126 protein-coding genes, 1 tRNA gene, 1 pseudogene and 1 other annotated feature (2 of these 129 only partly in view) are annotated in these 115,343 nt (G+C 46.8%); of the genes and pseudogenes, 13 read left to right on the top strand and 115 right to left on the bottom strand.

The features are described 5' to 3' along the window. From aroB to ACUUHJ_RS13430, 22 genes are all read right to left on the bottom strand, one after another. On the bottom strand, positions 1 to 175 hold the start of the coding sequence (aroB, locus tag ACUUHJ_RS13535) for a 3-dehydroquinate synthase (RefSeq protein ID WP_472299079.1). Its footprint begins 926 nt before the window's first position; the window shows 175 of its 1,101 coding nt (coding positions 1-175); it begins with the start codon at positions 173 to 175; its stop codon lies beyond the left edge, outside the window. Beyond that, complete coding sequence (aroC, locus tag ACUUHJ_RS13530; RefSeq protein ID WP_173603878.1) at positions 175 to 1,338, bottom strand: chorismate synthase; 1,164 nt, start codon at positions 1,336 to 1,338, stop codon at positions 175 to 177. Before aroC ends, aroB begins: the two co-directional genes overlap by 1 nt. Positions 1,339 to 1,568: 230 nt before the next feature. Next, the gene (locus ACUUHJ_RS13525) at positions 1,569 to 1,727 is read right to left on the bottom strand and encodes a hypothetical protein (protein WP_289677688.1); all 159 of its coding nucleotides are present in this window, start codon (positions 1,725 to 1,727) and stop codon (positions 1,569 to 1,571) included. Positions 1,728 to 1,803: 76 nt separating this feature from the next. Beyond that, entirely contained in the window at positions 1,804 to 2,577 is a 774-nt protein-coding gene (locus tag ACUUHJ_RS13520; RefSeq protein ID WP_472299078.1) for a CheR family methyltransferase, read from the bottom strand. A gap of 127 nt (positions 2,578 to 2,704) precedes the next feature. Beyond that, positions 2,705 to 3,148 (bottom strand): nucleoside-diphosphate kinase, encoded by a 444-nt coding sequence (gene ndk, locus ACUUHJ_RS13515; protein WP_007716560.1) that lies wholly within the window; start codon positions 3,146 to 3,148, stop codon positions 2,705 to 2,707. Positions 3,149 to 3,252: 104 nt separating this feature from the next. Further along, positions 3,253 to 4,218: a polyprenyl synthetase family protein gene (locus ACUUHJ_RS13510; protein WP_472299077.1), complete on the bottom strand. Its 966-nt coding sequence runs from the start codon at positions 4,216 to 4,218 to the stop codon at positions 3,253 to 3,255. Between the two features lie 9 nt (positions 4,219 to 4,227). Next, positions 4,228 to 5,091 (bottom strand): menaquinone biosynthesis protein, encoded by an 864-nt coding sequence (locus tag ACUUHJ_RS13505; RefSeq protein WP_289677686.1) that lies wholly within the window; start codon positions 5,089 to 5,091, stop codon positions 4,228 to 4,230. A 4-nt stretch (positions 5,092 to 5,095) separates the two neighbouring features. Beyond that, the gene (locus tag ACUUHJ_RS13500) at positions 5,096 to 5,692 is read right to left on the bottom strand and encodes a UbiX family flavin prenyltransferase (protein WP_012686150.1); all 597 of its coding nucleotides are present in this window, start codon (positions 5,690 to 5,692) and stop codon (positions 5,096 to 5,098) included. Then, entirely contained in the window at positions 5,689 to 6,558 is an 870-nt protein-coding gene (locus tag ACUUHJ_RS13495; RefSeq protein ID WP_472299076.1) for a UbiA-like polyprenyltransferase, read from the bottom strand. Before ACUUHJ_RS13495 ends, ACUUHJ_RS13500 begins: the two co-directional genes overlap by 4 nt. A 47-nt stretch (positions 6,559 to 6,605) precedes the next feature. Continuing rightward, a complete protein-coding gene (locus ACUUHJ_RS13490) occupies positions 6,606 to 7,325 on the bottom strand; it encodes a demethylmenaquinone methyltransferase (RefSeq protein WP_041749390.1) in 720 nt (239 codons plus the stop codon). A gap of 4 nt (positions 7,326 to 7,329) precedes the next feature. Then, a complete protein-coding gene (locus ACUUHJ_RS13485; RefSeq protein ID WP_016740020.1) occupies positions 7,330 to 8,166 on the bottom strand; it encodes a heptaprenyl diphosphate synthase component 1 in 837 nt (278 codons plus the stop codon). Between the two features lie 125 nt (positions 8,167 to 8,291). Further along, the gene (locus ACUUHJ_RS13480; protein WP_472299075.1) at positions 8,292 to 8,807 is read right to left on the bottom strand and encodes a hypothetical protein; all 516 of its coding nucleotides are present in this window, start codon (positions 8,805 to 8,807) and stop codon (positions 8,292 to 8,294) included. A 76-nt stretch (positions 8,808 to 8,883) separates the two neighbouring features. Further along, positions 8,884 to 9,114 (bottom strand): trp RNA-binding attenuation protein MtrB, encoded by a 231-nt coding sequence (gene mtrB, locus ACUUHJ_RS13475; RefSeq protein WP_012686146.1) that lies wholly within the window; start codon positions 9,112 to 9,114, stop codon positions 8,884 to 8,886. Positions 9,115 to 9,151: 37 nt separating this feature from the next. Continuing rightward, a complete protein-coding gene (locus ACUUHJ_RS13470) occupies positions 9,152 to 9,862 on the bottom strand; it encodes a lytic transglycosylase domain-containing protein (protein ID WP_289677683.1) in 711 nt (236 codons plus the stop codon). 112 nt (positions 9,863 to 9,974) lie between these two features. Beyond that, positions 9,975 to 10,051 (bottom strand) — tRNA-Pro (locus tag ACUUHJ_RS13465). A gap of 69 nt (positions 10,052 to 10,120) precedes the next feature. Further along, on the bottom strand, positions 10,121 to 10,684 hold the full coding sequence (folE, locus tag ACUUHJ_RS13460) for a GTP cyclohydrolase I FolE (protein WP_012686144.1): 564 nt from the start codon (positions 10,682 to 10,684) through the stop codon (positions 10,121 to 10,123). Between the two features lie 236 nt (positions 10,685 to 10,920). After that, positions 10,921 to 11,193 (bottom strand): HU family DNA-binding protein, encoded by a 273-nt coding sequence (locus ACUUHJ_RS13455; protein ID WP_005831316.1) that lies wholly within the window; start codon positions 11,191 to 11,193, stop codon positions 10,921 to 10,923. 237 nt (positions 11,194 to 11,430) lie between these two features. Then, on the bottom strand, positions 11,431 to 12,909 hold the full coding sequence (spoIVA, locus tag ACUUHJ_RS13450; protein ID WP_026133991.1) for a stage IV sporulation protein A: 1,479 nt from the start codon (positions 12,907 to 12,909) through the stop codon (positions 11,431 to 11,433). A gap of 181 nt (positions 12,910 to 13,090) precedes the next feature. Then, positions 13,091 to 13,819, bottom strand: coding sequence for a hypothetical protein (locus ACUUHJ_RS13445; RefSeq protein ID WP_372677867.1), 729 nt, complete (start codon positions 13,817 to 13,819; stop codon positions 13,091 to 13,093). 16 nt (positions 13,820 to 13,835) lie between these two features. Next, positions 13,836 to 14,183 (bottom strand): 2Fe-2S iron-sulfur cluster-binding protein, encoded by a 348-nt coding sequence (locus ACUUHJ_RS13440; protein WP_012686141.1) that lies wholly within the window; start codon positions 14,181 to 14,183, stop codon positions 13,836 to 13,838. Positions 14,184 to 14,199: 16 nt separating this feature from the next. Beyond that, on the bottom strand, positions 14,200 to 14,496 hold the full coding sequence (locus ACUUHJ_RS13435; protein WP_172137955.1) for a 2Fe-2S iron-sulfur cluster-binding protein: 297 nt from the start codon (positions 14,494 to 14,496) through the stop codon (positions 14,200 to 14,202). Between the two features lie 12 nt (positions 14,497 to 14,508). Then, complete coding sequence (locus ACUUHJ_RS13430) at positions 14,509 to 14,673, bottom strand: DUF2768 family protein (protein WP_256435327.1); 165 nt, start codon at positions 14,671 to 14,673, stop codon at positions 14,509 to 14,511. Positions 14,674 to 14,831: 158 nt separating this feature from the next. Between ACUUHJ_RS13430 and ACUUHJ_RS13425 the strand changes: the two genes are divergently transcribed. Then, complete coding sequence (locus tag ACUUHJ_RS13425) at positions 14,832 to 15,317, top strand: hypothetical protein (protein WP_289677680.1); 486 nt, start codon at positions 14,832 to 14,834, stop codon at positions 15,315 to 15,317. Between the two features lie 120 nt (positions 15,318 to 15,437). Here ACUUHJ_RS13425 and ACUUHJ_RS13420 read toward each other — a convergent pair whose 3' ends face one another. From ACUUHJ_RS13420 to prsW, 17 genes are all read right to left on the bottom strand, one after another. Further along, the gene (locus tag ACUUHJ_RS13420) at positions 15,438 to 15,704 is read right to left on the bottom strand and encodes a stage VI sporulation protein F (protein ID WP_007716506.1); all 267 of its coding nucleotides are present in this window, start codon (positions 15,702 to 15,704) and stop codon (positions 15,438 to 15,440) included. Positions 15,705 to 15,782: 78 nt separating this feature from the next. Further along, positions 15,783 to 16,835, bottom strand: a complete 1,053-nt coding sequence (locus ACUUHJ_RS13415; RefSeq protein ID WP_289677679.1) for an NAD(P)H-dependent glycerol-3-phosphate dehydrogenase — start codon at positions 16,833 to 16,835, stop codon at positions 15,783 to 15,785. Between the two features lie 13 nt (positions 16,836 to 16,848). Then, positions 16,849 to 17,451: a glycerol-3-phosphate 1-O-acyltransferase PlsY gene (plsY, locus tag ACUUHJ_RS13410; protein ID WP_289677678.1), complete on the bottom strand. Its 603-nt coding sequence runs from the start codon at positions 17,449 to 17,451 to the stop codon at positions 16,849 to 16,851. A 16-nt stretch (positions 17,452 to 17,467) separates the two neighbouring features. Continuing rightward, the gene (gene der, locus ACUUHJ_RS13405) at positions 17,468 to 18,781 is read right to left on the bottom strand and encodes a ribosome biogenesis GTPase Der (RefSeq protein WP_172138898.1); all 1,314 of its coding nucleotides are present in this window, start codon (positions 18,779 to 18,781) and stop codon (positions 17,468 to 17,470) included. 53 nt (positions 18,782 to 18,834) lie between these two features. Beyond that, positions 18,835 to 19,017, bottom strand: a complete 183-nt coding sequence (locus ACUUHJ_RS13400) for a capping complex subunit for YIEGIA (RefSeq protein WP_064199963.1) — start codon at positions 19,015 to 19,017, stop codon at positions 18,835 to 18,837. A 3-nt stretch (positions 19,018 to 19,020) separates the two neighbouring features. After that, entirely contained in the window at positions 19,021 to 19,926 is a 906-nt protein-coding gene (locus ACUUHJ_RS13395; protein WP_012686133.1) for a YIEGIA family protein, read from the bottom strand. A gap of 7 nt (positions 19,927 to 19,933) precedes the next feature. Beyond that, complete coding sequence (locus tag ACUUHJ_RS13390; protein ID WP_472299074.1) at positions 19,934 to 20,569, bottom strand: YphA family membrane protein; 636 nt, start codon at positions 20,567 to 20,569, stop codon at positions 19,934 to 19,936. 83 nt (positions 20,570 to 20,652) lie between these two features. Then, entirely contained in the window at positions 20,653 to 21,705 is a 1,053-nt protein-coding gene (gene fni / locus ACUUHJ_RS13385; RefSeq protein WP_289677675.1) for a type 2 isopentenyl-diphosphate Delta-isomerase, read from the bottom strand. Positions 21,706 to 21,781: 76 nt separating this feature from the next. Continuing rightward, a complete protein-coding gene (gene rpsA / locus ACUUHJ_RS13380) occupies positions 21,782 to 22,954 on the bottom strand; it encodes a 30S ribosomal protein S1 (RefSeq protein WP_289677674.1) in 1,173 nt (390 codons plus the stop codon). A gap of 185 nt (positions 22,955 to 23,139) precedes the next feature. Next, on the bottom strand, positions 23,140 to 23,733 hold the full coding sequence (locus ACUUHJ_RS13375) for a lysophospholipid acyltransferase family protein (RefSeq protein ID WP_289677673.1): 594 nt from the start codon (positions 23,731 to 23,733) through the stop codon (positions 23,140 to 23,142). After that, positions 23,730 to 24,401 (bottom strand): (d)CMP kinase, encoded by a 672-nt coding sequence (gene cmk / locus ACUUHJ_RS13370; protein WP_199927083.1) that lies wholly within the window; start codon positions 24,399 to 24,401, stop codon positions 23,730 to 23,732. Before cmk ends, ACUUHJ_RS13375 begins: the two co-directional genes overlap by 4 nt. A 158-nt stretch (positions 24,402 to 24,559) precedes the next feature. After that, the gene (locus tag ACUUHJ_RS13365; RefSeq protein ID WP_229088044.1) at positions 24,560 to 24,751 is read right to left on the bottom strand and encodes a hypothetical protein; all 192 of its coding nucleotides are present in this window, start codon (positions 24,749 to 24,751) and stop codon (positions 24,560 to 24,562) included. A gap of 16 nt (positions 24,752 to 24,767) precedes the next feature. Beyond that, positions 24,768 to 25,448 carry a flagellar brake protein gene (locus ACUUHJ_RS13360; protein ID WP_289678081.1) on the bottom strand — a complete coding sequence of 227 codons (681 nt, stop codon included), beginning with the start codon at positions 25,446 to 25,448 and terminating at the stop codon, positions 24,768 to 24,770. 116 nt (positions 25,449 to 25,564) lie between these two features. Further along, positions 25,565 to 26,956, bottom strand: coding sequence for a germination protein YpeB (gene ypeB / locus ACUUHJ_RS13355; RefSeq protein ID WP_472299073.1), 1,392 nt, complete (start codon positions 26,954 to 26,956; stop codon positions 25,565 to 25,567). Positions 26,957 to 26,988: 32 nt separating this feature from the next. Beyond that, entirely contained in the window at positions 26,989 to 27,648 is a 660-nt protein-coding gene (locus tag ACUUHJ_RS13350) for a cell wall hydrolase (protein ID WP_472299072.1), read from the bottom strand. 25 nt (positions 27,649 to 27,673) lie between these two features. Continuing rightward, positions 27,674 to 27,832 (bottom strand): hypothetical protein, encoded by a 159-nt coding sequence (locus ACUUHJ_RS13345; RefSeq protein ID WP_289677669.1) that lies wholly within the window; start codon positions 27,830 to 27,832, stop codon positions 27,674 to 27,676. Between the two features lie 20 nt (positions 27,833 to 27,852). Beyond that, positions 27,853 to 28,527: a glutamic-type intramembrane protease PrsW gene (gene prsW / locus ACUUHJ_RS13340; protein ID WP_289677668.1), complete on the bottom strand. Its 675-nt coding sequence runs from the start codon at positions 28,525 to 28,527 to the stop codon at positions 27,853 to 27,855. Between the two features lie 82 nt (positions 28,528 to 28,609). On the opposite strand from prsW, the gene ACUUHJ_RS13335 reads away from it, so the two are divergent. Next, the gene (locus tag ACUUHJ_RS13335; protein ID WP_012686122.1) at positions 28,610 to 29,581 is read left to right on the top strand and encodes an asparaginase; all 972 of its coding nucleotides are present in this window, start codon (positions 28,610 to 28,612) and stop codon (positions 29,579 to 29,581) included. A 599-nt stretch (positions 29,582 to 30,180) separates the two neighbouring features. Here the strand turns inward: ACUUHJ_RS13335 and ACUUHJ_RS13330 are convergent. Beyond that, positions 30,181 to 31,470: a Glu/Leu/Phe/Val family dehydrogenase gene (locus tag ACUUHJ_RS13330; RefSeq protein ID WP_007723992.1), complete on the bottom strand. Its 1,290-nt coding sequence runs from the start codon at positions 31,468 to 31,470 to the stop codon at positions 30,181 to 30,183. Positions 31,471 to 31,780: 310 nt separating this feature from the next. Between ACUUHJ_RS13330 and ACUUHJ_RS13325 the strand changes: the two genes are divergently transcribed. Further along, complete coding sequence (locus ACUUHJ_RS13325) at positions 31,781 to 32,524, top strand: PIG-L deacetylase family protein (protein ID WP_472299071.1); 744 nt, start codon at positions 31,781 to 31,783, stop codon at positions 32,522 to 32,524. Between the two features lie 73 nt (positions 32,525 to 32,597). Here ACUUHJ_RS13325 and ACUUHJ_RS13320 read toward each other — a convergent pair whose 3' ends face one another. From ACUUHJ_RS13320 to ACUUHJ_RS13295, 6 genes are all read right to left on the bottom strand, one after another. Next, positions 32,598 to 33,197 carry a genetic competence negative regulator gene (locus ACUUHJ_RS13320; RefSeq protein WP_007723994.1) on the bottom strand — a complete coding sequence of 200 codons (600 nt, stop codon included), beginning with the start codon at positions 33,195 to 33,197 and terminating at the stop codon, positions 32,598 to 32,600. 375 nt (positions 33,198 to 33,572) lie between these two features. Next, complete coding sequence (locus tag ACUUHJ_RS13315; RefSeq protein WP_472299070.1) at positions 33,573 to 34,487, bottom strand: NAD(P)/FAD-dependent oxidoreductase; 915 nt, start codon at positions 34,485 to 34,487, stop codon at positions 33,573 to 33,575. Positions 34,488 to 34,537: 50 nt separating this feature from the next. Beyond that, entirely contained in the window at positions 34,538 to 35,215 is a 678-nt protein-coding gene (locus ACUUHJ_RS13310) for a LysM peptidoglycan-binding domain-containing protein (protein WP_472299069.1), read from the bottom strand. Beyond that, positions 35,212 to 35,790: a CPBP family intramembrane glutamic endopeptidase gene (locus ACUUHJ_RS13305; protein ID WP_289677664.1), complete on the bottom strand. Its 579-nt coding sequence runs from the start codon at positions 35,788 to 35,790 to the stop codon at positions 35,212 to 35,214. Before ACUUHJ_RS13305 ends, ACUUHJ_RS13310 begins: the two co-directional genes overlap by 4 nt. A gap of 16 nt (positions 35,791 to 35,806) precedes the next feature. After that, the gene (locus ACUUHJ_RS13300; protein WP_472299068.1) at positions 35,807 to 37,318 is read right to left on the bottom strand and encodes a RecQ family ATP-dependent DNA helicase; all 1,512 of its coding nucleotides are present in this window, start codon (positions 37,316 to 37,318) and stop codon (positions 35,807 to 35,809) included. Beyond that, positions 37,315 to 38,430 carry a YpbB family protein gene (locus ACUUHJ_RS13295; protein WP_472299067.1) on the bottom strand — a complete coding sequence of 372 codons (1,116 nt, stop codon included), beginning with the start codon at positions 38,428 to 38,430 and terminating at the stop codon, positions 37,315 to 37,317. The genes ACUUHJ_RS13300 and ACUUHJ_RS13295 overlap by 4 nt, the downstream gene beginning before the upstream one ends. An 80-nt stretch (positions 38,431 to 38,510) precedes the next feature. On the opposite strand from ACUUHJ_RS13295, the gene ACUUHJ_RS13290 reads away from it, so the two are divergent. From ACUUHJ_RS13290 to ACUUHJ_RS13265, 6 genes are all read left to right on the top strand, one after another. Continuing rightward, on the top strand, positions 38,511 to 39,422 hold the full coding sequence (locus tag ACUUHJ_RS13290) for a hypothetical protein (RefSeq protein WP_289677661.1): 912 nt from the start codon (positions 38,511 to 38,513) through the stop codon (positions 39,420 to 39,422). A gap of 103 nt (positions 39,423 to 39,525) precedes the next feature. Further along, a complete protein-coding gene (locus ACUUHJ_RS13285; protein ID WP_007724004.1) occupies positions 39,526 to 39,732 on the top strand; it encodes a ferredoxin in 207 nt (68 codons plus the stop codon). 362 nt (positions 39,733 to 40,094) lie between these two features. Continuing rightward, positions 40,095 to 40,342 (top strand) — a binding site (T-box leader). A 70-nt stretch (positions 40,343 to 40,412) separates the two neighbouring features. Next, positions 40,413 to 41,567: a pyridoxal-phosphate-dependent aminotransferase family protein gene (locus ACUUHJ_RS13280; RefSeq protein WP_472299066.1), complete on the top strand. Its 1,155-nt coding sequence runs from the start codon at positions 40,413 to 40,415 to the stop codon at positions 41,565 to 41,567. After that, entirely contained in the window at positions 41,560 to 43,143 is a 1,584-nt protein-coding gene (gene serA, locus ACUUHJ_RS13275) for a phosphoglycerate dehydrogenase (protein ID WP_472299065.1), read from the top strand. Before ACUUHJ_RS13280 ends, serA begins: the two co-directional genes overlap by 8 nt. Positions 43,144 to 43,257: 114 nt before the next feature. Beyond that, complete coding sequence (locus ACUUHJ_RS13270) at positions 43,258 to 44,541, top strand: ArsB/NhaD family transporter (RefSeq protein WP_472299064.1); 1,284 nt, start codon at positions 43,258 to 43,260, stop codon at positions 44,539 to 44,541. A gap of 13 nt (positions 44,542 to 44,554) precedes the next feature. Further along, positions 44,555 to 44,830 (top strand): hypothetical protein, encoded by a 276-nt coding sequence (locus ACUUHJ_RS13265; RefSeq protein ID WP_289677657.1) that lies wholly within the window; start codon positions 44,555 to 44,557, stop codon positions 44,828 to 44,830. A gap of 115 nt (positions 44,831 to 44,945) precedes the next feature. Here the strand turns inward: ACUUHJ_RS13265 and ACUUHJ_RS13260 are convergent. The 44 genes from ACUUHJ_RS13260 to ACUUHJ_RS13045 all read right to left on the bottom strand — a co-directional run bounded on the left by ACUUHJ_RS13260 (position 44,946) and on the right by ACUUHJ_RS13045 (position 88,658). After that, positions 44,946 to 46,276, bottom strand: a protein-coding gene (locus ACUUHJ_RS13260) for an IS1182 family transposase (RefSeq protein WP_472301122.1) whose coding sequence is annotated in 2 segments (ribosomal slippage) — positions 44,946 to 45,736 and positions 45,736 to 46,276 — 1,332 coding nt in all. Because the reading frame shifts where the segments join, the coding sequence is not laid out codon by codon here. Positions 46,277 to 46,451: 175 nt separating this feature from the next. Further along, positions 46,452 to 47,582 (bottom strand): HAD family hydrolase, encoded by a 1,131-nt coding sequence (locus ACUUHJ_RS13255; protein WP_173626014.1) that lies wholly within the window; start codon positions 47,580 to 47,582, stop codon positions 46,452 to 46,454. A 14-nt stretch (positions 47,583 to 47,596) separates the two neighbouring features. Then, complete coding sequence (locus tag ACUUHJ_RS13250; RefSeq protein ID WP_289677656.1) at positions 47,597 to 49,381, bottom strand: ATP-binding protein; 1,785 nt, start codon at positions 49,379 to 49,381, stop codon at positions 47,597 to 47,599. Between the two features lies 1 nt (position 49,382). Next, entirely contained in the window at positions 49,383 to 50,099 is a 717-nt protein-coding gene (locus ACUUHJ_RS13245) for a response regulator transcription factor (protein ID WP_012686105.1), read from the bottom strand. Positions 50,100 to 50,187: 88 nt separating this feature from the next. Then, positions 50,188 to 51,417 (bottom strand): c-type cytochrome biogenesis protein CcsB, encoded by a 1,230-nt coding sequence (gene ccsB / locus ACUUHJ_RS13240; RefSeq protein WP_012686104.1) that lies wholly within the window; start codon positions 51,415 to 51,417, stop codon positions 50,188 to 50,190. Positions 51,418 to 51,441: 24 nt separating this feature from the next. Then, entirely contained in the window at positions 51,442 to 53,076 is a 1,635-nt protein-coding gene (gene resB / locus ACUUHJ_RS13235) for a cytochrome c biogenesis protein ResB (RefSeq protein ID WP_472301183.1), read from the bottom strand. Between the two features lie 13 nt (positions 53,077 to 53,089). Beyond that, entirely contained in the window at positions 53,090 to 53,614 is a 525-nt protein-coding gene (gene resA, locus ACUUHJ_RS13230; RefSeq protein ID WP_012686102.1) for a thiol-disulfide oxidoreductase ResA, read from the bottom strand. A gap of 107 nt (positions 53,615 to 53,721) precedes the next feature. Next, positions 53,722 to 54,471, bottom strand: coding sequence for a pseudouridine synthase (locus ACUUHJ_RS13225; protein WP_289677655.1), 750 nt, complete (start codon positions 54,469 to 54,471; stop codon positions 53,722 to 53,724). A 114-nt stretch (positions 54,472 to 54,585) separates the two neighbouring features. After that, complete coding sequence (locus tag ACUUHJ_RS13220) at positions 54,586 to 55,119, bottom strand: spore maturation protein (RefSeq protein ID WP_048032596.1); 534 nt, start codon at positions 55,117 to 55,119, stop codon at positions 54,586 to 54,588. 11 nt (positions 55,120 to 55,130) lie between these two features. Continuing rightward, positions 55,131 to 55,721, bottom strand: a complete 591-nt coding sequence (locus tag ACUUHJ_RS13215; RefSeq protein WP_012686100.1) for a nucleoside recognition domain-containing protein — start codon at positions 55,719 to 55,721, stop codon at positions 55,131 to 55,133. Next, the gene (locus tag ACUUHJ_RS13210; protein WP_472299063.1) at positions 55,714 to 56,883 is read right to left on the bottom strand and encodes a D-alanyl-D-alanine carboxypeptidase family protein; all 1,170 of its coding nucleotides are present in this window, start codon (positions 56,881 to 56,883) and stop codon (positions 55,714 to 55,716) included. Before ACUUHJ_RS13210 ends, ACUUHJ_RS13215 begins: the two co-directional genes overlap by 8 nt. 144 nt (positions 56,884 to 57,027) lie before the next feature. Beyond that, a complete protein-coding gene (gene scpB, locus ACUUHJ_RS13205; protein ID WP_016739982.1) occupies positions 57,028 to 57,612 on the bottom strand; it encodes an SMC-Scp complex subunit ScpB in 585 nt (194 codons plus the stop codon). Next, positions 57,602 to 58,366: a segregation/condensation protein A gene (locus ACUUHJ_RS13200; RefSeq protein WP_016739981.1), complete on the bottom strand. Its 765-nt coding sequence runs from the start codon at positions 58,364 to 58,366 to the stop codon at positions 57,602 to 57,604. Before ACUUHJ_RS13200 ends, scpB begins: the two co-directional genes overlap by 11 nt. A gap of 19 nt (positions 58,367 to 58,385) precedes the next feature. Continuing rightward, positions 58,386 to 59,054: a site-2 protease family protein gene (locus tag ACUUHJ_RS13195; protein WP_064199941.1), complete on the bottom strand. Its 669-nt coding sequence runs from the start codon at positions 59,052 to 59,054 to the stop codon at positions 58,386 to 58,388. A gap of 183 nt (positions 59,055 to 59,237) precedes the next feature. Next, a complete protein-coding gene (locus tag ACUUHJ_RS13190; protein ID WP_289677650.1) occupies positions 59,238 to 59,666 on the bottom strand; it encodes a peptidylprolyl isomerase in 429 nt (142 codons plus the stop codon). 67 nt (positions 59,667 to 59,733) lie between these two features. Continuing rightward, the gene (locus tag ACUUHJ_RS13185) at positions 59,734 to 62,007 is read right to left on the bottom strand and encodes a GGDEF domain-containing protein (RefSeq protein ID WP_289677649.1); all 2,274 of its coding nucleotides are present in this window, start codon (positions 62,005 to 62,007) and stop codon (positions 59,734 to 59,736) included. Between the two features lie 124 nt (positions 62,008 to 62,131). Next, on the bottom strand, positions 62,132 to 63,454 hold the full coding sequence (gene lysA, locus ACUUHJ_RS13180; RefSeq protein ID WP_289677647.1) for a diaminopimelate decarboxylase: 1,323 nt from the start codon (positions 63,452 to 63,454) through the stop codon (positions 62,132 to 62,134). A gap of 179 nt (positions 63,455 to 63,633) precedes the next feature. After that, complete coding sequence (locus ACUUHJ_RS13175; RefSeq protein ID WP_289677646.1) at positions 63,634 to 65,103, bottom strand: spore germination protein; 1,470 nt, start codon at positions 65,101 to 65,103, stop codon at positions 63,634 to 63,636. Next, positions 65,087 to 65,671 (bottom strand): stage V sporulation protein SpoVABEA, encoded by a 585-nt coding sequence (gene spoVAEA / locus ACUUHJ_RS13170; protein ID WP_472299062.1) that lies wholly within the window; start codon positions 65,669 to 65,671, stop codon positions 65,087 to 65,089. Before spoVAEA ends, ACUUHJ_RS13175 begins: the two co-directional genes overlap by 17 nt. A gap of 29 nt (positions 65,672 to 65,700) precedes the next feature. Continuing rightward, positions 65,701 to 66,051: a stage V sporulation protein AE gene (spoVAE, locus tag ACUUHJ_RS13165; protein ID WP_289677643.1), complete on the bottom strand. Its 351-nt coding sequence runs from the start codon at positions 66,049 to 66,051 to the stop codon at positions 65,701 to 65,703. Continuing rightward, positions 66,051 to 67,076 carry a stage V sporulation protein AD gene (gene spoVAD / locus ACUUHJ_RS13160; protein ID WP_472299061.1) on the bottom strand — a complete coding sequence of 342 codons (1,026 nt, stop codon included), beginning with the start codon at positions 67,074 to 67,076 and terminating at the stop codon, positions 66,051 to 66,053. Before spoVAD ends, spoVAE begins: the two co-directional genes overlap by 1 nt. A 13-nt stretch (positions 67,077 to 67,089) precedes the next feature. After that, entirely contained in the window at positions 67,090 to 67,575 is a 486-nt protein-coding gene (spoVAC, locus tag ACUUHJ_RS13155; protein WP_016739973.1) for a stage V sporulation protein AC, read from the bottom strand. 80 nt (positions 67,576 to 67,655) lie between these two features. After that, a complete protein-coding gene (locus ACUUHJ_RS13150) occupies positions 67,656 to 68,075 on the bottom strand; it encodes a stage V sporulation protein AB (protein ID WP_289677642.1) in 420 nt (139 codons plus the stop codon). After that, positions 68,072 to 68,686 carry a stage V sporulation protein AA gene (locus tag ACUUHJ_RS13145; protein WP_234127840.1) on the bottom strand — a complete coding sequence of 205 codons (615 nt, stop codon included), beginning with the start codon at positions 68,684 to 68,686 and terminating at the stop codon, positions 68,072 to 68,074. Before ACUUHJ_RS13145 ends, ACUUHJ_RS13150 begins: the two co-directional genes overlap by 4 nt. Positions 68,687 to 68,863: 177 nt before the next feature. Next, the gene (sigF, locus tag ACUUHJ_RS13140; protein WP_005827375.1) at positions 68,864 to 69,619 is read right to left on the bottom strand and encodes an RNA polymerase sporulation sigma factor SigF; all 756 of its coding nucleotides are present in this window, start codon (positions 69,617 to 69,619) and stop codon (positions 68,864 to 68,866) included. A gap of 11 nt (positions 69,620 to 69,630) precedes the next feature. Further along, positions 69,631 to 70,080, bottom strand: coding sequence for an anti-sigma F factor (spoIIAB, locus tag ACUUHJ_RS13135; protein WP_007724107.1), 450 nt, complete (start codon positions 70,078 to 70,080; stop codon positions 69,631 to 69,633). Then, entirely contained in the window at positions 70,080 to 70,430 is a 351-nt protein-coding gene (gene spoIIAA, locus ACUUHJ_RS13130; RefSeq protein WP_007724108.1) for an anti-sigma F factor antagonist, read from the bottom strand. The genes spoIIAB and spoIIAA overlap by 1 nt, the downstream gene beginning before the upstream one ends. 147 nt (positions 70,431 to 70,577) lie before the next feature. Further along, positions 70,578 to 71,762, bottom strand: a complete 1,185-nt coding sequence (locus ACUUHJ_RS13125; RefSeq protein WP_289677638.1) for a D-alanyl-D-alanine carboxypeptidase family protein — start codon at positions 71,760 to 71,762, stop codon at positions 70,578 to 70,580. Positions 71,763 to 71,891: 129 nt separating this feature from the next. Next, on the bottom strand, positions 71,892 to 73,964 hold the full coding sequence (locus ACUUHJ_RS13120; protein WP_289677636.1) for a methyl-accepting chemotaxis protein: 2,073 nt from the start codon (positions 73,962 to 73,964) through the stop codon (positions 71,892 to 71,894). Positions 73,965 to 74,143: 179 nt separating this feature from the next. Further along, complete coding sequence (locus ACUUHJ_RS13115) at positions 74,144 to 75,103, bottom strand: ABC transporter ATP-binding protein (protein WP_289677634.1); 960 nt, start codon at positions 75,101 to 75,103, stop codon at positions 74,144 to 74,146. A 14-nt stretch (positions 75,104 to 75,117) separates the two neighbouring features. Next, positions 75,118 to 76,107, bottom strand: coding sequence for an ABC transporter ATP-binding protein (locus ACUUHJ_RS13110; protein ID WP_012686081.1), 990 nt, complete (start codon positions 76,105 to 76,107; stop codon positions 75,118 to 75,120). Between the two features lie 14 nt (positions 76,108 to 76,121). After that, entirely contained in the window at positions 76,122 to 77,039 is a 918-nt protein-coding gene (locus ACUUHJ_RS13105; RefSeq protein ID WP_016739968.1) for an ABC transporter permease, read from the bottom strand. Positions 77,040 to 77,045: 6 nt separating this feature from the next. Then, a complete protein-coding gene (locus ACUUHJ_RS13100) occupies positions 77,046 to 77,978 on the bottom strand; it encodes an ABC transporter permease (RefSeq protein ID WP_016739967.1) in 933 nt (310 codons plus the stop codon). Positions 77,979 to 78,227: 249 nt separating this feature from the next. Beyond that, positions 78,228 to 79,877 carry a peptide ABC transporter substrate-binding protein gene (locus ACUUHJ_RS13095; RefSeq protein ID WP_289677632.1) on the bottom strand — a complete coding sequence of 550 codons (1,650 nt, stop codon included), beginning with the start codon at positions 79,875 to 79,877 and terminating at the stop codon, positions 78,228 to 78,230. Positions 79,878 to 79,992: 115 nt separating this feature from the next. Continuing rightward, positions 79,993 to 80,463 (bottom strand): Lrp/AsnC family transcriptional regulator, encoded by a 471-nt coding sequence (locus ACUUHJ_RS13090; RefSeq protein ID WP_012686077.1) that lies wholly within the window; start codon positions 80,461 to 80,463, stop codon positions 79,993 to 79,995. 330 nt (positions 80,464 to 80,793) lie between these two features. Next, the gene (locus ACUUHJ_RS13085; RefSeq protein WP_472299060.1) at positions 80,794 to 82,101 is read right to left on the bottom strand and encodes a pyrimidine-nucleoside phosphorylase; all 1,308 of its coding nucleotides are present in this window, start codon (positions 82,099 to 82,101) and stop codon (positions 80,794 to 80,796) included. Between the two features lie 24 nt (positions 82,102 to 82,125). Beyond that, the gene (locus ACUUHJ_RS13080) at positions 82,126 to 82,935 is read right to left on the bottom strand and encodes a purine-nucleoside phosphorylase (RefSeq protein WP_199927109.1); all 810 of its coding nucleotides are present in this window, start codon (positions 82,933 to 82,935) and stop codon (positions 82,126 to 82,128) included. Positions 82,936 to 82,995: 60 nt separating this feature from the next. Beyond that, positions 82,996 to 84,168, bottom strand: a complete 1,173-nt coding sequence (gene deoB, locus ACUUHJ_RS13075; RefSeq protein ID WP_289677630.1) for a phosphopentomutase — start codon at positions 84,166 to 84,168, stop codon at positions 82,996 to 82,998. 118 nt (positions 84,169 to 84,286) lie between these two features. Continuing rightward, positions 84,287 to 85,174 (bottom strand): site-specific tyrosine recombinase XerD, encoded by an 888-nt coding sequence (xerD, locus tag ACUUHJ_RS13070; RefSeq protein WP_289677628.1) that lies wholly within the window; start codon positions 85,172 to 85,174, stop codon positions 84,287 to 84,289. Between the two features lie 100 nt (positions 85,175 to 85,274). Further along, positions 85,275 to 85,514: a YqzK family protein gene (locus tag ACUUHJ_RS13065; RefSeq protein ID WP_012686072.1), complete on the bottom strand. Its 240-nt coding sequence runs from the start codon at positions 85,512 to 85,514 to the stop codon at positions 85,275 to 85,277. A 156-nt stretch (positions 85,515 to 85,670) separates the two neighbouring features. Continuing rightward, complete coding sequence (gene fur / locus ACUUHJ_RS13060; RefSeq protein ID WP_007720739.1) at positions 85,671 to 86,135, bottom strand: ferric iron uptake transcriptional regulator; 465 nt, start codon at positions 86,133 to 86,135, stop codon at positions 85,671 to 85,673. Positions 86,136 to 86,229: 94 nt separating this feature from the next. After that, complete coding sequence (gene spoIIM, locus ACUUHJ_RS13055) at positions 86,230 to 86,856, bottom strand: stage II sporulation protein M (protein ID WP_472299059.1); 627 nt, start codon at positions 86,854 to 86,856, stop codon at positions 86,230 to 86,232. A gap of 67 nt (positions 86,857 to 86,923) precedes the next feature. Next, positions 86,924 to 88,096 carry an endonuclease Q family protein gene (locus tag ACUUHJ_RS13050; RefSeq protein WP_472301182.1) on the bottom strand — a complete coding sequence of 391 codons (1,173 nt, stop codon included), beginning with the start codon at positions 88,094 to 88,096 and terminating at the stop codon, positions 86,924 to 86,926. 4 nt (positions 88,097 to 88,100) lie between these two features. Next, on the bottom strand, positions 88,101 to 88,658 hold the full coding sequence (locus ACUUHJ_RS13045) for an NUDIX domain-containing protein (protein ID WP_289677626.1): 558 nt from the start codon (positions 88,656 to 88,658) through the stop codon (positions 88,101 to 88,103). 104 nt (positions 88,659 to 88,762) lie between these two features. Between ACUUHJ_RS13045 and mciZ the strand changes: the two are divergent. Next, a pseudogene (gene mciZ / locus ACUUHJ_RS13040) lies at positions 88,763 to 88,819 on the top strand (Z-ring formation inhibitor MciZ); the annotation flags it as partial. Here mciZ and ACUUHJ_RS13035 read toward each other — a convergent pair. From ACUUHJ_RS13035 to ACUUHJ_RS12990, 10 genes are all read right to left on the bottom strand, one after another. Then, positions 88,818 to 90,017 (bottom strand): DUF3866 family protein, encoded by a 1,200-nt coding sequence (locus ACUUHJ_RS13035; protein WP_472299058.1) that lies wholly within the window; start codon positions 90,015 to 90,017, stop codon positions 88,818 to 88,820. The pseudogene mciZ and the gene ACUUHJ_RS13035 overlap by 2 nt on opposite strands. Positions 90,018 to 90,161: 144 nt before the next feature. Beyond that, the gene (locus ACUUHJ_RS13030) at positions 90,162 to 91,283 is read right to left on the bottom strand and encodes a M20/M25/M40 family metallo-hydrolase (RefSeq protein WP_016739956.1); all 1,122 of its coding nucleotides are present in this window, start codon (positions 91,281 to 91,283) and stop codon (positions 90,162 to 90,164) included. Positions 91,284 to 91,374: 91 nt separating this feature from the next. Continuing rightward, positions 91,375 to 91,791, bottom strand: coding sequence for a methylmalonyl-CoA epimerase (mce, locus tag ACUUHJ_RS13025; RefSeq protein WP_289677623.1), 417 nt, complete (start codon positions 91,789 to 91,791; stop codon positions 91,375 to 91,377). A gap of 327 nt (positions 91,792 to 92,118) precedes the next feature. After that, the gene (locus ACUUHJ_RS13020; RefSeq protein WP_472299057.1) at positions 92,119 to 94,263 is read right to left on the bottom strand and encodes a copper amine oxidase N-terminal domain-containing protein; all 2,145 of its coding nucleotides are present in this window, start codon (positions 94,261 to 94,263) and stop codon (positions 92,119 to 92,121) included. A 240-nt stretch (positions 94,264 to 94,503) separates the two neighbouring features. Beyond that, complete coding sequence (locus ACUUHJ_RS13015; RefSeq protein ID WP_472299056.1) at positions 94,504 to 95,841, bottom strand: dihydrolipoamide acetyltransferase family protein; 1,338 nt, start codon at positions 95,839 to 95,841, stop codon at positions 94,504 to 94,506. A gap of 20 nt (positions 95,842 to 95,861) precedes the next feature. Then, positions 95,862 to 96,845 carry an alpha-ketoacid dehydrogenase subunit beta gene (locus tag ACUUHJ_RS13010; RefSeq protein WP_007720847.1) on the bottom strand — a complete coding sequence of 328 codons (984 nt, stop codon included), beginning with the start codon at positions 96,843 to 96,845 and terminating at the stop codon, positions 95,862 to 95,864. Between the two features lie 13 nt (positions 96,846 to 96,858). Further along, positions 96,859 to 97,851, bottom strand: a complete 993-nt coding sequence (locus ACUUHJ_RS13005) for a thiamine pyrophosphate-dependent dehydrogenase E1 component subunit alpha (RefSeq protein WP_012686063.1) — start codon at positions 97,849 to 97,851, stop codon at positions 96,859 to 96,861. 18 nt (positions 97,852 to 97,869) lie between these two features. After that, a complete protein-coding gene (gene lpdA, locus ACUUHJ_RS13000) occupies positions 97,870 to 99,291 on the bottom strand; it encodes a dihydrolipoyl dehydrogenase (protein ID WP_197237369.1) in 1,422 nt (473 codons plus the stop codon). A gap of 137 nt (positions 99,292 to 99,428) precedes the next feature. Then, the gene (locus ACUUHJ_RS12995; protein ID WP_012686061.1) at positions 99,429 to 100,520 is read right to left on the bottom strand and encodes a Glu/Leu/Phe/Val dehydrogenase dimerization domain-containing protein; all 1,092 of its coding nucleotides are present in this window, start codon (positions 100,518 to 100,520) and stop codon (positions 99,429 to 99,431) included. Positions 100,521 to 100,754: 234 nt separating this feature from the next. Then, positions 100,755 to 102,824: a sigma 54-interacting transcriptional regulator gene (locus ACUUHJ_RS12990; protein ID WP_289677618.1), complete on the bottom strand. Its 2,070-nt coding sequence runs from the start codon at positions 102,822 to 102,824 to the stop codon at positions 100,755 to 100,757. Positions 102,825 to 103,054: 230 nt separating this feature from the next. Between ACUUHJ_RS12990 and ACUUHJ_RS12985 the strand changes: the two genes are divergently transcribed. Further along, positions 103,055 to 103,315: a DUF2627 domain-containing protein gene (locus ACUUHJ_RS12985; protein WP_172137864.1), complete on the top strand. Its 261-nt coding sequence runs from the start codon at positions 103,055 to 103,057 to the stop codon at positions 103,313 to 103,315. Here the strand turns inward: ACUUHJ_RS12985 and ACUUHJ_RS12980 are convergent. From ACUUHJ_RS12980 to ACUUHJ_RS12945, 8 genes are all read right to left on the bottom strand, one after another. Next, positions 103,312 to 104,235: a UDP-N-acetylmuramyl pentapeptide phosphotransferase gene (locus ACUUHJ_RS12980; RefSeq protein WP_472299055.1), complete on the bottom strand. Its 924-nt coding sequence runs from the start codon at positions 104,233 to 104,235 to the stop codon at positions 103,312 to 103,314. The two genes, ACUUHJ_RS12985 and ACUUHJ_RS12980, sit on opposite strands and share 4 nt — an antisense overlap. Then, entirely contained in the window at positions 104,217 to 104,909 is a 693-nt protein-coding gene (locus ACUUHJ_RS12975; RefSeq protein WP_289677616.1) for a glycosyltransferase family 2 protein, read from the bottom strand. Before ACUUHJ_RS12975 ends, ACUUHJ_RS12980 begins: the two co-directional genes overlap by 19 nt. Further along, positions 104,896 to 105,450: a copper transporter gene (locus ACUUHJ_RS12970; protein ID WP_289677615.1), complete on the bottom strand. Its 555-nt coding sequence runs from the start codon at positions 105,448 to 105,450 to the stop codon at positions 104,896 to 104,898. The genes ACUUHJ_RS12975 and ACUUHJ_RS12970 overlap by 14 nt, the downstream gene beginning before the upstream one ends. Before the next feature lie 24 nt (positions 105,451 to 105,474). Further along, complete coding sequence (steA, locus tag ACUUHJ_RS12965; protein WP_472299054.1) at positions 105,475 to 106,641, bottom strand: putative cytokinetic ring protein SteA; 1,167 nt, start codon at positions 106,639 to 106,641, stop codon at positions 105,475 to 105,477. Between the two features lie 108 nt (positions 106,642 to 106,749). Then, complete coding sequence (locus ACUUHJ_RS12960; protein ID WP_088907150.1) at positions 106,750 to 106,926, bottom strand: DUF2759 family protein; 177 nt, start codon at positions 106,924 to 106,926, stop codon at positions 106,750 to 106,752. Between the two features lie 116 nt (positions 106,927 to 107,042). Beyond that, complete coding sequence (locus ACUUHJ_RS12955; RefSeq protein ID WP_289677612.1) at positions 107,043 to 107,846, bottom strand: class I SAM-dependent methyltransferase; 804 nt, start codon at positions 107,844 to 107,846, stop codon at positions 107,043 to 107,045. Then, complete coding sequence (locus ACUUHJ_RS12950) at positions 107,843 to 108,223, bottom strand: VOC family protein (protein ID WP_012686053.1); 381 nt, start codon at positions 108,221 to 108,223, stop codon at positions 107,843 to 107,845. Before ACUUHJ_RS12950 ends, ACUUHJ_RS12955 begins: the two co-directional genes overlap by 4 nt. After that, entirely contained in the window at positions 108,207 to 109,016 is an 810-nt protein-coding gene (locus tag ACUUHJ_RS12945) for a class I SAM-dependent methyltransferase (protein WP_289677611.1), read from the bottom strand. Before ACUUHJ_RS12945 ends, ACUUHJ_RS12950 begins: the two co-directional genes overlap by 17 nt. A gap of 100 nt (positions 109,017 to 109,116) precedes the next feature. Here ACUUHJ_RS12945 and ACUUHJ_RS12940 point away from each other — a divergent pair, with 100 nt between their 5' ends. Further along, a complete protein-coding gene (locus ACUUHJ_RS12940) occupies positions 109,117 to 109,983 on the top strand; it encodes a LysR family transcriptional regulator (RefSeq protein WP_289677610.1) in 867 nt (288 codons plus the stop codon). 7 nt (positions 109,984 to 109,990) lie between these two features. On the opposite strand, the gene ACUUHJ_RS12935 is transcribed toward ACUUHJ_RS12940, so the two are convergent. Then, complete coding sequence (locus ACUUHJ_RS12935; RefSeq protein WP_436406361.1) at positions 109,991 to 110,848, bottom strand: metallophosphoesterase; 858 nt, start codon at positions 110,846 to 110,848, stop codon at positions 109,991 to 109,993. Beyond that, positions 110,841 to 111,419, bottom strand: coding sequence for a beta-class carbonic anhydrase (locus ACUUHJ_RS12930; RefSeq protein WP_289678078.1), 579 nt, complete (start codon positions 111,417 to 111,419; stop codon positions 110,841 to 110,843). The genes ACUUHJ_RS12935 and ACUUHJ_RS12930 overlap by 8 nt, the downstream gene beginning before the upstream one ends. 404 nt (positions 111,420 to 111,823) lie before the next feature. Between ACUUHJ_RS12930 and ACUUHJ_RS12925 the strand changes: the two genes are divergently transcribed. Further along, a complete protein-coding gene (locus ACUUHJ_RS12925) occupies positions 111,824 to 112,261 on the top strand; it encodes a hypothetical protein (RefSeq protein WP_289677607.1) in 438 nt (145 codons plus the stop codon). Between the two features lie 97 nt (positions 112,262 to 112,358). On the opposite strand, the gene ACUUHJ_RS12920 is transcribed toward ACUUHJ_RS12925, so the two are convergent. The 5 genes from ACUUHJ_RS12920 to spoIVB form a co-directional block, all read right to left on the bottom strand. Further along, positions 112,359 to 113,045 carry a hypothetical protein gene (locus ACUUHJ_RS12920; RefSeq protein WP_289677606.1) on the bottom strand — a complete coding sequence of 229 codons (687 nt, stop codon included), beginning with the start codon at positions 113,043 to 113,045 and terminating at the stop codon, positions 112,359 to 112,361. Positions 113,046 to 113,068: 23 nt separating this feature from the next. Beyond that, positions 113,069 to 113,263 (bottom strand): transcription initiation factor TFIIIB, encoded by a 195-nt coding sequence (locus ACUUHJ_RS12915; RefSeq protein ID WP_289677605.1) that lies wholly within the window; start codon positions 113,261 to 113,263, stop codon positions 113,069 to 113,071. A 30-nt stretch (positions 113,264 to 113,293) separates the two neighbouring features. Next, positions 113,294 to 113,593 (bottom strand): hypothetical protein, encoded by a 300-nt coding sequence (locus ACUUHJ_RS12910; protein ID WP_289677604.1) that lies wholly within the window; start codon positions 113,591 to 113,593, stop codon positions 113,294 to 113,296. A gap of 629 nt (positions 113,594 to 114,222) precedes the next feature. Further along, a complete protein-coding gene (spo0A, locus tag ACUUHJ_RS12905; protein WP_016739922.1) occupies positions 114,223 to 115,011 on the bottom strand; it encodes a sporulation transcription factor Spo0A in 789 nt (262 codons plus the stop codon). A gap of 260 nt (positions 115,012 to 115,271) precedes the next feature. Then, positions 115,272 to 115,343 carry the final stretch of a SpoIVB peptidase gene (gene spoIVB, locus ACUUHJ_RS12900; protein WP_289677603.1) on the bottom strand. The gene runs 1,263 nt beyond the window's last position, so only the last 72 of its 1,335 coding nucleotides appear in the window; its start codon lies beyond the right edge, outside the window; its stop codon occupies positions 115,272 to 115,274.

Here is a 115,343-nt window from a genome sequence, read left to right as displayed (position 1 = left end):
GCAAAGGCTCTAAGTAATGAACGGCTACATTCTCATCTGTGACAATCATCAGCTTGCTAGTAGAAGCAACCCCTGCCTCTACTAGCAACGCTGCTGCCTGGTGCAAAAGACCATCGCCTATCACAATTTCGTAGGAGCGCTCGCCCAGCTCAACAGTCAGCTTCTCCACGCTCATTAGAATTTCTCCGTGTACGCACGGTATTGACGTACGTTTTCTTCCATGTCGTCGAGAGAGTCAGAAGGGAATTTTTCGCACATGGCACTCGCGATCTCCCATGCTACCACTGCCTCCGCAACCACACTTGCCGCTGGAACAGCACAGCTGTCGGAACGCTCAATGCTCGCTGAGAATGGCTCTCTCGAGTCAATATCCACGCTCATCAGTGGCTTGTACAAGGTAGGGATCGGCTTCATGACACCGCGAACAACTACAGGCATTCCTGTCGTCATTCCGCCTTCGAGTCCTCCTGCACGATTCGTTTTACGGCTGTAGCCAGTTTCTTCGTTCCAAAGAATCTCGTCATGAACTTGCGAGCCTTTCAGACCGGCTGCCTCGAATCCGATTCCGATTTCAACACCTTTGAAAGCCTGAATGCTCATTATCGCTTGTGCAAGACGCCCATCCAGCTTGCGGTCCCATTGCACATGGCTACCCAAGCCAATCGGCACGCCTTCAACGATTACTTCTACGGTACCACCGAGGGAATCCCCGTCTTCTTTTGCTTTGTCAATCGCTGCCATCATCAGCGGCTCTGCTTCTTTATCCAAGCAGCGAACTGGCGATTCTTCGGTGCGAGCAATTAGCTCGTCGAGACTTACTTCTTGTCGCTTCGCCACGATCTCATTGATCTGGAGTACCTGTCCGCCAATACGGATGCCAAATTGAGCCAGCAATTGACGAGCGACTGCACCAACAGCTACGCGGACAGTTGTCTCACGAGCGCTGGAACGTTCCAGAATATTGCGCATATCGCGTTGATGATACTTAATCGCCCCGTTTAAATCAGCATGTCCAGGACGTGGACGGGATACACGACGCTTTTCTTCAGAGCCTTCCTCTACAGGCTCAGCACTCATGATGCCTTGCCAATGCGTCCAATCCTTATTTTCAACGACCAGTGTGATAGGAGCTCCGGTTGTATATCCATGACGGACACCAGAAAGAATTTTCACCTGATCCTTTTCAATCTGCATTCTTCTGCCGCGGCCATGGCCTTTCTGACGACGTGCCAACTGCTCATTAATTTCCTCAATGGAAATCGGCAGGTTGCTCGGTACGCCCTCAATGATAGCTGTTAATTGCGGCCCGTGGGATTCCCCTGCTGTCAAGTAACGCATCTCTATCCTTCCTCCATCCTCCTGGCAGCCTGTATCCCCTAAAGGCACTCTTTTCGGGGTGCTGTCCTTTATCACTTTTAAGCGCTATAATATCATACCTAGTACGCCGTGGAAATACAAAAGTGACAAACGTTTACGAAAAACCTTTTGGTCTTACAGGAAAACGCCCCTCCGAATAAGGAGAAGCGCTCTCTTTACGCTATCGCGATCGCACGAAGTGTTTATATTTCCTACACGTTGAAAAAAGGATTGGGGCTCAGCGGTTTGCGAGTGTGATCCACGCGTATCAAATCATCTAGTTGTTTCCTCTCCGCCCCTAATATCTGACCACATTCCTGCAGCGTGATCAGCCCTCGACGGTATGCCTCGATGACCTTGTGTTTGTCCATCTGCTGCCTCCTCTTGCAAAGTAGGTATTCCTAGTCTAGGGAAAAAACAGCAGAGATATACCAAGACCAACCTGAATCAACCCATTTTTCGATAGAAGAACGTATCCTCTGTCTCCAGTTGGTATTGATGCGGCTGAAAAATTTGTTCTGTGCTGCCTACAAAGAGTACCCCACCAGGTTTTAGTGCCCGGCTAAACTTATGATACAGCTCATGCTTTGCTTCCTCGGTAAAGTAAATCATCACGTTCCGGCAAATAATTAAATCAAATTGAGAATCAAATGATTCCGCTAATAAATTATGTTTTTTGAACGTCACTTTTCTCTTCACTTCGTCCGTAATGCGATAGCTGAGTGTATCTTTTTCAAAATACTTTGCTACGAGGTCTTTTGGACAATCTTGCAGGGAACGGTCCGTGTATACCCCTTGCTTCGCTTTTGCCAGTGCTCCCTCGTCAATATCGGAAGCGAGCACGGTCGCATCCAACTTCTGACGTAACAAAATAAGTGAAAGTGTGTACGGCTCCTCCCCTGTCGAGCATGCCGCACTCCAGCATTTCACCCGCGGGGATTTCTTTGCCAAGCGTGGCAAAATTTTATTCTCGAGAACTTCCCACCGACCTGGATTGCGGAAAAATTCCGATACGTTGATGGTCATCCGATCGAGGAACTCGTAGAAGAGCTCCTTGTCTTTAGCGATGGCATCGAAATACTGGGCAAATGTGTTGTACCCCCGCTTTTGTCTCAACGAGGTTAGACGGCGCTTCATCTGTGCTTCCTTGTAGAGGGCAAGATCAATTCCAGTCATTTTTTTCACACTAGCTATAAATTGGAGAAAGTCCTTATCTTCCATGCTGAATCGTACCCCCTTTGCAAACTCCCTATTTTCATTCGCTATATTTCGTCATTATCCTATCAGTTTTGACAAAGATTTTGACAAAAAAAAGAAAACCCCAATAATGGGGCTTTCTCGAACTGTCTTAGATCCAGCGTTGGATAGTTTTCTCGAAGGAGAGAACTTCCTCAGCGGAGAACCACAGGCCAATTTCACGCTCAGCACTCTCAGGAGAGTCAGAACCGTGGATGATGTTCATGCCAACGGAAGTAGCGAAATCGCCACGGATCGTACCGGAAGCAGCGTCAACTGGGTTTGTTTTGCCCATCATAGCGCGAGCAGTTGTGATTACGTTGTTACCTTGCCATACCATTGCGAATACTGGACCGGAAGTGATGAAGTCAACCAGTTCACCGAAGAAAGGACGCTCTTTGTGCTCTGCATAATGCTCTTCAGCCAGTTCGCGGCTTACTGTCATCAGCTTAGCACCTACGAGTTGGTAGCCTTTTTTCTCAAAACGGGATACGATTTCCCCGATCAGGTTGCGTTGTACGCCATCTGGTTTTACCATAAGGAATGTTTTTTCCATTGTATGTATGCCTCCATTAGAGCTATGTATTGGTGCATAGGACACCAACGAAAATTTTATCAAAACTAGCGTGGTCAAGCAACAGGCAGACCGTCAAAATATCATTAAAATTTGCGATCGATGATATAATTGGCGATACCTGTCAGGGATGTCTTAGCTTGGTTGTTAGGCAAATCGGCGAGAATGGCATGCGCACGGGCGATATAGCGTTCGGCGAGGCGCTGCGAAAAGGCAATGCCCTCATCTTCTCGCACCATACGAACTGCTTCATCCGTATTATCCCAAAACGTATCTTTCGCGATCCATTCCTGGAATTGCGCACGTGCTTTTCCATGATGAGCCGAATAAAGCGCAGGCAACGTAATGTTTCCATGCACCAAGTCGCTTCCAGCAGGCTTCCCTAATTGCTTCTCCGTCCCTGTAAAGTCCAAAATGTCGTCGGTAATTTGAAAAGCCATCCCCACGTTGTAGCCATACCAGTACATTTTGTGGATCATATCAGCTGACGCGCCGCTTGCCACAGCTCCTAATTGACAGCTAATCGCAATTAAAAGCGCCGTTTTTCGTTTAATTCTGCGTAAATAGGTACGGAAGTTTTGGTCCCAGTTATTCAAATCCTTTACTTGCTGGATTTCTCCCTTACAAACCTCGACGATTGCATTCGAAAGAATTTGGTGCAATTGCGGGATCGGGAGCTGGGAGGCAATGGCCAATGCCCGTGCAAAAATATAGTCGCCAGCGTACATGGCTACTTTGTTATCCCACTTCATTCGAACCGTATCTTTCCCGCGGCGCTTATCCGCATCATCAATTACATCATCATGCACCAGGGAAGCCATGTGGATCAGTTCGAGAGGAACGGCCACATGCTTTAATTTTTTGACGTCGTAATTGCCCCACTTACCGCCAAGCAAAACAAAAACGGGTCGAATCCGCTTTCCTCCTGCTTTGAGCAAGTGCGTCGAGGATAGATACAGCTCTCGAACCGGCGTATCAATTGCTTTCTCCAGTTCATCTTCTATGTATTGGACATCTTTTTTCATCTTGAAGTAAATATCGACTAGATTCATCCGTTCCACCTATCTCGTCAACGTAGTATTGGTCTGTCGGCCGCCAGCTTGCCACAGATCGACGGTTGCAGGTGCCGATAGAAGTCCCAGCTCCGCTGCGCATCGGTAATAGTACTCCAGTCCAATCCGCTGAACGTCACCGAAATCGTGCTGTAATCCTTGGAAATAGTGGATCCATTGCTCTTTCTCTCCACCGAAATGCGTGTGAACGTAGTCAATCAATGGGGCTGTATTTGCCCTTGTCTTCCTTTTACTCTCTAAAAAAGAAGCATGGACGTCCGCGATCAAGTCATGATGATCGGCAATAACTGCTCGACGAAGAGCCCAAATGGCAAAGGTCATGGAATAGCCCGTAAATTGATGCCACAGCTCTCCTAAGTCGTAAACATGAAGGTCTTTTGCCGTTCGCTCAGCGGAAATGGCGTCATCCCCGATCAAGAGCGCTGCATCAGCATCCTCCAGCATTTCATGCAAAATAGGTTCCTGTGTAACGTAGGAAATCTCATATTCGTAAAACTTATGGAGAATGATCTTTAAGAGATTCACTGTGGTAGCCGATGTGTTGGTCAAGGCTATTTTGGCACCGTTTACTTGTTCAATCGGCTTTTTGCTGAACAAGAAAAGGGAGCCTACTCTCCCTTTGGCACTGACAGACAGATCTGCCAATGCCACGTATTCGGAGGCATGCTCTGCATAGCTAAACGAAGAAATCGGTCCCAAATCAATCTCGCCTTTTGCCATTGCCATGTTTAACTGGGCAGGAACTTGGCGGATGAATTCGATTCGGTCTTCGAATTTAGCCTGATCAAAATAGAAGTAAACCGGCAATACATTGGTATACAAAATTTGTCCAACACGCAAAGACTTTTGCATGCGTTTATTCCCCCCAACGCCGGAATAGCGAATGTGGTACATCAATTGCATCCAAAGTTTTCCCTACCACAAAATTGATCAGATCATCCATGGTTTGCGGTTTCTGATAGTAGCCTGGCATGGCAGGCAGAATCTTGACTCCCAGACGGCTTAATTTGAGCATGTTTTCGAGCTGAATCGCATTGAGCGGCGTCTCTCTCGGAACAATGACCAATCGCCGACCTTCCTTGATCATGACATCAGCAACGCGCTCCAGCAAATTGCCGGATGCGCCATGTGCGATGCCAGAAACAGTCCCCATCGAGCACGGTACTACGATCATACCGTCACAGCGATAGGAACCACTGGCTGCGGGACAATTAAAATCTCGCAGTCCCCAATAATGTAGCTCACCCGAAAAGTCTTGTTGCAGCTTCTCCTGCAAAAGAGCTTCTCTATCATCCGTGTGCCAATCCAGTTCATCACGAAATACTTGCCAACCTGCTTCTGTAATCATCAAATGAACGATATGTCCAGCACGCAAAAGCTCCTGGACGACTCGAACACCATAGATAGCACCACTTGCACCTGTTATCCCGACAGCCCACTTTTGGTTGTTCATACAATCACCAAATCAATCATCGTAAAGGTAAACATCACGACACTCAAGATGCCGTTCATATTAAAGAATGCCATATCCAGCTTGGACAGGTCGGTTGGCTTCACCAGCGTGTGTTCATAGATCAAAATCGCACCAGAAATGAGCACACCTACCAGGAACCAAATCGACAAGTCTGCGACTACATACAACGACATCAGACCAACGAAAGTAAGAACGTGGCATATGCGGGCGATCAGAAGTGCATTGGCAATTCCGAAGCGGCTCGGCATGGAAAAAAGTCCTTCTTTTCGGTCAAAATCAGCGTCCTGGCATGCATAAATGATATCAAATCCTGCTGTCCAGAACATAACGGATGCAAACAATAGAAGGCCGATGCCATCTACTTGACCCGTTGTCGCTACCCAGCCCCCTAGCGGACCAAACCCGATGGCAACACCGAGAACAAAGTGACAAAGCCAAGTAAAGCGTTTCGTATAAGAATAAAGCACCAGAACGAACACAGCGAGCGGCAACAATTTCACAGCCAAATCATTTAACTGGAATGCAGCAATGAACAACACCGCAAAGGACACCACGATAAACAAAATGACTTCCACAATCGAAATGAGGCCAGCAGGAATCGCTCGTGTGACCGTCCTAGGATTTTTCGCATCAATTACTCGGTCGATGACACGATTTAAGGACATCGCAGCACTGCGAGCGCCCACCATCGCTACCGTCACCCAAAAAATTTCCGACCAAGTAGGCCATACATGCTCTACCACAATGCTTCCCAAAACAGCTCCCATAAAAGCAAAAGGTAAGGCAAAAAGGGAGTGCTCGAATTTAATCATTTCTAAGATGATTTTTAATTTACGTAGACCCATTTATGACACTTCCTATCTAGTGAAGAAATACCGGTTTACTCCTCATATTATGGCTTTGTGCCAATATGCAAGGCTGATACGCCGCCCATAAACAATTTGACCTGAACCGGGTCCAAGCCTGCTTTCTGAAACATGCTTGCCAGCTCGCGGCTGTCCGGGAAATTAGTCAGGGATTGTGGCAGCCATGCATACTCTTCGTATTTGTTGACTGTCAGCTTCGCGATCAATGGCAAGATTTTGTAGAAATATAAGTAAAATAGCTTCCGGTACGGAATGAATGGTGGCTTGGACACTTCCAGAGAAACGACTTTGCCGCCTGGCTTCACTACACGTGCCATTTCATTCAACACCTGCTGGACATCCGGCACATTGCGCAGGGCAAATCCGATTGTCACGAAGTCGAATGTATCATCCTCGTAAGGCAGATTCATTGCATCTGCGTTCACTAGCTTTACATTGTTGCCAACACCTGCGTTCGCCACTTTATATGCCCCTACATCCAGCATATTCTGGCTAAAATCAAGGCCAACAACACTGCCTTCTTTTCCAACAGCCTTGGCCAATGCAATCGTCCAGTCTGCTGTACCACATGCAACATCCAAAGCCGTATGCCCTGACTGGATATTCATCTGCTTCATCGTGTAATTACGCCAAGCAATATGACTGCCAAAGCTGATTACATGATTCATCTTGTCGTAATCGTTTGCAATGCTCTCGAAAACGGAGTGAACGTACTCTGCTTTCTCATTCATCTGTGTCTGGTTCACTTGGCTACATCTCCTCAATAACCTTCTTCAAGCGACTAATCCGATGGGAGTACCGTGCCGTAATGGATGCAAGCATGTTCCTCGTCTCTGCAGGATGCAGCGTACGCACCATTTGCTCACATAAACCGATTAATTCGAGGGCTTTCCCCTCAACGCCTGACAAAACTTGCGCGAGTGTAGCCCCGGGTTTTTGCAGCAAAAAACGGGCAAAACCAAAAGGGACTTGTTCTTGCCATTTGAGCTGCTCCCACTCACCGATCACACTCTCTACCTTGGCTGTTTGCTTCATCAGATCACTCCAGAAACGACGGCGATCAGCTGAATCGGCATACTCCTCTACAACAGCCACGTATAAGCCTGTATCAATCGTATTTCGCAGTTCCCAGTACTCTTCATCTGATAAAGTCTTGCTATCTCGCCCAGCGATGTAGAGTCTCATTTTCGCTTCGTTCACTCGCTGAATAGCTGCCGACAACACTTGAATGGCTTGGATTTCACCCGCTGAAGCTAGAAGGTGATAATAACGACTGCTGTAATAATCACCTGCAAGTACGGTCAGCTGTCGGTTTCGCTCCGCGCTCTGTGAGGAGTCGTACTCATTTTTCACGAGCTCATGGGTGTCCAGTCCCAATTGGACTAGCCCAGTTGCTGTACATAAAACCGAAGCCTTTTCCTTCGGCATGCCTTGTTCCAGCAAAAAAAGGTACAACAGTTCTAGACGATTTTCCGCCATGGAAGGAACGTCAACATAATGTTCTACATAGGAATGGGTGATTCTCTTGTAGATTTGTTCGATAATGGACCGAACCTCTTCTACATTCGGGGAAAGTTCTTTGCTCATGCGTCCTCCTCCACAAGCTGCACAACCTAAAGATGTCTGCCTGTTCCGTACTGTTCCTTACTCTTCGGTCTTCCTCTGCCGTCCGGTCAAAAGGCCGTCTCTACTATCATACCATACTTCTTCCATCAGGGACTAATTCGCTCATAAAAATACGGCTCGATTCGAATAGGAAATGTACTGCTTACAAAGGTCTGGATATCCGAAGGATCGGTCAAAGGTTTGTCTTGTCCTGCAAGACTTCCAGTTGTCGATTGTATGGCAATCAATAATCTCGATTCTTTTGGTGGATCCGTCTCCTCCAACAAGCGATAGTACACGGGCCCGACATTGTCTGCATAGGTATACAAGTCGTATGTCAAACGGTAAAAATCTTGATAGACGGAGTTTAACTCTACTTTTTCGTCAGGTTTCACCACAAAATCGACATAGATCGATGGGTTTTCCCATTTTATACGCTTAATATTATAATGTGTCGACATCCTTGTAAACAAATCAAGGGCATTTTGCTCGCTTAAGTGAATGGCACGTGCTGACTGAAATGTCGGTATATCCGCTTGCATCCACTGATTTGTGGGAACGAGCGACAGCATCAGAGCCAAGAAAGTGGAAACAGCAATCGCCATCAACAATTGGCGTGGCATAGACATCCCTCCTCTCCTCCATTGTACAAACAAAAAAAGCAGGCTATGCCTGCTTCTTAGCAAAACGACTTGTTCTTTATTCGGTCGTATCCACGACGCCATGCTGTGAGTAAATCACTGCTTTTCCTCGCACTTTAATTGCAGAGGTGTGCTCCGTAAATTGAAAAATCATGACTTCGCCTTTATCGAGCTTCTCTGTATGATGAAAACGCGTATCAGTGCCTCTTGTTAATCCAATCACATGAACGCCATTTTCCTTCGCTTTGACTACGAAATAATCCTGATTAAATCCCGATGATTGTGCCAATGTGTTTCCTCCTGACCAATACGGTATGCGCGTACGTCTAGTATGATGCCCCTTCTGACTCCAGACGGCTCATGATCTTGTCTACATAGCGCTGTGTCTCTTGCGGCAATTGGTCAAACTTCGCTTCTAGCTCGTCATCACTGCTGATTCCCAGACGACTCATCCGACCTGGGCCAGCATTGTAAGCTGCAAGTGCTACTTTCACATCTCCATCATAACGATCCAAAAGCGATTTTAAATATTTTGTTCCACCTTCAAGGTTTTCATCAGGGTCGTATACATTGCGGACTTGCATGGCTTTTGCCGTATTGTCCATCAGCTGCATCAAGCCCTTTGCCCCTGCGTGAGATTCTACATTCGGATTGAAATTGGATTCGGCCCTAACGACCTCTCTCACCAGATCAACGTTCACTCCGATCGCTTTCGCTGTCTGATCAATCTTGTCCAAAATTTCCGGGGTAGGAACCGATGGCCCTTTGGCAAAAGACAAGGACTGCTCATTTTGAATCTGCGTAGGAATCTTCCAGCTCCTAGATCCATCTAGCTTGGCCAAAATCTCCTGCGAACTGATTACCCGCTGGCCGGTTGTTGCTAACTGGGACTGCAAGATGTCCGAGAAGAGCCCCTCGTCTCCATACGAAAGCGAAGAGGCATCATAGGTTTGCGGTAATGTTTGCAAATATGGTTGAAGTGATACAGGCACCTTCATAGCATTGAACAACCCTTCCCTAGCTTGTCTACCTATCATTATAAAAAAGAAAGATCAGGAAGCCAATAGCAAATTGGTACTACTTGGGAGAGTAGCAATTGTACACAAAAAAAGAAGCCTCTGTTCAAGGCTTCTGATTGTTATATGCAGATGGTCGGAATGCAGGGATTCGAACCCTGGACCTCACCCACCCCAAGGGTGCGCGCTACCGGGCTGCGCCACATCCCGACTGTACATCCGTACTATACAATATTTTACCTATAGAGTCAATATGATTTCCTTATTTTTGCATTCTGATTAGCGCATCAAACTAATGACTTCTGCACGTGCAGCCGCATCTTTCTCAAACATACCGCGAACAGCAGAGGTGATCGTTTTTGAGCCTGGCTTTTTCACGCCACGCATTGTCATGCACATATGCTCTGCCTCTACTACCACAACTACGCCGTGCGGATCGAGCTTGCGCATAATCGAGTCAGCTACTGTCGCTGTAATTCTTTCCTGCAACTGCGGACGTTTCGCGACGGTATCGACCGCACGCGCCAGCTTGCTCAGTCCTACTACGCGGCCTCCACGCGGTACGTAAGCGACATGCGCTTTTCCGAAGAAGGGAACCAAGTGATGCTCACACATAGAGTAAAACGGAATGTCCTTTACTAACACCATTTCCTCATGATCTTCGCTAAAGACAGTCTCGAAATACTGCTCTTCGTCTATATGCATGCCCTCAAATACTTCGGCGTACATTTTCGCAACTCGCTTAGGGGTATCCAGCACTCCTTCACGATCAGGATCATCCCCCACTGCCTCTAGGATCATGCGAACAGCTTGCTGTATTTTATCTAAGTCGACGTTCATCATTGTACCTCCTACGTAACGGCATACGCCTTGTTTCTCATCACTAAGGTCTGCCTGCTCCAAATCAGTGCCAGACTTAGTGCCTGCTCGCGATCAAAGCCAATATTACCATATCGTTTAAAAAAAGACAAAAAGATATCCCAGAATTCTCATAGGCAAACTGTATGTAGATAGAAAAAAACCCACATTTTATCAATGTGGATTTTTTTATGTAAGTGCTTCGTTCTCAAAAGAAACAACTACTTGATGGAGTCTTTGAGTTGTTTACCTGGTTTAAACGCAGGTACTTTGCTGGAAGCGATTTCGATCTCTTCACCAGTTTGTGGGTTACGACCTTTACGAGCCGCACGTTCACGAACTTCGAAGTTACCAAAGCCGATCAGTTGGACTTTATCACCAGTTTTCAATGCATCTGCAATTGCGTCAAGAACTGCATCAACTGCTTTTGTTGCATCTTTCTTGGTGAGTTCTGTGGTTTCAGCCACTTTTGCAATCAGTTCTGTTTTGTTCATTATATTCACCTCCCCTCAAAGAACACCAAGTCCTAGCTATTATTTTTCTTAACCGAAACGAAGCGTTTTATACACGAATGGTTGTTTTTACCGATCTGACAAGCTTATAGTAATACACCGATTTCTTAAATTCAAGCCCCTCCTGTCGAAATTGAACGAAATACAAGAAAAAAAGGCATCTCGTCATGTCAGATGCCTTCCCTCTATTTGTTGTTTATAGGACTTTGGAACTATTTATTAGAGTATGATCGCTATCAGGCCACCCGATCCCTCGTTGATGATTCGACCCAATGTCTCCTGTAATTTGTATCTGGCGTTGTCTGGCATCATGGTAATTTTCGCCTGGATACCCTCTCTTACGATGGAATGGAGAGAGCGTCCAAAAATATCGGAGTTCCAGATGGAAAGCGGGTCTTTGTCAAAGTCTTGCATTAGATAGCGGACAAGCTCTTCACTCTGCTTCTCTGTACCGATTATTGGAGCAAATTCAGACTCGACATCCACCCGAATCATGTGAATAGATGGCGCTGTTGCTTTAAGTCTGACACCAAAACGCGGTCCCTGGCGGATTAGTTCAGGTTCGTCCAAGGTCATTTCATGCAACGACGGGGCTGCTATACCGTAGCCCGTACTTCGGACCATGTGCAATGCTTCCGCTACCTGATCAAACTCGCGCTTGGCATGTGCGAACTCCTGCATGATCTTCAGCAGATGATCTTTGCCATTTATCTCTACTCCGACAATTTCCATCAAGATGCGGTCATACAGTTCATCTGGCGCGTAGAGGTCAATCTCTGCGATTCCTTGCCCCATGTGCATACCAGCAAGAGAGGCTCTCTCTACGAAGTCATAGTCATTGAAGAAGCCGACGACACGGTCCACATCGCGTAACCGGCGGATGTCCTGCACGGTCTCACGTACAGCTTCCTCGTAGTTCTGACGCAGCCAGTGCCCGTTTTCCAGCACCATTACCCAGCTCGGCAGATTGACATTTACTTCATGAACTGGGAATTCGAACAGGACTTCTCTCATGAGGAGCAAGATTTCCTGCTCGGTCATATGATCAACCGACAAGGCAACGACTGGTACATCGTATTTTTCTTGGAGTTGTACCCGAAGGTTTTGTGCTTCATCAGAGCGCGGACGCGTCGAGTTCACAACGATCACGAACGGTTTTCCTACTTCCTTCAGCTCGTTTACAACCCGCTCCTCTGCATCGATGTATCCTACACGCGGTATTTCCGCGATGCTACCATCCGTTGTCACTACAATCCCGATGGTCGAGTGTTCCTGGATAACCTTGCGTGTTCCGACTTCGGCCGCTTCCTCAAATGGTACAGGCTCTTCATACCAAGGTGTATTTACCATTCTTGGGCCATTGTCGTCTTCAAAGCCCTTTGCCCCTTCTACCGTATAGCCAACGCAGTCAACGAGGCGGACATTGATGCTGAGTCCTTCTGTCACATGTACGTTAACGGCCTGATTCGGAACAAATTTGGGTTCTGTTGTCATGATTGTTCGTCCTGAAGCGCTCTGCGGCAACTCATCTGTCGCTCGTATCCGCTCCGCTTCAGAGTTGATATTCGGGATTACAACTTGCTCCATAAACCGCTTGATAAAGGTCGACTTTCCCGTACGAACGGGGCCTACCACTCCGAGGTAGATGTCTCCGCCCGTCCGCTCGGCAATGTCTTTAAAGATGTCGACTCGTTCCACCATCGATGACCTCCTTCTATTTGTCTATTTTTACACTATGACCGATTTTCCGAATTATCCCTGACCGCCAGTATTTTCGTAGGGAATCTCGTACTAGTTTTGTGGACAGTACAAATATATGTATTTTTGCGTTAACTAGAACAAAAAAAAACGACCCTGATGCGAGCCGTTTTTCACGAAGTTAATTTAGTTTGAGAAGCTTCGGATCACCATCGACCATTTCATATGGAAACGATTTCGCGGGTACGAACATGGAATTGCGCGCCAGCACGTACCTCGGGTCTGTTTTTTCCGGCACGGTTACTTTTGTATTCCGGAGCAATTGCGCGATATCCGCAGCGTAATCAATTCCAACTTGTCCTTCAGCGTTCATGATCAGTGGCAATAAGTAAGTCCCCATTGTCGACGGCACCTGCCACGCTTTTAACCCGAGCCGATCATGATCAATGGAATAGTATCCATTCCCCAAGTCAGCGAGTATAGGCAGCTTTTCGAAATGATTCTTGTAACGGTCTACTTCGCTTTGTACATCCCCCACTGTGCTGACAGCGGTCAAGTGAATGAGCTTCACTGTTGGTTTTGTTTCCACATCAATCAGTACATACTTGTATACGCCGCCTTTTTCAAATGCATTCCCAGGTACATCCGGCATGTATTTCGGAATCATCTTGCGGAAATCAATCTCGTATTTTTCAAAAATAGGAGTATCAAGGGATTTCGTTTCGATTGGCAACACTGCTGTGTCTTTCTGGAATTGCTCAACCGCTTTTTGCGTTGCATCTACAAAAAAGGTACTAGGAATTTGATTCTCTGCTCTTCGCTCATCCGGATACAAGCATCCAGATAAAAGGGTAGTCAGAATCGTCAAACTGATCACAAGTTTGAACGATTTTCGCCACGATTGCCACATCTTATGTATACACCTCTTACATTCCATCTTCATTTTCTTTGCGTTGTCGCTCGAGTGCAGCCGCTACCACTGATTTCAGCTTGCTTTCTGGAATCCTGACCGTACAATCCTTTTCTGTTGTTTTTGCCTGACAGGCCAAACGAATCCCATTCGCCAGATCCTTTTCAGGCAGCTTTCGCTTTTCCAGTGCCGTTGGCGGGCACAGCAGGCCATTCTCAACGACCACGCGGCACATCAGACAAGATGCGTGTCCTCCGCATCTCTGCGGGATTACGACGCGAGCTGACGAAGCTACACCGACCAAGGTTTGCCCTGTCCGCGCCTTCACACTCTTCTTGCTCGGGAGAAAGGTTACTTTCCCCATTCCGTCACTTCCTTTACTAGTACGGCCGATGAGCTACCTTGACTGTTCCTGATGAAACAACCTTTGTCTGGCAGCCTAATCTGTAGCCATCTGCGCGTTCAGCCTTTCGCAATCGCAGTTTTTCTTCTGGTGTCACTTCGTTTAAGTACTCTGCCCCTTCCAAAACATGTGTACGGCATTGTGCACATACCCCTCTTTGGCATGCATGGCCCCACACAATGTTATTCTTTTTCGCAAGATCAACAATGGATTGATTCAACTCGATCGAGACTTCATGACTGCCTGCACGAGTAAGTAGTGTGATTGTTGACATCGTTTATCCTCCCTAGACAAAAATCACAATCAAAATCATGACAAGCACGACAAGTAATAGTAAGAATGCGATGGTCTTCACAAGGAACCGCAAGAACCCATTGGTTATTTTCCTGGCAAAGATCATAAGTAAATTGCAGACGAACATGAGCCCAATGGCGATTAAGGAAATGTTCATCTTTGTCATAGGATCAATATACATCGGGACTGCAGCATCCTTTGCATTTTTTGCTTTATTATACCATATTTCCCCCTCATCGTCTGACGCTTGCGAACCTCATACTAGACATTCGCATAGACTATCCTGATGAATTCGCCCATTGGAGGGATGAAACGTTGAGTAATAAAGTAAGTAATCGAAAATGGCGGAATCCATACGCGCCTATACCCAGCAAAAAATTAAGTGACCAAGTCGAAAATGTCTCCCTTTCTATTTCACCGAAAAAAATCCTGCCCGCGGTTGATTTGCGCACCTCTGTTTCGAAAATGCGCCATAATATCAAAGGAATCGGCAGCACGATTCGGCAGGTAGAAGACACGATGGATTCGTTGTACGGGGCGATGGAGATGATTGAGAACCTCGGAAAACGCACACCTGAGCCTGAAGTTGTTGCCGAAAAGCCTGCTACTGCTGGCAAACGCAAAGCTGCCCCAGAGCCACAAAAGGCTGCAGAAACAACAACACCGCAGGAATCAGGCTTAGGGAACCTTTTGGCCAATATAGATATCGGGCAATTACTGGGTCTCCTGCAATCCCCTTTGGTCCAGAACCTGATTACACAGGTAAGCGGCAGCACCAAGGAACGAAAAAAAGAGGGATAAGATCCCTCTTTTTTTCTTGCAATCTGTAGGTCAGCCATGTCCCTGTAGAGCCATGATTGTTCCTAGTCTTACTGTATGACGGTTTTTGTTGCAGGTAACGGGCATAATCGCCCATTTCTCTTATTTGAGCAGCTTGGTCAAGGTCGACATGTCACCCAGATTGATTTCCTGATTGCGAAACATCTCAATGACCTTATCTTCCTTTTCAGGAGTTAATTGCTTGCCACTAAGGGTAGCGAGTGTGCGAATGATTTGACGCAGCTTGGTCTCGTCTTCAAAATCACTGCGCTTGACCTGACCGGCTAGTGAGCGAAGCTTTTCTTCATCGACATTTTCCGTTGCTTTCCCTTGCAAGCGCTCAAAAAGTCGTTTCGACATATTATTCATGTGAAATCTCCTCCTGCACATGGGCTTTCACCCTATGGTATGTGCAGAAGCCTAAATCGGTGATACTTCATTCATGACTTATTCGGCATCGGGATTGAGGTACGCCATTTCAAAGGTTTTTCCGCGCCCCATCAGTTCTTCCACGCCTTGACGAGCTTCTTTCCCTTCAAACAGCATGCCATACAGAACCGTAGTGATTGGCATTTCAACCTGCTCGCGTTGCGATAAGGAAAAGGCTGCATTTGTCGTGCGAACGCCTTCGACGACCATCCCCATCTGTGCCAGTACGTCATCGAGTTTTTTTCCTTGTCCGAGCATATAACCTGCACGCCAGTTTCGGCTGTGTTTACTCGTACATGTGGCAATCAAATCGCCAACACCAGCCAAACCTGAAAACGTAAGCGGCTTAGCACCGAGCTTGATGCCCAGACGGCTAATTTCCGCCAAGCCACGGGTCAACAGGGCTGCCTTCGCGTTGTCTCCATACCCTAAACCATCCGACATCCCTGCACCAAGTGCAATGATATTCTTCAACGCTCCGGCGATCTCAGCGCCAATCAGGTCCGGGTTGGTATACACACGAAAATTCGTATTCATCAGCAAATCCTGAGAACGCAGCATGCTTTCTTCCGATTCAGACGCCATCACAACTGTCGTTGGTTGCCGTTTGACCACTTCCTCGGCATGGCTTGGTCCTGATAACACTGCCAATCTGGACGCAATCTCTTTCGGCACCTCTTCCGAAATGACTTCTGACATTCGCTTCAAGCTTTGCAATTCAAAGCCTTTTGTCGCATGAATCAAAAGGACATCCGGTTCTAGGTGCGGAGCCACTTGCTGGCAGATTTGGCGCATGGCATGAGAAGGAACAACGAGAAGAACAATGCGCTTCCCTACTACAGCCTCTTGAATGTTGGTCGTCGCCACTATGTTAGCTGATAACTTTTCTCCCGGCAGGTATTTTTCATTCACATGCTTACTGTTTATTTCCTCTGCCAGCCTGGTATCCCGTACCCAAAGCGTGACCTGATGACCGTTGTCCGCCAAGACTGTAGCAAGTGCCGTTCCCCAGCTTCCGGCACCAATCACCGTAACATTTTGAATCAATACGTCCCCCTCCACTTTTCTCATGTCCGTTCGTACATTATCCCAGCTTCCGGTTGGACTTGTCTCCTAGTTTCCGCTCGTTCCCTGAAAGAAGATTGCGGATATTATTATAATGACGAATGTAAGCAAAGATTGCGATTGCCAAGCTCGCCCAAATAAAGGAAATGGGTTTGTCCAACAAATAAAGGGTAAATGGAATAACCGTTACGATAACCAATGACCCTAATGAAACAAAGCGAGTGATCGCAATGACTACGACAGCCATCACGGCAGCAATCAAAAATGCCAAGGGAGAAAACCCTAATACGACACCTAGCGTGGTCGCAATGCCCTTCCCTCCGCGAAATCCAAAAAAGATTGGCCAATTGTGACCCGCGATAACAAACAATCCTGCCACTGCGTACGCTGCCGGATCCCCCGTCATCAGGTGAGTCAGTCCCATTGCAGCTATTCCTTTTAATGCATCAAGAAGGAGAACGGCAATGCCGGGGCCTTTTCCTAACACCCTGAGGGTATTGGTTGCACCGGCATTTCCGCTGCCATGAGAACGAATGTCAATTCCTGCGACTTTTTTGGCAATAAGATAGCTAAAGCTAATAGAACCGATTAAATAGCTAAGCACCCAGGATAATAACACCATGGCGTTTTTTCTCTCCCTACGTTTTTTTCCGTGTCCAGATTCTAACTGGTGTGCCTTCAAACACAAATGCTTCACGGATCTTGTTCTCTATGTAACGTTCATAGGAGAAGTGCATGAGTTCCGGATCGTTCACAAACAGAATGAACGTCGGCGGTTTCACCGTTGCTTGTGTCGCATAGTTGATCTTCAAGCGTTTGCCGCGATCAGATGGTGGAGGCGTACGGATCGTCGCATCTGTTACCAAGTCATTGAGAACCGCGGTAGGAATGCGCATCGCATGTGCTTGAGCTACTTCATTGACCTTCGGTAGAATGGTATGGACACGTTGCTTCGATTTTGCAGACACATACAGGATCGGAGCATAATCTAGGTATTTAAACTCTTCGCGAATCAATTCTGTGAAGCGTTGCATCGTTTTGTCGTCTTTTTCAATCGCATCCCATTTGTTCACGATAATAATGACACCACGGCCAGCCTCATGTGCATAACCTGCGATTTTCTTGTCTTGCTCGATAATGCCCTCTTCCCCGTTAATGACAACAAGAACGACATCGGAATCTTCGATGGAACGCATCGCACGCATTACACTGTATTTTTCCGTTGTTTCATACACTTTTCCACGCTTGCGCATACCTGCCGTGTCTACAAGAATGTAGCTTTGGTCATCACGCTCAAATGGCGTGTCGATCGCATCACGGGTCGTTCCGGCAACCTCACTGACAATGACGCGCTCTTCACCGAGAATCGCATTCGTCAAGGAAGACTTCCCGACGTTTGGACGACCAATGATAGATACACGAATAACATCGTCTCTCTTCTCTTCGTCATCCTCAGCTGGGAAATGCTGAACCACGTCTTCCAGCATATCGCCCAAGCCAAGACCATGGCTACCCGAGACAGGAAATGGCTCGCCTAAGCCCAGGGAATAAAAATCGTAAATATCCGCACGCATTTCCGGATTATCCGCTTTGTTCACTGCGAGTACGACGGGTTTTCCCGTCCGATTCAGCATCCGTGACAATTCAACATCCGCATCTGTCACACCTGTACGGCTATCTGCAATCATAATGATGACATCTGCTTCGTCAATCGCAAGCTCTGCCTGGTAACGCATCTGTGTAAGAATCTCGTCGGTCTCACCAAACTCAATTCCACCGGTATCAATCACATGGAAAGTATGAGTTAACCATTCACCTTTCCCGTACAGGCGGTCACGGGTTACTCCCGGCATATCCTCCACGATCGCGACTCGTTCGCCAATCAATCTGTTAAAAATCGTGGATTTCCCCACGTTGGGTCTCCCCACAATGGCTACCACTGGTAATCCCATAATCAACAACACTCTCTCTCATTTACGTTTTGACTAGCTAATCATACCATACACTACTTATGCCGAACAATGATAAGGGTATCGGCGCTTACTTCATGCACCATCCCGTCTAGTATCTTTTCCAGGGTGAAAGCTGTTTGCTGCATAAGCTCCGTAGTAGACTCGATAAAAATCGGCACACCACCTGCTATCCTGTCTTTGTTCGTCGTAATCGCCGCCAAGATTACTCCTGTCATGGCCTACAGCTCCTTTTTCATCATTCTAGTCTTCGTTGGCATTCGGAAGACGCTTTCGAGAATCGGGACTGCACGAATGACGGATGTTGCACGTTCCACATCTTTTTCTTGCGGCAATAAAAATACACCCATTCTCCCCGACTTTATATCACGTTTTACCAAGGGTGTTAGAGATGGCTCTCCCGTGTCGGTATATACGCCGAGTTGCGTTGCAGCATCGTGCAAAATCGCTTGCCGCTGTCCAGGGTGGGCAAGCGTGACCTTGGCATTGGCATCCCGCGGTGTCAGAATAAAACCCACGCCTTGCTCACGTATGATCTCTTGAGCATCTGCCAACCCGACGTTCATGATGTAAATGTCGTTCACATACAAGTCTCTTCCTTCCATTCTCACTTCCCCCGGCTCGATCTCTGCAATCAGCGATAGTGTTTTTCCAGAGCGCAGCTTGCGAGAAATCAACAAGGCGATGACACCTGCAATGACACCTCCCCACCAATGAAAGAGAATGGTAGCCGTCGTTGTCACCAAAGAGGTAAACATGACCATGTAATTGCGTCCTTCAAACACCATTGCGATTCCTTCGATATAGGGGCCACCACGGGGCACTAGCTCCCGTTTATCGATCTCATTAAGAGTAGTGCGTTCCATGTTCCTGACATCACGGAATTGTTGAGCAGCCAACGTCAAAAATGTGACTGCCGTGTAGTTCTCCTTGAGCAGAGCAGGAATCGCTAACGCTCCGAGCGCGGATGCGATCACCCCAAGTGAAACGTGAATAATTTTTCCGTGGGGATAGGTTGGATATTGTCGATAATCTGTTCGCAAAAGATGAATCCGGCACAAAATGCCGAATAGGAAACCCAGAACTAACGGAAACACATAATCATATGCTAGCAATCCCTTCAACACCCTAGCGTCACCTACCCGTATCGGAATGGGAAGACTCTGTTTCTTTTCTACCAAGGATACGACGAATCGCAGACCAGACTATGCTGACAAGAGCCCATAGAGATAGGCTACTCCACAGCAAATCTTGCGCATACTCGGATCCCCACTGACAAGAACCCGACAATTTCCAAAAATAGAGCGAATGTATCGCATCTGCGAGAGGCAAGGAGAGCGTTAGCTGAAACAGCTGTCCCAGATGTGTTCGGCTCATCAAAAGAATTGTACTGACTCCAACAGCAGGTACGATGATGCGCTCGTCCCAAAACAGCAAGATCGGATCGGTAAAAAACAGCCAGCGTAGCCAAAATAGCAAAAGGGCCGTTGCCAGCGCACTCAGCAAGTACAATCTGCGTATTTTAGACATGAGCTTGGTGTAAAGGACAATGCTTGCGATCAGTGGCAATATCGTTCCACTTAGACTAACTTGAATAGGGGCAAAATAGATTTCCCAGCTAACAAACGTACAAATTAAAAATGCGCTGATCACTGCGAGCACTCGTCTGCGTTCCATCTTCATGGTTCGCAGCTGCAAGTCAAAGCTTCCCATCCAGACAAGACATAGCAAAGACCACTGGATAAGGATCGCAACGGTTCCCTCGTTCATGTTCATCTCCTCAAAATGATGGTTGTCTCCCAAAAGTATGCCTCAACCAAGGAAATTTCATGAATCGAATGCTCGTCCACTACCTAACGTTGTGCCAGTCTCTCCAATTGCACGTGACGAAGCCTCACTTTCTCTGCTGTTTTTCCCGTGATCATAACAGGTGTACAAACGGCGTCAGCCAGACCTTTCATTCCTAGTGCCGTCATCGCCACACGAATTTGATGATGCCATCTGTCGACGGTAGACAAGCAATCTTCCATAGATTCGCGTTGAACCAGATGTAGCATTGCCCCTGCCATCCCGACAGCGGACGCACCTAAAGAAGCGGCTTTGACTACATCGAGTCCATGACGAACACCACCTGTTGCAATGTATGACACTCCTGGATGACCGACAGCATTCGCTTCCAGCAAGCTCTCCACCGTCGTAAATCCCCAATCCTCGAACATGGCATTCGGCTGATCATTTCGCATATTTTCGACTTGAGCAAAATTTGTTCCGCCTCTTCCACCCACATCGATTGTTCTGATCCCGATTTCTATCAGCTTCTCGATCGATTCCTTTGCCATACCAAAGCCGACTTCTTTGACGATAACCGGCACATCCAGACTCTCCCTGATCGCCTGAATCCGCTCCAGATAGCCGCGAAAATCCCGATCCCCCTCAGGCATTAACAGCTCTTGCATGACATTCAGATGGATTTGCAATCCGTTCGCTTCCATCATCTCCACCGCTGCTTTTGCCTGCTCTACTGTCGCTTCTGCCCCCACATTTGCAAACAAGATCCCCTGTGGATGTTCCCTTCTGACAATCCGATAGCTATCCGTAACATCTGGATCACGCAAAGCGGCCATTTGTGAACCAACAGCCATCGCCAGATTTCGTTCCCTCGCAATGATCGCCAGTTTTTGATTGATCCGGGTAGTCCCACCAGCTCCACCCGTCATCGCATTAATCATGATCGGTGAGGAGAGTCGCAAGGATGCGATCTCGGTGTCCAGTGAGGTTTCTGCAAGTGCTGCATTCGGCAAGCTGTTCGGAACAAAGCTGACATCATCAAAACTATTTGCCCCATTTTCCCCGGTGATAAGAGCATTTCGAATATGGTCCAATTTTCTAATCGAACGCCGATCCATTGTACCCCTCCTAGACTTTTGCTCTCAGAAAAAAGGGATACGCCAGAGCGTATCCCCATGAATCCTACTTTTTATCTTACTTGAACTTGTCTTTCAGATCACCGAACAACTCGCCCAATGTCACGCCCATTGGTTGGTTGTTTTCTTGCGTGAATTGTTGCTGTTCACGCTTGCTCGCACGTTCTGCCTGCTCCACACGGTCTTCTTCTACTGCACGGATACTGAGGCTAATGCGTTGTTCTTGTGGAACAACATCCAAAACCTTCACCTGTACCTCTTGACCCTCTTTCAACACCTCACTAGGTGTATTCACCCGACGATTTGCAATCTGGGAGATGTGTACGAGGCCTTCGATTCCAGGTGCCAGCTCAATAAATGCACCGAAGGACACCAGACGTTTTACCGTTCCATTCAAAATAGAACCCGCTTTGAAATCTTCTGCAACGTTCGCCCATGGACCTGCTTGCGTTTCCTTGATGCTAAGGCCAATGCGCTCGTTTTCACGGTCAATTTTGAGGACCTTCACTTTTACCTTGTCGCCTTCTTTCACGACATCGGACGGTTTATCTACACGGTTCCAAGCAAGCTCAGATACGTGAACCAATCCATCAACACCACCGATATCCACGAATACGCCGAAATCGGTCATGCGCTGAACCGTTCCTTCCAATACTTGACCCACTTGGATTTTATCCATAATGGATTGCTTTTGCACTTTTACTTCGTCTTCCAAAACCGCTTTGTGGGACAGGATGACTTTATTCTTTTCCTTATCCATTTCTACTACTTTCAAAGCCAATGTTTTGCCTTTGTAGTCGGAGAAATCTTCAACAAAATGACGCTCTACCATGGAAGCCGGAATGAAGCCGCGAACGCCTACATCAACAACAAGGCCGCCCTTCACTACTTCTTTCACAGCCGCTTCAATGATTTCACCCGCTTGCATTTTTTGCTCAAGATCAGACCAAGAGGATTCCATTGCTACTGCTTTCTTGGAAACAACGAGTTCTTCTTTCTCGTCGTTTAGTTTGATGACTTTCACTTCGAAAGTATCACCAACCGCTACTACATCAGATACCTTTTCAACATGCAGTGGAGACAGTTCGCTGATAGGAATCAGACCATCGTACTTGTAACCTAGATCTACAAGCGCTTGTTTGTCCTCAACTTTTGTTACGGTTGCCTTTACGACATCTCCTACAGAAATGGTTGTTGCATCCGTCAAGCTTACGTTCGTTTCTTCCATCATTCAAAAGACCTCCTTAATACCATCCAGTCCCAAACGTCTATGTACAGGTTGTGTACAACCTCGCTACACGAAGCGGGAGCATGTATATTTTTAACTGTCGCCTGATGGCTGGCAGTTAGTACTGATGAAGCCAGTAAGTTCCAGCAGTTTTAGTATTCTTCCCTTTAGCAATTCTATACCGTTTGCTAAGAGAGATGCTGGTTTCGTAATTGCTTGATGTGCTCCATAATCAGGTCGCTCGTTTCCTTCAATGTATCTGCGCTGGACTTAGCCTCACGCAAATGAGCAAGATCGATCGGTTTTCCGTATACGATCTTAATGGAACGAAACGGTCGATACGGTCCGATAATCGCTACCGGAATAACCATGGCTTCTGACTTGAGTGCAAACATCGCCACACCCGGCAACGCTTCTCCTGGTTCCCCTGTTTTGCTTCGGGATCCCTCAGGGAAAATTCCAAAGATTTTCCCATCTTCTAGCAATTTTAGCGTCGCACGTATTGCCGCACGATCGCCTGCACCCCGTTTGACCGGAAATGCGCCGAATTTTGTGATGAGAAAAGATACAACCGGAATTTTAAAAAGCTCTTCTTTGGCCATGAAATGAACCTGACGCTCGATGCCACAACCAAGAAGTGGTGGATCCCAGTTCGAGATATGATTCGCGCATAGGATCACTGGGCCTTCCTTAGGTATATGTTCACGCCCGATCACTTGCCAACGAAAGACAAGCGAAAAAATGATGCGAAAAAAACCTCTGAATAAACGATAGTAACTCAATGGGTTGACTCTCCCGTTCGCTCGCAGATTTGCAAGATGCGATCGACCACCTGATCAATGGTCATTCCTGTTGTGTCTACCAAAACGGCATCTTCCGCCTGACGCAACGGCGCGACTTCTCTCTGCATGTCCCGTCGATCTCGCTCTTCGATTTCTTTTTCCAGCTCAGCCAAGTCTGTCTGGGTACCTTTTGCGAGTAGTTCCTTCCAGCGGCGTTCTGCACGCTCTTGAATGGAGGCCGTCAGAAATATCTTCACGTCAGCGTCTGGCAAAACATGAGTACCGATATCTCTGCCGTCCATGACGACATTGCCTTGTGTCGCCAATCGTCGCTGGAGCACAAGCATTTGTTCACGTACGGAACCGTAGCTCGCTACAATAGAGGCGTACTGGCTCACTTCTGTGGAACGTATCCAGCTCGTGACATCGATTTCATTCCAGTATACATGTTGCTGTCCGTTTTCCCGAATGAGTTGAACCTTGTTTTTTTGCAAAAGTTCGGAAACTGTAGACTCATCGCTGATAGGGAGCTGATGATGGTGGACTGCCCAAGCGAGGGCACGATACATGGCACCCGTGTCAATGTACACGTATTCCAGTTGACCCGCTACTTTTTGGGCGACAGTGCTTTTGCCGGCTCCCGCTGGTCCATCAATGGCAATGTTCATTACTTCTCACCTGCTATGTACGTTAGTTCGGATGGGAATAAAACAAGAAAAGCTTCTGTCGAAGCCCTTTCCCATTCTTTGTGTGATGAAAAAACGAAACAAGACCGTTTTCTATGTTATCTATAATAGTACCATAGTATGGAAGCATGCGCAAACCTTTAGGGCTCTCTGGACACGCCTTCCAAGCGCTCTGTTTCGATTAATACTAATCTTGCGGGTACGTACTGAATGAGGACTTCGCCTATGGTCAGTACAATCGCACATACGACAATTCCAATCATGATGCCTTTTTCTACCCGTTTGGAAAAGCTGCGAAAACGATCGTTGTACTGACTGGTCAATAGGGTCACTTCCTCTGATGAAGCGTCAATCCACAACGCCTTTTTTGCGAAGCTCTAGCTGTCTCTCGTAACACGCTCTAACCACTTTTGCCCGATCTTGCTCGCTGATTTGGGTGAACTTACCCGAAATCCATTGGTGCAATCCTTTTTCTTCCGCCGGTTTTTGTCTGACGATTTCCATCTCAACAAAAGCATGTTGTACCTGTCCATTTTTACTTGGAAGGGAAATCCAGACGTGCAAGTTGTCTTTTTCCTTTAAATGATAGCTTTCCTCACAGCTAAAAGACAGCCCGCCACCACTGATATCTAACGTTCGTGCTAGAAAATGATAACGGCGAATCGGATCATCCAGTTTGACTGCGATGTCTACCGTGGTGTCAATTCTCAAGTAGTTTCGTCGCTGTGTGCGCACAATCTCCTCTTTAGCCGGCAATTGCAGAAGCAGAACAGGAATGTGATTGTTTTGTCTGCCGACAATCGCAGAGCGGAATTCATAGCGTGAGCCATCCTCACCAACATACCAAACCAAGCATTCTGTCCCTGGTTGAAACACCCCAGTCCGTCCAGTGTTTTCGCTGGTCGGCAATTCGATAGAAGCTACATCCTCCTTCAAATCGGCCACACGGCTTTTGAAGGTTTGCAACTCCGTTTCTTCTGAGGAACTCGTGAAGTTTAGTCTTATTATTTGTCCTATTCGTGGAAGCATCATAAAGTAATTGTTCCTCCCCTTCCTATCACCCTTTCCATTATATACCCTTTTGTTTCGAATCAGCAAATAGGGAAAGCCGCTAAAAAACTAGCTTTCCCCCTATTTTTTTAACACTATTGTCCTTCGTTCTGTCCCGCTCCCGCTCCCGCTCCCGATCCCGATCCCGTTTCCATTTTCACAACTTCTTCTTCTTCTCCATTCAAGGCATTGATGTAGACCATGTACGAATTTCCTTCAAAGCTGCCTGTCATTTCCCACGCCAGCACTTCTTTTCCATCGTTTTTCCCTTCGATTAGGGCAAGTCGCTGATCCGTCACTTTTACACTCGGATTGACTTTTTTCCTTGCTTCTTCTTTCGAGAGACGGGGCTTGGAGAGAATTCTCTTTTTGTGATTAAACAGATACTCCGTCGAATTATAGGCAGTAACCTCTCCGTTGTCCAACGCAATCTCAACGACCACTCCGTCTGGATAAATTCTGACGCCATCCTGAACTGGCACAAACGTAAAGAGTGCGCTGCGGTCGTAGCTGTCAATCTCAGAGACCTGCATATTATTAAATCCATGGTTCTGCAAGAACACTCGACCTTTTTCTTCCGCCTGCTTCATATCCAGCTTTTCCTCGCCAATTCCACGCTCGTTCATCATCCAAACGACTTTCCCACCGCGTTTGGTGACATCGAGGTTAATACCTGTCTTGTGCCCGTTTGGCGTGACATGTACGCTATAAGCCGAGTATTCCTGCCCCTTGCCATTATCGTTTACTTCTACTTTCGCATCTCCTGGCTTCAACCCGAGAAACGATAGTGCACTCTTCTCTGCTTCCTCTTTTGTAGCTGGTTTGCCATCGATCCCTTTGATTCGCTGCTGCTTTTTCTTATCGAGGCTCTGTATTCCGACGCCCCAGTCTAAATCAGGGTATTCCTGCACTTTTTTCTCAATGGTTTGGAATCCGTCGATAATGGAATTGTCCTCTTTGTTTTTATTGGAGGCCAAAGCTGTCTCGACATCCATCCATCTCAATTGTTTGTCCATCGCGACGGTTTGTACCTTGCGCAGCTCATCCTGGATTTCCTTTGCTTGGGTGTGAAGGCTCTTCAATGTCTTGTATTCACTCTGACTCAATGGCTGCTTGTCGAGGTCACGCACAGCGACACGATAGGAAAAATCCGCGACCCTCGACAACATTTCTTCTGTTTTGTTAAATGCCATCAAGGTCAATGGCAGTTGTCCGACATCCGCTTGTGCCGCATAGGAAAGGCGCCAAACACTCGTCAAGATAGGGGTCATTTGTCTGCGCGAGTTGACCACCAGCGATTTACCAAGCTCATCGTGCAGCTTGTCCACATGATAAGTGAGATCATGGAAAGCCCGTTGGTATGAGTTTTCCGCTTTGATCAAGACCGAGTTCTTCTCATTATGCTCCTGATATCCCCACACGCCAGCGCCTATTAAGGCAACTAGGGCAACGGGAAATAACACGCGTGCTGTTGCTCCATATACCATCCCTTGCCACTCCTCCTTTGATTATGCATCCATTATCTGCAAAAGATATGTTTCCCGATCTTTTTCACCTGCGGCCTGCTCCAAATCCAACCGGATGTTGCTGTATCCGGATTAAAATAGTACGTGCAGCCTCCCGTCGGATCCCAGCCGTTTAGTGCATTCTTCACTGCTTTCGTCGCACTTTCATTCGGTGTAAGCCATATTTGACCATCAGCAACTGCTGTAAAAGCACGTGGTTCGAAAATCACAGCCGAGGGCGTATCAGGAAACGTAGGGCTCTTGACGCGGTTCAATATAACGGCAGCGACTGCAACTTGCCCTTCAAACGGCTCTCCTCTTGACTCCCCGTAAACAGCATTCGCCATGATTTTTAAATCATTGTCAGAGACTCGTGAAGGATGGAAGCTGGCTTTGGTTTTGACCGTCTTATCCTTTGCTGCAGGTGCAGCTATCTGCTCCTCTTGTACGGCAGCTACATTCTTTTCCTTCCAGACAGCCTTGTACCCACTCAAGCCCGCTGCCACCAACATCACCAACACACCTGCGATCCAGATTGTACGCACGGCTGAATCCTCCTTGGCATGTATTGAAATCTTTGCATAGTGTTGGTGGAGGAAGAGTGGATTATGCATGTAAATCTGGATATAGAAAAAGACCGATGCTATTTGCATCGGCCCACATAGATTCGCCACACTTTTTTAGTTGGGATGGAAAAGATCAGGACTCATCAATCTGAAAATGCTTGTCGTTATCACACAGGCACTGCTTGAACCCTGTTTCTATTTGCCCTCCAGGTTCTCGATGACCACGCAGTGTAAACTTTTCTCCACATACATTGCATTGAATTGTCACTTTTGCTCGATCGGTTTTTAGCACGCACGTCTCCTCCTTACCGTCTATTGTGGACGTGAAGAGAGATTTTTAGAACCGAAATCGTGTGCTCTTTGTACCTTTTTTAAGCCCTGCCACCACAATACAAGCATGAATGGCACAATCACTACCAACCAGTTTTGGACCGCCAAAAAAATCAAGTTGTACAAAGCATGTAAGCTGATCGGCAAGGTAATCGACATCCATAAAAAAAGCCGTTCATGTTTGGCGTCCTTGGAAAACTTGGCCCGTCCGAGATAATAGCCCATCCACACCGCAAACAGCGCATGGCTGGATACCGGCAGAAAGGCACGCCAGATGGCAATATCCGTTCCATTGATAATGAGGTAAAACAAATTCTCCAACGTAGCAAAACCAAGTGACACCGCAACCGCATAAACAATTCCATCGTATGGCTCATCAAATTCCAAATGTTTATAAACCGTAAAATAGATGACCATCCATTTAAAAAATTCTTCCACGACAGCGGATTGGAAAACTTCCGCGACAATGCCATCCCGCCAGTTCCATTCATTCTGCATGATGTACTGTAGTACCATAATCGGTACGACCAGCAGCATACCAAAGATAAACGACCGGATGACCATTGAAATCGGCTCCGGTTCGAGACTGTCACGCAGGTAAAAGTAACTTAAGATGGCGATACCGGGGGCAACTGCCGCGCCGATCAAAGCAATCATCTTTTATTACTCCTTTACACAAGACTATCATTCATCGTACCATGAATAATGGTTGATGAAAACCCGCTACAGGAGAGAGATCATGTCAAAAAAAATTTTGGTAGTGAACACAGGCGGTACAATTGCCATGTCTGTCGATGACTCAGAAGGCGTAAAGCCATTGGATGATCAAGCAGTCAATAAAATCCTTCCTTTTTTAGAAAAACACGCGGATGTCACCATGAAAAATGTACTCAACCTACCTAGCCCTCATATGACTCCTGCAATCATGAATCAGCTGCGTCTCGATATTGAGGAAGCCTTTGAACAAGATCATTATGATGGCATTGTCATTACCCACGGGACTGATACGTTGGAGGAGACCGCATACTTCCTGGATCTGACTTTGTCGGTCAACGTCCCGATTGTCGTAACCGGAGCCATGCGCAGCAGTAATGAGCTCGGAGCTGACGGTCCAGTCAATCTCATTTCTTCCGTTCGTGTAGCTGCAGATTCCGACAGTTTGAACAAAGGGGTTATCGTTGTTTTTAATGACGAAATTCACGCGGCACGTCACGTAACGAAAACACACACGAGCAATGTCGCTACCTTCCAGTCGCCACAATACGGACCGATTGGTACCATTGCGAAAAAAAGCGTGCAATACCACCACGCTCCATTGGATCGCGAGCATTATGCCATTACCCATGCTGATGCGAATGTCCCGTTGATCAAGGCAGTTGCTGGCATGGAGCCTTCTTGGCTACAGTTTTTATTGGAGCAACAAATTGATGGACTCGTGGTAGAGGCGTTTGGATTGGGAAATCTTCCACCCGCTATCATCCCTACCCTGCAGCAATTACTGGACAAAGGCGTACCGATCGTCCTCGTCTCCCGCTGCTACAATGGCCAGGTGCAGGATATCTATGACTATGAAGGTGGAGGTCGCAAGCTAAAAGAGATGGGCATCATCTTCTCCAATGGCTTAAATGGGCAAAAGGCTCGTCTCAAGTTAATTGTAACGCTGCAAAAAACACGGACTTTCAAAGAGCTGCAGCTGTTGTTCGACCAGTAAATCATATGACGTAAGCCTCCTGGTTCTTCAGGAGGTTTTTTGTCTTTGGAAACATGTTGTACGGTGCTGTTGTGGTGGGGAGGAAACAAGAGAAAACGCTCAGATTCTAGGGCCACCCGCTGTGGGATTGACTGTACGACTCCATGCAAAAAGCGAAACCGCGTCCAAAGTTGTCCCTTCAGGATGTGTTTCAGAGGTGGACGATTAAGAGCGTGTTTCGCTTATTTCTCCTGTTTCCTCTACGAGCTTCCCGTTTTAGACAGGTTTTAAATGCCTTAAAAGATTGAAGAGTGTTACCTGTTACGCTAGAGAAGAATATTTCCAGGCGTAGCGACTTGTGGAGTCCTACCGAGCGGAGAAGGGATGAGCGGGCAAAAGAAACGCAACCGTGCTCCTACTTCGAAGCGGCTACCACTTTTGCGTTTCCCCGCGAATCCCTTCGGAGCGGACAGTCTCAACCCTCAGCAGGACGAAGCCCGGAGCCTAGCCTGGAAATATTCTTCTCTCCACTACAGTCACATCTCAAGCAACCAATAAAAAAGGCCCCGCCAAAACGGCGGAGCCCTGTTTTCTCAATATATGGAGGGTTGTTTGAAGAATTATACCCAACCGCGGAAGCGAGAAGCTTCTGCCATCTTGCGGGCACCAACCATGTAAGCAGACAGACGCATGTCAATACGACGAGTTTGAGACATGGAGTATACATTTTCAAACGAACGAACCATTACTTTTTCCAACTTCTCTTCTACTTCTTCTTCAGACCAGTAGTAGCCTTGGTTGTTTTGTACCCACTCGAAGTAGGAAACAGTCACACCACCAGCACTAGCAAGTACGTCTGGAACCAGAAGAATTCCACGCTCAGTCAAAATCTTAGTTGCTTCCAAAGTAGTTGGGCCATTTGCCGCTTCTACTACGATTGACGCCTTGATGTTGTGAGCGTTTGCAGCTGTGATTTGGTTTTCGATCGCTGCCGGAACCAAAATGTCGCATTCCAGTTCAAGAAGCTCTTTGTTGGTAATCGTGTTGTTGAACAGTTTTGTCACTGTACCAAAGGAATCACGACGATCCAACAAGTAGTCGATATCCAAACCGTTTGGATCATGCAGCGCACCGTATGCATCAGAGATACCTACGACTTTAGCGCCTGCATCATGCATGAATTTTGCCAAGTAACTACCAGCGTTACCAAAGCCCTGTACAACTACGCGAGCACCTTTTACATCGATGTTACGACGCTTTGCTGCTTCACGGATGCAAATGGTTACACCTTTTGCAGTAGCTGTTTCGCGGCCGTGGGAACCACCCAGCGCAATTGGTTTACCCGTAATGAAACCAGGCGAGTCAAATTCACGGATACGGCTATATTCGTCCATCATCCACGCCATGATCTGTGAGTTCGTAAAGACGTCCGGAGCCGGAATATCTTTAGTAGGGCCCACAAGTTGGCTGATTGCGCGAACGTAACCGCGGCTCAGTCTTTCCAGTTCGCGGAAGGACATTTCACGCGGGTCGCAAATGATACCGCCTTTACCACCACCATATGGCAGATCGACGATACCTGCTTTGAGGCTCATCCAGATAGAAAGTGCTTTAACTTCATCCTCAGTAACTTCCGGGTGGAAACGAATGCCCCCCTTGGTCGGACCTACTGCATCGTTGTGCTGTGCACGATAGCCCGTAAATACCTTTACTTCGCCATTATCCATGCGAACCGGAATACGTACAGTCAAAACGCGTAGCGGTTCCTTCAAGAGTTCAAACATCGATTCTTGGTAACCTAGTTTCTCCAGTGCTTCCTTGATCACCGTTTGAGTTGAATGGAGCAAGTTCAATGATTCTTGCTTTTCTTTCCCTTCGGTGCTTTCGGTTACCACGTCTTGATTACCCATTACTTACCACCTCAAAAATGTTTTCGGTCAATGCCGCCTTTAGTATACACGCTTGTATCATTTATGAGAAGCTTAAAAATGTTTTTTTTCCATTTCGAAAACGTTTTCGTGCCTTGTTTTGCATAATCATTCAATTATTTACCAACCATTTTGAAATCGCTTTTACAGACACTATTTTGTACCATTAGCTTCAAATGCACGTCCAGCCATGCTTCTATTGTCCCCAAACTCGTTTCTTTCATTACAGGATTAGTGAATTTATGCCATAATGGATAACGTAATGTGGAAGTTTATTCATGGAGGTGTTTTTATGAAAAAAAAGTCTATCTTGTTTATTTTTGCCCATCCCGATGATGAAACGTTTGCTTGTGGGATTTCCATTTCCAAATATAGTGAGACCAAAATGGCCAGCACTCATCTCTTGTGTGCAACAAAAGGGCAAGCAGGAAAAGCTGGTGACCCCCCGTTATGCACACCAGAAGAACTCCCCCGATTTCGTGAGCAAGAGCTTCGCGACGCTTGTGCCATTCTTGGGTTCGATCAAGTAGACGTCTGGGAATATCAGGATAAGTTCCTAAACACAGTGCCCGTAGATGAGCTAGTTACTCGTATCCACCAGGCTATTCACCAGATCCAACCGGAAATTGTCGTCACGTTTGCACCGCATGGCATCTCCGGACATCCTGACCATTTGGCGATTAGTCATGCAACCACCCAGGCTGTCCTTTCTTTAGGCCCAGATACGAGCGTGCGAAAGCTTTATTATGCGACTCGCTCATCTGACGAAGGATTTGGTACGATGAAGCCACCCTTTACAGATCCAATCGAGAGCATTACGACGATCATTCACGCACCTGAATATATGCCGAAAGTAGCTGATGCCTTGCGGGCACACAGAACACAGCACTTATCAGTAGAACGCGTGTTTCCAGGTGTAACAAAAGGCGAGTACGATTCTGTTCCGCCAAACAATCATTACATCTTGGCTTGGCACAGCCTTCCCAACTATACCCTTCAAGGTAAAGAGGCTGATTTTTTTGACGGCCTAGCATAATCGATACAGACAGCAACAGCACCTAGTTGGTTGACTAGGTGCTGTTTTATATTCCCAGACATTTCTTTTTTGATTACGTGAAATGCCTGCATATTTCTTTTACAGCATCGTCGGCAACGATCACTTTCCCGTATTCTTCCAACACATAAATCGTTATCGGCGTCGCTTCTCCGTACTCAGAGAGGATCGCAATTAGCTTGTGATAACGCTCCTGATCCAAGTCGACTTCCTCCAGCACCAGATGATATTTCCCCTGGTAGAAGTAGGCAGCTCCGCCATTGGTCAAAAGGGCGTTAATGCGGTGGGCGGCTTCAACCATATGCTCAAAGTCCCGGAAGGCATACATGATTAAATCGCTTTCTTCCAACGTGACCTCTAGCTCGTATACATCCTCGTCTTCGAATTCTTCCTCTTTCCCGTCCTTTGAGCCCGTCTTGCCACGCGTTACGATTACGACCATTCCCTGAGCTGGCAAGGCGAACACTTCAACTGCAACAGGCCCTGATACCTCAAACCCTAATTCGTGATAAGCCTGTTCCATCATGTCGTTGAACAGTTCATGAACTTTAGGAATGTCACGCCACATGTCTTCTTTTTCTATCCCGCGCTCTGAGAGGTCGTCAAAAGTTAAAAAGATTCGTATTTTATCTTGACCAAGGCGTTCAACACGCATGACTGTCCCTCCTCGCCATCCAGTCGTACTACAAAATATGATGGTAAGCCTGTAAGAGTTCTCCACATTCTCCGGCGAATACCTGTTGGCATTCATCCATTTTTTGATGGACTGGAAAATACGGGGTAGTCCTATCATATCACATTTATTTACTGGAACAAAGCTACCTTGACACCTACGCAGCATTCGCCTGCCGATGTCGAATCCACTCATGAAAAAAGAAACTTTGTTGTTGTCTGTCACTTCCTGCGCTTTCCCAGGAAAAGTTCCCCTTCATTGTTCTTCTTCTGTATTTATATTTGGTTCTGCTAGTTCGGGTTCCTTCTCGTTCCTAAAGGTTTGTACATGAAAAAACGCCCAGAATCAGGCGTTTTTTTACGTCTCCCATTCACGCAGCCGCTTTTGAATCCAAATGGCCGCCTGTGTCCCATCTCCCATGGCAATCGACACTTGCTGAGAATGCTCATTGATATCGCCAACAGCCCAGATGTTGGGATGATCCGTTTCTTTTGTTCGCGGGTTCGTTTGGATGTGGCCTTTTTCATGAATTTGCACGGAATAACCACGTAAAAGCTCTGTCAATGCATGCGCACCAGGAAAAGCAAGAAATGCTCTTTCTACAAACAACCGTTCACCTGAAGAGAGCTCGATTTCCTGCAATTGCCCCGTCGTATGATGAAGAGCACATACTTTTTCCTCCCGATACATAATCCCTCGCTTGCTCAGTTCAGAGACATCCTGCCTATCCACCTGCACTTCTGCATGGTTAATGACTGTTAACCTGTTTGTATAATAAATAAGTTCGTCTGCCATCGAAACAGCGTGTGGGCCCGCTCCAATGATTGCCGTGGCTTTGTCAACTGTTTCATAGCCGTCACAGTCGGGACACAAGAAAATCGATATCCCTACACAATCGGAGAAGCCAGGGATGGCTGGGAACGGATCACGTATGCCGGTTGCCAAAACCAGCGTTCGCGAAGTAAGCGTATGTATGCCACTTTTTGTACCTATCGAAAATAAGCCGCTTGGGTCGGTTGAAAGCTTGGTTACCTCATCTGTTATCAAGATTGCTCCGTATTTTTGTGCTTGCTCCCTGCCCGCATGACGCAAAAAATCGCCACTAACCCCTTCCGAAAATCCGAGAATATTTCGGTAGGCTTTGGCGATTGTTGATCGACCACCTGGCATGTTAATGACTGCAACGCGTCGAAGGCATCTTGCAAGTTGAATGGCAGTTTGAAGCCCTGCAATCCCGCCGCCGACAATGACCGTATCATACTCCACCTGCATCCACCTGCTTATCCTTTTCCCGATAGCATGACCAGTGAAGCACGATCTCATTACTGAACGAGTGGAACCAAAACAACTTTTCCTTCGACGAGCCCAGCTTCTGAATGAAGCCCGTTGTATTTTGCGATTCGTCTTACGTTCGAGTTATTTCCATAGTACTTTCGGGACAGCATAAACAACGTTTCCCCCTTCTTCACCACATGCTTGACGACCTTTGATTTTGTTACAGGTGGTGTTGAAGCTGGTTTTCCCGGTGTAGCTACTGTGCTAGGAGAAGTACTCGTGATCTGGTTTGTCTTGCTTACAGATGTACCAGTCGAGGTTTTGGCTGGAACTGGGCTTACAGCAGCTGTCAGTGCGCTTGTTGTCGGCTTCACCATCGGTTCAACCGGCTTTGATTCGATCTTTTTCGCTTTGTCAGGAGGGGTGGTCACATTTGCATTGGAATCAATCGTAGAAGGGAGAACGACGGATGCAGGCTCCTTTTCTCCTGTCTTACTCCCTTGCGAAGTGGTAATCGCTTTGCTACCTTCTTTCACTTCAACATTACCAGAAGCTGCTGACTCATGTGGGATATTGGCCCTGTACAACTCAAAACCAATCAACCCGAAAAAGACGAATCCAAACAAGTACACTCCCGGTTGAATCCACTTTTTAAACGAGAACGACGCTTTAGGGCGAGTATGACGGGAGCGTCGGGGTGGTAATGGATTATGCTCAAGATTCACTCTTCCTCCCCCTTTTTCTTGATTGTTTTTTGTAGATAGAATGCTAACATGACGTCAATAAGGATATGGGCCACAATCGAGGGCCATAGGGACTGATAATGGGAAAACAAGAGCCCGAAGATCAAGCTTGTACCAAAGACACTTATGATCATGAGCGGTTTTTTCAAATAACGTACGTGGATCAGTGTAAAAATAAGGCTGCTCCAAAAGTTCCCGGTAAGCGATTGAATGACTCCACGGAATAGCCATTCCTCTCCCACCCCCACTACCATACAGACGAGTATCGTGGTGAATGGTAACATGGCGCCAAAAACTTTTTCATTGATACTGTCATCATCCTGCCATCGCTCTGGCAAGTAACGATCCATCACTATACTCGCGATGATAATACCTGCGGCTACAAACACGGCCCACAGTACGGCATTCCAGCCTGGCAAAGTAAACAAGGACAGAGTAGCATCCCAGCCCAGCACTAATAAGCTACCGGCAGCAGCCACTCCCATCACGATTCCTTGTGTCAACCATAGATTCAGCCGAAGAGTGGCTTCATCCACCTCTAGCCGATCTTCCCTCACTCGATGTTTCTCTCCTTTATTTGTTCGGCAAAAGAGTGTCTAACGCCTGCCGCAAATTCCATTTGATTTGTTCATTCTTTGCGATTGCATGGTCATTCGTTTGGAAATACGCAGCCATAGTTAGGCCGCAATTCTTACAGCAGTAAAGATCAAATTGATGATCCATCTCTTTGAAATACGTATTAATGCTCGCACGCAAACAGTTTTCCCCTCTTACGTAAGATACCATTTCTGCCAGCTTTTTTTGCTTAAAGCTTTTTCTCTTTTCCGTTTCCTGCCAAATGATATGAGCCTTCGGATAGGACTCTCCCGCAGCAGCAGCTTCATATAAGCCCAGCACTCTTTCCGTATAAAAGGCAAGGAGCGCTCCCATCTCTTCCGATATATCCATCATCGCCAAGGCCTCGTTAGTCAAAGGTACTCCAGTATTGCACAATTGCTCGTATTTTTGAACTTGCGCTTGTGTCGGGTACTCCTTCTCCAGCATGTGCTGATGAATCTGCAAATCGTCCCACGAAAATAAAAGCAGCGCATACCCGGGCTTGCCGTCACGGCCGATCCGCCCGATTTCTTGTGCGTATGCCTCTAAACTGGCTGGCATTTGATAATGGATGACGTAGCGAATATCTGACTTGTCGATTCCCATACCAAATGCATTGGTTGCAATAATAACATCCAGCTCTCCTGCGAGAAATTGGGATTGGATCAGCATTCGCTCCATGCTGTTCATGCCCCCGTGGTAACCATGAACACGTTTTTTCCCTTCGAGTTGATAAGAGGCTGCCAACACATCTACTGCTTGTCGCGTGCTGCAGTAAACGATTCCAGGCCCCTGCAAACGATCGATCTGATCAAATACATACGAACGCCTGTCTGTTTCCTCCCCAACTTCAACAAGATCATAGGCGATATTTGCCCGATTGAGGGACTGCAACACAACATCTTCCTTTTTAATGGAAAATAAGTTGCAAATTTCCTCACGAACAGACGCCGTCGCAGTCGCCGTCACAGCCAGAACAGGAGGTGCTCCCAATTGTTTCACGACTTCAGGCAATCGCAAGTAATCTGTGCGAAAGTCATGTCCCCATTGCGAGATGCAATGCGCTTCATCAATAGCGATCAGGGACACCCTCGCTCGCTTTAACACTTGTTGGACATAGGTCTGTTGAAGCTTTTCAGGAGAAATATACAACAGCTTGTACGCACCTTCCGAGAGCCCTTTCAAGATTTCGCGGGACTCTGTCGGATCTTGCATGCTGTTCAAATAGGTAGCCGGAATTTTTTTTCGCGCTCGAAGCTGCTGCACCTGATCGACCATCAAGGAGATCAATGGGGAAACTACGACGGTCAGACCCGGCAAAAGCATTGCTGGCAGCTGATACGTCACTGATTTCCCACCACCTGTTGCTAATAGCCCGAGAACACTTCGTCCATGTAGTAGACGTTCAATAATGGGCTCCTGACCGGGGCGGAACGAGTCATATCCAAAATGCAGCTTTAATCTGTCGTACATGAGCTGTTTATTCATTTTGCCCCCCTCGTCGCTCGTGCCAATGCCAATCGGATCTGCAAATACGTTACTGTTGCTTCCAATTGATCCTTGATGAGCCGGAGTCTGCTTGTATCGAGTCGCTCACTCGTTTCCATGATTTCTTTTGCCAGCTCATTCGGTAAATACGTTGTCATGTCCCATTCCGGACAGCGCAGGGCAATCTCTACCAAATGATCTTCTATTGTACTTTCTTTCATTTGTCGTCTCTTCGCTATTTCCTTTTTGTCACAGCCACTCTGAAGCATTGCGTACGTTCGGGCAGCACTTTCGGTGAGACGTGGATCAAGCTTGTGGGATTCTGTAACCAGTTTTGATAAAAGAGGATAATGATTGCTCTCTGCAAGCAACGTCTGAATCGACGCGGCTAGCCCGTATCGAAATTGCAGCATGAGAAAGCTACGACTCGTTTGGCGAATCTCTGCTACTTGCCCCAAGGTCTTGCCAACTTGTCCTACTCCTGACAGTTGACAAAACAAAAGCTCCTGCACACCTTCATCCAGGGGCTCCCATAATCGATATAGCTCGTCAGACAATTGCTGTTTCCAAGCATTTCGCAATGTCCCATCAGATAATTGGTTTTTTACCCAACGCTGTGCTAGCTTGTCCGAAACGACCGGAATGAAACCGAGATCACCCTGATGCATTTGCGAGATCGTCTGCACCATAAGATGAAGTCTATTCCAAAATGGTTCGATTCGCTCCGCCAAATCAGACTGGGTAAAAGGTGCGAACCATACATCAAACCGATATTTTTGGTACATGTGTTTGGCATGCTGCAATCCAGTATCAGAAAAGGTAAAGGTCGGCTTTGCGTTCGTTCCAACTGCATCAACAGGTAAAATCCAGCCCGCCTGAAATAAAGTTGAAACTATTTTCTCCCAATCCTCTCTTGGAAAACGGGAAAACATCCGATAATACGGATAAAGGGTATACAAATGCACATCTTGCAGTGTCTGATTGGCTTTTCTGCCACGCAGTATGTAGTAGGCTGATTGCAGCGTTCGTTCATTGGCCAGAGGTAACATGGCATTCAAGGCGACCGCACATAAGAGGTCCTGCTCCTCTGCCGCACTGTTCCGACTGTTCATTGGTACTCCTTACATCATTCTATATTTTTCAAAGCTCTAAAGAAGCGAAGTAAACTGCATCATTGTATTTGGAGGATAGTATGACAAAACGATTGAAAAGAACTGAATTTATGATGGCGTACATGATCATCATAACACTTGCTTGCACAGTTGGTGGATTTTTTTTCGGGGCCCATTATATGAAGACACAATTGGAATCGGAACAAGCCGCCGTACTCGAAGCTGAGAAAAAGGAAGCCGAAAAAGAAAAACTGCTGCGTGAGCAAAAGCTGTACAACGAACAGGACTTTATCCGATTTTACTATGCCGTTTATGCACCGCTGCTTGATCTGAAGCAAGCACATTTTGATACGATGGATAAATGGAATCAAATGAACGAAAGTGAACGGACAGAAGGCTTGAAGCAGCTCAGCAATTTAGCTGACCAGACAAGGAAAGAGCTGGAGAAAAACGTTCCCTTGCCGACGTCCCCCATGCTGAGACAAGCTCACGTCACCTTTACGAACAGTGTACGGGCGTATTTGGATAGTATGGAGCAGATTCGTTCCGATCAAAATAAGGCTACACCTGCTTCCATTGGAGCTAGCCTGACGCTTTTCCAAAATAACTGGCTAACCGCACAGGAAATGGTGTATCACTCCATTGCGTCTTGGGAATCAGCTTATGTAGTGAAGCAAGCCATGCCGAAGCAATTACCTGGAACCGTTAACACCGCACAGTGGAAGCAGTATCCATTCCATTACCGCACCTATCTCGCAGCTGTTGCCATGTCAGCGAACAAACAATGGAGCAGCTATAATCCTGAGGACCTGACTGCAAGACTTGATTTGCTCATTGCATCTAACGAAGTTCAGGCACTAGGAATCAAAGATTTAGCCGCTGCCGTGAAGATTTTGAACGCGACAGATGCAGTATCTGCGGGAGATTTTAAACGCTTGAATACACAGCTCTACTCCGTGCTAAAGGCACCTGAAATCCCTCTTTATAAGTAGTCGTACATTTTTAGACTGATTCAATCTTGAAATCTTGTCACCAAGAGCATACAATGATCTATGATAGTGGACGTACCACTTCGGTATGGGAGGTGAAACCACGATGACTACATGGGTAGATAAAGATACTTGTATTGCTTGCGGTGCTTGTGGCGCCACGGCTCCTGACGTCTTTGATTACGACGATGAGGGCCTTGCGTTCAACAAGTTGGATGACAATGCTAACAGCGTTGAAATCCCGGATATCCTGCATGACGATGTTCGTGATGCTGCTGAAGGATGCCCGACCGACTCTATTAAAGTGGAATAGTATTCCATCTACTAATGGAAGAAACCTCTTACGTACTTCGGTATGTAAGAGGTTTTTCATTATGCCCTCCTCTCCTCCACTGAACGAACCAACTTTCCGTTCTTTCTTTTGTCATTTTTCGATAAGATAATAGCAACAGCAAAATCCGAACATTAAAATGCGTTTTTTCCATTTTTTGTGATGTAAACATCTTAACGTTCGTGTTTTGGTCGTTTTCATAGTGTTCCCAGCATAAAATTGAGTATTATTCACGAACGATAACCGATATAAAATAATTAATGTTCATTTTTTCTCGTTTTTCTTCTTGACGGTGTTATTTTGACGTGATATCGTAAGTACAAATCTTACGAAACACTTATAAAACAACAGCGATGACGAAGAAACGCTGTGATTGAGAAATCCCCAGAGAGCCGATGGTTGCTGCGAATCGGCGATTTCTCCCACGGTTAAGCACTTCTGAGCTGCTGCGTTGAAAATGGATTCACCATCCAAGTAGACGCAAACGGTAGAACCGTTATCTCTTTTAGGTCATGTACCTACCAAGGCTCTTTTTTGAGAAAAAAGGAGCGAATGAGGGTGGCACCGCGAAGCAAAGCCTCTCGTCCCTCACTGTTCTGTAATAGGAGCAGTGTGAGAACGGGAGGTTTTTTTGATATGCACTTATTTAGGAGGAGAGAACTATGTTTGCAGACAAAATGATTTTGAGAATCCCTGGCCCTACCCCTATTCCACCACGTGTCCAAACGGCGATGAACCAACCGATGATTGGACACCGCAGCGGCAAATTCTCCGCTCTTTTTGCCCGTACTGCTGAAAGACTGAAGCCTTACTTTGGCACCAAGCAGGACGTATTCATCTTGGCAGGTAGCGGAACGAGCGCACTGGAGATGGGCGTCGTAAACACGCTTCAACCAGGCGATGAAGCTGCCGTCCTCGTCAGCGGTGCATTTGGTGAGCGCTTTGCAAAAATTTGTGAGCGTTACGGTATCATCGCCCATCGCGTGGAAGTGCCTTGGGGCAAGGCGGTTACACCTGAGCTGTTTGAAACATTCCTGCAAAAAAAGCCACAAATAAAAGCCGTATTCGCTACGTACTGTGAGACATCCACTGGGGTAGAAAATCCGATTGCTGACTTGGCGAAAGCAATCCGCACTCATTCGGACGCCCTCTTCATTGTGGATGCGGTAAGTAACCTTGGTGCGGTTCCATGCGAAATGGACGCGTGGGGTGTCGATATCGTAGTAACTGGCTCGCAAAAAGCTTTCATGCTGCCAACAGGCCTTGCCTTCCTCGCTGCGAGTGAACGCGCATGGCAAGTGATTGAGCAAAACAAATCGCTCGCCTTCTATTTGGACCTGAAAGCATACCGCAAGAGCTTGGCCGAGCAAACAACACCGTATACGCCTGCTGTATCCCTCATTTTCGGTCTCGCCGAAGTATTGGATATCATGGAGGAAGAAGGCTTGCCAGCTATCGTAAAGCGCCATGAACTAATGAGAGACATGACTCGCGCAGCGATGAGGGCATTAAACATAAAACTGATGGCAGAAGATCAGTACGCATCGACGACCGTTACCTCTTGCGATCCTGAGGGTGTCTTTCATGCAGAAGCTCTCCGCAAAATGTTAACGCAGCAATTCAATATCACGATTGCTGGCGGCCAGCAGCACCTGAAAGGCAAGATCTTCCGCATCGGGCACATGGGTTATTGTGAGCCATTGGATGTCCTGCAAGTCATTTCTGCCATTGAATTGTCGCTTCACCAAATCGGTGCTCCAGTTGAACTGGGTGCTGGTGTAAAAGCTGCTCAGGAGGTGCTCATCGCACATGTATAAAGTACTCATTACTGACCCACTTAGCGAATTTGGAATTCAACAGCTCTTGGACGCTTCTGATGTAGAAGTTGTTCGTCAAACAAACCTCTCCCCTGCCGAACTGATCGATGTGATTGGCGACTACGATGCTCTCCTCGTACGCAGCCAAACCCAAGTAACAGCAGAGGTACTTTCTGCCGGCAAAAGGCTGAAGGCTGTCGGTCGCGCGGGTGTTGGGGTCGATAACATTGATATCAACGCTGCCACCCAAGCAGGTATTCCGGTCATCAACGCTCCGGACGGCAACACCATTTCTACCGCAGAGCATTCGTTTGCCATGCTGATGGCTGTCGCTCGTAACATCCCTCAAGCTCACAAGAAGCTAGTAGACGGTACATGGGATCGCAAAAGCTTCCAAGGGGTTGAGTTGAATAACAAAGTACTCGGAGTCATCGGTATGGGTCGTATCGGTTCTGAGGTTGCGAAGCGTGCGAAAGCATTTGGCATGACCGTCATGGGCTTCGATCCTTTCATGACCGAGGAACGTGCGCAAAAAATGGGTGTAACTAACGCAACTGTGGATGAAATTTGCCGACAAGCAGATTTCATTACCGTCCATACTCCGCTGACAAAAGAAACCCGCCATATCATCAGCACGCGTGAATTCGCGAAAATGAAGGATGGCGTTCGCTTGATCAACTGCGCTCGCGGGGGAATCATTGACGAGAAGGCTCTCTATGAGGCGATTACCGCTGGAAAAGTCGCGGGGGCAGCTCTGGACGTTTTCGAAGAAGAACCACCTGTAGACAACCCTCTCGTTGGTCTACCTCAAGTGGTAACGACTCCACATCTGGGAGCTTCGACCATTGAAGCACAGGAAAACGTGGCCGTAGATGTATCGGAAGAAATCCTGAAGGTTCTTCGTAACGAGCCATTCAAAAATGCCGTGAATTTGCCTTCGATTCCTGCGCACGTGATGGAAAAAGTCCAACCGTACTTTACGTTGGGTGAAAAGCTGGGCCATTTCCTTGCCCAAGTGACAGTAGGTTCCATTTCGGAAATTTCCATTAAATATAGCGGTGAATTGACGGATGTAGACACGTCCCCGCTGACTCGCACAGTCCTCAAAGGTGTACTGTCCTTCCGTCTAGGCGAGGAAGTCAACTATGTGAACGCCCCGATTCTAGCAAAAGTGCGTGACATCACCGTAACGGAGCAAAAGACAGCACAAAACAAGGGCTTTACGAACTTACTGACTGTTAGCTTAAAAACGACGCAAGAGACACGCACAGTGGCCGGAACGCGACTCAATGGTTACGGTGCACGTATTGTGAAAATTGACGACTTTGCGATTGACGTAGCGCCTGAGGGCTATCTGCTCTACATTCACCATAATGACCGTCCAGGTGTGATCGGACGTGTCGGTTCCATCTTGGGTGAAAACAGCATGAACATCGCAACGATGCAGGTAGGACGCCGTGATATTGGTGGAGACGCGATCATGATGCTCTCTGTCGACAAACCATTGACGCCAGAGCTTCTCGATACGATGGGCGAGCTGGCGGAAGTGAAAAGCGTTACACAAATCGAGCTGTAGGTTCCTTCCATAGAGAATAGACCTGGCCTTCTGCCGGGTCTTTTTCTTTACCCTGAATTTGGTTAGAGCTATAATGGGACAAGATAATTCTGCACACCAAGGAAGGAGCTTCTTATGACGAACCAGGCATTATTCGCTATTGGTATCTTTTTAGTTACCTATGCATTTATTATTAGCGAAAAGTTACATCGAACCATCGTCGCCATGTCCGGCGGAATTCTCATGGTCTTGTTCGGGATCGTTACACAGGAACAAGCAATTCACCATATTGACTTTAACACGCTCGGCCTACTGATTGGGATGATGATCTTGGTTGCCATTACGGCCCAGACCGGTGTTTTCAAGTATGTGGCCATCCGTGCGGCAAAGGTCGCAAAGGGCAAACCGATTCGTATCCTCGTCTACCTGAGCTTGATCACGGCCATTGCTTCCGCCTTTTTGGACAACGTTACTACTGTGCTTCTCATCGTACCTGTGACGTTTAGCATCGCTCGCCAGCTCCAGCTTAATCCGATTCCTTTTTTAATCAGTGAAATTATCGCCTCCAATGCCGGAGGAACCGCTACCTTGATCGGTGATCCACCGAATATCATGATTGGCAGTTCTGTGCCGGAGCTTGATTTTATGAAGTTTCTCGTGAATTTGAGCCCAATTATCATCGTGATTATGGCTGTAACCGTTGTTTGCTTGGTGCTCATATACCGTAAGCAGTTAGTAACATCACCTGAGTTGAGTGCAAAAATCATGCAGTTAAATGAGCGTGATGAGATTACCGACAGCCGTTTACTGAAAAAATCCTTAACCGTCATGGCGCTGACGATTCTAGGCTTCATGTTGCACGGAGCGCTTCATTTAGAATCGGCCACGATCGCTCTGACAGGTGCTTTTCTCTTACTTCTGCTAACAGGAGAACACTATCTAGAAGATGCGATAAGCAAAGTGGAATGGAATACGATCTTTTTCTTCATTGGTCTATTTGTTCTCGTCTCCGGTTTAGTTGAAACTGGTGTGATTGCAAAACTCGCCAATGAAGCGATGAAATTGACAGGTGGAGATTCACTCAAAACCTCCCTGTTAATCCTCTGGTTGAGCGCCATCGCCTCTGCCTTTATTGACAACATTCCATTCGTTGCTACCATGATTCCGATGATCAAGGAAATGGGCTCCCTCGGGATCACCAATTTGGAAGCGCTTTGGTGGAGCCTTGCACTCGGGGCGTGTTTAGGTGGTAACGGTACTTTGATTGGAGCAAGTGCCAACGTGATTGTTGCTGGCTTGGCTGCAAAGGAAGGACATCATATCGGCTTTTTCAGCTTTATGAAGGTCGCCTTCCCGTTAATGATCCTATCTATCTTGATTGCTCATGTCTACGTTTATCTACGCTATTTTATTTGGTGAGGAGGAATCACTCTTGTTCCATTACACCTATAATCAAGAGGAAATCGAGATCAAGGAACAAATTTCTCAGCAAGATGCTACCTACCATATTGTCGTAAAATCTGAGTCCATGCGAGCTCGTGTCAAAGAGGTTCGTCGTTATTTTGAAGGGAACAAAGACTATACAGATGTCCTGTTTTTTTCACGAGAGGATGGTTCCTTCGAAGTAATCGTCCGTCTCAACATGGTTGAATCCTTTTTGATTCATGCCTTTCGCTTCAAATGCCTGCAATCGATTAGTTGGGAATAAAAAAACTCCGCCGTTTCTTACATACGGCGGAGTCAGACTGAAGAGAAACCCCCTTTTGGGGGATTTCTTTTGGTATTGTTCCAGCACGAAGTGCTGAAAAAAGGATAGCCTGCACCTAACTTGCTTTCGCTAGGTGTAGTGCTATCCTTTTAATGTTTTGTACTGTTGCTGTCATCAATACTTGCTCTTGGACATTTTCGCGTCCTCGTAACCTACAATAGCGAAGCCCATGCAGTTCTTTAGCATCTGCAAAGCTTCGCTCTATGGTTTGGTATCTTAATCTATATAAATATTTCCCCGATTTACTTAAACGGTTCTGTCGAACCCATTCCTTACTCTCTTCCCAAACGTGCCTGCTTATCACCTTTTGGTGATTTTTAGATCGGGTACACTCAGAAAGCCTTGGACAAGTTTTACATATTTCTTTATTGGACTTATACATCCTGTATCCGTTTCGATCGGTAGTCGAATAAGTAAGCGTATGTTTTTGAGGACATGTGTACACATCGCACTCCAGATCATATTTAAAGCGCCATTTAGCAAAAAGACCTTTAACAGGTGTAAAGGCACGATGACCGATGACAGCAAATACATTTATATCGTGAAGTGCCTTGCAGATTGGAGTAGTTAAATAACCAGCATCTAATGCAATAGCTTCAATTGTATCCTGAAACCCAAACTTCTCGATTTGGAGATTCAGCCTATCTATGTAAGGAACGGAATCATGGACATTGCCAGCAGTGACATGGACATCGGTAATAATATTGTACTTATGATCGACAGTCCGGTGATCGAGATAGAAAAAGCCTTCGGGCTTGCTGTCTCGAACCATGTAGCCACTTTCCGGATCAGTGGTACTCATCTTGATTTCCTTTTCTTCCTTCACACCCTCTCTAGGCTTCAATCCTTTTTTCCATGTACCTCACGGTCTTCATTAATTGCTACCTCTAAATCTTTGAGATAGGCACGACTCGTTTTCTCGATGACATGCTTCTTAAATTTTCGTTTATTCGCATTTGCTTTAAGATGCGTAGAATCACTTATCAATACACGTCCAGCGACCATTCGATGCTGAATCGCCAAGCGAACAATTTCATCAAAAATCTCCTGAAAAACATTTGTATTTTTAAAACGGGTTCGACGATTCCAACTGATTGTTGTGTGATCTGGAACTCGATCTGTTAAAGAAAGGCCAAGAAACCAACGATAGGCGATATTAGTCTGGATTTCTTTTTCGAGTTGCCTCTCTGAGCGGATACCGTAAAGGTATCCAATGAAAATCATTTTAAATAAAACAATAGGATCAATGGAAGGTCTACCGTTATCCTCGCAATAATATTGACGTACTTTTTCCCGGATGAAGGAGAAATCTATATGTTTCTGGATGACTCTTAATAAATGGTCTTCTGGGACCAATTCATCAAGGCACACAAATTCGTAATGCATTTGCGGATTTTTATCATTGGAGGTAAGCACAATTATCACCTACTATAAAATGTAATTATAAGAATTATAACAAATTAACGCGGTGTCGTATTAAAACTAAGTGAAATAAAAATGGCTGTCGACTTTCTCGACAGCCTGACTCCGCCGTTTCTTACATACGGCGGAGTTTTTTTATCTACAGAATGGAAAGGATATCGCGCACATCATCGAGAATAAAATCTGCTTTTTCCTCTTCAAACTTGCTGCGCGCATCTTGACCAGACAGTCCAGTCAATGTCGCTGCAAACTTGCAACCGATTGAGCGGGCCGCTAGAAAATCAGCGAGTGAATCGCCGACGATCAGAACCTCTTCTCCATTTTCGATTGGTAATGAAAAATGGACAGCATCGCTAATCGGTGCATCGAGTCCGAGCAACCCTTTTACATAGCAATAAGGGTGTGGCTTGGACATCGGCGCAAAGCTAGGAAATGCTTCTTCCGCATCGAGTACGTGAGAGGCGGTTACGACACGGTTCGGGTCAAACCATTCCAGTATGTTCATCTCACTGAGGGGAACATGCGTCTCAATGGTAGGACGCCCTGTTCCAATCCCCAGTGTGTATCCTTTTTCTTTTAACGTGCGGAACAACTCGACCATTTCTGCAGGTGGTACAATCGGAATCTCGTCTGCCAAGAAGCCCTTCTTACCTGGCTGCATGGTCTCACGCCCAATCGATGCCGCCACACGTTCGTCACCGAGATACCATTCTTGAAACGTCTTTTGAATCAACTGCCATAGATCACTATTGCGAGAGAACATTTCTGTTGCAATACCGCAACGCTCTTTTGCAATCTGATTCAAGTAAAGCAGCATTTCTGCTTTTTGTGCAGAACCTTTGGCAAAATCAGCGGTGAACGCTGCGTAGTCTACTTGGAAATCAGGCGCATAAGTGGCAGCCCACTCTTTCACTTTTGCCAGTTGCGGTCGATCAATTTGTTCGACAAGAAGGCTCGTTGCTTCTGGAACTTGCGTTTTAACCACTTCAATCAAACGAATCAACTGATAGGAAAACGCAAGGAAAACCATGTCCCAGTTGGAGTTGATTCCACGTGACTTGATAAAGTTTAGCACTTCATCATGAGCGAAAACTTGCTCGCGCACTCGTCTGATTTGCGCTTCTTCTGGAGAAGGTGTGAATTCCTCGCCTGCAAGCCCTACATACTGTGGGCTGTACAAAAATTCCCACACTGTCAATGCAGAAGCATCAAAGTATCGCTCTTCACTCAACATAACCCCGTCAACATCAAATAAGATCGTTTTGATCATTTCTCTCTACACTCCTATTTGTTTTTATGTAGCATCAAGGCGATTGTAAAAGTCGTTCCCTCGCCCAGTTTACTTTGCACACTAATGGTGCCCCCATGTGCCTCGACTAGGTTTTTCGCAATGGCTAGTCCAAGACCAGTCCCACCAAGTCGTCCACGTGTACGAGCCTTGTCAGCTTTATAGAATCGCTCAAAAACAAACGGCAAATCTTCTTGCGGAATGCCACTGCCTGTATCGCTGATCTCAACCAGCAATGTTTTATCCCCGCGAGCCCGAATGGTGACGCTCCCCCCACTTGGCGTATGTCGCAGCGCATTATCGATCAAGTTCGTTAGCACTTGCTCCATGCGATCAGGATCAATAAGTACATGGGTATGCGTCGTCGATGTTTCAAGGAAGAGATGGATTTCGCGTTCTCTCGCCAGATTGGTGAATTTACGTTGAATGCGCTCCAAATATGGGCGCAGTTCCATCGTTTCCTGGAACAATTCCACATGCCCCGCTTCCATCCGTGCCAGGCTAAGCAATTCATTCACCAGCTTGGTCATGCGCGCTGACTCATCATAGATAATCTGCGCCAATTCTTTATGCTCCTCCGGTGTCGCTACGATATCATCCACAATCGCTTCACTGTACCCTTGCAGCATGGATAGAGGTGTTCGCAGCTCATGGGATACGTTTGCCACGAAATCATTGCGCATCTTATCCAGCTTACGCTCCTGCGTGATGTCTCGAAGAACAGCAACCGCTCCACGGATTTGATCCTTATCGTTCAAAGGTACCATGACAACGGACCATATCCGCCCTTGAACAGGGATATCCTCTGTCACTTCCTGTCCGGTTTGCAAAACCTGCTGATAGAACGGGAACAGCGGCACAGGCTCATCCGAATGCTCGAAATCCCAATCTCGCAAAAATCGTTCCGCTGGCGGGTTCGTTACGGCCAGCTTGCCGTTCGCATCTATCATCACAACACCATCTACCATGCTTCTAAGAACGCTCGCCAGCTGCTCCTTCTCTTTGGACAGTGCATCGACTAACTGATTGAGCTTGCTTGCCATCGTGTTAAACGAGGCCGCCAGTTCACCAGTCTCGTCTTGGGTCCTGATCGGGATTTCAGCATGAAAGTCCCCTTCCGCAATGCGATGCGCCGTTTCTTTCATCTGACGTAATGGAGTCGCAATACGCGATGAGAGGAAAAAGGCGAATACAGTGGTAGAGACAAACCCGATGACGCCAACCACAAAGATTAAAAATCTGACTTCCCTAACCGTATCATCAAAATCTTCAATCGCCTGATACATGACCACTGCGCCCGTTTTCCCTGCTGCCATTTCTAAAGGAACAGCAACCGCAAGAAGTTCATGCTTGTTATTTGTACGGTCAGCGGATTTATTCACATCAATATAGATCGTTTTGGTTGCCGGATGCTTGCCTGCCAGCGCATCAGTCAAACCCAATGCAGGATTCTGGAGCAAAAGATCTACTGGAATACGAGGAAGCCCAGCCCCTTCGCTCATGCTGACTTGCTTTCCTTTTTCATCTAGAATGACCATGCCCGTATGATGGACCAAGCCAAACCTGGAAGCCATCTCCATAGCGGCCGTCATATCTGGACTTTGCGCTAAACCGACTGCGATACCGTCTGCCAGATCATGCAAATTCTTGGACTGCCGATTGCTATAAAAGCTGTCAAAGGATTGAACGAGCAACAAACTGAAGATCGTCAAAACGAGAGCAAATAAAGCAATAATCGTCATCCATAGCTTTCCGACTACACTGCGAAAAATAACGTCCACTTTACTTAGGCACCTCTAGCTTGTATCCGACGCCCCAAACCGTGGCGATCATATTGGCTGCTTGCGGAGAAACACGGTTCAATTTTTCGCGGAGACGCTTGATATGCGTGTCCACCGTACGCAAATCGCCAAAGAATTCATAGTGCCACACATCTTTCAACAGTTCTTCACGTGTAAACACTTTATCCGGTGACAATGCCAGGTAGTGCAGCAGCTCATACTCTTTTGGAGTCAGGCTAACCTCTTGGCCACTTGCGATGACTTTGTGTGCATCGTGGTCAATGGTCAATTCCGGGAAAACAAGAACAGAATGACTGTTGAAAGTCTCTGTCTTCAAATAAGCTGTTGCCGAAGAACGACGAAGAATCGCTTTTACCCGGTACATGACCTCACGTGGGCTGAACGGTTTCACGACATAATCGTCTACCCCTGCCTCAAACCCGTGAACGCGGTTCGTTTCTTCCCCTTTTGCCGTCAGCATAATAATAGGGGTTGCCTTGAATTCACGAACACGCTGGCATACCTCGATCCCGTCCATACCTGGCAGCATCAAGTCGAGCAAAATGATATCATAGTCACTTCCTACAGCCATTTCGACTGCTTGCTCTCCATTATCTGCTTCATCAATCAGGAAGTTTTCTCTTTCCAAGTACATTTTCAGAAGTCTGCGAATGCGCTCTTCATCATCTACAACGAGAATACGTGCCATTTTTTCCATCTGGAACACCTCTTGCTCTCATAATATCGTAAAACTGTTAGAAGATAGTCCAAAAAGCTGGTGGTAAAACCAGCTTTTCGAGGAATTTCTACACTCCAGCGTAAGAGTGCAGACCAGCAATGACCAAATTGACCACGACCAGTGTAATCAAAATAATGACAAAGCCGATGACGGACATCCATGCTGATTTTGCACCGATCCAGCCTCTGGATAAACGCAAGTGCAAGTAGGCACTGTAGAAGAGCCAGACAACTAATGCCCATACTTCCTTCGGGTCCCACCCCCAGAATCGTCCCCATGCCTCTTCTGCCCAAATCATCGCAAAGATAAGGGCTCCGAGAGTAAACACCGGATATCCGATACTGATTGCTCGATAACTGATTTCGTCCAGAAGCTCCGGATCGACGCCCTCAACTGAAGGCTTGATAGCAGCCCCTAATCGTTTTCTGAAAATCAAACGCAATCCGCCATACAAAATTGCCCCTGTCAGGACTGACCACAGCATCGTGTTCAATTTACGTGCGGCGTCTTTTCCTTCCATCCAGGTAGGTGCCTCAAAGAGTGGTGACATTGGGCCTTCCTTGATGATGGTTGAATCAGCAGGCGCAACAATTGCAGGCAGAATGTACTCCACTTTTGGTTTTACCTTCTGTCCTACTGCATTCATTTCTTCTTTCTTCATCTCAAATACCGTCTTTTGATCCATCCGCGCAAACGTAGAATCCATCAAAATGAATCCAACGAGCATTAGAACTACAGCCAGCACGATCTCCAGCCATTTCGTGCTTTTGGTGGAAATATGCTGCGGAACGGTACGGATCAAATACATGAGACCCGCTGCAAAACCAACCGCCAAAATACCTTCACCCAGTGCAGCCGTAGTCACGTGAATATGCAACCAGTAACTCTGCAAAGACGGAATCAATGGGGTGATTTGCTTCGGGAACACGTACGAATACGCGAGCATGATCACCCCAAGCGGAAGGACAAACGCTCCAATCGAAGTCAGCTTGTAAATCCGGTAAATAATTAAGTAGGCCAAGATAATACAGTAATCCAAGAATGCCATAAACTCAAACATGTTACTTGTCGGGCTATGGCCGCCGGCAATCCAGCGAGCAGCCACATACCCTGTTTGCGCCACAAAACCGATAACGGCTAACCAATACGCAATCCGTCCATAGCGCCCTTCATGTTGTTTGGGATCACGCCCTGCCCAGTTTTTTCCCGTCACGGCTACAGCGAAGAAGATAGACGAGATCACGTAAAGCAAAAACGCGATATCCAATAACCAGTCACTCAGTTGAATGAGCTGCACGTTGTTAGTCCCCCCTTTGAAGCTTTAGGCCTTGGCCTTCGTTTTATCTTCTATCGTGACAGGGAGCTCCGCTTGTTTAACCAGCCCGTCTACTTCCCTACGAAGACCGAACCAGTTTTTATTCGTATGAGCCGCTACCATGATACTTCCCTCTTGCGTTTGTACCCAAACCCGGCGATGTTGCCAGAACACACCGATTGCAACGCCCACAAGGAAAATGAACGAACCGAAATAAATGAGTGGCAATGCTTTGTCCACCCGTACATTCAGCCCTGCAATATCGACCAAATCAGGCATTTTGATGTCGAGTCCGTAACGAGGATCATTTTTCTGCGTAAGAATGGTTCCTTCTAGATAAACCAATTTTTCATTATAATTGCCATTGTCTCCAATGAGTTCCAACGCGACCATCGGATTTTTTGGCAAATTGGTTTTCGTCGCAGGCTTCCCATCTTTCCCCATTATAAAATCGGGGAAGTAATCCAAAATCCGTACCGTGAACCCATCTGCAATGGTTTGTTCGGGCTGTGGATTGTACAGATCAATTTTGATAAGGCCGACCTCTTTTTTATTGTTTTTCAAATCGACCACGATAAAATTGAGTGCTCCAAGCTGCATCTCTTGCACGCCGCTCTGATAAATGTAGAGGCTGTCCTGTTCCATCGGATGATTCACGACGATCGGCCCCTTCTGCACTTCTACCAAATCCGGCTTTTTCCCTGGAACGTCAGCGCTTTTATTTTTATACAAAATGGCATCTGTCTGGTAGCTCTTCACGATGGCTCCGCCCTTAAGCTCCAGTTGCTCCGGCATTTCTTCTTCCGACCAATACTCTGTCGTGTAGTTCTCGTTTTTTATGTAATAAGGGGTATTCGGAATCGCCATTGTTTGTCCCTCACGCACCCAGACGTACTCGTCCAAGTAAAAGCCAGGCAGGCTTCGCATTAAGGTACCGACCAAAAACAAAATCAATCCAATGTGATTAATGTAAGGACCCCAACGGCTAAAACGGCCTTTTTCAGCCATAATCGCTCGTTCTGTGCGGAAAATGCGGTATCCTTTTTCTTTTAATGCCAGAGCAGAGGCGTCCAGTATCGCTTCCTGATTGGCTTCTGGAGCAAGCTCACCCTCTGCAAACAGCTTTTGCCCTTTCAAAAAGGACTTGTGCTGGTTCAATCTCGGCTTGTTTAACGCTTTATACAGCGGTACTACGCGGTCCAGACTACAGATAACCAAAGAGGTACCGAGCATAACCAGAAGCGTCACAAACCACCAGGACGAGTACATATTGTGAAATCCAAGGCCGTAAAAAATCGTTCCGATCGTTCCATATGTTTCTGTATAAAAGCGGGCAACATCTGCTTCTGTCGGTACAGGTACCGGTATGTACATTTGCTGCGGAAAGATGGTTCCGACTGCGGACGCCACCAAAAGGACAATAATGATACCGATTGCAATTTTGACCGAAGAAAAAAAGTTCCAGACTCGATCGATTACCTTCGTGTTATTTGTTTGAGAACGTCTTGCCATTCCTTCATAACGCATGTCAGGAAACGATGTCTGCTCGTGGACTTCCACATTCAAAGGCTTCCCGCAAGACTCACAGAGCAGCGTTCCAACCGGGTTGGTATGACCGCATTCGCATTTTCGCTGATCCATCATTGCTCCTCACTTACGGCAAGATTTTTGTTATTTTCGACTCAATCATCGCTTCATCTAACTGCCCGATGAAAACTTCCTTCACTTCTCCATCTGGATCGATGAAAAAGGTCGTCGGAATCGGACCGATTCGATACAGCTTTGTAATTTCCGATTGGCGATCGAGCAAAATAGGGAAGTCAATCCCGAACTGCTTTACAAATGGGTCTACGGCAACTGGCGATTCTCCGATATTGACGCCAAGTACAACCAATCCCTTATCTTTGAATTTCGTGTATTGTTTTTGCAATGCTGGCATTTCTTTCTTACAGGGTTCACACCATGTGCCCCAGAAATTCAGAATAACGCCCTTTCCTTTCAAACTTTCCAGAGTTAGCTCTGGCCCATTCAATTGTTCCAAACTAAAATTCGGAGCATCGCTTCCTACTTTCACAGCACCGGGGTCCTTCACAAAGCTGGAATAAAGTGCAAAGACCAGCGCTACAAGCAAAACACCCAATACCGCGATCCTGACATATGTACGATTGCTTTTGTTCATGACGCCTACTCCCATCTACTGCTAATAAATTGCATCCTTTTCCCATTCTATTATAGCGTTCCTAGTTTTTCCGACAGCGCACAACTTATGAACAGATTTTGAACGAATCAATGATTCGAACGCGGGCTGCGTTTCTTTTGAACCAATCCCCGTTTCAAGCTCTCCACTTCCTCATGAGTGAGCTTGCGAAATTCGCCTGGCTTCAGTCCATCTAATGTGAGAAACCCTAAACGGATTCGCTCCAATGCTAACACCGGATGACCGATCGCCTCACACATTCTGCGAACTTGGCGGTTTCGACCTTCATGTATGGTCAGTTCTACCAATGCCCGCTGGCTGCTAGACTCTGCCTTTAACAATTTTGACTGACCGGGAGAAGTCATGCCGTCTTCCAAACGAATGCCGGTTGCTAGCTTGCGCACTTTTTCAGGACTGGGGATTCCCTTTACCCATGCCCGATACACTTTATCGATTTCATAGCTTGGATGGGCCAGCCTGTTGGCAAGCTCCCCATCGTTCGTCAAGAGCAACAAGCCGGAAGTATCGTAATCCAAGCGACCTACTGGATATACCCGTTCTTGAATTCCCTTCAACAGATCGATCACTACCCTTCTGCCTTGCGGGTCTGTGACGCTCGTAATGACACCAGTAGGCTTGTACAGCAAGAGATAGACATGTTGCTCCAGCTTAACCTGCTTTCCATTCACCACAATTTTGTCCTTGAGCGGATCGACTTTTATTCCCTGCTCTCTTACGACTTGGCCATTTACCTGCACCTTGCCTTGCGCAATCAATTCTTCACAATGGCGACGAGAGGCGACTCCAGCATGCGCCAATACTTTCTGTAAACGTTCCATCGTTGGTTCACCTCTACAACATCATACCCATTCTTACTAGTGTGGACAAGAAAAAGGGAAAAACTTCCCCATAACCATGAGGAAGTTTTCCATACCTACTCAATTTGAGCTCTTTTAAGCGAAAATGTAGGAGACAATGAGCAGTGAGAATATGACACCTGCCAGGTCAGACCACAAACCTACCTTTAGTGCATACGCAGAATTACGAATGCCAACTGCGCCAAAATAAACGGTTAAGACGTACAGTGTCGTATCTGTACTCCCTTGCATAGTAGCGGCCAGTCTACCCAAAAAAGAATCGGGACCGTACTGCGCGATCAGATCTGTTGCAATCGCAAGTGAGCCTGTTCCCGTCAACGGACGGAGCAGCGCCAACGGGACCAGTTCCTCCGGAAAATGCAGCAGGTCAAGAAGCGGCTTGAGGGCGCGAAGCAGTAGATCCAATGCTCCTGACTCCCGAAACATACTCACCGCGACCATCATGGCGATCAGGTGCGGGAGTATGCGAATTGTTGTGGTTAAGCCGCCTTTTGCTCCATCTACAAACGTCTCGTAGACGGGGACTTGTTTTTGCCACCCATACAACAAGACAAAAGCAATCGTAACGGGAATGGCCCAAAGAGAGAGCAGGGATACCCATTGGTACATAAGGACTCCCCCTATCTGTGTCTTCGTATATGCCGATAACGATACATCCGATCAATCAACAGAGCGACAATGGTGGCAGCAAAGGAAGATAACAGCGTAGTACCTACGATTTCTACGGGGTTCACGGACCCATACTGCATGCGGATCGCGATCATCGTCGTAGGAATAATCGTAATGCTTGCCGTATTAATCGCCAGCAGCGTACACATGGCCGGCGAAGCGTTTTGCTTATCTGGATTCAGCTTTTGGAGCTCTTCCATTGCTTTTAGCCCCATTGGAGTTGCTGCATTACCAAGCCCGAGCAGGTTTGCGCTCATATTTGAGAGGATATAGCCCATGGCAGGATGCCCTTTTGGTACATCGGGAAAAAGGACTTGGATGATCGGAGACAACACCCGCGCCAATAGCTCAAGGAGTCCTGACTTTTCAGCAATCCGCATCATTCCCATCCAAAAGGCGAGAACACTGAGAAGTCCGAGACAAACCGTTACGCCCGTCTTGGCTCCCTCAAACGCTGCTGCGTTGATCGCTTCCATTCGCCCTGTCACGGCTGCAACGACAATGCTAATGACAATGAGCCCGAGCCAAATGACATTAAGCACTCCACAGCCCCCCTGACACTATTCCCCAAAACTGCTCCCACATTGAGCGTGAAGCTTTCGGAGCTGCTAGCGTCGGCGTATCCACACGAACTAGCAACGGAACCTGCCCAATCCTCTTTTCCTTTAAATAAAGTTGAAGAAATCCTGCTAGTTGACCATTCATTTTTGATGTTACCGTTGATTCTCCCATAACGACACGCTTGTGAATGGCCTCTATCTCTGCCGTTTGCAGTGGATACTGAAAAGCGTTTGTTGTGACAAGATGAGTTCCTGCTTCAAGTGTGACTGGCGTGTCGGGCTTTACCTCCTGCCCATTTTTGACCAGTTCTTGTAGCGGATAATTCGCAAAACCCCAGTCCATCAGCTTGGCCGAGTCGTTCCAGTCATCAGAAGCATTTAGAGTAATCGTCGCCAACTGCCTTCCATTCCGTGTGGCAGAGGAAGCCAGGCAGCGCTTCGCGAGTTTTGTGTATCCCGTTTTCACACCATCAGCACCGTTGTAGAGGTGAAGCATCTTGTTTTTGTTCAGTAGGCGCCGGTCCCACTGTTCACCTTCCCATGAAATATCCTTGACTTTCGTGGAGACGATTTGACGAAATACCGGATTATGTAAGGCGTAGGCGGACAGCTTTGCCATATCTTCCGGTGTGGAGTAATGCTGGTTACTGTCGTCTAAACCATGCGGATTGGTGAAATTCGTATGCTCCATTCCAATCATGGCCGCCTTTTCATTCATCAAGTAAGTGAATCCGGGGACTGACCCTCCGATGTGCGTTGCGATGGTGACGGCCGCATCATTGCCAGATCGCAGCATCAAACCGTACAGCAGTTCTTCCAGCGTGAGCTTCTCCCCATTTTTCAAGTAGATCGATGACCCTTCCACCCCTACCGCTTGTGGTGGTACCGTTACCTGTGCATCCAATTTGCCCATCTCGATTGCTACGATTGCTGTCATTGTTTTGGTCAGACTCGCAATCCTCATTTTTTTCGTACCGTTTTTGGAATAAAGAATCCGTCCACTCTCAACATCGATTAGTGCTGCCCCTTCTGCTGACAAGCTAGGTGGAGCTGCAGCAGCCTTTAGCACTGCTGCCGGCGTAAGAGCCATCTGTATAAAAAGAAAAACGACGAGTACGCCGGACAGATATTTTCGTATGTTCATAAACGTCCTCCCCATTTGAAAACTTGGGCTCAACCTTGACTATAAGTCAAGAGAAAAGCCGTCGTTATACCACGATACACAGGTTTGTACCATAGTATATGGGGACGAGTCGTATGATAGTACGAAAAACTGTCCGGGCTGTAACTAGTCGTTTGTCGCTTCTTCTGCTTTTCCGAATAGCGCTGATGCTTCTAGACGCGCTTCTTCAATATCAAGATTGACAGGCGGTTCTGGCAAATCCCCCAGTTCCCGTAGACCAAAATGCTCCAAAAATTCTTTGGTGGTCGCGTACAAAATGGGGCGTCCAATCCCCTCTGCTCTCCCCGCTTCGCGAATGAGTTGTTTGGATAAGAGGGTGTTCAGTGCTTTTTCGCATTTAACGCCACGTATTTCTTCAATCTCCGAACGGGTCAGGGGCTGCTTGTACGCAACAATGGCGAGAGTCTCCAATGCTGCTTGGGATAGCGTTGACTGACCTGGCGATGTTGCTAGCCGTTCAAAATAGGGTACATGCTCGGGCAACGTAGTCAGCTGATACGCTTTTGCCACTTCCACGATTTGAATACCGCGTCCTGCCCGGCGGAAGTCAGCTTTCATGTCTTCGATCAAATCGATGACCTCTTCTTCCGACACCTCAGTGATTTCACTGATTTCTTTGGCATCGATTCCTTCATCACCCGAGATGAACAGCAAGCCCTCGATTACGCCTTTCAGCTTGTCATAGTCCATCAGTATGGGCTCCTTCCGTTCCGTTTTCACATATGATGATGTCTTGAAACAATTGATTTTGTACACAAGTAATGTGCTTGGCCTTCATGAGCTCAAGCAAGGCGAGAAAGGTCGTCACAATCTCTGTGCGCGTCGCCCCTTGCGTAAACAACTCAGAAAAACGGACCATCCCACCGCTGCGTACCGCTTGGCGTATCTCCGTCATCCGATCCTTGATGGAGATTTCGTCGCGCGACACCTTGGTCATCGGTTCTTTTTCTTTCGTTTTCTTTACCAGCTTTTCCAGCGCATTGATCAAATCGTAGAGGGTCACATTCGTTACGGTATGATCCTCTTCACGCACATAAGGAGACAAATTCTCTGCGGGACGCGTAAAGACTTGATTACGACCGATTTCCATTTCTCTCAGGTTCTCGGCAAGCATCTTATAGCGCTTGTACTCCAACAGACGCGCAACCAGTTCTTCACGCGGGTCTATCTCGTCTACATCCATATCGAGGAACTGCTGAAAGACATGCTCCTCCTTTTTCGGTAACAGCATCTTGCTTTTAATAGAGAGGAGCGTAGCCGCCATGACTACGAACTCACTGGCCACATCCAGTTGGAGCTCTTGCATCTTGTCAATCGTCGCGAGGTATTGCTCCGTAATTTCCGCTACCGGTATGTCGTAGATGTCCACCTCAGCCTTGTCGATCAGATGGAGCAACAGATCGAGTGGTCCCTCAAAGGAATCAAGTTTGATGCTGTAAGCCAAAAGTCGTCCCTCGTTTCCGTTAGATGAACACGCTTAGGATACTATTTCCAATTCGTTGAACCAATTCTAAAGCAATCCCATGGGGAATACCAAAAACGATTGTGCTGACCCCCGGAATAAAGATGAGTAATAGGAGAATCCACGGCCCGTATACTTCATAATTGTAAAACTTTCCATCCCAACTCCGCGGCGACAAAAATCGCAGTATTTTGTAACCGTCCAATGGCGGAATCGGCAAAAGATTGAAGATGAAAAGAGCTGTATTGATCAAAACAGAAAAACGTAGTGTTAAATCAATTGCGTAAGCCACTTTTTCTTGCATGCCAACCAGCACTCCGGAATTCACTACTACGAAATACACCAGGTAAAACAAAACCGCGAGTATCAAGTTAATGAGTGGACCTGCAAAAGAAACGTAAACAATCCCTAATCGCTTGTTCCCACGGAAATTCAGAGGGTTGATCGGCACTGGTCTCGCCCAACCAAATGGACCAAACAGAATGAGAATCAAACCAAATGGATCAATATGCGGGATTGGATTTAATGTTAAGCGGCCCTCCGATTTCGCCGTATTGTCACCCAGCTTCCAAGCAACAAAGGCATGCGCCCATTCATGCAAAGTGAAAGCGATAACGAACGCAATTAAGCGAAACGGTACCGTTTTCCAATCAAAGTGAAAAAGATCCATTGCTTCCTCCAATCATGCGCGTTCAAAAAGTCATCTTTTTGAACAACCCCAGATAAAAATCGTCTATCTTCTAGCATACCAGCAGATAGATAGGCTTACAACCCCATTCAAAACTGCCCCAGCATGCATCCTGACGTAAAAACACCGACAAGGATTCCCTCATCGGTGTTCATGCAACGTCTATTATCCTACTTTTACTGTATCCATTTTATCGCCTTGTTTGATTGCATCAACGTGTTCCATACCGGAAGTGACGCGACCAAATACGGTATGTACGCCATCGAGGTGAGGGAAAGCATCATACAAGATGAAGAATTGGCTTCCGCCTGTGTCTTTTCCTGCGTGTGCCATGGACAGGTAACCGCGCAGATGCTTATGTGGGTTTCCTTTTGTTTCACATTTGATTGTGTAACCAGGACCGCCTGTACCTGTTCCGTATGGGCATCCGCCTTGTGCTACGAAGCCAGGGATAACGCGGTGGAAGGACAGACCGTTGTAGAAGCCTTCGTTGATCAATTTTTCAAAGTTTGCAACTGTGCCCGGAGCTTCTTGATCGAACAGCTCCAGCTCGATTTGGTTACCATTTTCCATGGTGATGAGCGCCTTTTTCATATGTTGACCTCCATACCTTGTAAAGTTAACGTACCCATTCTACCATGGAGAACGATTGACGTCCAATTTATCCCTCGATGCGGATCTGCTCTTCACCAGGCAACTCACAGTCGGTAATAAATACAGTCCCCGTCTTTGCCTTTGCCACCATTTTCACATACGCTGCCTTCTCTGCAACTTGTTCCGCACTGGTGTACTTCCCTGCGTAAAGCACGACACCTGCCATCGACATCGAGAGCTCCTGACCGTCCCCCATTCTGCGCTTTTCATAAATGTCCGAAAAGTATGGCGTAAAAGCATCCATGATAAACAAAGCAACATCATTCGCACATTGCGCTGTCGTAATCAAGATAAAATCATCTCCGCCAATATGACCGATGAAGTCAGACCCACTCCCGTACCATTTCGCGGCTTCTCGCAACAAGTTCGCGGTTCGCACAATGATCTGATCTCCCACTTCAAACCCGTAGCGGTCGTTAAACCATTTGAACCGGTCGAGATCACAGTAGATGACCACCTGATGATCATTCCGTTTTAGTCGTTGGTTCAATTCTCTTTCAATCTGCACGTTCCCCGGCAATCCTGTCAGCGGATTGGCTGAACTCGCCAGCTCGAGTTTGATAGAAGCCATTTTGTCCAACAGCTTCTGTACGGTAACAATACCGATGTACTCACCATTCTCATCAATAATAATGACCACATCATACAAATGATAAGCATCTCTGGCCATCGCCCGCTTCGCTACCTCATCCAACTTGTCGTCTTTGGTAGCTTTTAGCGGATTGGTATTCATGATTTGAGAAACGGGCCTTTCATAATATAGGGCAATTCCGTATTGACCACCCAGAATTTTATACAAAGAAAACCGCATCACAAGCCCAACCGGTATGCCGTTCTCCAGCACAACCACGCTTTCAATTCGCTGATTTTGTTCAAAAATCTCATGGATGCGTCTTACTTTCACATGCTTTTCAACACTGATTGTCTTCGTCAAGATTTCCGTCATAGCCGGAGTGGGCAGTATTGACACTGCTTCCTGCTCAATGCGCTTTTCCATCGTAAGCCGCAGAAAGTTCATCGCTTTTCCACATAGCTGCGCCATCCCTTTATCCGGCTTACCTAAATAGTAACCCTGTCCGTAGATGACACCGACGTCCATGAGCGTTTCCAGTTCACGTTCTGTCTCGATCCCTTCTGCTATGATTTTGCAGTTCACCTTGTCAGCAAAGGATACAAACGTTTCCAACAACGCCTGCTTAATCGGATCGACATCAATATTACGGATCAAGGACATGTCGAGCTTAATAAAGTCCGGGTAGATTTCTGTAATCGATTCCAAGCTGGAGTACCCTGCTCCCGCATCATCTACGGCAATCATATAGCCCTGCTTGCGGTACTCCTCAATGATTTTTCGAAAGACAGCGTAATTCGTAATCGCGTGTCGCTCTGTAATTTCAAACACAATGTTTTGTGGTGTCAGCTCATACTCTGCTAAAAGCATCTGCACTTTTCCACGCAGCAAAAACGGATCGTCAATCGCACGTGGGTCCAAATTGATGAACAGTTTTTCATGAGGCTTCAGGTAGCGGGTATGCTCCAATGCCCGTTTACGACATATATGCTCCAAACGAAACACAGTATCTGTCTCTTGTGCATAATTGAACAAGGCAGCAGGAGTTGCAAAGAGACTGTTAACCGGTCCTCGCGCCAGTGCTTCCCATCCCAAAGCTTCGCCATTTGGCAAATGAATGATCGGCATGAAGTGCATCTGAACGTTTTCTTCTGCAAGCAGCTTGTGAAATTGTCTAATGTGCGCATATTTTTCGGAGGTAATCCCATACTTGGCCATATGTACGGCATGTTTGACAGAGGTATACATCTCTTTCACGATATCTTCTCCGATGATTTCCGAATAGCCGATATGGACACGAAGCTCCTCGCGATTGACGAAGCTCACTTGTCGATTTAACTGTCGTTCAGCCAGCTCCTGAAAATGAATCGATAGCATTTGACAGTCTTCCTCACTCATCATTTTCGAAAAGGAAGTGTAGATGGCAAAATCGTCTCCCCACAGCTTTTGAATTGCGATGATTCTCCCTTTGATTTCAAATGCTTGGCGAGCTACAGCTGGCAAAATGCTTTCGAATATATGCAGAACTCTCTTGGCACTCGTATCTCCGTAGCGATTCTCTACCTCTGTCAGCTTGACGATATCTATATAAAACATGACGACTTTCTTCTCTCTCTCCACTTCTTGCCCAATCATCGCCTTCATCCATTGACGTTTGTCCAATGAAATATAGGGTATTCGTCGAAACCGCTTCATAAGAGTCGACAACATGATGAATCGCTCCCCCTCACCCTTCCATTATGCCGAGAAAACATTAAGCAATCATGAATGAGAGATGAAGGAAATACAAAACCTTCCCAAACAATCAGGAAGGTTTGTGCATTTTTTATGAAATTTAGCGCAGAAGCTGTGCGCGTTTTGGCAAAACATCATGACCGACTACTTCTGCGTACGTCTCGCGTCTTACGACTACTTCTGCTTCTCCGTCCTTTACAAATATAACTGCCGGACGAGCGATCCGGTTGTAGTTGTTCGCCATCGAATAACCGTATGCACCTGTACTTGGGACGGCGAGAATATCGCCTGCTTGCGCTTCTGGCAGCTTCACATCCCAGATGAGCATATCACCTGACTCACAGCACTTCCCTGCAATGGATACAGTTTCAGTGGCAGGTGCATTCATTTTGTTCGCGATCGCTGCTTCGTATTCTGCATCGTACAAAGCTGGTCGCAGATTGTCTGTCATCCCACCATCGACCGCAATATATTTCCGGACATTAGGAATGTTCTTATGCGACCCAATTCGGTACAAGGTTGTCCCTGCATCGCCTATAATACTGCGACCTGGCTCGATCCAAATCTCAGGTAGAGGAATCGCAAGCGCCGTGAGTTCTTGGCGAACGATATCTGTAATGGCTTTGATATACGTTTCCGCTGGCTGCGGTGTATCGCCTTCTACATACCGAATACCGAAGCCGCCTCCTACATTCAGTACTTCCGGGAGGAATCCCAGCTTTTCTTTTGCTTCGCCCAACAGCTCTGTCAACCGTTTGACAGCGACGAGGAAGCCTTCTGTTTCAAATATTTGTGAACCAATATGGCTATGAACTCCTAATAAATGGAGATGATTGTTTTCGTGAGAGAATTGAATCGCCTCAAGAGCCTGGCCGTTTTGCACATCAAAGCCAAACTTGGAGTCAATTTGCCCTGTAGAAATGTATTCATGGGTATGAGCTTCTACACCCGGCGTGACACGCAAGAGAATGGCGACTTTTTCGTTTCGCTCTTCGGCCAATTGTACAAGCATGTGCAGCTCATAAAAGTTGTCCACAACGAAACAGCCAATTTTGGCATCAAGCGCCATGATTAACTCATCATAAGATTTATTGTTGCCATGAAAATGGATGCGCTCTACGGGGAATCCAGCTTGCAGGGCTGTATACAATTCGCCGCCAGATACTACATCGAGTGACAAACCTTCCTCTTCAACCAGCTTGCACATCGCCATCGTGCAAAATGCTTTGCTCGCGTAAGCAACCTGGAATGAAAAACCCGTATTGTGAAACGCATCGACAAATTCCCGGCATTTAGTGCGAATTTGTTGTTCGTCATACACATATAAAGGTGTTCCGTAAGTAGCAGCTAGCTGTGTTGAATCACAGCCACCGATTTCCAAGTTTCCTTGTTCATTCACTCGACTTGTCCCGTGTAAGTACATGTTCCGTTTCCTCCCCAATTCGTTCGCACCGATGATGTATATAGACAACTTTTTATAAAGAAAGGCAACCAACAAGGAGCGTCAGTTGCCATACAGAAACTTTTGTTCGTAAGGCTTCCCTACAATTTACTACAAGGTTGTGCGTTTGACAATGGGTGATGCCATCCGTTTTCAGAATATTATTGCCGAGAGGAATTTTGCGAGCGAACGATACTCGGCCTGTTGTTTTTGCTTGGCACAGCCAGCCGTACCACAATATCTTTCATCCCTTTGTAGTTGAATGGAATGAACGGCCACAAGTAAGGCGTATTGAGTGAACGGGTGGAAGCCAAGAAAATCAGGATGATTGTAATTCCGATCATCAGTCCCGGTGTAGAGAAAAAGCCCACCATAAGTATTAAAAACAAGCGAATAAGTCGATTTGCCAAGCTCAGCTCATAGCTGGGAGTCGAGTACATCCCGATTGCTGCCACTGCCAAATACAAAATAACCTCGGGTGCCAGGAGCCCTACCTTGATCGCCACGTCCCCGACCAGAATCGCAGCCAATAAACCTACGGCAATCGAGAGCGGCGCAGGCGTATGAATGGCGGCCATCCGCATCAAGTCGAGACCGAGCTCAGCGATCACGAATTGTGCCAAAATAGGAATGCTGCCCATCTTTTTGATCCCTAAGAAATGAAGCTGCTCTGGTATCATGGAAGGGTGCATGACCAAAAGCAACCAGATCGGTAATATAAAAACCGATGCAAAGATTCCCAGAAAACGAACCCAGCGCAGATAAGCACCGATTACCGGCGTTTGCCGATATTCCTCCGCATGCTGGACATGATGAAAATAGGTGGCGGGTGTGATCATGACACTTGGCGAAGTATCCACATAAATCAATACGTGACCTTCCAATAGATGTACAGCAGCCACATCGGGACGTTCTGTATATCGGACTAATGGAAAAGGGTTCAACGTTTTTCCGATGATAAATTCTTCGACGGTTTTTTCTGCCATCGGGATTCCGTCAATTTGGATGTTTTGTAGACGCTCCTTCAACGTATGAACCAGCTCTTCATTCGCTACATCGTGTAAGTAGGCAACCGCAACATCTGTCTTGGTGCGCTCCCCAATCTGCATGATTTCGAATCGGAGCCGTTCGTCACGTATTCTTCGGCGGGTAAGAGACGTATTGGTTACGAGTACTTCTGTAAAACCGTCATGCGCGCCGCGTACGATCCTCTCCGTATCCGGCTCCTGCGGTGTGCGATTCGGCAGGATTTTGGCATCGAGGATAATGGCGTGGGAAGATCGGTCAATGATCAGACCTACTTGACCGACGAGCAATTTATCCATAAACTCGTCAGTCGTATCTACCTTACTCAGTTGGTAGAAAGGGATGAATTTGTGAAACAAATGGTCGAAAGCGTTGTCAGCCATATCCCGCTCACGTACATCATTCAGCTCACGCATGACCTGCGAAATCAGTAGGCTTTCCGCGAAGCCGTTTATGTAATACAACAACATGCGTGTATGGCCCACATAAAAATCATGGACACCAATATCAAAACTCTTGCCGACACCAAGTCTGTCGTTCAAATACTTCTGATTCTCTTCCAGATAAGGCGAGATGGGATGACGTTTTTCAGTGACCTGTGCCATGAGCGCCGCTCCTTTCCATTATCCATTGCACCGCTCTCTTTGTGATGGGACAACCGTTTTGTAAACTGTCCCTCCCCTCCATTTTGCCTATATCTCCAATCCCGATGACATTGGGTACATGCAGCGAATTCAAAATGTCTACGGTATCTCCATAAATATGATGCTGAAGTTGCTCGTCTGCGTACCCGTCCTTGTCCACCGCTTCGTCTACAATTTGTCCTTGGTTGTTTATGGAATAAGCGACCGTCGCACCTTTGACCCATTGTGTATTCGAGGCTACTGCAATCGCACCAATTACTTCAATATCAGGATGCTTCACCACGTATTCGAGTGCTTGTTCCCCTCTCCCTTTGCCGTAATCTCCGTTGTCATCGAACATGACGATAACAGGATCATAAGGTGTCATCTTAATCAGTTCGACCATCTGATTCCCTCGCAGTGGAGTCGGATTCCCGGCAGACAGTGAGATACATCGACCACCAAATTGTTTGGCGACATTCTCGATAACCTTTTGGGCAATATGATCTCCGTCTGTCACCAATATGACTTTCCGGCGTACTGTGTCCATGCTGGGTCACCGCCTTTTACTGCCTAGACTTACCCTTTGGGTTTAAAAATGAGAGAAGCAAAAAATCCGAATGCGATCGCAGCCGATATACCCGCACTCGTGACCTCAAAAATCCCCGTTGCTACACCGATCAATCCATGTTGTTCGGCCTCGCTGATGGCTCCATGATACAAAGAGTGACCAAAGCTCGTGATCGGTACAGTCGCACCTGCGCCTGCGAAATCGATAAATTTGTCATACACGCCGATAAAATCGAGAAAGACTCCTGTCACGACCAGCGTACTCATGACATGAGCAGGCGTTAGCTTGCCAACATCAAGAAGGAGTTGACCCACTACACAAACCAATCCCCCTACGACAAAAGCAATCAGGTATTCCATTAGCTGCCTCCTTCAAGCGCAACCGCATGTGCGATGCACGGTATCGAATTTCCCTGCTGAGTGCTTACCGGGCTTAAAAGTGCTCCCGTGGCGCAAACCAATACGTTTTTCAGTAAGCCACGGTTTAGCTGATCAATAATGTAGCTATACGTGACCACGGCACTACTTGCGCAACCGCTCCCCCCTGAAAATACATCCTGATCAGGCGAGTAAATCATCAACCCACAATCATTGTAGACTTGATCCATGTCATATCCTTCGGTTAACATGAGCTCCTTCAGAATTGGGTACCCGACAGCAGCCAAGTCGCCAGTCACAATCAAGTCATAGGATTGTGGGGAGCGCCCCGTATCTTCAAAATGAGTCTGGATCGTCGATGCAGCAGCTGGAGCCATGGCCGTCCCCATGTCGAACGGATCTTTAATCCCCATGTCCACTACTTTTCCCATCGTCGCATATGTAATGCGTGGACCATTTCCCCCGATTCCAACCAATCCTGCACCAGCTCCTGTCACCGTCCACTGGGCACTCGGGGGCTTCTGTCCTCCGTATTCCGTGGGATAACGATACTGTCTCTCCGCTGTGGCATTGTGGCTACTGCAAGCAGCGATCGCCTTGTTTGCATAGCCTGCGTTTACCAGAGCCGCCGCATTTGCCAGTGTGAGCATCGAGGTTGAGCACGCTCCGTACATGCCGAGTAGAGGCATCGCCAACTTTTCTGCTGTAAAGTTGGTCGTGATGTTCTGATTCAACAGGTCGCCAGCGAGAATGAGATCCACATCTTTGCCTGTAATGCCCGCCTTTTGCAACAAGGTATTGACTGCATCCTCCATTATCTGGCGTTCTGCGTCTTCCCACGTCTGTTGGCCTGCATACATATCGTCGTGAATTTTATCAAACAAGTGCGCCAGTGGTCCTTCGCCTTCTTTTGGTCCCACAGCAACTGCTGAGCTTTGCAGACGAACATTTTGATCGAAGTGCCAGGTTTGCCGATTGACTCGTTTCACTGGTTGATTGTTTGACATCCACAGCCCTCCCTTAGAAAAGCATGTTGAACAGGCTCTTTATAATTCCCGCAATAAAAGCAGCAACAACCCCAAATACAATGACCGAACCAGCGAGCTTAAACATATTTCCGCCAACGCCGAGCACCAACCCTTCGCTCCGATGCTCGATGGCAGCAGAAGCGATCGAGTTGGCAAAGCCTGTAACAGGCACGGCTGATCCTGCTCCAGCATACTGCCCGATATTGTCATACACACCTAATCCTGTCAGCAAAACAGATAAAAAGATAAGCGTCGCAACGGTCGGATTGCTTGCCGTTTTCTCCGTAAATCCGAAGAAGGTAATATACATATTTTGAATGGCCTGACCCAACAAACATATGGTCCCTCCTACCCAGAAAGCACGAAACGAGTTCAGCAGAACGTTTCGTTTGGGCTGGAACTTCGAAGCCTGCTGTTGATACAGTTGTTTGGTCATCTGCATCGATCCGGGATTTTTGGATTTTGTTTTGGTTGCCATGCCAATCACTCCCTTTATATGCTTTCTTCCTATATCCTTCCTTTTTCTAAAGATGCCTATGAATAGTGGTATTTACCATTTCACAGATGGAGAAGCCATTGTAGTAATGAACCCGTCACTTTTCCCAAAACGACGGCCATCAACAGAAAGAGAAGGCTGCCATCCATGTGGATTCGCTTCGCTAATATCGGGAAGACATTCAGAACCTCCGTTAGGCCTGCGGCGAGTGTCCCCACAAATATCCCTGCAAATATCCCGTAAATGGAAGAAACAATCACTGGCAAATGAGCTCCCCAATGAAAAAAATCAATAAACGTAAAAAAAAGCGCTCCTACCACCAAGGCCCATTCCAGCGAGCGGATATATCGTTGAGCATTCGTTAATTGTGTCAACCTTGGAATGATGTCCAGAACGGTTATAAACGCAACCAGCCCACTCCCTACTGCAAGCCCTCCACCCAGCCCGATCAAAATAAGCAACAAGCACTTGATGACACTCATTTCTTCGTCCGTTGGTTTTCCTTGTTTTCATTTTGTATGTAGTATTGATCCAGGCTTTGCTGATACATAAACAATTCCACTTCTAGCGGACTAGGTTCTTCGTTGATTTTTTTCTGGAAGATATGATTGAAAAACAGAATCATCCCCAAGCCAATTCCGATAGAGTATGGAATTTGCATCCACAAGGGCTGATGGCTTTTTTCACCTGTAATCAAATAGTAGATTCGTTCGTGAACCTGCATCATGCTGACATCGGTATGGAAATTCATGATCGCCAATCCTGAGCCAATGAACAGCAGAAGCCACACCATCCCCACCAAAATCGGGTTCGCTTTCTTTCGTGGATTAAGCACCTCCACAATGATTTGGGGAGCACCTTGGACGTCCAGTTCCACGTCGGGATAGACTGAACGCAGCCTTTTAATCACCTGCATGATATCGATGATGATCAAATTGCCATCTGTTGGCTTTGCCTGGTAAATGGGCATCCGCTTTAACGCTTCCTCGCGCTCTCCATCCCAGTAAAGCTGGCAAATGTCCCCAAGCGTAATCATGGCTTGTGGCTTTACCGCCAATCGCTTTCTCAGGCGCAGAAACAACGCGTCTTTCATGGTACCTTCCCCTTCCATCACATACCTGATTATTCGCTAGTATGTGCCGAGGCACAAAACCCATGCAAATAAAAGAAATGACCGTAAGCGGTCACATTCTGTTCAATGAAAAACGTCGAGTTGTTATTCACAAAACAAAACACCCCAGCCACGTAGTGACCGGAGTGTTTGGATCTGTTAGTGCTCAATTTGGTCTTTGATCGTTTGCAAAATGCGCTTCTCGAGGCGCGATACCTGTACTTGCGAGATTCCCAGTCTCTCCGCTACTTCCGACTGCGTCTGATCTTTGTAGTAGCGCAGGTAGACAATGAGTTGTTCCCGCTCGCTCAATCGACTGATCGCATCCTTAAGCGCAATCTTTTCAAACCATTTATTGACCCCTTCATCTGCAATCTGATCGATCAGTGTAATCGGGTCCCCATCATTTTCAAAAACCGTTTCATGGATGGAAGAAGGTGCCCGATTTGCTTCTTGCGCAAACACGACTTCTTCTGGTGTAATCCCCACCGCGTCCGCAACCTCAGCAATCGTGGGTGCGCGACCGAATTGCTTGTACAGCTCATCCTTTGTTCGTCGTACCTTATTGGCTGTTTCTTTGAGTGATCGACTTACCTTGACTGTACCGTCATCGCGTAAGAAGCGTTGAATTTCCCCGATAATCATCGGCACAGCATAGGTTGAGAATCGAACATCATAGGAGAGATCAAACTTGTCTACGGCCTTCAATAGGCCAATACAACCGATCTGAAACAAATCATCCGCTTCGTATCCACGGTTGATAAAGCGCTGGACGACGGACCAGACCAGCCGAATATTGCTGTTGACGAGAAGCTCGCGTGCCTCAGTGTCGCCAGCTTGGCTCTTGGCGATTAGCTCTTTTACTTGGTCATTGGTCAGAAATGGTTGACTCGCGTTTTTAATATCGGCACCCATTGGCACTACCCCTAATTTTGCAAGGCTTTGGCAAACGCCAGGCGTTTGGTGAGGCGGACAGTTGTTCCCTTACCCACAACCGTTGCCACTTCCAAAGAATCCATGAAATTCTCCATTATAGTAAAGCCCATTCCAGAGCGCTCCAGCTCCGGTTTCGTCGTATAGAGTGGCTGCATGGCCTGCTCCACATCCTCAATTCCACGTCCATTGTCTTCCACAATCAGATCAATGCTATCCTCTTGAATTCGCACAGAGATCTGTACCACACCCTCTGGATTTTCGTCATAACCATGGATAATGGCATTCGTAACAGCCTCGGATATAACGGTTTTGATTTCTTCCAGCTCGTCCATCGTAATATCGAGTTGCGAAATGAAGGCTGCAACTGCTACACGTGCGAATGCTTCATTTTGGCTCAATGCTGCAAACGACACTGACATAAAGTTACGCTGTACCATCATTACGCCACCCCCAGAACATGCAAAGCATCCGCTTCATTTTCGCGAAACTTGATCACCTTGAATAACCCGGACATCTCAAATATTCGATAGATCGTTGGATTGATCGAGCAGACGTACATTTCTCCAGATCGGGCAGAAATCTGCTTGTATCTTCCCAAAATAACCCCGATACCCGAGCTGTCCATAAACGTCAAGTCAGCCAAACTCAGCACAATATGACGGATAGTAGAGGTACGCAAAAGATCATCCGCCTTCTTGCGCAACTCCTCTGCCGTATGATGATCAAGCTCACCCTGCAAACGGATCACTAGCACGTCCTGCCGTGTCTCCATCGCAACTCGTAAACTCATAGCTGCCACACTCCTTCTCCCTTGATAGAAACTCTCTTTCTTCCTCGGCGAAACCAATTCCTGCCAGCCGACAAAAGAACAAAAAAATCGAGCAGCCGCGCCATTCCATTCGGGGCAACTCGATTCTTTTCGCGCTCATGCTGTCTGCTAGTAGCTAATCAAAATGCTCTTGGTGGTTCGCTTGAGAATCTCCCACATGTTGGCTTTATCTACCTGATCTTCCGGGAACAGATCAATTCGATTTACTTCCTTGCCATCTTTCGTACGGATGAAAATGTGGCCGATTACTTGGTTCTTTGCTATCGGTGCGTGAACCGCTTCCTTGATGACAATTTCCTTCTGGAAGGTATCGGCCGATTCTCCTTTTTTCATCAACAAACTAACTGCATGGGGTGTCACCGCATTGATTTGCGATTTCTGACCCTTATCTACTACGAGTGTGCGCACAGGTTCTCCCTTTTTGTACATCGGCGTCACCTGAAAGTGCGTGAATGCGTAATTGAACATGGTCGATACTTCATTGTTGCGTGTTTTTACATCTGGCTCACCCAAAACGACTGCAATGACACGCATGTTGTTGCGTTTGGCAGTCGCTGTTAAACAATATTTCGCTTCGCCTGTGTACCCTGTTTTCAAACCGTCCACCCCTTCATAAAAGCGTACCAGCTTGTTCGTATTCACAAGCCAGAAGGGGCTTTCTGTATCTTTTCGCAAGTAGTCTTGGTACGTACCAGTGAACTTCGTGATGCCTTCGTGCTTTAAGAGCTCGCGTGACATGATCGCAATGTCTGCTGCCGATGAGTAGTGATTCGTGGCAGGAAGTCCATTCGAGTTGACAAAATGCGTATTTTTCATGCCGAGCTGCTGTGCCCGTTCATTCATTCGCGTGACAAAACTCTCTTCCGTTCCAGCCAAGTGCTCAGCCATTGCTACAGAGGCATCATTCCCTGAGGCAATCGCAATCCCTTTCAACATGTCCTCTACCGTCATTTCTTCACCGGGCTGTAGAAAGATTTGCGATCCGCCCATCGATGCTGCTCTTTCACTTGTTCGAACCTTATCGGTAAGCTTAAGCTCTCCCCGCTCCACCGCTTCCATGATCAATAACATGGTCATTACTTTGGTGATACTGGCGGGTGGCATTTTTTCATTGGCGTTCTTTTCATACAAGACTGTTCCCGTATCCGCTTCGATCATCACTGCGGATGAAGCTTGTGGGGCAAAATGATTGTCACTCTTTTGCTGTCCAGCCTTTTCTTTGGCAATCGCCATCGGAGAAAAGATGGTAAAGCACATAACGAAGCATAGAGCGAGGTATCCATTCCGTTTCATAGCAGTCTCTTCCCTCCATTCATGGTTTTATTCTCACCATCATGAAAGGAAAATATTCACACAAAAACGGCAAGATTATCTTCTCGAAAGCGAAAAAATCCCTCCCGCTACTAGCAGAAGGGACACTTTTTAAATGACGAATCGGCTCACATTTTGGGTTAACTCATCCGCCATTTTTTTCAATTGCTCTACGTTTTCATTAATGCGTGCAATCGAATTCAATTGTTCATCCACTGTCTCTACCACACCTGAAATGGATTCACTAATCTCATCCGACATGGTGGCAAGACGTTGCATGGAGTTCGTCACTACCTGATTACCAGCCGCCATCTCTTCCGAGGTCGCCGTCATCGATTCGCTTTGCTCGGCAGCTGATTGAACCTCTGCCACGATATTATGGAAAGCGGTACCCACAGACTCTACAGACTGCAAGCCTCCACTCACCATGGTAACGATCTCATCCATATGCTTGCTCATATCCATTGCCTCATCATTGATCGAATGCGCAATGGCAGCGATACGCTCAGAGAAGGAACTGCTTTCCTCTGCGAGCTTGCGAACCTCGCTGGCTACAACTGAGAAGCCTCGTCCAGCATCTCCAGCACGCGCAGCCTCAATGGCTGCATTCAGCGCCAACAAATTCGTCTGTGATGCAATACTCGTAATCATTTCAACGATGCTCGTAATTTCACGAGCCCGCTCCCGAAGACTATGCATTTGCCCAGCAGTACGCTCTACCTCACTAGTGGCACGTCTTACCGTATTGATTACGTTCTCGACTAACTCCATACCGCCTTGCGCTCTCTCAAACGTACGGGTAGTGGCAACCGATGTAGATTCGGCAGCCACAGCCACCTGTTCAACGCCTTCCGATATTTCCGAGACGGTATTCGCCGTTGCTTGCACTTCATTCGTCTGTGTAGAGACGCGTTGGGCAATCGTTGAAATATTATCCGTAATGACGTTAATGGCTCCCTTGTTTTCTTGCGCAAATAGCGTCAGTTCATCTGTCGCTACGTTCAGTTGAGTCGCTTGTCCTTGTACAAGGGCAATCAGCTTGCGGAGTTCAGCCGCCATGTCATTCATTTTGCGGCCAACCATAGCCAGCTCGTCATTTCCGTTTACTTTTACGTTGATATTAAAATGTCCCGCGCCGATTTGATCCATATCCTGCGCGATCGCGAACAGACACAGTCGAATCCGTTTCGCAAACCACCAGATCGCCCAAACCGAGAGTCCGATGATCGGCAAGCTGAAGAGTACGAAGTACAGCCACATTCCGTCTACTTCACCATACACCTCGTCAGTTCCCGTAGACAAAACGACATTCCATTTCAACAAGGGAATCGGTGCAAAAGCTGCAAATGAATCAATTCCATGGTCCGAGTACAATAAGCTGTTACTTGTCTCCTGCTTCATCAGGGCCAGCATCTCTTCATAATCTTTGTCCCCAGCCAGCACGAGCTTGTTGTTGTTGTTCGGATTTTGATGGGCCACAACCAAACCATCTTGGCGAACGACAAATGCGTAGCCATTCTCCATGAAAGAGATCTCAGGAATCTTTTGAATCATTTGATCAATCGTAAAGCCAACAACGAACAACCGGCTTGTATCATCGGCCTTTTCCCCAATGGGTGTCGCAATATAAAGAAAACTCTTGTTGCTACCTTCAACGATTTCTTCATCTGAAACGACCAAGGATTTCGTGGTTAGCGCTCTTTGGAAGTATTGCTTTTGCTTAAAGTCAATCTCATTTGTTCCGGTCAAGGAATATAGGGATTTCCCGGTAGAAGTGTCGATCAAATAGATTCGGGATACTTCTTTATGCGCCTGACGCAATAGAGTAAATTGTTCCATGATAAGCGGTTGCAGCTCTGTCATCATCACACGTTTGGATGCTGCCGATTTGGTGGAGTTCACAATCGCTTTCAAGTCATCTTCCATGCTATTTGCATGCTGGTCAGCCAGCATTTTCGCTTGGTTAGAGGTTATGCTAAACAATGTTGATTTCGAAAAGGAAAGGGCTATGTATTGCAAAGAACCGATAATAATAAGTACAAGAATTAGACCAAACACAATCATCTTTGTGGCAAGTGAGCCTTTTAGCTTTTCCGTTGCTACTTGGCTAGTCAGGTTCACTTTTTTTAAGAGATTCGATATTCCCTCCTTCTTTTTCCATCGTGGCGACAAAAATTTGCTCATGCTACTTGCCCCCTTTATCACTGCTACGATTTTCCAGTGCAAGAACTCCGAAAAAATACCCCTGAAAAAACTGCCTCTGGGAACAATACCCATTTTTTTCAGAGGTAAAACCTCCCTTATGAAGGGAAACGAGTTCCGGGCTGCACGAGTAGCCTCGGAACTCGCTATTTGTAATTGATTTAGTTATACAAATGACAAGCCGCGAAATGGCCTGGCTCTACTTCTTTCCACACAGGTACGGATGCAGCGCATTCCGGCATTGCTTTCGGGCAACGAGTACGGAAATGGCAACCGCTTGGTGGGTTCATTGGGCTAGGTACATCGCCTTGCAATACAATGCGCTCACGGTTACGCTCAACTTCTGGATCTGGGATCGGAATCGCAGACAACAGCGCTTGCGTATACGGATGGAGCGGCTTTTCATACAAAGCATCACTTTCTGCCAGCTCAACCATTTTACCCAGGTACATTACCGCTACACGGTCGGAAATGTATTTTACCATGGACAAGTCATGAGCAATAAACATGTAGGTCAAGCCCATTTTTTCTTGCAGCTGTTCGAGCAGGTTTACAACCTGTGCTTGTACGGATACGTCCAGAGCAGAGATTGGCTCGTCACACACGATGAATTTTGGTTCTACTGCCAATGCACGGGCAATTCCGATACGTTGGCGCTGACCACCTGAAAACTCGTGTGGGAAGCGGTTCATATGCTCAGGATTCAAGCTCACCAAGGAAAGGAGCTCCTGAATGCGCTCTTTGCGCTTTTGACCAGATGCCAGGCCATGAATATCCAGCGCCTCGCCAATGATATCCCCGACTGTCATACGCGGATTCAACGAAGCGTAAGGGTCTTGGAAAATCATTTGCATGTTGCGGCGCATCGCCTTCATTTCCTGCTGGTTCAAATTCATGATGCTCTTGCCTTCAAACAGGACGTCCCCTTCAGTCGCATCATACAGTCTCAAGATGGTACGACCGGCAGTGGACTTTCCACAGCCTGACTCTCCTACTACGCCTAGTGTTTCTCCACGTTTGATCTCAAACGAGATATCATTCACAGCTTTCAGCGTATTATCGCCAATGGAAAAGAACTTTTTTAGATTGCGTACTTCAATCAAATTTTCACGTTTATCCACTGATATCCCTCCTTCTACGCACGGTTCTGAGCAAGCGGATGTTGAAGCCAACAAGCTGCTCGCTGAGTAGTGCTGATGTCGTTCAGCTCAGGATCGATCTCTTGGCACACACGCATCGCTGATTCGCAACGCGCAGTGAATCCACAGCCAACTGGCGGACGCAGAAGGTCTGGCGGCGTACCAAAAATCGGTGTCAGTGGCTCGTCACGGTTCAAGTCAAGACGTGGTACCGAGCGAAGCAAGCCTTTGGTGTAAGGGTGTTGCGGATTGTAGAAAATATCGTCAACGGTTCCAGTCTCGATCACTTTTCCTGCGTACATAACGATTACGCGGTCACACATCTCGGCAACAACACCAAGGTCATGCGTGATCAAGATAATGGAAGTGCCTGTTTTCTTTTGCAATTCTTTCATCAGGTCCAAAATTTGCGCCTGAATCGTTACGTCCAAAGCTGTCGTCGGTTCATCGGCGATCAACAGCTTCGGTGAACAAGCGAGAGCAATCGCGATCATAGCACGTTGACGCATACCGCCAGAGAACTCGTGTGGATATTGCTCCACACGTTTCTCAGGTTGCGGAATACCAACCATAGTCAACAGCTCAATGGCACGATCACGTGCTGCAGCTTTCGACATGTTTTGGTGCTTGATCAAACCCTCGGTAATTTGGCTACCGATGGTCATCGTTGGGTTCAAGGAAGTCATTGGATCTTGGAAAATCATCCCGATATCTTTACCGCGGATCGATTCCATCTCTTTTTTCGACTTCTTGACGATATCCTCGCCATTGAAGAGAATTTGTCCCTTTTTAATTTCACCTGGAGGCATAGGAATCAGCTTCATGAGGGTTTGGGCGGTTACGGATTTACCGCAACCGGACTCCCCTACAATCGCTACAGCCTCTCCGCGGTTGACGTGAAAATTCACACCGCGGACTGCTTTTACTTCACCTGCATACGTATGGAAGGATACGTGCAGGTCTTTTACATCAAGAATGCGTTCCATAACGACTATCCCTCCTATTTACGCAGGCGTGGGTCTACTGCGTCGCGCAGACCGTCACCGAACAAGTTAAATGCCAAGATGGTCAATGAAATAAAGATCGCCGGGAATGTCAAACGCCATGGATAGTACTTCATGGCCGGCAAACCCTCATTGGACATCGTTCCCCACGATGCAATCGGAGCCGAAACCCCTAACCCGATAAAGGACAAGAAGGATTCTGCGAAAATCGCGGAAGGTACAGTCAAGCTCAATGTTACGATGATTGGACCCAAAGCATTAGGAATCAAGTGTTTGAAGATCAGACGGTTAGCGTCAGCACCAAGGGAGCGCGCTGCCAGTACAAATTCTTGGTTTTTCAATTGAAGGATCTGACCACGCACAATCCGGGCCATTCCGATCCATCCCGTTATCGTTAAGGCAATAATAATCGTTCCGACACCAGGCTCTAACACAACCATCAATAAAATAACAACCAGCAGGTAAGGAATCGCAAACAGGATATCCGCGATACGCATCATCATTTCATCTACTCTGCCACCATAGAAACCTGCGATACCGCCCCAGATCACACCAATGATCAGATCGATAAACGCTGCGGCAAGACCTACTTGCAGAGAGATACGTGCACCGTACCAAATGCGCTCAAATACGTCACGACCCAAGTCATCTGAACCAAACCAGTGTTCAGCAGATGGCTTCTTGTTCTTCCCAGCCAAATCGGTCGTAAAATAATCTTGTGGAGTAAGCCATGGAACCACAATGGCACATACGATCAAGGCAATAATAAAGATCATGGAAGCCATTGCAACTTTATTCATTCTCATACGGCGCCAAACGTCAGACCAGAAAGAGAGACTAGGGCGCTTGATTGATTCTGCTTGACGAAGGTCAACGGAAATTGGCTCAAAATGTTCTTTTGTCAAGTTTTGCACGTGTCATTACTCCTTTCCTGCGTCCGAAAGTTTGATCCGTGGGTCTACCAGGGTGTATGCGATGTCAACAATCAGAATCATCACAACCAGGATAATAGAGTAGAACACGGTCGTACCCATGATTACCGTATAGTCGCGGTTTGTAATGGACAATACGAATTCGCGACCAAGACCAGGAACACCGAAAATACGTTCAATAACGAATGCACCTGTCAAAATACCGGCAATCAGTGGACCCAGGTAAGTAACAACTGGCAAGAGTGCATTACGAATTGCGTGTTTTACTGTAATGGCAACAGTGTGCAATCCTTTTGCTTTTGCAGTTTTGATGTAATCTTGCCCCATAACTTCAATCATATTGGAACGCGTCAAACGCGCGATAAATGCCATCGGTGATGCGGCGAGTGCCAATGAAGGAAGGATGGTGTACTCGAATCCTTCCCATTTCGCGATTGGAAACCAGCCCAATTGAATAGCGAAAATGTATTGGTAAAAGGACGCCAAAATAAAGCTTGGTACCGATAATCCCAAAACAGCGATAACCATTGCAGAATAGTCTTGCCATCTATTATGGTTTAGTGCTGCGATAACCCCTAACGTAATTCCACCAAAGATAGCGAGCAATAAAGCTTGTGCTCCCAAGTGAGCAGAAACAGGGAAACCACGATTAATCATGTCGTTAACATTCGAAGATTTCTCCGTAAACGACGGACCGAGATCCCAAGTTACTACACCTTTCAAATATTCAAAGTATTGTTCATGCAACGGCAGGTTCAGCTTGTACTTTGCCTCTAGTGCTGCCTTAATTTCCGGCGGGACCTGCTTCTCGGATGTAAATGGACCACCTGGTACTGCTTTCATGATGAAGAAGGTGGCCGTTACAATTAAGAAGAGCGAGATGAGCATAAAAATGATGCGCTTACCGAGATAACGGATCAACTAACTTACCCCCTTGGTAGATTTTTGATTGCTTTCACGTCCCATCTTTACACTGCGGAACGCTGCCGACACAGTGTAAAAATCGGCTGTGTAAATAACCCTTAGATCTCTTGCAGTAAAGCTTCTCTCTCTATTTTCTCTTTGCTGGCAATCATGCCAGCTGGTATTTATGGGAAGGGCTTGCATAGCAGAGGGTATATGTGCAACCATATACCCTCTGCTGCAAATCCCGTTTCCTTCGTTCTGAAATTACTCGATGTACGCGCCTTTCCAATCCACGTCACCCAGGCCCGTTTGGTGAACACCTTTGACCTCTGGTTTCTGTACCCAAGATTGTGTGTACCAGTAAATTGGCATGATTGGCATTTCATCCATTAGGATTTGCTCCGCATCTGCCAAAATTTTCTTACGTTTCTCGAGGTCGGATTCCTTAGCGGATTGGTTCAACAACTCTTTATATTTTGCATTTTCCCAACGTGTATCGTTGTTTCCACCCATTTTATCCTTGAAGAGTTCCAGGAAGTTGATTGGGTCATTGAAGTCACCCAGCCAGCCCATCCGTCCAATCTGGAAGTTACCCTCATGCAAATCTTCCAGGTAAACTTTCCATTCTTTATTCTCGAGCTTCACATCTACGCCGAGATTTTTCTTCCATTGGTCTTGGATGGCCTCAGCAATCTTCTTGTGAGCCTCTGATGTATTGTAGGATAAGGTAATCGGTGGCAACTTGCTCATGCCAACCTCTTTCAGTCCCTCTTCCAATAGCTTTTTCGCATTTTCTAGATCCTTGTCTTTGAAATAGCCATTTGGATTCAGTACCATGGATGGAGGTACAGCGCCTATTGCCGGAATTTGGCCCGTTTGGAGAATGTTGTCGATCAAGGCTTGTCGATCGATCGAGTAGGCAAATGCTTTTCTTACTTTAATGTTATTAAATGGCGGCTTTTCGGTATTGAACTTGTACCAATACGTACCCGCGATTGGATTGGTTTGAATCTTGCCTTGCTCTTTCAATGCTGAAATCGCATCTGTTGGCAAAGCACTCATCGGTGCGCCAGCCCAATCGATCTCGCCATTTTCGAACATGGAGAGCTCTGTATTTTCGTCTTCTACCATGGAGAATTCGATTTTTTCGAGCTTTACATTGTCTTTATCCCAGTAATTTTCGTTCTTCACGAGCACCATCTTGCTCTTGTGCTCCCAAGATGCGATTTTGAAAGGACCGTTACCGACGTGCGAGCTTGCTTCGCCTGCCCACTTCGGATTTGCATCAAGTACTTTTTTGTTAACTGGGAAGTAGGTACGGAATGCGAGTAATTCCAGGAAGTATGGAGTCGGATTCTCCAGCTTCACTTCCAGCGTTTTATCGTCAAGTGCCTTCACGCCTACTTCATCAAGCTTTGCTTCGCCCTTATTTGCTTTTTCGCCATTCTTCACGTAGTACAGCTGATATGCGTAGTTGGAAGCCGTTTTGGGATCGAGAGCACGCTTCCAAGCATACTCAAAGTCATGTGCTGTTACAGGATCACCATTGCTCCATTTCGCTTCTCTGATTTTAAATGTGTAAGTGAGCTTATCATCAGAAACGGTATAGCTCTCAGCAGCAGCTTCATGCGGCTTGTCATCGGTTCCAATGCGGGTCAAGCCATCAAAGGTTGCCAAGATAATCGCGCCTGAAGTCGTGTCCTCTGCGAGCCCTGGATCAGTTGTAGGTGGCTCCGAGTGCAGGTTCATCTTTAAAACTTGTGGCTTCTTCTCAGCAGCTGGTGTTGCAGGCTGTGAAGGTGCTGGTGTACCTCCTGCCGGTGGAGCGGCAGTTTGTTGTCCTCCTCCGCACCCTGCCAGGGCGGTTCCTAATACAGCAATCGAGCTCACAAGTGCAAACACATTCTTTTTCAACGCAATAACCCCCAGTACGTTTTTCTTTTTTGTCTTTTTTCTGAAAATAAAGGACGAAAAAAAAACGAAAACTATACGAAGCTGCTTGACTTCGGCTGGAAGGCATCAACCCCTTTCATTGCAGGGTCACCTCGTCGTCTTGAACGAAAGAGAAGGTGTCTTTGTACTGCTTCAGTTCCAGTGAAACGTCCGCAGCTGCAATTCCTTCAATTTGAGAGAGTCGTTCATTGACAAAGGTGATCAGCTCATCATTACTATGGAAACACGCTTGGATAATCAAGTCGTGCTTACCGCTATAAGCGCCTACAAAACGTACTGCAGAAAATTTGCTTAATTTTTCTGCCACTTCTTTCTGCAAACCTAGCTTTGTGGTTAACCCGATGATAGCCTGCACATGTAATCCTAATTTCTCTGGATCGGGTTGTATTACGAATTGGAAGACTCCGTCTTGTAAAAGGCGAGTGATACGTGATCGAATCGTTCCTTCACTCACGCCTAGCTGATGGGCGATTTCTGTATATGGGATACGCCCATCTTCATGGAGGATTTGCAGAATCTGTCTGTCGACATGGTCCAGCTTTTTCATAAATACGATTTTCTGGGAACCTCCATCATTTTTTTACGAATTTCGCAACAATCTTTTACAAACAGTCTAATACAATAAAAGTAATCGGAAATGATAGCGGTGTCAACGAAATTTGACAAGTAGAATAATAAAACTTTATAAAGTCAATCCGAACAGTAAAATATTTTTTATATAATAAAAAAACGACTTACATCTTACTATTGAATATGAAAAACTAGATTTAATCAACAATATTTTTTCGAGAAACTGTATTTTTACTCATAAAACAAGGCGCGCTCATGTGCTGTGCACGCCTTGTTTTATTTGATTGATCAACTAATATCCTACAATCTATGCTTCGATAATTTTATAGATCAACGGTTGTTCTCCGTCGATTGCCGTCGAAATCTGGAAGGCACCTTCCATTTCTTTCAACGCATTTTTCAGAAGCTGGTCATCGTTGGCATGGATGGTGACCAAAACTTCTCCAGCCTTCACCTGATCCCCGCGTTTTTTGTGCAGAACAAGACCTACTGCCAAGTCAATTGGCATTTCTTTTGTCAATCTGCCAGCACCCAGGACAACAGAAGCATGACCGATCGCTTCCGCATCAATCGCACTTACAAAGCCGTCCTGTTCGGCTGTAACGGTATGAATGATCTTTGCTTGCGGCAGACGAGACAAATCATAGACATCCTGCTTATTGCCGCCTTGAGCTTCTACCATTTCCGCCAGTTTATCTACTGCTTTTCCGGAAGCCATCAGGTCTTCGAGCTTCTTGCGTCCTTCTTCCACATCACCAACAAGGCCCCCCATTACAAGCATACGGGAACCAATAGACAACACCAACTCGGTCAAATCGCGTGGACCTCTACCTGCAAGTGTCTCCACCGCTTCTTTCACTTCTAGTGCATTGCCCACAGCAAAGCCAAGCGGCTGGTTCATATCGCTGATAACCGCCACCGTTTTACGTCCAACTTGGCTGCCGATTGCAACCATCGCATTTGCTAACGTTTCTGCCTCTTCAATGCTTTTCATGAAAGCGCCCTTCCCTACTTTTACGTCAAGCAGGATGGCATCTGCTCCAGCCGCAATCTTCTTGGACATAATGGAGCTTGCAATCAACGGCACAGCCTCTACAGTAGCTGTCACGTCACGTAGAGCATACAGTTTCTTATCGGCAGGTGTCAGATTGCCAGACTGTCCGATTACGGACACGCCAATATCACGCACCTGCTGCAAAAATTGCTCGCGTGTGCGTTCTACTTCAAAACCTGCGAAGGACTCCAGCTTGTCGATGGTGCCTCCTGAGTAACCAAGGCCTCTTCCAGACATTTTTGCCACGGGAATACCTGCTGCCGCTACCAGTGGCGCAACAACAAGAGTAGTTTTGTCCCCTACTCCGCCTGTACTATGCTTGTCTACCTTAATTCCTTGCAGAGAAGACAGGTCAAGCTGTTCGCCTGACCCTGCCATTGCCAAGGTTAGATCTCCCGTCTCTCTCGCCGTCATGCCACGGAAAAAGACTGCCATTGCCCATGCGGACATTTGATAGTCAGGAATACTTCCATCTGTATAGCCTGTCACCAGAAATTGAATCTCTTCTGTTGTCAGTTCTCCGCCATCACGTTTTTTGGCGATCATATCGACCATACGCATTGTTAATCCCTCCGAATCCGTTACTTACATTTTGGCTACGATACCATTGACCAGAGCCAAGAATTGAGATTTTACCTTCTCTGTTGTTTCCATAACTTCATCATGGGACAGAGGCTGTTCCAAAATACCTGCTGCCATGTTGCTAATGCACGAAATACCGAGTACCTTCACACCCATGTGTCGTGCCACGATTACTTCTGGTACAGTTGACATCCCTACAGCATCCCCGCCCAACAGACGAAGCATACGGATTTCCGCGGGAGTTTCGTAGGAAGGACCTAGCAGACCTGCGTATACACCTTCACGAAGCTGGATTCCTTGCTCGGACGCAACTTCATGAGCGAGCTTGCGGAGCTGTTTGGAATAAGCCTCAGACATATCCGGGAAACGCGCTCCCAGTTGTTCATCATTTGCACCGATCAACGGATTGCGGAACGTCATGTTGATGTGATCGGAAATCAGCATGAGGTCGCCTGGATTGTAGCCTTCGTTAATTCCGCCAGCCGCATTGGTCACCATAATGGTTTCTACACCGAGCAGCTTCATGACACGGATTGGGAAAACAACGGCATCCAGTCCATGCCCCTCATAAAAGTGGAAACGACCTTGCATTGCAACGACTTGTTTGCCTTGCAGCTTACCAATCACGAGTTGTCCTTTGTGACCGACAACGGTGGACACAGTGAAGCCAGGGATTTCATGATAAGGAATGATCACTGGATTTTCGATTTCATCCGCCAATACACCAAGCCCTGATCCGAGTACGAGACCAATGGTTGGTTTTTCTGTCAATTTCGGTTCGATATATGCTACTGCGTCATGGAAATTTGCCAATTTAACTCTCTCCTTTTTTGTGTTTCTTCTATTATATAAATGTTTATTTTTACTTTACCTTTATAAACGATTAAGGAAGCTCTTCCCAATCACGGGAGCAGCTACTCCAAAATTGTCTGCGATGGTTGCACCCAAGTCCGCAAATGTCTCGCGGATACCCAAATGTTGTCCAGCTTGAATACCCTTGTGATAAGCAAGCAACGGAACGTATTCTCTGGTATGGTCACTGCCATGATGTACAGGATCGTTACCATGGTCTGCCGTGATTACCAGCAAATCATTTTCTTGTAGCGCTTCCAAAAGCTCTGGAATACGAGCGTCGAACTCCATCAATGCATGACCATACCCTTCTGGATCACGGCGATGACCGAACTTCGCATCGAAGTCCACGAGATTGACAAAGGAAAGGCCCGTAAAAGATTGTTTCATCGTGCCCAGAATTTGATCTACACCATCCATGTTATCTTTGGTACGGATAGATTGGGTAACACCCTCTTCAGCGTAGATGTCGCTGATTTTGCCAATGGCAATAGAAGCAAGACCAGCATCTTGCAGACGATTCATGACTGTCGGAGCAAATGGCTTCACGGAATAATCATGCCGATTTGCTGTGCGGCTAAAATTGCCTGGCTGCCCAACAAATGGACGCGCGATGACACGAGTAACGGCAAATTCATCACGAAGCGTCAACTCACGAGCTACCTCGCAAATATGGTACAGCTCTTCAAGCGGAACGATCTCTTCATGTGCTGCCACCTGAAATACACTATCCGCAGATGTATAGACAATCACTGCACCTGTATTCATATGCTCTTCGCCAAGCTCGTCGAGAATGTCTGTTCCAGAAGCGACTTTGTTCCCGAGCACCTTGCGACCGATACGCTGCTCAAATTCCGAGATCAACTCTTGGGGAAATCCGTCTGGATACGTGTTAAACGGAGTAGACACATGCAGACCCATGATTTCCCAATGACCGGTCGTCGTATCTTTCCCCATGGAGATTTCCTGCATTTTCCCATAATGGGCCATAGGAGCCGCTACTGGTGCAACGTTTTGGAGTGGTGCTATATTTCCCAAACCCAATTTTTGCAGGTTGGGCAATGAAAATCCTGCAACTCGTTCCGCAATATGACCTAAGGTATTCGCTCCTGCATCATTGAACTTCGGCGCATCAGGTTGTTCGCCAATCCCTACGCTGTCCATGACGATCAGAAAAACTCGAGAATACTGCATCTTAACGCCTCCTGTTTACCAGTCATTCATTTTCTATCATCAAGTCGTCAGACGTCTGACCTGATTCAGAAAATTTTTCTCCGCCCGACAATCAGGCGGAGTCGATCGTTTTTCATACTCATGCTCGCGGATGTGTCTTGGCATAGATGTCCTTAATCCGCGTTCTGGTTACATGTGTGTAAATCTGGGTGGTTGAAATATCAGCATGCCCAAGCATCTCTTGAACAGAGCGCAAATCGGCTCCATTTTCCAATAAATGAGTGGCAAAAGAGTGGCGAAGCGTATGGGGTGTAATCTCAGCACGGATGTTTGATTTTTGGGCATATCGCTTAATAATTTTCCAAAAACCTTGCCGTGTAATTTGTTTGCCCAAGTGATTCAGAAATAATGCAGTATCGCCAGTTCCTTTTACCAGCTTGGGGCGCCCTGCCTGCAAATAGTGGCGAACCATTTGAATGGCAACTGAGCCTAACGGAATGATTCGCTCTTTTGATCCTTTTCCCAAGCATTTGACAAAGCCCATATCCAGATTCACATCAGCACTATCCAGATTGACTAACTCCGAGACACGAATGCCTGTCGCATATAAGAGCTCAAGCATTGCCTTGTCCCGCAGCCCGGCAGGATGATTGACAGGAGGACTTTCCAAAAGACGTTCCACTTCCTCAACAGAGAGCACTTTCGGCAAGCGTTTTTCGATCTTCGGTGTTTCCAGATGGATGGATGGATCTTTTTCTATGTATTTATCCCGAATGAGAAACTGATAAAACGCTCGTATCGATGCCATGTTGCGAGAAAGCGTTGCTGTAGCACGTCCTTTTTCCCGTAAAACAAGTAAGTACCCAATGATGTGCGTCCGAGTAGAATCCTCTACGCGAGTGACACCTTGCTCTTGTAAATACGAGGTAAAGGCCACCATATCCCGTTGATAGGATTCCAGGGTATTTCTCGATAACCCTTTCTCCACAGTCAGGAAATGAATAAACTGATCAATCAGACTGTCCATGAAGCTGTCCCCTTCTAGCTGAGAAGTATCTTGTATTGCTTTCCACAAAGAAAAAGAAACTCCTGCTTCTCCAGATAAAAAACTCAAACTCAAACCTGCATTACTCTCCCGTTAAAAAAAAGAGCTGTAGTCGTGCGACATATCCGTCAAAATCCTGTGTCTGAGAGGTATTGATCACTTTTACTACCTTCACCGCGTTACCATGCGGTTCATGATAAGGGTTTGCCGGGAGAAATTTGTCCGCCAGCAATGTAATGATGCCATAGGAGAGCAAGGTACAAGTAATGAATAGAAGCAAGAAACGAAGCCCCTCCATCAAGCGGCGATAAGAGACCTTCATCCGTAAGCCTCCTAACAGACTTTCTTTCATTTATATGCACTTGTCCCCTGCTCCATTCGAATCGATCCTCTCTTAGGATTCCACAGGAATAGGTCTGCCATTACAAAAGCTCCCAAGGAAAAAAGAAAAACTTCTCCGTTCCCAGAGAAGTCGACTTTATTTGAAGTCCTCCACGTTCACTTTATCTACACAACGATTGCAGATCCCGTAGAAGGTCAATCGGTGGTCGGTAATATAAAAGTTGTAAACATTCTTGACTTTTTCTTCTGCTGTGACAAGCAGATCTTCAAAAATTTCATCCACCGTACCGCAATTAAGGCAAATGAGGTGATGATGGTGATAGGCAGCATTATCATCACGAAGATCGTAACGAGCTACGCCATCGCCAAAATTCATTTTATGAAGGATCTTCAGTTCGCTCAACAGCTCTAATGTCCTGTATACGGTTGCAAGCCCGATTTCCGGTGCTTTATCCTTCACCAGCAAGTAAACATCTTCCGCACTCAAATGATCTTCTTCATTCTCCAACAACACGCGAACAGTGGCTTCACGCTGTGGTGTCAGCTTATAGTTTTGTGAATGCAACTGCTGCTTAATTTTCTCTAATTTTTCTTCCAACATTAATGCCCCTCCCCGCTCGCATGAAACCTGTTCCTATTATAGTAGAGGGGCATCGAATAAGTCAAATGCATAAGTTCTTACCTGAGAATTATTCTTAATTAAGTACGAGCTGCATCAACCTAGGGGAAATGAAAGTTTCAAACAAGGCTGCAATCGTCAATACCGCCAGCATGCTAAAAACAAGAACGGTATAGCCCATAAAATGCGGCATGATAACATCCCTTTTACTTAGCACTCTCGTCCGTATGAGTCGAAGCGAGAACGAAATTCCGCTGACGCCTACAATAAAAAGGGCAGGGACGACTAATAAATTTTGCGGGAGAACACCCACCATCGCAAATGTTACCCCTTGCCATTGGAGCTGACTCACTAAAAAACCAACAGTGAAACCAACCACGACCCCTTTTAAGAAGAGCATCAACAAAATCATTGGCAACCCAATAATGGATAATCCTAGCACCCACATGATCGCTATGGTTTTGGCATAATGACCAAACGCCTGCTGAAAATGGGCACTGGTCTCAGGGATGCCATCACTGCCAAGACTGTTGAAAAAATATTGCAGAAAACCGTACAGCTCCTGCTTCTGTGATAATGGCAGTGAATTGACGAGGACGGCTCCGAAAATAATGCCCATCGTAAACAGGACGATCGTGAACCAGTAGAGTGACTGATGCTCTCTCACATAGGATTGGATAGTTTGTCCGACTCGTGAACGCACGCTTCGTCGCCTCCCGCTTGGCTGATTACTGTACAGCTTATGCGGACGAGTTCTCCCCTATGACAACCTACATCGGGACGATCTTTCCGTAAGTACCGGCTCCACCCTTTTGAATGGAGAGCTTTCCCTCTCGTGCTTGTACGATAAGTGAAGCAATTTTCTCTCCGACAACATGGGTGAGCTCTTCTGCGTTCGCGCGATGCAGTACGTTCATCTGTGTACCAAACGACCGATACAGCTTATCCAATAATTTCGGACCAACTCCCGGAATGAATTCCAACGGGATTTGCTCGATATAAGGAGGACGGAACGTCGGATGCTGGCCAGCCTCTACATCCGCCAACTGATCAATGCGCGCTGCAACCCCTCGCACAATTCGTTGGAAGCCGCATTCCGGACATTTGCCTGAGGCATCCGCCGCCAGTAAGGACTGGCACCCTTGGCAAGCCGTTTGATGGTACTTTCCAAGCTCGGGATGCAGACCATAATTCACATGAACCCCTCTTCCACCGATGCGCTTAATCGCTTTCACCCACTCTACGAAAGAACGCTCTTGCATATGCATCGCTTGATATTCCCGGCCTATCTTCGCCAGAGAATGGGCATCTGAGTTTGTGAGAAAGGTTTTGTCATGGAGCTCGGATATGCGGTCCGCCATTGTGGTATTTGCGCTCAATCCCAGCTCAACCGCATACACGAGTGAAGGATCAAGCACTTCGACCATCGAATCTGCACAACTTCCGTACATCCCTTTATGCGGCGTAAAAATATGTGCCGGGATCATAAGGCCCTGCAATTGGTGGACACAGGCTTGCAATTCCCTTAGTGAGGTGTAAATACGCTGAGAGCTTAATTGCACATTTTTGCAGCGTTCAGACAGCCACGCGGTAAATTGCTTCATTTCTTGCAGCTTCGGCAAATAAACGAGAAAATGAGCTGCACCTCGTCCTGGCTCTTTGATTTCTACTTCGCACCCCAAGATTAACAACGTATCTTTGTAGGAAATTCCCCCATCCTCCTGTTCAGTCGCTAATCCCTTTTCCAACAGATCTACCAGCTCATCCTGAACCTCCAGCGAATGTGCATCGATAATCCCGATGACATCCATCCCTTTTTTATCTGAGGCCTCCTCCAAAATTTGGGTGAGAGTCATTTGGCGAGAAGCCGTTATTTTCACAGGTTTACCCGTCCACGTACCACCGATGTGAATATGCATGTCACAAAAATACGAAGTAAGCATGGTACTAGCGACGCTCACGCAGCATTTTGTTTTCCCATGCAAACAATGCCACTACTGTCTTGGCATCTCGAATTTCTCCACTTTGATGCAGAGCATGCGCTTCTTCCAGTGTTACTTCCAGCACATCAACGAACTCATCCTCGTCCGGCTTGCTTTCTCCTTTTTTCAAACCTGTAGCCACAAAAACATGTAATATTTCATCTGCGAAGCCTGGCGATGTGTAAAAAGAGCTCAGCGGTGTGTACTGACTCGCGACGTAGCCTGTCTCTTCCTCCAGCTCGCGCATTGCACATGCGAGCGGCTCTTCCCCTGGCTCCAGTTTTCCCGCTGGGATTTCTACAATCGTACGCTCCAATGGCTTGCGGAACTGTCGAACGACAACCATTTTGTTTTCATCTGTTATCGGCAATACAGCAACCGCTCCTTGATGATTCACGATTTCTCGCTTCGCTATGTTGCCATTTGGCAGAAGTACCTCATCTACTTTGACCTTGATAATTCTGCCGTTATAAATCGGTTGACTCGAAATGGTTTTTTCATATAAGTGATCATATTTACTCACGGTCTTCATCATCCTTTTTCGTGAAGTCGTTCTAAATCGTCGATTCCCTCCATAAGTTGGGAGCATAGAGCTTGTCCACCTTATTGTATCGGAGGAGATCATGAATGAAAACATATGTTAGCGAAAAGCAATTGCGTATGGTAGGGAAAGCTTGGGAGATCAAGGCTGCGCTTCGTTCCTGGTCAAATAAAGACGCAACCCTTCAAGAGTATTTGCTGAGACGGGCAAATGCGGGACGTCGTTAACGGTTTGGAAGATATAGCCCAGACTGTTTCCTACAAAATCGGCTGCCATCCATGCCGTTTGAAAAGGAGCAGGGTCCTCTTGCCAATTTCGCCCCATTGTAGAAAAGGACAAGCCATACCCCTTTTCCAGTGTTGCCAGTTCTGACATGTCTGGGACTTTTCCCTTTATGAAAATGTGCTTCCCCCCAACTTCTATTGTTTTCATTTGCCGCGAAAGGATTTCATCTCTTTCATCCCCGAAAATCGGGATTGTAACCAGAGCAGGGCAGAGAGCAAATCTGTTTATGATCGATATGGTATGGTGACTGACACCGTAATGTCTGGGACGTTGGTCCCCAAAGCTGATTCTGGGAATAAAAAAGGGTGTTCCTCCAAGAGTGGCGACGGCATGAATGACCTCAGCTAACTGAATTCCCGAGAAGCCATAAGATGTACCCGTACCTGCTACCCCAGGTCCCAGCATGCAAATAATGATATCGGCATGCTCTACTTGGCGTGCTGCCAATAAGCCACTATGAATCGTCAATGACTCGCGATCTCCGCCCCACGCATGACCTGTCGTCACTGTCGCATCCAAGCCCCCGATTGCTTTTAATCGATGAACGTGCTGGCTCAAGGCAATCGGCAAAGATGCGCCGTCCGGCATCACATATACGATACGGGCATTTGGATTTTGTTTACGCAAGGCAAGGACAGCAACAGGTAGAAGACTGTGCAGTTCGCTGATCAAAACAGGGGTACCTTCCAAGGATAAGTCTTCTTGCACAAACAAATGGTGGTAAGGACTAGCCTGTTCTTCTACCGTATCAACCGCGAGCTGCCATGGTGAATAGCGCATTTTCATGACATGCCCCCACTCATTCGGAAGGACATCCGTTTCCTCTGGTTGTGTGACCTTTCCTACGACAAAGTGATACCCGCCTGTTCCCAATTCAAGGCGAACAGCGGTTGTATTGATCAAAAGTAAATCGCCACTATTATAATCTTCCTGCAAAAAAGACAGCACTCTCTCCATTTTGAATCCGGCAACCGATTCTGTCCGGACTTCGAGTAGCTGTATCCCTTTTTGCTTTTCCAGAACTTTTTGGACCGTCCCTACCACCAAACGAAGCACTCAGCCTCCCCCTTTCATTCCTGCCTCGTCCCCAAGCTTTCTATTCAGTCTATGATGAACAGTGGTTGTCTCAATCATGCAAACAAGTAAACGAACGAACAAAAAGGCCGGAACCCCTCGCAAGGAGATTCCGACCTCTTTTGGTTACTCTTGTACTTCTGCAATAACAGCAAGCACCAGCTCAGCCGCTTTGTTCAATTCAGCGATTGGCATGCGCTCGTTTTTGGTATGGATTTCTTCATAGCCAATAGCAAAGTTTACGCTTGGCACGTTGTAGCCGTTAAATACGTTACCGTCGCTTCCGCCACCGCTTGCAACCAGCTCAGGATTGCGGTCTACACGTTTAACTGCTGCAATCGCTTTTTGCACAACTGGCGTTTCTTCGTTGAATTTGTAGCCGTGGTACATAAAAATGACCTCATTTTCGCAAGTCGCACCCATCTCAGCTGCCACTTCTTCAAAAGCTGTCGTCATTTTCTTCACTTGCGCTTCCAGCTTGTCCATTACCAAGCTGCGAGCCTCAGACCAAATTTCCACATAATCCGTTACGATATTGTACGCTTTTCCACCTTCAAAGCGACCGATGTTTGCTGTTGTGTCTGCATCGATTCGGCCCAAGGGCATACGGGAAATTGCTTTACTAGCGACCGTTATAGCACTGATACCATCCTCTGGATTTACACCCGCATGCGCTGCTTTACCGTGGATTTTGGTTACGATGCGGTATTGACCAGCACCAGCTACCGTAATTTTCCCGACTGGACCTTCCGAATCGAGGATGAAGCCCATCTCTGCCTTCAGCAGGCTGGAATCCATTGCGCGGGAGCCTACAAGTCCGGACTCTTCTCCCACAGTTAATACGACTTGAATCGTTGGATGCGGCAGGTTTTGCTCTTTCATGCTGCGAATGCCTTCAAAGATCGCCGCGATTCCTGCTTTGTCATCTGCACCGAGGATCGTTGTTCCATCAGAATAAATGTAGCCATCGCGAATTTGAGGCTTGATTCCGTTTCCTGGTACGACCGTATCCATATGGCTGCTAAACAGGATGGTTGGACCTTTTCCAGTTCCCTCCAACGTTGCGATCAGATTGTTGGCACCATGTCCGGTTTTCGCTGCTGCGTCATCCTCTTCTACGGTAAAGCCCATCTCAATCAGTTTTTCTTTGAGCACCTTGTTGATCTCTGCTTCGTTCTTTGTTTCACTGTCAATCTGGACGAGCTCCAAAAATTCATTTAACAAACGCTCTTGGTTGATCGTACTCACACTCGTTACCTCCTGATTGTACTACCCGATTTTGGTACATATTCACAAGTTCCAGTATACCGCAAAAAAATTTTTTCTACTACGTAAACGCCTATGATTCTTTCGGATATTGGCACAGCTCATACAAAACGCCATTTGCTGCCTTCGGATGCAAAAATCCAATCAACGCATCGTGCGCACCCGCTTTGGGGATCTCGTGAATAAGGGGTACACCTTGCTCTTTTAATGTGGTTAACCGAGCCGTAACATCATCTACATCAAAAGCAATGTGGTGGATGCCTTCTCCGCGCTTTTCCATAAATTTTGCTATCGGACTCTCATCACTCAACGGCTCTAGTAATTCAATATGACTTTCGCCGATCTTTAAAAATGCCACCTGTACTTGTTCGCTCTCTACGATTTCGGTTCCAACCAACTCCAATCCCAATTGCTCGGTATAAAAGGGAAGCGTCTTATCCAAGCTTTTTACCGCAATGCCGATATGGGCAATTTTTTTCGGTGCGCTCATGAATCATCATCCTTTTGTAAGTGGTTGTCTCATTGGCTGCAATTCGGTACAATTTCAGCATGGGCAAAAAAAGAAAGCCAATGATATCCTTTTCTTCATTCTAGCACAGCCACTTACAGAATCACCTGATAATTTCCTCTACATTGAAAGGAGGTTTGATTAGAATGAGACACCAATCGCTCTTTGCCAAAATCCTGATCGGCATTCTAATACTCTCACTCATCGTTCCCACGTTTTTTTACTTTCAATAAACGAGTGATGAAAACAATGAAAACCCCTTTCCGACCGAAAAGCGGAAAGGGGTTTTTCTTTTGTCCTAGCTCGTTTTTATTTATAAACGTATACGCTGGAAGTTTTCGCATCCCAGCCAACTTTGTAACCAAGATTATCCGTTACTGTACGGATTGGAATCATTGGCATGCCGTTTTTGAGGACAACAGGTGTTGGCAGTTGAACATCTGTTTTCCCTACTTTTGCTGTTTTCGACCCAACTGTAAACTTCACGACTTTGGTTCCACTGATAACAGCAACACTTGAATTGTTCCATTGCGTAGTCAGTGCCAGTGCTTCTTTAAAGAATTGAGCTGGAACCATGGTCGTATTTCCATCAATGTAAGGAGCTACAGAGAGAGGATACGCTTTTCCATGCAGGGTGAAGTTTGCTGCATTCACTTTAAAGGCAGCCGAGTTCGTTGGAATAGTAGTCGATGGTTGTTGCGGTGTTGTCGTTACAGGCTTTGTTTGAGCCGGTGAAGGCATTCCTACACCAACAATACGAGAAAACAACAAACCTCTTTCTTCGGACGTAAATACGCTAATGCTATATGTGTTTTTCACAGCAGGGTTTACGATGTTCGCTGCTGGATTGATCACGATATTAGCATTTGTTGCCGCAGGAATATCCTGAGACGGATAAATCAGAACGTTTTGTCCACGAACGGCAACGAAATTCGCACCTACACCATTCACAGAGATGTTAGCTGGCGCGATATAAGCCGGTACCTTGTAGCCCACTGGGAATACGATCTCGATGAAATCACGCTGCTTTTGCAGACCAACACCCATTCCTTTGATTGCTACATTCACACCCGTCTGCTTGCCAAGTGCATTTTGTGTCAATGCGATGGTTGCAGTGCTGTTGTTAACACCAGTATTTGGTGTAGGGACTGGAGTTGTTGGGTTAGTAGGCGTCGGATTAGTTGGCGTCGGGGTCACCGAAGAGCCACCGATGCTGAAGGATTTGGATTCCAAAGTTCTTCCGGAAACAGTAGCCTTCAATGTGTAGCTGCCAGCCGTTTTTGGATTCGAAATCCACGCTCCGTAAGTAACTTCAACCTTCACTTTGCTAGTCGCTTTGAAGCCTGTTGGTGCAACCAAGGCGACTCTGTTTCCGACTGCAGTTGCTTTCCTCGCTGCTTTCCCGTTGATCAAGAAGTCGGATGCTGTCAAAATACCCGGTACCATATCAGACGACGGGAACTCAAGAACCAGTTCTCCATCTTCTTTCAACTCTTTGCTGCCGAAGTCAGCATCAAACGTGTAGCTAGTGCGAGCTCCTACTCCTGGATCAGACAAATTAACCGTAAAGCTGTCGGAAGCGTTTGAGCTGGAGCCGTTTTTCGTAATTTCGAATGTATCTGACTCATATGTCGTACCATCGTATTTCACTTTGATAACATATTTGTCACCGGAACTTGGATTCTCAATGCCAGCATCTTTGTCAAATTCCAACGTAATGTAATCATCTGAGTCTGCTCCACTCGGAATCTTGATATCTACCGAGCTACCGCTAACACTGACGGATTTCGCTTTCGTACCGTTTACCGATACATCGTCTTCATCAATGCTCGAAGGCAACATGCCTTTCTCTGGGAAAGTGACGGTAATGGTGGAGTTCGTCTCCAGCTCATCGCTACCCTTCAGAGAAATTTTGCCGAGCTTGAGGCTTACTTTATCGCCTGCTGCTTTGCTGCTCAGCGTTACGCTGTAATCGTTTTTGGACTTGCTACTGCTGCTGGAGCTGCTTTTTTTGATCTCAACTTCGTCTGTGTCAGAACTCTCATTTTCGGTTTCTACTTTTACATCATATGTACCTTTATCATCAGGATTGGTGATCCCGCTTTTAATGGTAAATGAGATTTTATCTCCTTCATCAAAATCCTCATCCACCGTGATAGTCACTTCATTGTCATCCACTTCAACTTTTTTAACATCTATACCGGAAATATCTTTCTTACTGATCTTACTATCCACATCGAAATCATCGTCGAACTCAACCGTGATAGTATCTCCACTTGACAGGTCTTCTTCAAGCGTGAACTTAATATCATAGTCACTTTCTTTCCCAGCACCATCGTTGTCAGCTGATACATCCAACTTTTCAACAGCATATGCTTGCGGTACTGCAACAAAAGGTGTAGCGGCCAGCGCTGATGCCAGCACTATTGGTAGTGCTTTTTTACTTTTCTCCATGTTTTTCCTCCCATAATTACCGTTAATCTGGAAAACCCTCTAGCATGACGCTACCAGTCTACCACAAATGCTATTAGGTGGGAATCATTTCTATGTCATTTATGAGACTTCCTGGCTCCAATTGTTAAGACGAAGATGACTCGGAAAAAGTTACATACGAAAGGATCCATTTGGAAAATTTTTTAGGTGATTCTTTTATCAAAAAAACCAGGTCTTTACTTGACCTGGTTTTTCGACACTCTAGTACAGCTTGGTATCCGGTCCTATATTCTCAAGCTTTTGTTTCACACTCTGCAGGAATCGCCCGCAAACCAGACCATCCAGCACGCGGTGATCCAAGGACATGCACAGATTAACCATAGAACGCACTGCGATCATGTCGTTAATGACGACAGGGCGTTTCACAATGGATTCAACACTAAGAATCGCAGCTTGCGGAGCATTGATAATCGGCTGGGACAACACAGAGCCAAAGGAGCCTGTGTTGTTAACCGTAAAGGTCCCGCCTGTCATGTCATCCATCGTCAATTTCCCTGTACGGGTGCGTGCTGCCAGATCATCGACTGCCTTCGCAATGCCAAGAATTGATTTTTGGTCAGCATGCTTGATGACAGGAACATAGAGAGCCTCTTCCGTAGCTACTGCGATGGAGATGTTGATGTCCTTTTTCACAATGATTTTGTCATGTGCCCATGTGGAATTGATCATCGGGAACTCTTTCAACGCTTCTACCACCGCTTTGATAAAGAACGGCAGGAACGTGAGGTTGAGTCCTTCTTTTTTCGCAAATTCGCCTTTTGCCTGATTACGGAAGTTAACGAGATTGGTCACATCTACTTCGACCATCGTCCAAGCGTGTGGAGCTTCATGTTTGCTCTGTACCATCCGGTTTGCAATCGTACGACGAATCGACGTTACAGGTACAACTTGATCACCACTTGCAACCGGAATATCTACGGAAACAGCAGGAGTCGTAGCTGGTGCTACCGGTGCAGGCGTTGAAACGGCAGTAGCTTGTTCGACCACCGCTACGGGAGCCTGCGCGACTGTTTCTTTTACTGTCTCAGCTGGCTTTTGGCCGCCAGCGTCGATAATCGCTTGGACATCTTTGCGGGTAATCCGACCGTCTGCTCCAGTCCCTACAACGCGGGACAAATCAATGCCATGTTGCTGTGAAAGCATGACAACAGCAGGTGAATAACGTTGTTTTGGACCATCAACGACTGGTGCTTGTTGAATGGATACAGCCGGTGTAGCTGCCTTTGGCTGCTCGGTTGCAGGCGTTTGTGGAGCCGAAGTTTCCGTCGTGCTAGCAGGCGCTGCAGTTCCACCTTCTGCACCACTTTCTTCTATATAGAGGATCAATGTGCCGACAGCGACTGTCTCGCCTTCTGGCACGACGATCTCCGTAACGCGTCCTGAAACGGTAGAAGGAACCTCTGCGTTTACTTTATCCGTCGTTACTTCAGCCAGTGAATCGTATTTCTTGACTGTGTCGCCTACATTGACCAACCATTTGCTGATGGTGCCCTCGGTCACGCTCTCTCCGAGCTGGGGCATAAGTACTTTCGTTGCCATGATCCTTGGTCCTCCTCGCCTTAAAAGTTGGCCAGCTCGCGCATTGCTTCCAATACTTTTTCCGGGTTCAGCATAAAGTATTTTTCCATCGGCGGGCTGTATGGCATAGCTGGTACATCTGGACCACAAAGACGTTTAATCGGTGCATCCAAATCGAACAGGCAATGCTCCGCTACAATAGCAGCTACCTCGCCGCCTACGCCGCCTTCTTTGTTGTCCTCGTGTACGATCAACACTTTGCCTGTCTTCGAAGCCGCTTCTACGATCGCTTCTTTGTCCAACGGATACAGTGTGCGCAAATCGAGAACATGCGCGCTGATGCCTTCTTGTGCAAGCTTTTCCGCAGCTTGCAGAGCGAAGTGCAGAGTCAAGCCGTAGGAGATCACTGTGATGTCTGTCCCCTCTCGCTTGACGTCCGCTTTGCCAATCGGCAGAACGTAGTCGTCCTCAGGCACTTCGCCCTTGATCAAACGATAGCAGCGCTTGTGCTCGAAAAAGAGTACCGGATCTTCATCGCGAATAGCTGCTTTCAGAAGACCTTTTGCATCATAAGGTGTCGAAGGTGCCACTACTTTCAATCCTGGGGTGTTCGTGAACATCGCTTCCACAGATTGTGAGTGGTAGAGTGCACCGTGAACCCCGCCACCGAATGGGGCACGAATCGTGATCGGGCAATGCCAGTCGTTGTTCGAACGATAGCGCATTTTCGCCGCCTCACTGACAATTTGGTTCACAGCTGGCATGATGAAGTCCGCAAACTGAATCTCTGCGATTGGGCGCATTCCGTAAGCGGCCGCACCAATCCCTACACCGACAATTGCGGATTCAGCCAGTGGCGTATCAATCACGCGCTCCTCGCCAAACTCTTCAATCAATCCGTTTGTCGCACGGAAAACACCACCGCGAACGCCAACGTCTTCTCCGAGGATAAACACGTTGGAATCACGACGCATTTCTTCACGCATCGCCATTGTAATTGCATCAATAAAAGAAATGACTGCCATAAAAAATCCCCCCTTATTCCCCGTATACGTATGTCATAGTCGATTCTGGTGTTGGATATGGCGCGTTTTCTGCATATTCAGTGGCTTCATCCACTTCCAGTTGTACGCGAGCAAGCATATCTGCTTCCTTATGTTCATCCAAGAGTCCGATCTCTCTCAAATACTCAGCGAAAACAATCAACGGGTCCTTTTTCTTCGCTTCTTCCACTTCTTCTCTCGTACGATACACACGATCGTCATCGTCGCTAGAGTGCGGAACTAGGCGATACATAACGGCTTCGATCAGCGTCGGCCCTTGACCACTGCGGGCGCGTTCAACCGCTTCTTTCATGACACGATATACTTCAATCGGATCGTTTCCGTCCACACTGACTCCTGGGAATCCGTAACCGATCGCACGGTCTGCTACACTTTCACAAGCCAACTGCTTTTTCAGTGGTACAGAGATCGCATATTTGTTGTTTTCGCAGAAAAAGATAACCGGGAGCTTGTGGACACCCGCAAAGTTCGCACCTTCGTGGAAGTCTCCCTGATTACTGGAGCCTTCTCCAAACGAAGCATACACAACAAAATCTTCTTGCTTCATTCTCCCTGCCAGAGCCATACCGACTGCGTGTGGGACTTGGGTCGTCACAGGGCTTGAACCCGTCAAAATATTGTACTTCTTGCCACCGAAGTGACCTGGCATCTGTCTACCACCACTATTCGGATCTTCTGCTTTCGCAAAAGCGGACAGCATACAATCACGGGCTGTTTGGCCAAAGACCAGCACCAAACCAAGATCGCGATAGTACGGGCACAAGAAATCTCTGTCTTTCTCCATGGCAAAAGCGGCTCCCACCTGAGCTGCTTCCTGACCCTGGCAGGAAATCACGAACGGTACTTTGCCCGCACGATTCAACAGCCATTGGCGCTCATCAATTTTTCTGGCCAATAGCATGTAATAATACATGTCAAGGACTTGCGCATCGGTCAATCCCACTTGCTCATGTCGCTTGGTTGTCATCGTTACATACCCTCCTTGCTAATTGTGTATCGCTTTTCCGTCGACAGCCTGCGCTGCCTCCATGATTGCTTCGGATAAAGATGGATGCGGGTGAATTGTCTGACCGATCTCCCACGGAGTCGCATCCAGTACACGGGCCAAGCCCGCTTCAGAAATCATATCTGTCACATGTGTACCGATCATGTGAACCCCTAACAAGTCATTGGTCTTGGCATCAACGACCAACTTCACAAAACCGTCATTCTCACCGTGAATCAGTGCTTTGCCCAGCGGCTTAAAGCTGAACTTGCCGATTTTCACATCGTAGCCTTGCTCTTTTGCTTCTTTTTCAGTGAGTCCGACATTTGCGACTTCAGGTCGGCTATACGTACATTTCGGAACCTTGGTGTAATCCATCGGGTGCGGGTTTTGTCCAGCCATGTGCTCTACCGCAAGTATTCCTTCATGCGAAGCAACATGCGCCAATTGCAGACCACCAATAACATCGCCAATCGCATAAATATGGGACTCTGCAGTCTGGAAAAATTCATTAACCACGACTACTCCGCGCTCGACTTTGATTTCTGTTGCTTCCAAACCGATGTTTTCAACATTCGCTTGGCGTCCTACTGATACGAGTACCTTTTCAGCTTCAAAGGTTTGAACTCCATCCTTGACTTCCGCCTGAATAGAGACTTTGCCTTCCCCTTTTTCCAACGATTCAGGCAGCACCTTTGCTCCCGTCACGATGTTGACTTTCCGCTTTTTCAAAAGACGAGCCAATTCCTTGCTCACTTCTTCATCCTCAAACGGCAATATACGGTCGGCGTACTCCACAACAGTCACTTCTACCCCGAAATCATTGAGCATGGAAGCCCACTCAATCCCGATGACACCGCCACCAACGATGACAACAGACGCAGGCAATTGCTCCCACTGCAATGCTTCATCGCTAGTTACCACATAAGCTCCGTCGATGACCAAACCTGGAAGTGTGCGTGGACGTGAACCCGTTGCCAGCAAAAGGAATCGTGGAACGATCATTTCTTGGTCCCCGTTTTCCTTTTCAATGCGCACAGCACCCGCCTGCGGAGAAAAAATGGAAGGCCCCATCACTCTTCCAAAGCCTTCAAAGACAGTAATGCTGCCTTTTTTCATCAAGTATTGAATCCCTTTGTGAAGTTGGTCGATAATGCCCTGCTTACGCTCTTGTATTTTTGTGAAGTCATAGCCTACTGCACCTGCCGAGACTCCGTATTTGTCAGCTTCCTTCAGGGTGGAGAATACTTCTGCACTGCGCAATAACGCTTTAGATGGGATGCAACCACGGTGTAAGCAAGTACCACCGAGCTTTTCTTTTTCCACGATTGCTACCTTCATTCCCAATTGGGAAGCGCGGATTGCTGCTACATAACCGCCGGTACCTCCCCCGAGGACGACTAGATCAAACTCTTGAGACACCACGATCTCTCCTTTCATTCGGAAAGCTAACCTGCGTATTAACGAGAATATGAATATTCAAAGAAAATCGTTTATGTATTCCTGACCGCCCTCCATCGAAGAGCGGACAGGAGTATGAACTTACTAGAAAAACGAGATTAGCGCTTGTAAACAGTCTTGCCGTTTTGCAGGAAAGTATTACGTGATCTTGCAACACTTGCAATGCGCTCTTCTGCCATGCGGTCAGCAGCTTTGTAAGAAGCCATGCCATCACGTTCAGCGATTTCGTAAATTTTCAGGATGTTGTCATAGATCGTTTCTACTTTTTTCAGTGCACGCTCGCGGTTATAGCCTTGCAGCTCATCTGCCACATTGATTACACCACCAGCGTTGATCACGTAGTCAGGTGCGTAGATCAGACCCATTTCGTGAATTTGGTCGCCGTGTTTCTCTTCTTTCAGCTGGTTGTTAGCTGCCCCTGCAATCACTTTTGCTTTGAAGAGCGGAATGGTGTCATCGTTGATGATCGCACCCAATGCGCAAGGAGAGAAGATATCGCACTCTACGCCAAAGATCTCGTTAACGCCAACGGCTTTCGCACCGAAATCGTTCACTGCGCGATCTACGTTTTCTTGATTGATATCCGTTACGATCAAATGTGCGCCTTCTTCATGCAGATGGCGGCACAGATTATACGCTACGTTTCCTACACCTTGTACAGCAATCACTCGTCCGGAGAGAGAGTCGGAACCAAACGCCAATTTAGCAGCAGCTTTCATTCCACGGTAGACACCGTAAGCTGTGACAGGGGATGGATTGCCACTGGAACCGAATGCAGGAGAAACTCCTGTTACGAAATCTGTTTCCAAGTGGATCATATCCATGTCTGCAACAGTCGTTCCTACATCCTCAGCTGTGATGTAACGGCCATTCAGACCTTGAATATAGCGACCGAAAGCACGGAACAGCTCTTCGCTCTTATGCTCGCGTGGATCACCGATGATGACTGCTTTACCACCACCGATGTTCAGTCCTGCTGCTGCGTTTTTGTAAGTCATCCCACGACCGAGGCGCAATACGTCTACAATCGCCTCTTCTTCTGTTTTATACGGCCACATGCGCGTACCGCCGAGTGCTGGTCCTAATGTCGTATCATGAATGCAAATGATTGCTTTCAAACCGGAATTTTCGTCTTGGCAAAATACCAATTGCTCGTAATCGTACTTTTGCATGTAGTCAAAGATGTTCACTGAAGAAACCTCCCTAGTATCTTTCGTTTTCCGCTTAAGTAAGCTGGCGTAACAGTGGGCTCCATTTGGAGAATTTCCCGACAAAAGGTTTATGCAAAAGTCATGCCAACAAAACCAAACTTATGAAAGCGCTTTATTTACAAGAACGCGGAGTGAGTGTCCCTACGTCAAGTCTGCATTTTTTTGCATATACGCGCAAAGATTTGCGTGCAATATTTTGCGTAGTCTCTTTTCTTACTCTTCCTGCACATCCATGATGCCCAATTTTTCCATCTTGTAGTACAAGCTGCGAATCGCGATTCCGAGGCGTTTGGCTGCAAGGGTGCGATTTCCTTTTGCTGCTGCCAGTTCCCGCAAGATGTGCTGACGTTCTGCCTTTTCCACCGCTTCTTTTAACGTGGTGCCCGTGGAATCCTCCTGCGGGACCTCTTCCTTTTTGGTCGAGACGATTCTTCTTTCCAGTGGAGGTAAATGCTCTGGCATAATGATTCGCTCGTTGATCCGCATATGAATCATCGCCCTGCCCAGTACATTCTCTAGCTCGCGTACATTGCCAGGCCAGTGATAGGACAGAAGCATCTGCAATGTTTCTTCATGCAGCTCCTCTACATTTCTTCCGTACTCCAGATTGGCTTTTCGTAGCAGATGCATAGCAATCGGCTTAATATCTTCCAAGCGCTGTCGGAGTGGAGGAATATGAATCGGTACGACGTGGAGACGATAGTACAGGTCTTCACGGAAACGTCCCGCTCCAATCGCAGCCTCCAAATTCACATGGGTAGCCGCAATGACGCGAACATCGATGTTGATCGGCTTCGTTCCACCGACTCGCACAACCTCTCGCTCTTGCAGAACGCGCAAAAGCATGACCTGCATGCTCATGGATAGCTCGCCGATCTCGTCCAAAAAGATGGTTCCGCCGCTCGCTTCCTCAAACAGCCCCCGCTTTCCTCCTCGACGGGCACCTGTAAACGCGCCTTCCTCGTAACCGAAAAGCTCACTCTCCAAGAGGCTCTCTGAGATCGCTGCACAATTAACCCGGATAAATTGGTTGTATTTTCGTTCACTTTCATTATGTATGGCGTGGGCAAACAGTTCTTTCCCCGTTCCCGATTCCCCACGAAGAAGGACAGTTGCTGGTGTTGACGCCGCCTTTTTGGCTTGCTCGATCGCTTGCTGCATGGACTCGCTATAGCCGATGATGTCTGCAAAGCTATATTTTGCCTCCAGATTGCGGATGATACGACGAGCGCTCTCCAGCTCTTCTGTCAGGCGCTTGAATTCGGAGACATCGTGAATGACGCCAACGCTTCCTTTCATCTCCCCATCGACCACAACAGGTGCAACATTGACCACGACGTCCTTGCGCTTTGGTCCCAATTTCATAGGGACGCCTCTCACTGCCTTCTTCGTTTTCAGGACTTGCATGTGCATACTATCGCCTTCAGAAATGTCTACCGTCGCTGGTTTTCCGATAATGTCTTCTTGTGAAAAACCCGTAAGCCTCGTGTAGGCCGGGTTGATCAAAAGTCCATTCCCGTATTGGTCAACGACTGATATCGCTTCGTCCGATGATTGAATAATCGCTTGCAGCATGCTCTGCAAATCCTTCAAGTTCGTCACTTCTTCTGCCAACGCCATGATTTCTGTAATATCACGGAAAATGGCAACAGCTCCGACAACTTCCCCACGATCGTTGCGAACGGGCACGCGGTTTGTAATAATCCGCGTCTGGTTAGGCAATACCTGCTCTTGATTTAGTTCGGGAGAGCCTGTCTTTAATACGATATGTAACCGAGTATTCGGTATACGCTCCGAAACTTTTGTATCCAGCACTTCACTCGCCTCGATGCCCATCAATCGCTCTGCGGCTTTGTTGAACAACGTAATAATTCCTTGGCGATTGACCCCGATAATCGCATCATGCGTGGAGTTCAGCATCGTTTCCCGCTCCCGCTGATTTTGCATCAAGACTGCAATCAGCTTATCGCGTTCCCGAATCAATTTCATGACGATTCTCGTAAACGTTCCCGGGATGAGCACCGTCTTATCTTTCTTTAATTGCCTGAGATGCTCATACTCCCCCAGGTCCCCTGTAGCTTCTAAAATGACATCCAGATCCTCATCCAAATAAGGCTGATAATCCTGACTGACAGGAATCCCCAATGATTGGGCGAGCAGGATGCCTGGGGCGTCAGGCCGTTGATCAACAACAGCAACGACTTGTAATCGGTCCATCTGGTTTAGCATTCGCAGGAGTGCTGTTCCACCACGTCCCGCACCAACGATGAGCAGCTTGTGCATGCGAGAGATCCCTCACTTTTTGAACAACCTCTTTACGATCCTACTCTTTACGATCTTACTCGTTACCATTGTACTCCAACAAACCGTTGATGGACAGGCGTTCTTCCCTAACGTGCGCTCGTTCGTGTGCAACAGGTACGGTGGACAAGGCTGTTGGCATTCGATATGATGAAATGACCATACTGTAGTTGTTGTAGTTGTTTACGCATTCGAGAAAGGGGTGAAAACCCTTGGTATTTCAGAAAATCATTGCACTCTTAATTATGGTAATCCCGGCGGCAATCGCCATGTACGGAATCAAATTAATCCGTGACGCATTTTTTTATTCTGCCTCTCCGGATGTTGGATTTTTATGGGGAAAACTCATTCTAGGTATACTGGCTTTCGCTCTCCCTGTATGGTTTATTGCCGGATTTATTCTCCATCATGAACGCAAAAAAAATCGCGTACAGCCCCGTTTCATGGTTCCTGAACCTGATGACGAGGACTAGACCAAACCGGACGAACCAGTCTGGTTTTTTTTATTTTCAGCTTCTGTAACTCTCCCCCATTGATCGAGTCGTCGGAGCCAACTGACCTGTTCAATCACGCGGGAAAACGAGCAATATTCTGCCGCAATCTGAATACACAAGAACATTACGAGCACACACGCCTGAACATAAATCGGTGTCCCGATGACAAAGGAAAAGCCTGCTGCAAAACCCAAGGCATTCGCCCCTGTATCTCCGAGCATGATTTTGCCTCCAACGTCATGTGGAAACATGAGCATACTTGCAAGGAAGACAGGGATCAAAAAAATCCAGTTTACCATCCCCGTACTGGCTCCTATTGTCCACAGACTAAAAGCTCCTGCCAATGCTGTCAGGCACCAAAATACTTTAATCGCTCGTCCAGGACGCAAATCAAACAAGTTAATGATATTGGGTGAGAGCGCAAGTAAACCAAAGGCAACAAAGCCTGCCCACAACGAATCCGAAAGAGCTAGAGTGAGACAAAATGCCGTGCTTGTCCCTCCAATTAACTTCCACATCCCGCTGGTGATTCGCCTCTCTCGCCATAACACGCCAAAATGTCCACGAAAGCCTTTTGTATCTAGATCTGATGCCCGATCATCACGCCATCCCCAAAAGGCCATTGTGATCATACCTGTTAGAAATAATAAACCGTGAAGGAGAAACTCACTTTTGACCCCTCTGAGCAAAAATAGTCCGATCAGCACGATCCCGGTTATAACGCTCGAACATACGAGGATGAGCCCCCCTGCTGTCAGTACTAGCTCTCCTTCGTAATTGAACCGATTCATCCCCAGAGCTTTGAGCTTTTGCGTGCCGATTTTATACAGCGGACGGACCAGCACCAGTGGAATAACGACCGCGACGAGCATCATGAGCATCATGATTTTCGTTTCCACTCTTGGCCCTCCCACCATTTCCAGCATAGCGTTCGGCTAATCGCGACAAACTCCTTCCCGCGATGACTGAAGCCTGCCCAATCGTTTTTCGTTTCACGATGCGAAAAAAAGACAGGGACCTCTGCTACACGATACCCTGCCCGCAAAGCATCGACAGTGAGCCCCACCTCTAGGCCAAATCCTTTATCCTGACTCCCCAATCGGTCAAGAAGCTCGCGACGTATTGCCCGTTGCCCCGATAAAGGTGCTTTTGCTTCAAAGCCTGTCAAAATCCGGATGCCATGATGGGCCAAGCCTTTTGCTAATCCGAGACCTGCTTTCACTTGCGGAGGTGGAAGAACAGCTACCGCCATATCACAGACATCTTGTAGCACAGGCGTAAGCAAATGTGCTGCTTCTGCTGCACTGTCTCGCAAATCACCGTCGAGAAGCATGACCACATCCCCACTGGCACACTTCCAGCCCAATTGAACAGCTGCACCTTTTCCTTGATTGCGCGGTGCTCGAATCACCCTATCCGCCCACTTGCTTGCGATGTGTGCAGTCTCATCTTGACTGCCATCATCAACGACGATTAGTTCATCACAAAAAAAACGTTCACGGATGGCACGGAGTGTATCACCGATGGAAGCCTGTTCGTTGAACGCTGGGATGACGACGCTAACTTTTTTCACGCGAGCCCTTCCTCTCAGCCAATCTATTTTGCACTTGCTCCAAAAGTGCCCATTGTTTTGCAGGAGAGTTAGGCACATCTACGACCTGTATCCAGGAATTCACCTGTTTTTCCCGTAGCCAAAGCGGAACTTGTCTTGTTACCACCAAAAGCACCCCATCTCCCCAATTATTACCCTCGTGATAAGAAATCACTTCCATGCCTACTGAATGCATCAGTTGCGTAATCTGTTCAGCAACGTTGCCATCCTCCTGCCAAACATACACCTTGCTTCCTGCAAGTTCATCCACATAGCGCATGCTCATAAGTTGGACGACTTCTTGGTTGCTGCGCGCAACTTCCTTCAGCAAACGATTTATTTGCTGCCTTAATTCATGGTTGCTTTTGAGAGCCCGATCGTACTTTGCTTCCATATTGGAAAGAATGCCTTTTGTTCCTTGCGTTATCCATGAATGGCCTGCGGTCCCTCCTAACAAGATACCTACCCCAAGTGCGACAAATATGGCAGCCAGTGAAATCAAATGATAGCGGAAGGGTATCATGTCTACCTCCATGAAGTGCGTTGTTCATAACGTCCAAGTCCGCCAACTGGTCCAAATCATCTGTACAGCATGACGGGTGATTGGATTAATAACGAGCGCGGCTGAAACAGGGAGAAGCATCGCAACTATACACCAACCCCACAGCTTCCATGACTCGCTCGGCCGATAGAGATGACTGACTCCTTTGGCATCAATTAGCTTTGTCCCAATCTTCGTGCGGACCAACAACGTGCTCGCCATACCTTTGCGGCCTTTTTCCAGAAAATCAATCATATTGGTATGGGCACCGATCGTGACGATTAGTTCAGCCTCCTTTTCGTACGCTAGCAACATCGCCACATCCTCACTCGTACCAGGTGCTGGCAAAACATGAAAAGGCAAACCGAGAGCTTTTACGCGAATCGTCCCAGGTGCTATCCCATCCATGAAAGCATGGACGACGATCTCCGCTCCGCTTTGGAGTGCTTTGTCCGAGACGCTATCCATATCTCCCACAATCAGGTCTGGACGATACCCAGCTTCCATAAGGGCATCTGCACCGCCATCGACCCCGATCAAAACAGGACGATATTCCCGAATATAGGAAGATAGCGTCAGCAAGTCCTCCCTATAATGTTTCCCGCGAACGACGACTACGACGTGTCGCTGTTCCATTTTTGTATGTAATTGCACATGGCAAAGTGGTTTTAAAAACAGGTCTTTCTCCTTGCTGGCGTACAAAAGTGTATTGTCGATAAACGACGAGAGTGTGTCATCCAACTTATCCTGCGCTTCATGCCATCGGTTCAAAACAGAGGGAACTGTCACCTGCTGTAGCCTGTACACATGGACCCACTTCTCTTCCAATAGGATGTACAAATTTTCTTCACGTATCGTTGCATACTTGCCCTCGATCCATTCCATGAACGAATCCGACACATCTACATCCAGTGCCTCATAAAGTGTGACACCGCTTGTTAAAAGTTGGCGAGCCCCTTCAGCCGGGTATTGCCCCGTCATGAATGGCGAAAGGTTGAGGACGACTTTTACCCCTCTTTCCAGTAAAGACTGTGCTGCTATCTCATCAACGTCCGGATGATCAATGATGGCGATATGATGGGAGTGGAGACGTTTGCACAACTGCTTCGTCTTCAGATCAGCCGCTACGACAGCGGTGTATGAATGTGCTGCAGAATCTTTTCGTTTGCCCACTTTTCCACCTCCGCCTTTAGTATGCTAAATATTTCCTCCCTACATGCAAAAAAAGAAGCCGTGCATCGAATGCACAACCTCTTTTAAGCGAAGCGTTTTCAGTTTAATCTACGCACCCTTGGCCAGGTAGTAAATGATCAAACCATCTGCGAACAGGAAGACCACCAAAGATACAAAGCCAAATAAGATTGCAAAGGTGTTTTTCGCTTTGATGGAATTCAAACAGCCCCAAGCGATAAAGAATGTGAAGATAAACATCAGGATGTCAAATAAAACGATTTTCATTTACGACAACTCCTTCACCATGATGACGCAAACAGGAATACAATGGCAATTCCATTATATAGCTTCAGGTATTATGAGACAAGCATATCCAAATTTGTGAACAAAAAGTTTCACAATTATTTCCCTTTTATTGTGCCACAAGCTACGCTACCTATCCATATACTCCAGCAATCTTGTTCATTCCATTTTTCTTGCCCGGCTACGTGATCATGAATGGTGAGAACGAGGTCTCTCAGTTCTTCATCGGTTAACTCATGCAGAATGGAGCGGCCTTTTCTGGAAAGTAAGTCAGCTTCCAATTCAGACCAGCTATCGTATTCACGTCTTGTCTCCCAAAGAGTCGTCTTGTTCACCTGTTCAAGCCCCGTGAGTTTCATCGTGTTCTGCACCATTGTATCATCCGGTCTTCGTGTCTGCTCTATCGTTAGCAAGCGCGGGTATCGAGTAAAGAAAAAACCGCGAAAATGAGTCGGCGAGGCTGGCATTTTGACATCGTCCATTGTCCGGTCTTGGATTAAGCAAATCCCACCCGGTGCCAATAGCCTGATAACTTCTTTAAAAAACTTCTGCAAGTCTTGTTCCGGGAAATGATGGATCAAGGCTCGAGCGAATACAATATCCGCACAATGACTCGGCAATCCGGTTGCGCGGGCATCCCCTTGTGCAAATGAAATCTTCGGATCGTCTCCGCATTGCTCGCTCGCCGCTTCCACCATCACGTGGGAAAAATCAATGCCCGTGACAGAGGCAGCTCCTAGCCTAGACCAAGCCTTACTGTAAATTCCTCCGCCACAACCGATGTCCACGACATTTTTTCCCTCGGGATTGACGAGTGACAGGATCGTCTGACTCCACGTATCATCAGCGGTTCTCCCCGTATAGCTCAACTGGTTTTTCTTCGCGTGAAAATCAATTGTCATTCCTGCTTCGCCTCCATGAACTCCAAACGGTTTCCAAATGGGTCCTCTGTGAAAAAGCGAATAAGGTGAGGAATTTCTTCGTCAATCCGAAATGAGATCCCATTTGCTTGCAGATGCTCCATCAGCGAACCAATGTTTTGCACAAGGAACGCCGGATGTGCTTTTTTCGCAGGGATGAATCCTTCCTCTACGCCAATATGAATCATTTGCGCCCCACATTGAAACCATACACCACCTCGAACGAGAAGCTTCGCTGGCTTTGGAACCTCTGGCATTCCCAAAAGCTCACCAAAAAACTTGCGCGCTACGTCCTCTGTACCTGCTGGTGCTGCTAATTGTACATGGTCGAGCCCAATCCATTCATGCTTGGTTGTCATCGTCTTCTTGTCCTCCTCTTTTTTTGCACAGAACCATCCATTCGTCAATCTGATGGGTCATTACTCTGCCTGCGTTTGTGGTAATCCCAAGATACTCCTTTTGTTCATCTGTAGCGTTCAGCAGCAATTTTTCCACATTCACTTCCTGCTCAGATGATTCGGAGGTACGCTGAACCCATGGTAAAAATTCAAACCTTTTTTTGCGTTCCCGCTGCTTTTGCAAAATCAAGCCATTCGCTTCAAACAAAGCGTGCCATTCACGGACGGAAAGACAACGAACATGACTAGGATCGCGTGTTTTCTCTACTTCATTTATAAATGCGGAAAGCGACGAGTCCTCAGGCGAAACGTTGTCAATGAAGAGAAACACCCCCCCAGGGGTAAGTACGCGCCCCACCTCACGAACAAAAGCCGCCGGATCAGGGAAATGATGCGCCGCTATTCGGCATGTGACAATCTCAAATGATTCATCGAGAAACGGGAGAGATTCTGCATCAGCCTGCACATACATCACATTATCGACAAGTGCTGTATCATTGGCAGCAGATGCCGCCATGAGCATCGGGCGTGTCAAATCCGTAGCGACGACCAAACTCACATGAGGAGCCAAAGTCCTCGCTACGTGCCCACCTCCTGTAGCGATATCCAATGCCCGCCAGTTCTCTCTCGGCTGCATCCACTCTACCATTAGTTCCAGGTCGCAGCCTTTTGCATGTGTCTTGCTTTGCACGTATCGCTCTGCATTTTTTCCAAATTGTGCTTGAACAGCTTGTTTGATCTCCTCATTCTTCACCGGGAACACCTCCTGCCTTTATCATATTCCCATGTTTGTCACCCTTGTTATAGAATACAGATAACTAGTTATCGACAATTTGAATAGGAGGCATCTTACAATGGATCGAGAAAGTCTTGAGGTATTCTTGACGATTGCTCGTCATGGATCGATCAATCGCGCTGCACAGGCATTATTTTTGGCGCAATCAACCTTGACGCACCGATTGAAGCAGCTAGAGCGCCAGGTTGGGAGTGAGCTGTTTGTTCGTACTGCCTCAGGAGTGAGTCTTACTGGTGAGGGACGTCGGTTGCTACCGGTTGCGACGAGCATCGTTGAGCAAATGCGCTCCTTTATCCAAGAGAAAGAACAGCGCCAATCGATGAACATCGTCGCAGGAAAAGCTTTTGTCGCCTATGAACTGCCGAGACTTATTGGGGAGTACCGGATTGCTCATCCCGGCTTCACCTGCTACGTCCGCTCTACGTTGTACGAGGAGTCCCTTAGCGCTCTGCTAACGGGAACGGCTGATATTGCCTTTCTCGGGAGCGAAATGTATCACCCGCACATCCATCAAGAATTCCTTCCCAGCGATCGACTCGTGCTCGTCATGGCGCCCAGTCATCCTTGGGCAAGCGGGTTTCCAGGTTTTCAGGCATGGGGAACCGAGGAAATGATTGTATTCGGGAATCATACCGCTCCTTATCGCCAACGAATCGACCGCTATCTTGCCAAGCAGGGAGTTTTTCCGAATATTATTATGGAATTGGACAGTTTCAATGCTGTTAAAAAAATGGTCGAAAGTCAGCTAGGGATCACCATCCTGCCGGAAAGAACTATACAACAAGAGCTGGCGACCGGAAGATTGGTTGCCTACGATATCGCAAACGGCGAATTAGTGCGCCCCACTCTCATCGCCTACCTGCACCCCAAAAAAGAGGACGATGCTTTCCAGCAATTCGTCCAATGGATCAAAGAACATTATTAACAAAAGTTCACTGTAGTGTTAGTACCGTTAGCTCTGGGCGGCAAAATAAACGAACTGGCAAGATCGTCGTACCCAATCCTCTGTTGGTGTACACATCCATGCCACCTACCCGGTACAGTCCTTGTACATATTTACGTCCGTATTGAGGCGTCATGAGATGACCAATGAAGGGCAAGCGTACTTGTCCGCCATGGCTGTGGCCGGACAGTTGGAGATGCACGGGATGCTCTGACGCAATATCAGCAAAATCAGGCTCATGCGCCAACAAGATTACGCTGCCCTCCGGCGGGATATTTTCGAGCGCCTTTGACAGATCAGGTACACCATAGAAAATATCATCGACCCCCGCCATGTATAACTGCTGGCCATCCTTGTGTACGACAACGTGCCGATTATCCAACACTTCGAAGCCTGACGCGACTAAGCCATCTCGAACCTTTTGCTGTTCACCAGCTCGATAATCGTGGTTGCCCAAAACGGCGAATTTGCCTAATGGGGCTAGAAGCTGATTGAAAAGGGGAATAGCGGCGAATAGCGGTCGCGTCACTTCATCAACGATATCCCCTGTGAAGCAAATCAAATCCGGTTTTTCGCTCTGGATTGCGGCAATAACTGGCTCCAATTCTTTCGGTTCAAAATAATGACCGAGATGGACATCACTGAAATGAATGAGCTTTGTCCCCTTAAAGCTTTCTGGCAATCCCGGTATCGTGATCGACAATCGTACGATATCCAGTGCTTTTCGTTCCCATACATGACCGTACACGCCAGTCGCTATACCGAGTCCAATCAATCCTCCTACCCATTTCGTAAGTTTGTGGAGAAATGTTTTCCTTGAAATGGGAGCAAGGTTAGGATCATTCACTGTCCTTCATTCGCTCATACCCATTCACGACAACATCCAATCTCCCCGTTACCGGGTCAATGAGTAACCCATGGACGTCCACATTCGGTGGGAGGAGCGGGTGATTTTTAATCGTATCTACGCTATTTTTCACACTTTCTTCAACACGATCAAATCCGTGCAGCCACTTGTGTAAGTTAATCCCTGCATGTTGAAGCGTGGAGAACGTTTGAGCCGAGACTCCTCGCTCCAGCATCTTCTCCATGGTGCGCTTGCTGTCTATCGCGCTCATCCCGCAGTCATAATGACCGACAACCATCACTTCTTCTGCATTCAATTCATAGATCGCCACGAGAATGCTTCGCATGATACTCCCAAAAGGATGGGACACGATTGCCCCAGCGCTTTTTACGTGCTTGATATCCCCATTGTGTATGTTCATGGCTTTCGGCAAAAGTTCCACCAACCGCGTATCCATGCAAGAGAGCACGACCAGTCGTTTATCAGGAAACTTGGTAGTTTGGTACTTTTCATATTCATGTTTCTCTACAAATTCACGGTTAAATGCGAGAATTTCATCCAAATTGCGCACTTTCACAGCACCTGCCTCGCTATTAGTAGTATGTATTTGTATCGTATGCTTTTCTATTTTACATAGGAGGATCAAAATCTCGCAAGGGACTCTGGCAGTTTCTTATCAAATGGTTCATTTTGTCAGGATGTAATGCTGCTCGTCCAAACGAAATTTTTTTGGTGAGAAGAGCTGTTTTTTCGGAAAATGCCTGAAAAAATGAGGGCTTTTTTCACGTGATAGCTTGCCTGTCAAAACATAAGGAGAGACTATCGGATTAGGCTCAATTCCTGGTGTTTCTTTTATCATGACGAATAATTCTAGGCACATGGATTCAGTTCCTCCGGAAAGAGTACATTTTAGTTATAGTAAAAATACCCTAATTTTGGTAAAATCATTAAAAACATAATTAGGAGAGTTGCAGATTGAAATTTAGACTAGCCTTACTACTTGTACTAGCATTAATCCTTCCAGCCTGTAGTGAAACGGCAAGCACACCAGAAGTGCCGCTACCTGCATATGTATTAGCCATTGACCGATTTGACGAAAGCACCGGAATGTGGATGGTTGCTTTAGCGACAGAATCAAATGATGAAAAGGAATTGCGCGCTTTAGTGGAAAATACTCGGACCTTAGCGAAAGACAAGAAAGAAGAAATTAACTCCGTTTCTGTGACCATTATCAAACCAGATGGAAGGATTCCTTCCACTATTACGGCATTTGGCAGAATTGCCTTGACGAGTAAAGGCATGGAACAAACCGGATTGAGTAGTACTTCCGAAATGGTCTTTGAATATAGAAACGCACCCGCTGCAAGCCCCGAACAACCACCTACTACACCAGCTAAAGAAACAGCTAAGTGACCTCTGTGATTCTATTTAGTAAAATGGTATATTGATAATCAAAGCCAGGGTTAAAATACCTTGGCTTATTTCTTGTCCCGAGACAATAGCCAATTCATCAGGTTAAAACTTGGAAAAGCTTTTCTAATTGTTTCTTATTTGCGAATGACTCATCAATCGATAAAAAGGATAATAGGGTAATTGGTTTTTGGGCTTTATCTGCCGCAAACATTTTGTGATGGCCATCCAATAAAAAATGACTATAAACCCATATTTCATCAAAATGATTTAACGGATATTTTATATCTAGGAAAGAAATACTCAACGCTGTTGGTGTTTCTTTTATATCCACTCTGTCCATGTAATCATTTATTGCTATAGAATTTAATGATTCACTGGATTGAAGCCGTACTATATATTCTTCAATTTTCCTCATACTGCTAATATTCCTTAACCCAGCCTTGTAGTACTCAGTCCCATGTGCCTCTCTTTTCAGCCTAGGATACACCTTCAGCAAAGTTGCAATGTAATGACCATTGGGAATGAGACAGGATAAATCAGACAGGAACTCTTGGTCTAGTGAATTTATCCCTTGATTTAATCTGTTGGATATTTTTGTTGCGCTTTTCATATCCATTCCTGAAGCGTTGGCATAAAAAAGACAGGTTTCACAATCTATACCTGTATTGGCGATCTCTTTTCCCTCAATGGTTAGAAACCTTTGGCGATAACCAGCCTGCTTATACGCAATTGGTGATGTAGAAGAACGAATATGAATTTCTTTGTAGGATAATAGTTTACTCATTTTTCATTATCTCCAAGATCATATTAACTTTTATATTTAGAGGGGTTTTCAACATAACTCTCGATAACATACCCACAATGCGTACAGATTTTATGAATGATGGCAGAACCAAGAGGGATAATCTTGCCTAAAGGAAACACTGCCGCATCTCCAGCTTGTCTCCCTTTTCCAATCTCATTACCTCCACATTTCGGGCATTGTTCGATTTGATTTTTCATTTTATACCTCGCTATTATTTTGATATTTCATTAATCTTTTAAATGTTCATTCCACAATGCTTTGTCATAGTAATCAACACAAAGACCTTGATTGTTTCGCGTAAATAGATCTAAATGATAGTGATCATGGCCGAAACTTCTAAGAAATGAACCTGCACCCGTTCTTGAAAGTGGCTCAAAAGAACCAGAAGCGTATTCAAATACAATTTTGCTCCCTATTATAAAAAGAGTGTCATAATCTCGTTTCATCAATATCTTATCTTTATTTTCCTTATAATGGAACATTAAATAATCTTCATTATCTAAATCAGAAAATTTTCTTGGATTCACTTCAAAACATCCGAAGCCAGATTGGATGTTCTCTCCTGTAATTAGGAATCCTTTCGTTGAGTTAACGCAAAAAGCGCGATACCATTACGGCGTCCCGCGTGTATTTGGGTGAAACGTTTAGTCGATTCGTCCAATCAGGACGAGACAGATAGTCATTTACTATAAAAGGTGCGTTACTTTAACGAGGGAGTGAAGACATGAAACGAAAGGGTAATAAGAGAACCATTCGACATGTACAATACGACTGGTATCCGAATCCATACGATCATTACCCACGTTTTCAGGATCGCTGGTTTTCAAACTTTGACATATGTGTCACAGATCGAAAACGGTGTGAAAGGCGTTGTTCTTTTATGACTGGCTATGAAAACGTTTTGTGTAACCAGAGGTGTGCGGAGGAGTTTGTAGAGTGTCAAGAGATATACAGAGAAGACTGAATTACACTAAGATAAATAGGGGCAGTTCTTAATATACCGTTGCCCCTTATACATACTTCCTCCTCCGACTCAGCTCGTTAATAATAAAAAGAAACGCCACCCAATTCGGGCAACGTTACTTTCGAATGTGCATTCGGTTAAACTCGTCTCAACCCCACCGTTCAAAAACGTTGTAATGATGCGGTCCTAGTCCTAACTAATCTTCGCCTCAATCCGAAGCTTGTCAGCCACCATCGCGATAAACTCACTGTTGGTCGGCTTCGCCTTGGTGTTGGAAATCGTATAACCAAACAGGCTGGAAATGGAGTCCAAATTACCACGGGACCATGCTACTTCAATCGCATGACGGATGGCACGTTCTACACGACTAGCGGTTGTATTGAATTTCTTTGCAATGTCCGGGTACAGGACTTTGGTAATCGAACCGAGCAGCTCGACATCGTTGTATACCATTGTAATCGCTTCCCGCAAATACAAATAGCCTTTGATGTGCGCTGGAACTCCAATCTCATGAATGATACTGGTGATGCTCGCGTCCAAATTGCGACCGCGGATTTGTAAGGTAGCTTGCGGTTTCGCAGAAGAAACAAAAGAAGAGGCAGGCTTGGTGGTAATGATTTGACGGATGCGCTGAGCCAGCACCTCCATATCAAACGGTTTCAAAATGTAGTAAGCTGCTCCCAGCTCGACTGCTTTCTTCGTAATCTCTTCCTGCCCGAAAGCAGTCAACATGATAATTTTAGGTTGAGGACTTAAGCGCATGGCCTGAATTTGCTCCAAAACAGCCAAGCCATCCAGATGTGGCATGATGATATCCAAAATTAATACATCGGGTACACGTTCCTGCAGCAGTCGAACTACCTCATTGCCGTTGTAAGCAACACCCACAACATTCATGTCATACTGGCTACTGATGTACTCTTCTAACAGATTCACAAATTCTCGGTTATCATCTGCCAACAACACTTCAATCTTGCTCAAGGTCGTTCCTCCTAACAATGGACGGTCTTTTGGAAAGAAGGTGGCGTTCTAGAAGTTAACAAATCTAAAGGGATTAGTCCATACCATCTTTTTCTCTACAAAAATTATTCGACAAAGCAAATTCCATTCCTGCCAATGACGAAAGATTGAATGATTTAACTGATATTTCGACAAAGAATTCTTTCATTCCGAACCGATTCGTCAAAGGACTGCAAAAATCGGAAAAGCCGCCTCGCTTCGTTCGCGTGACGGCACTTCATTCAGGCAGCCTTGGGTGTATGGGTTCGGGATTCAGCAGTTTCTCGGACATTCACACCAGCATCCTGAAGCAT

The sequence above is a fragment of the Brevibacillus schisleri genome, from assembly GCF_055685845.1.
Note: the sequence above shows the minus strand (reverse complement) of the source record. Positions and strands in the feature narration are given on the sequence as shown.

What these genes read in the sequence shown, in the direction of transcription:
- aroC (WP_173603878.1), bottom strand. Translation starts at nt 1,338, where the DNA reads ATGCGTTACTTGACAGCAGGGGAATCCCACGGGCCGCAATTAACAGCT.
- ACUUHJ_RS13525 (WP_289677688.1), bottom strand. Translation starts at nt 1,727, where the DNA reads ATGGACAAACACAAGGTCATCGAGGCATACCGTCGAGGGCTGATCACG.
- ACUUHJ_RS13520 (WP_472299078.1), bottom strand. Translation starts at nt 2,577, where the DNA reads ATGGAAGATAAGGACTTTCTCCAATTTATAGCTAGTGTGAAAAAAATG.
- ndk (WP_007716560.1), bottom strand. Translation starts at nt 3,148, where the DNA reads ATGGAAAAAACATTCCTTATGGTAAAACCAGATGGCGTACAACGCAAC.
- ACUUHJ_RS13510 (WP_472299077.1), bottom strand. Translation starts at nt 4,218, where the DNA reads ATGAATCTAGTCGATATTTACTTCAAGATGAAAAAAGATGTCCAATAC.
- ACUUHJ_RS13505 (WP_289677686.1), bottom strand. Translation starts at nt 5,091, where the DNA reads ATGCAAAAGTCTTTGCGTGTTGGACAAATTTTGTATACCAATGTATTG.
- ACUUHJ_RS13500 (WP_012686150.1), bottom strand. Translation starts at nt 5,692, where the DNA reads ATGAACAACCAAAAGTGGGCTGTCGGGATAACAGGTGCAAGTGGTGCT.
- ACUUHJ_RS13495 (WP_472299076.1), bottom strand. Translation starts at nt 6,558, where the DNA reads ATGGGTCTACGTAAATTAAAAATCATCTTAGAAATGATTAAATTCGAG.
- ACUUHJ_RS13485 (WP_016740020.1), bottom strand. Translation starts at nt 8,166, where the DNA reads ATGAGCAAAGAACTTTCCCCGAATGTAGAAGAGGTTCGGTCCATTATC.
- ACUUHJ_RS13480 (WP_472299075.1), bottom strand. Translation starts at nt 8,807, where the DNA reads ATGCCACGCCAATTGTTGATGGCGATTGCTGTTTCCACTTTCTTGGCT.
- ACUUHJ_RS13470 (WP_289677683.1), bottom strand. Translation starts at nt 9,862, where the DNA reads ATGATAGGTAGACAAGCTAGGGAAGGGTTGTTCAATGCTATGAAGGTG.
- folE (WP_012686144.1), bottom strand. Translation starts at nt 10,684, where the DNA reads ATGATGAACGTCGACTTAGATAAAATACAGCAAGCTGTTCGCATGATC.
- ACUUHJ_RS13455 (WP_005831316.1), bottom strand. Translation starts at nt 11,193, where the DNA reads ATGAACAAAACAGAACTGATTGCAAAAGTGGCTGAAACCACAGAACTC.
- ACUUHJ_RS13445 (WP_372677867.1), bottom strand. Translation starts at nt 13,819, where the DNA reads ATGTGGCAATCGTGGCGAAAATCGTTCAAACTTGTGATCAGTTTGACG.
- ACUUHJ_RS13440 (WP_012686141.1), bottom strand. Translation starts at nt 14,183, where the DNA reads ATGGGGAAAGTAACCTTTCTCCCGAGCAAGAAGAGTGTGAAGGCGCGG.
- ACUUHJ_RS13435 (WP_172137955.1), bottom strand. Translation starts at nt 14,496, where the DNA reads ATGTCAACAATCACACTACTTACTCGTGCAGGCAGTCATGAAGTCTCG.
- ACUUHJ_RS13430 (WP_256435327.1), bottom strand. Translation starts at nt 14,673, where the DNA reads ATGAACATTTCCTTAATCGCCATTGGGCTCATGTTCGTCTGCAATTTA.
- ACUUHJ_RS13420 (WP_007716506.1), bottom strand. Translation starts at nt 15,704, where the DNA reads ATGAATAATATGTCGAAACGACTTTTTGAGCGCTTGCAAGGGAAAGCA.
- ACUUHJ_RS13415 (WP_289677679.1), bottom strand. Translation starts at nt 16,835, where the DNA reads ATGAGAAAAGTGGAGGGGGACGTATTGATTCAAAATGTTACGGTGATT.
- plsY (WP_289677678.1), bottom strand. Translation starts at nt 17,451, where the DNA reads ATGGTGTTATTATCCTGGGTGCTTAGCTATTTAATCGGTTCTATTAGC.
- der (WP_172138898.1), bottom strand. Translation starts at nt 18,781, where the DNA reads ATGGGATTACCAGTGGTAGCCATTGTGGGGAGACCCAACGTGGGGAAA.
- ACUUHJ_RS13400 (WP_064199963.1), bottom strand. Translation starts at nt 19,017, where the DNA reads ATGACAGGAGTAATCTTGGCGGCGATTACGACGAACAAAGACAGGATA.
- ACUUHJ_RS13390 (WP_472299074.1), bottom strand. Translation starts at nt 20,569, where the DNA reads ATGAACGAGGGAACCGTTGCGATCCTTATCCAGTGGTCTTTGCTATGT.
- fni (WP_289677675.1), bottom strand. Translation starts at nt 21,705, where the DNA reads ATGGATCGGCGTTCGATTAGAAAATTGGACCATATTCGAAATGCTCTT.
- rpsA (WP_289677674.1), bottom strand. Translation starts at nt 22,954, where the DNA reads ATGATGGAAGAAACGAACGTAAGCTTGACGGATGCAACAACCATTTCT.
- cmk (WP_199927083.1), bottom strand. Translation starts at nt 24,401, where the DNA reads ATGAACATTGCCATTGATGGACCAGCGGGAGCCGGCAAAAGCACTGTC.
- ACUUHJ_RS13360 (WP_289678081.1), bottom strand. Translation starts at nt 25,448, where the DNA reads ATGCTTCCACGAATAGGACAAATAATAAGACTAAACTTCACGAGTTCC.
- ypeB (WP_472299073.1), bottom strand. Translation starts at nt 26,956, where the DNA reads ATGGTATATGGAGCAACAGCACGCGTGTTATTTCCCGTTGCCCTAGTT.
- prsW (WP_289677668.1), bottom strand. Translation starts at nt 28,527, where the DNA reads ATGATTGCTTTGATCGGCGCGGCAGTTGCCCCCGGTATCGCCATCTTA.
- ACUUHJ_RS13335 (WP_012686122.1), top strand. Translation starts at nt 28,610, where the DNA reads ATGTCAAAAAAAATTTTGGTAGTGAACACAGGCGGTACAATTGCCATG.
- ACUUHJ_RS13330 (WP_007723992.1), bottom strand. Translation starts at nt 31,470, where the DNA reads ATGGGTAATCAAGACGTGGTAACCGAAAGCACCGAAGGGAAAGAAAAG.
- ACUUHJ_RS13325 (WP_472299071.1), top strand. Translation starts at nt 31,781, where the DNA reads ATGAAAAAAAAGTCTATCTTGTTTATTTTTGCCCATCCCGATGATGAA.
- ACUUHJ_RS13320 (WP_007723994.1), bottom strand. Translation starts at nt 33,197, where the DNA reads ATGCGTGTTGAACGCCTTGGTCAAGATAAAATACGAATCTTTTTAACT.
- ACUUHJ_RS13315 (WP_472299070.1), bottom strand. Translation starts at nt 34,487, where the DNA reads ATGCAGGTGGAGTATGATACGGTCATTGTCGGCGGCGGGATTGCAGGG.
- ACUUHJ_RS13300 (WP_472299068.1), bottom strand. Translation starts at nt 37,318, where the DNA reads ATGAATAAACAGCTCATGTACGACAGATTAAAGCTGCATTTTGGATAT.
- ACUUHJ_RS13295 (WP_472299067.1), bottom strand. Translation starts at nt 38,430, where the DNA reads ATGAACAGTCGGAACAGTGCGGCAGAGGAGCAGGACCTCTTATGTGCG.
- ACUUHJ_RS13290 (WP_289677661.1), top strand. Translation starts at nt 38,511, where the DNA reads ATGACAAAACGATTGAAAAGAACTGAATTTATGATGGCGTACATGATC.
- ACUUHJ_RS13285 (WP_007724004.1), top strand. Translation starts at nt 39,526, where the DNA reads ATGACTACATGGGTAGATAAAGATACTTGTATTGCTTGCGGTGCTTGT.
- ACUUHJ_RS13280 (WP_472299066.1), top strand. Translation starts at nt 40,413, where the DNA reads ATGTTTGCAGACAAAATGATTTTGAGAATCCCTGGCCCTACCCCTATT.
- serA (WP_472299065.1), top strand. Translation starts at nt 41,560, where the DNA reads ATGTATAAAGTACTCATTACTGACCCACTTAGCGAATTTGGAATTCAA.
- ACUUHJ_RS13270 (WP_472299064.1), top strand. Translation starts at nt 43,258, where the DNA reads ATGACGAACCAGGCATTATTCGCTATTGGTATCTTTTTAGTTACCTAT.
- ACUUHJ_RS13255 (WP_173626014.1), bottom strand. Translation starts at nt 47,582, where the DNA reads ATGATCAAAACGATCTTATTTGATGTTGACGGGGTTATGTTGAGTGAA.
- ACUUHJ_RS13245 (WP_012686105.1), bottom strand. Translation starts at nt 50,099, where the DNA reads ATGGAAAAAATGGCACGTATTCTCGTTGTAGATGATGAAGAGCGCATT.
- resB (WP_472301183.1), bottom strand. Translation starts at nt 53,076, where the DNA reads ATGGATCAGCGAAAATGCGAATGCGGTCATACCAACCCGGTTGGAACG.
- resA (WP_012686102.1), bottom strand. Translation starts at nt 53,614, where the DNA reads ATGAACAAAAGCAATCGTACATATGTCAGGATCGCGGTATTGGGTGTT.
- ACUUHJ_RS13225 (WP_289677655.1), bottom strand. Translation starts at nt 54,471, where the DNA reads ATGGAACGTTTACAGAAAGTATTGGCGCATGCTGGAGTCGCCTCTCGT.
- ACUUHJ_RS13220 (WP_048032596.1), bottom strand. Translation starts at nt 55,119, where the DNA reads ATGTACCAATGGGTATCCCTGCTCTCTCTTTGGGCCATTCCCGTTACG.
- ACUUHJ_RS13210 (WP_472299063.1), bottom strand. Translation starts at nt 56,883, where the DNA reads ATGAACATACGAAAATATCTGTCCGGCGTACTCGTCGTTTTTCTTTTT.
- scpB (WP_016739982.1), bottom strand. Translation starts at nt 57,612, where the DNA reads ATGGACTATGACAAGCTGAAAGGCGTAATCGAGGGCTTGCTGTTCATC.
- ACUUHJ_RS13195 (WP_064199941.1), bottom strand. Translation starts at nt 59,054, where the DNA reads ATGGATCTTTTTCACTTTGATTGGAAAACGGTACCGTTTCGCTTAATT.
- ACUUHJ_RS13190 (WP_289677650.1), bottom strand. Translation starts at nt 59,666, where the DNA reads ATGAAAAAGGCGCTCATCACCATGGAAAATGGTAACCAAATCGAGCTG.
- ACUUHJ_RS13185 (WP_289677649.1), bottom strand. Translation starts at nt 62,007, where the DNA reads ATGTTGTCGACTCTTATGAAGCGGTTTCGACGAATACCCTATATTTCA.
- lysA (WP_289677647.1), bottom strand. Translation starts at nt 63,454, where the DNA reads ATGTACTTACACGGGACAAGTCGAGTGAATGAACAAGGAAACTTGGAA.
- ACUUHJ_RS13175 (WP_289677646.1), bottom strand. Translation starts at nt 65,103, where the DNA reads ATGGCACAGGTCACTGAAAAACGTCATCCCATCTCGCCTTATCTGGAA.
- spoVAEA (WP_472299062.1), bottom strand. Translation starts at nt 65,671, where the DNA reads ATGGACACAGTACGCCGGAAAGTCATATTGGTGACAGACGGAGATCAT.
- spoVAE (WP_289677643.1), bottom strand. Translation starts at nt 66,051, where the DNA reads ATGGAATACCTGATTGCTTTTGTCGTAGGGGGATTGGTTTGTGTAGTG.
- spoVAD (WP_472299061.1), bottom strand. Translation starts at nt 67,076, where the DNA reads ATGTCAAACAATCAACCAGTGAAACGAGTCAATCGGCAAACCTGGCAC.
- spoVAC (WP_016739973.1), bottom strand. Translation starts at nt 67,575, where the DNA reads ATGGCAACCAAAACAAAATCCAAAAATCCCGGATCGATGCAGATGACC.
- ACUUHJ_RS13150 (WP_289677642.1), bottom strand. Translation starts at nt 68,075, where the DNA reads ATGAGTGTCATCAAGTGCTTGTTGCTTATTTTGATCGGGCTGGGTGGA.
- ACUUHJ_RS13145 (WP_234127840.1), bottom strand. Translation starts at nt 68,686, where the DNA reads ATGAAAGACGCGTTGTTTCTGCGCCTGAGAAAGCGATTGGCGGTAAAG.
- sigF (WP_005827375.1), bottom strand. Translation starts at nt 69,619, where the DNA reads ATGGGTGCCGATATTAAAAACGCGAGTCAACCATTTCTGACCAATGAC.
- spoIIAB (WP_007724107.1), bottom strand. Translation starts at nt 70,080, where the DNA reads ATGATGGTACAGCGTAACTTTATGTCAGTGTCGTTTGCAGCATTGAGC.
- spoIIAA (WP_007724108.1), bottom strand. Translation starts at nt 70,430, where the DNA reads ATGAGTTTACGAGTTGCGATGGAGACACGGCAGGACGTGCTAGTGATC.
- ACUUHJ_RS13125 (WP_289677638.1), bottom strand. Translation starts at nt 71,762, where the DNA reads ATGAAACGGAATGGATACCTCGCTCTATGCTTCGTTATGTGCTTTACC.
- ACUUHJ_RS13120 (WP_289677636.1), bottom strand. Translation starts at nt 73,964, where the DNA reads ATGAGCAAATTTTTGTCGCCACGATGGAAAAAGAAGGAGGGAATATCG.
- ACUUHJ_RS13110 (WP_012686081.1), bottom strand. Translation starts at nt 76,107, where the DNA reads ATGGAACGCATTCTTGATGTAAAAGACCTGCACGTATCCTTCCATACG.
- ACUUHJ_RS13090 (WP_012686077.1), bottom strand. Translation starts at nt 80,463, where the DNA reads ATGAAAAAGCTGGACCATGTCGACAGACAGATTCTGCAAATCCTCCAT.
- ACUUHJ_RS13085 (WP_472299060.1), bottom strand. Translation starts at nt 82,101, where the DNA reads ATGCGTATGGTCGATATGATCGCCAAAAAACGTGATGGCGGAGAACTG.
- deoB (WP_289677630.1), bottom strand. Translation starts at nt 84,168, where the DNA reads ATGCAGTATTCTCGAGTTTTTCTGATCGTCATGGACAGCGTAGGGATT.
- xerD (WP_289677628.1), bottom strand. Translation starts at nt 85,174, where the DNA reads ATGGACAGTCTGATTGATCAGTTTATTCATTTCCTGACTGTGGAGAAA.
- ACUUHJ_RS13065 (WP_012686072.1), bottom strand. Translation starts at nt 85,514, where the DNA reads ATGAAGGTCTCTTATCGCCGCTTGATGGAGGGGCTTCGTTTCTTGCTT.
- fur (WP_007720739.1), bottom strand. Translation starts at nt 86,135, where the DNA reads ATGTTGGAAGAAAAATTAGAGAAAATTAAGCAGCAGTTGCATTCACAA.
- ACUUHJ_RS13050 (WP_472301182.1), bottom strand. Translation starts at nt 88,096, where the DNA reads ATGCTTACTTCGTATTTTTGTGACATGCATATTCACATCGGTGGTACG.
- mce (WP_289677623.1), bottom strand. Translation starts at nt 91,791, where the DNA reads ATGAGCGCACCGAAAAAAATTGCCCATATCGGCATTGCGGTAAAAAGC.
- ACUUHJ_RS13020 (WP_472299057.1), bottom strand. Translation starts at nt 94,263, where the DNA reads ATGGAGAAAAGTAAAAAAGCACTACCAATAGTGCTGGCATCAGCGCTG.
- ACUUHJ_RS13015 (WP_472299056.1), bottom strand. Translation starts at nt 95,841, where the DNA reads ATGGCAACGAAAGTACTTATGCCCCAGCTCGGAGAGAGCGTGACCGAG.
- ACUUHJ_RS13010 (WP_007720847.1), bottom strand. Translation starts at nt 96,845, where the DNA reads ATGGCAGTCATTTCTTTTATTGATGCAATTACAATGGCGATGCGTGAA.
- ACUUHJ_RS13005 (WP_012686063.1), bottom strand. Translation starts at nt 97,851, where the DNA reads ATGACAACCAAGCGACATGAGCAAGTGGGATTGACCGATGCGCAAGTC.
- ACUUHJ_RS12990 (WP_289677618.1), bottom strand. Translation starts at nt 102,824, where the DNA reads ATGCACAAGCTGCTCATCGTTGGTGCGGGACGTGGTGGAACAGCACTC.
- ACUUHJ_RS12970 (WP_289677615.1), bottom strand. Translation starts at nt 105,450, where the DNA reads ATGATACCCTTCCGCTATCATTTGATTTCACTGGCTGCCATATTTGTC.
- ACUUHJ_RS12960 (WP_088907150.1), bottom strand. Translation starts at nt 106,926, where the DNA reads ATGAAAATCGTTTTATTTGACATCCTGATGTTTATCTTCACATTCTTT.
- ACUUHJ_RS12955 (WP_289677612.1), bottom strand. Translation starts at nt 107,846, where the DNA reads ATGACAATTGATTTTCACGCGAAGAAAAACCAGTTGAGCTATACGGGG.
- ACUUHJ_RS12950 (WP_012686053.1), bottom strand. Translation starts at nt 108,223, where the DNA reads ATGACAACCAAGCATGAATGGATTGGGCTCGACCATGTACAATTAGCA.
- ACUUHJ_RS12940 (WP_289677610.1), top strand. Translation starts at nt 109,117, where the DNA reads ATGGATCGAGAAAGTCTTGAGGTATTCTTGACGATTGCTCGTCATGGA.
- ACUUHJ_RS12920 (WP_289677606.1), bottom strand. Translation starts at nt 113,045, where the DNA reads ATGAGTAAACTATTATCCTACAAAGAAATTCATATTCGTTCTTCTACA.
- ACUUHJ_RS12915 (WP_289677605.1), bottom strand. Translation starts at nt 113,263, where the DNA reads ATGAAAAATCAAATCGAACAATGCCCGAAATGTGGAGGTAATGAGATT.